The following is a 115,343-nucleotide window of genomic DNA, read 5'->3' as shown; positions in this document are numbered from 1 at the left end:
TGCGGGAGGACAAGTGTTGCTGTCATTCTTGACTGTGAAGCAAAGAATTTATGGTGAACAGGTAATGGCTTTAATGTCACATACATTGTTTCACCAACTGTGTGAATGGCAATGAAATCTTCCTGTTTTAGTTTGTTCTTTTCATTTGCTTTCATAGTCATTTCATATGTTCCTAATAAATGCACTTTATTAATGTTACTACCTTCTATTGTAAGAGGAGTATTACTCGTATCAACTACAATCTTTTTAATAGAATCAGGGATGTCATGTTGCACTTCTGGGATGTTATTCGTTTGCTCAGTTGTTCCAATGGAATAACGAATCTCCTCTAGTAATCCAGTGGATAATAAGAAATAGAATGAAATTCCAACGGTCCCTAATGCGCCGATAAAGAAAATACTAAATATATCATATTTAATAATAGGCTGCTCTTTTTTAGAGAATGTAACGTATAGTAAAATCTCGATGCCAAGCACAATGAAAAGAATAGGCCACCATGCTGTGAAGTTATCAAATACTTGTATACCTTTTATAGTTGAAAATAATAAGAAACAACCTAATGTGATAATTGAAATCCCCATAGATATCGTTCCTACACGCCATGTTCTCATTCTTTAGCACCGCCTTTTTCTTCTTTATTCCCTAGTAATAATTTAAAGCCACCACCAATTAAAAGGAGGGCAACGATAGATGTTTGGAAATAGCGATAATATAATTCACTAATATGAATATTGAATATAGTAGCGAAATAATCGTCAAAAATAGGGAGGAGTGTTTGATCTAGTAAATAATAGCATCCTAACCCGATGAGTCCGATACCAAGCCATTTTTGATGATTAATAAAATAATCGATAATAGGTGTGTCTTGTAAATCTTCTTTTCCGTATTTGGATGTTTGCTGTAATGTATCGAAAAAGCTATAAAACCAAATGATAGGTACTAAAAATAAGAAGGCGGAAAGTCTTAATAAATCAAGCATATAAATGGCAAGTAAAAAGGCTGCCATTAGTTGAAGACCACGGCGCTGTAAGCCTAAATACATATGACCCGCTCCAGGGAACATCGCTAAAATAGAAGCGAATGTTTTACTTTTCCTTCCTTGTTCTCGGTGCTCCTCAAAATCTTCGAAAATAGTACGATCGACTAATATTTCCCCACGTTCTTTTTTCTGCAGCTGCTGGACGACATCGAAGAAATTATAAATCCATAGAACAGGTAACGTAGCGAGAAAGATAAGAAAGCTTTCACGAGATGTTAATAGTGTAACGAATATAATCATGCTACCTAGTCCTGTAAAAGCGACTAAAAATGTAAGTCCACGCTGCATAAGTCCTAATTGGAAATGCCCAAGTCCAGGGATGATGGATAAGAGAATGATATAAAATCGTTCACTTTCACGTGCTGCTTCTTGCGTTAGGTCTTTCTCTTTTTTCCATGACTGATTCACTATAGAAATAATTAAGTCTAGTATATTTATTCCCCATACAAGTGCTAATAAAAATAGGATAAGGAAAGCAATCCCGTGATTTCCGAAGTTAATAGTAAAGCCTATCGCAGCGAGAAATAATAATAATGAACTACCACCATATATAATAAAACGACCAATTCGCTTTAAATATAAATGTCCAAGCCCAGGAATCAACCCTAGAATTAGCGCTAAAAATGGGTTTTTATTCATGTTTTGAACCTCCGTTCGTTTTTGAAGTGTGTATAGTTTTGTTTAAAATTTGTTTTGAAATCGAAACCCCACTTTGTTTGGAAGATTGTTCAAAACTAGAAGTCACTGTGAAAATATAATGGAATAAACCGCTTGCCATAAAAATTAAAGTAGCTGCAGTTGCAATTATGTAGTGAATGAGCGTACTTTTTATTTGTCTTGGTTGCTTCTTACTCATTTTTTCTTCAGACTTAAGTTTTTCGAATTTGATTTGCTTCATAACCTCATTTGTAAATGAATCATCATTTATGATTGGAAGGTTTTCATTTTGTTCATCAATGATTTCCATATAAAGTGCTAAACAATGATCACATTCATAAAGATGTTGTTCCATAGATTCACGTTCGTTATGTGATAGAAGATCTAAAGTGTAATTGCACCAAGCTTCTTTTGAAAAATGCGTCATAAAAAATCTTCCTCCTTCCAATGTTTTTTGATCCATTTTCTTGCTCTATAAAGCTTCATTTCGACTGTTTTGACTTCAGCATTTTGTTGAGCAGCAATTTCTTGATAACTTTTTTCTTCTAAGTAATGTGCGAGAACGACATCACGATAATTCTCTGGAAGTTCTCTTAGTTTTTGAGCAATCAGCAATTTTTGCTCTTTCCTCAGTAACGATGCCTCAATATTATGAGAGGATTTTATATCTTCCTGAGTTTCGTTTGATAAGGAGAGCTCTACTTTTTCCCTTTCTTTCTTTCTCTTATAATCAATGGCATGATTTGTAGCAATCCGTGCCATCCACGTTTTTAATCCGCGGAATTGATAGTTAGGGAGAGAGGCGTGAATCTTTACGAATACTTCTTGTGTGATATCTTGTGCATCTTCCTCATGTCTTAAAATAGCAAAAATAACTTGGAAAATATAATGACGATATGTTTGTACAAGGATACGAAAAGCATGTTCACTTCCCTGTTGTGCTTTTTCAATTAATTGTTTTTCCTCAATGGTTCTCTCCCTCCTTTTTGACGCATTCTATTATATAGACGTAAGAAATGGGAAGTCCCCCTACACATGATGTAAAAAAAGAATAATATATTTTAAGAGAAGAGGCTACTTCAAAAGGTGTGAAAAAATGTTATAGAGAAGTATATAATGAGAAATAGGGAAATGTTACATGGAGAAAGGATGTGAATGTTAGTAGAGGAACTCCTATACTAACAAACATGAAAATAAAAGTATTGATAGCCGATGATAACTCTTTTATTAGAGAAGGCATGAAAATTATTTTAAGTACATACGAAGAATTCGAAGTGCTAGAAACAGTAAATGATGGGCAAGAGGCTCTAGATTATTGCAAAAAACATGATGTAGATATTGCACTTTTAGATGTTCGAATGCCAAATATGAATGGTGTAGAGGCGACGAAGCTAATTTGTGAGGAGACAAAAACAAAGCCGCTTATTTTAACGACATTTGATGATGATGAGTATATTTTGGAGGCAGTAAAAAACGGAGCGAAAGGTTATTTGTTAAAAAATAACGACCCGGAGCGCATTCGTGATGCGATAAAAGGAGTATATAACGGGCAAACTGTTATGCAAGACGTAGTGCTTGATAAAATTAAGTGTAACTTACTGGAAAATAAAGAAGAGGAGTCGAAAATAGATAAGACTCTTTTTACAGAGAGGGAACTTAGTATTATTGCATTAATTGCAAAAGGTTTCTCTAATAAAGAAATTTCAAAACAGCTTTTTATATCAGAAGGAACAATTGCAAATTATATTACGTCTATTTTAGGGAAAACGAGTCTTGAACATCGTACGCAAATTGCGATTTATTATTTAACAGGGAAAGTAGACTGATTTTATGGAGTTTTGGTTCATTGTAAGTAAATTAATTGTCTTCTTATATATAGTGTTCAGTTATATTCACTCAAATGTTACGAACTTACCGTGGGTTATATTTACTTTGCTTTCGTACCTTTGTGTAAACGTGACAATTTCTATTTTAAAAAAAGATGCGTATAAAAAAAGATTAATTGGACTATCAATCGGTATTATCGCTTTGTTTACATGGAGGATTCATCCGTTTTTTATTTTGTTTTTACCTTTGAACTTATACGAAATTGTATCTTATTACATAGAAAAGAAATGGCAGATCTTTTTCATTATGATTCTCCCTATCGTTTTTGCGGATGAAAGTGTTCAAATGACATATGGACTCATTACTGCATTTTGTTTTCTTGTTTTAACGATGGCAGACCGTTACATAGTACGATTACTAAAGCTTGAAAAGCAAAATGATAAGATGCGAAAAGATATGCAGCGGCTCACAAAAAGTTTACATGAAAATAAAGAATACATAAGGCAATCAGAATACACATTTAAATTAGAAGAACGAAATCGATTATCACAAGAAATTCATGATAAAATTGGTCACTCCATGACAGGTGCACTTATTCAAATGGAAGCAGCAAAGAGATTGATGGAAATAGATAAAGACAAAGCTACGGAGTTACTACAAAATGCGATTCATATTTCTAAAGATGGGATTGAAAATATTAGAATTACCCTTAAAAATATGAAACCACCAACTGAACAAATTGGAATTCATCGTATGAAATTATTCATAGATGAGTTTGCGAGCAAGCATGATATAAAAATTCCGTTTGTGTATAAAGGGAATTTGGATACAATTTCCCCTATCCAATGGAAAATCATTGGTGAAAATATTACGGAGGCGTTAACGAATGCGATGAAATATGCTGATGCGACAGTTATTTCAATAGATATTCATGTACTTAACAAGATGGTCAAGGTACAGGTGAAAGATAACGGAAAGGGTGTAGTCTTTGTTAAAAAAGGACTCGGTATTATTGGGATGGAGGAGAGAACAGCGTCTGTTAATGGGAAAATAATTGCAGATGGAACGAATGGCTTTTCGGTAACAATGTTGTTGCCGATTCAGTAAGACATGATTGAGATGAATGATCTCATATGAAAAAAGTGAATATTCTCATGTGAAAAGAATGAACTTCTGCACTGAGCAGGTTCATTCTTTTTGTTTATAATAATAGCAGAGAAACTGAAATAGGGGTGAAATGATGAACGCATTAGAAATAAAAAATTTAACAAAAAAATTTGGTGATTTCATCGCAGTAGATAATATGTCTTTAGCTATTAAAGAAGGAGAGATATTTGGATTTCTAGGATCAAACGGTGCTGGTAAAAGTACAACAATTAATATGATTGCTGGATTGTTAAGAAGTAATGAAGGTGAGATTAGCATACTAGGAAAAAATACAAAGAAACATAATCGTTTTGCGAAAATGAACATTGGAATTGTACCGCAAGATATAGCAATTTATGAGGAGTTAACCACCTATGAAAATGTGAAATTCTTTGCGGGTTTGTATGGATTACGAGGTGCAGAATTAAAAGCGAGAGTAGAAGAAGCATTGCAGTTTGTAGGACTAAGTGATAAACATAAAAGTTATCCAAAGAACTTTTCGGGTGGGATGAAACGCAGACTTAACATTGCTTGTGCCATTGCGCATCATCCGAAGTTAATTATTATGGATGAGCCGACCGTTGGAATTGATCCGCAATCAAGAAACTACATTCTTCAGTCTGTACGAAAATTAAATGAGATGGGGAGCACAATTATTTATACAAGTCACTATATGGAAGAGGTGGAAGAAATTTGTACGAAAATTGCAATTGTAGATCACGGTAAAGTAATTGCAGAAGGTACGAAAGAACAATTAAAAGCGATTATTACAGATACAAAGGATATTTGGATTGAAGTGAAGTCAGTCGAAAATCTAGACGTAGCTAAATTAAAAGAGATTAATGGCGTCAAAGCTGTTCAAATCGAAGAGAACGTGATTAAAGTGCATTCTGATGCAGGGTTGAATAATTTAAACAAAATTATTCAACATTTTATTAATCATGATATTGAGATCCGTTCGTTAGAAGAGCAAGCGCCTAACTTAGAAACAGTATTCCTTACACTGACAGGCAGAAATTTACGAGATAAATAAATTTTTATTAAGAGAAAAAGGGAGGTTCATCGATTGAACATCTTCAATATTGCGATTATGCACATCAAAAGAGACTTTCGGGATATTAGAACATTAGTTTTTATGTTGGCATTCCCAATTGTGCTTATGCTTGTATTAGGAACAGCTTTAACGAATGCATTTAATGGGGAAGGCCAGTCTATTAAAGATATACAAGTATTATATAAAGATGAAGCAAGTAGTACGTTCTCTCAATCATTTGAAGCATTTGCGAAAGAAACAAGTAAATCGGGAATTCACTTTAAAAAAGCCTCAAATGAAATAGATGGCAAAGAAGAAGTGAAACAAAATAAATATGCCGGATATTTAGAAATGAATAAAGACGGTGTGAAATTATATGAGAGTGATCGAAATAGTGTTGAAGGAAGTATCATTGAAGGGATGCTTACGACATTTGTTGATAAGTACAATGTAGCAGTAGAAGTTGCGAAAGTGGATCTTAGTAAGGTTAGCACAGTTATCTCAAATGGAAATCATGATGATTATATAAAAGAAACATCTTTACAAGCTGCTAAAAAACCAAGCTCTATGGATTACTATGCAATTGTAATGACGACAATGATTGCTTTATATGCAGCGATGGGAGCAAGTTATTTAATTCGTGGAGAGCGACTTAGAAAAACGGGTGATCGCTTAATTGTGGCACCTGTTAGTAAAGCAGAAATTTTTATAGGGAAAATATTTGGTAGTCTTGTAGCAAATACGCTTTGTCTACTTCTCGTCGTTTTCTTTAGTAAATTTGTCTATAAGGCGAATTGGGGTGACCATCTTGGAGTAATCTTTCTTATTTTATTAACGGAAGTCTTGCTTGCAATTAGCTTTGGATTAGGAATTGGATATATTACAAAAACAGGAGAAGCATCTAAAGCGATTATTATGGTTGTTGTGCAATTAGCTTCTATTTTTGGAGGAGCATATTTCGTAGTTGAAGAAAATGTAGTTACGAATTTATCACCATTAACATGGGCGAATACAGCGATTATGAAAATTGTTTATGCAAATGACATAGGAGCTGCATTACCCGTTATCTTTTTAAATCTTGGTATTTCAGCACTCTTTTTATTGCTTGCGATTATCGCATTACGCAGACGGGAGGGGTTATAGTATGAAAGATATTTTATGGCTTATACAAAAAACATTATCTGTGCTTTTGAAAAATAAAAAAGGATTACTAATTATTATTGGTTTACCAATAATAGGGTCTTTAATTTCTTTTTCGATATATGGAAATGTAGGGCAAGGGACGTTAAACATTGGGGTTGTAAATAAAGAAAATCAGTATATAGCAAATGATACGGTGAAGTTTTTAGAGGGATTAAATCATGTAAAAGTGAGTAAGATTAAGGAATCAGAAGTAGAAGATAAGCTTACTTCGAAAAAACTTGATGGAGTAATTACGTTAAATAAAGGTTTTTCACAAAGTGTTCGAGATGGGAAACCGAGTCATATTGAGGTTGCATCGATAAAAGGTGATCAAGTAACAGGGTTTGTAAAATCATACTTGTATAATTATATTGATAATATAGTTGCTATTAGTAAAGTCGCGCAAAATGATCAAAGTACGTTTGATAACATGTATGCGGGTTATCAAAAAAGTTTATTTAAAGTAAAAGCTGAGACGCTTCAAGATACTTCAAAAAATAAAGATATGACGAATCAAACTGTCGGTTATCTCATTATGTTTATGTTGTTTTCAGCGGTGAATTTATCAGAACTCATTTTAAAGGAAAAAGAGAATAGAACGTATTTTAGATTATTATCAACACCGATAGATGGGAAAAAATTTATATTATCTAACGTAGCTGTTAATATGATTATTTTAGTCGTTCAAATTGTTGTCGCAGTGTTATTTATGACGAACGTTTTTCATACGAATATCAATATGCCATTTATGGTCATGATTGGCGTACTGATGATATTTGCTTTAGTAGCAATTGGTATGTCACTAGCCATTGTATCTTTTGCGAAAAATGCAACTTCTGCAAATGCTATGCAAAATATTATAATAACACCAACGTGCTTACTTGCCGGATGCTTCTTTCCGTTTGAAATTATGCCAACATCCGTGCAAAAAATAGCTGATTTTCTCCCTCAACGTTGGTTATTAGATACGATAGGAAAATTACAACAAGGGACGCCATTTGCAGATTTATATTTAAACATTTTAATTTTGTTTGCTTTTGCAATTGCCTTCTTCTTAATTGCGATTTATAAGTTTGGTCGTAATAATGACGCGAGGAATTTTATATAATTAGGAAGGGATGCGGTATGGTGCTGCATCCCTTTTTGTATGTTTGTAATCTAAAGTATCTTTTGTAATATTGGTATGCTTTTATATAAAACTTCATTATGAGCACCTTGCACAATATATTTGTCACCTTCTAAAAGGAAAACGCTATTTGTAACGACATTGCCATCACCCAACTTTGTGAGTATGTCGCCTACAACTTTACCATCTGCCCATTTTACTTTTGAACGTGAGGGAACCACTTGTAAATATTGAATCGTTTCTTCCATATCACCTGCAATTAGCATAGTTTGAATATTTCTTTTCTGTATAATGCCCCTGTTTTGATTTAGTTCATCGAGAAACTGATTTTGGGTGTGCATTTTACTATAAGGTAGGAATTTAAGAGAAGATCCTGTCTTTATAAATAAATAATTTCCGTAATATTTACAAGGAATAATATCTTTTAGCCCTTGAAAGTGAGTTTGAATTGCTTCGACTTTATTCATCTTATATAAGATGCTTAAGTAGTTTATATACTGTTCCATATATAAATGAACGATATTTATTTTAGAGGACATACAGGGAGAGTGCCTCCTGTCCAATAGCTATAATTGGGAGGTGAGCCAGCGTTTGGTGTGCAAAGGAGGATTAATTGATCTACATCTGTATGATATTCCTCACTTTGAACATAAGATCGTGCCACGAGCCCTCCCATACTATGACAAATCAAATTTACTTTATGGGATCCTGTTATGTGTTTTGCTAAATTAATGGTTTTTAATAAATAATTTTGAGCAGCGGTCTGAATTCGTTGTCGCCAATCATAAAAAGAGATAAAAAGATTTTTATTTCTTTCGTATCCCATGTTTTCTAACATCATGATGAAAGGCTCATATACAAACGCAGAGATTCCGAAATTCCAATCACCTGTGCTGGGAATAATTATATTGCTCATAGAGCCAAATAGTCCTGGGACAAAAACGATAGGTTTTTTTCTTGTATTGTTTTTCATAGCGTCCTCCTTTTTATTGAGCATTAAAATTAGATTTTGTTGAACACTATATAATGAAAGTGAGTCTAAGCTAAAGGGGACTGACATGGCAAAAAAGATATTACGTATTATTTCTATTATCATTAGTGCAGTGATTTTTCTAGTTGTTTGGATGCATATTGATGTAACGCTAGGAAGGAAAGTGGAAGCTGATAAAAATCAACGGAAAGAGTATGCTCCTCGTTATAGTGATTTTCAATTATATGTAGAGGGAAAAACGCTATATCATCAGCTTTTTTCCGATATAAAAGAAGCGAAAGATTCTATCTTCACGTATTTCTATATCATTTCGAATGATAAAAGTAGCCATACTTTCTTAAATTTGTTAAAGGAAAAAGCAGAAGAAGGGGTACAAGTATACTTATCGGTTGATTGGATTAATGATTTATCTTTTGAAAGAAAATATAAAAATGAATTGCAGGCAAGTGGTGTCCATTTTACATACAGCAGGAAACCGGAGTTCCCATTCTTTTTTTATTCGCTCCATCATCGTAATCATCGCCGTATTACAACGATAGATGGGAAAATAGGGTATAGTGGTGGTTTTAATATAGGTAATGAATACTTAGGGAAAGATAAGCGCTTTGGATATTGGCGAGATTATCATGTGCGATTGCAGGGAGAAGGGGTAACGGATTTAGAGGAGCAGTTTGCGTTAGATTGGAAACGGGATACTTCAGAAGAAATTGCAAGAACAGCTCAATCTACTATTAAAGGAAAGACGTTACACACTATGTCTAGTTATAATGGACATAAAGTTGTTACGAAGTATATGGAATTAATAAAAGAAGCAAAGCGTTCTATCGTGATTGCCACGCCCTATTTTATACCGACAGATAAAGAACTTATGAATGCTTTAATTCAGGCACGAAAGCGGGGCGTATCGGTAAAAATACTTTGGTCTTACAAACCGGACGTTCCGCTTATTAAAGAAGCAGCCTACCCATATATTCGTCAGTCAATTGAAAATGGAATCACTGTATATGGATATAAAAAGGGGATGTTTCATGGGAAAGCAATGATACTCGACAACGAAACAACTGTGATTGGTACAACAAATTTCACTTCGCGTAGTTTTCATATTAATGATGAGATGGATTTTTATGTATATGGTGGCCCGATGATGCAACAAATAAATCAAGCGTTAACACAAGATTTTCAAGATTCAAAGGAGATAACTTCATCATTCTTTGCAAATTTATCATTTTTAGAGAAGTGTAAAGAAAAAATAGCATGGTTGGTTAATTATTATTTATAGGAATCATATAAATGAAAATTAAAATGCTTAGAGTTTATTCTCTGAGCATTTTAATTTTCATTGTAGTGTTTTCAATCCAAGTTTTCAAAAATTAAATGATCTATAAGTCTTTTTTTAAATAGTAATGTTTATAGTCTCTGCCGACATTATCAAGGACACCAAATTCTTGATAACCGTGCTTTTTATAAAAGTCTAATGCTTGAAAGCTTAAAGTATCCACTTTTATGAAATCACAATTCTTTTCTAAAGCTATTTGTTCGATTTCTAATAAAAGTTTAGTCCCATAACCTAGTTTGCGTATGTCTTCATCAATTATAAAAGTATGAATCTCTAACCAATTCCAGCAAATTTCACCTAATATTCCTCCGCGAACCTTGCTGTTTTCATCCTTAAGAAATAAATTAATCTCTTGGTATCTACCTCTTAAATCCACTGGGAAATACTTTAAATTATATTCATAAAGCCGATTGTTAACGTTGTTTTTATCAGTTCCATTTAATTCTTTCGTAATATGTAAATTCATTAATTTCTCCTCCTGCAATTTTTGTGAAATGATTTAGAACATAAAATGAATTACTTTTTCTTGAATACGTATCTTCATCATCTCAATATACTTATTTTAACATAAATATCCTAATATTCCGGTTATTGTTTTTTAAAACATCTATTGTGAATGTGTTGAAAGTAATACCATTCAGAGTGTTATTTTAATTGTTCAAACCATATAACAATTAAAAAGCGAGAATAAATTGTATGAAATTTCATACTCGAAACGTATTTTTTCATCAAAATATCTTTTGAAGGATAAACAAAGATGGTTGAGGAGGATGGAATTGAATCGTCAAACTATTATTCGTGAGATTGTAGAGCGTATATTCATGGTTAAATTAGATCATCCCTTAAGAGTCGGTGTTAGTGGTATAACAGCTTCTGGGAAAACAACATTTGCAAATGAGTTACAGAAAGAAATTCATTTGCAGGGAGGAAAAGCTGTTCGAACAAGTATAGATAATTTCCATAATCCAAGAATAGTTAGATATTCACAAGGTAAGGAATCGGCTAAAGGATATTATGAAGATGCTCATGATTATAAGGCATTTGCTGAGCGGTTATTGATTCCGTTAGGGCCTGGTGGTGATATGCGATATGATAGGAGATCACATGATTTAGAAACGGATATGTATATTGAACCAGATCCCATACTTGCTTCAAAAGACATGGTATTTATAATTGATGGTACTTTTTTATTAAAAAAAGAGTTGCAACATTTATTTGATTATAAAATATTCGTAGAAACGGATTTTGAAATTGCGAGAGAACGTGGTTCGAGTCGAGAAGCAAAAAACTTTTGGAATAAAGAAAAGGCAGAGAGAATGTTTTTACAAAGGTATCACGCTGCTTGTCATATGTATATAGAAGAGCATGGACCGAAGGAATGTGCAGAGGTAGTTTTAATTAATAATGATATTGAAGCACCGAAGACTTTATTTAAGAGTTTGTGAGTGTAACAGTGATACTGATAACAGTTATTGGAAGGGCGTTTCATGAATTGTGTATAATTGGGGCACAGTTTTTTTATATTGTTAAGATACTACTTTTTTAGAAAGAGTAAGGTGCGGAAAATACCGCACCTATTTTTAAAGTCAAAGTTGCAGTTTTTTTACTCTAGAAAAAGTCACTTTTCTTCTACGAGTTCCGTTAACTCATGATTAATTAATGTGCCAATATGCTCACCTAAGCATATTTTTTTCATAACTCCAGGTTCATCAAAATTAAAGATATGAGCTGGTAAATGGTAGTCGCGAGCAAGTAATAAGGCTGATTGATCCATCACTTTTATATTGTTTCGAACGACATCATTATAATTTAAATGACGATACATTTTTGCTGATTTATTTCGTTTTGGGTCACTTGTAAAAACACCGTCTACACCTTGTTTTGCAACTAAAATGGCATCGCTATTCATTTCGATTGCTCGCTGGACACTCGGGTAATCTGTCGTAACGAATGGTTGCCCATTCCCGCCGCCAAAGATAACGATATATCCTTTATCTAAATGATGAACAGCCCGTAAACGGATGTAGGGTTCTGCCACGGCTGTAAAGGGGATAGATGTCATAACGCGTACTTCTTTATCTGTCTTACTTGTTAATACACCGCGCAGCATGAGACTATTAATAATTGTACCTAATGTCCCTATATTGTCTGCTTCAACGCGATCAATCCCCCATTCTTCAGCTAAGTTTCCTCTGAAAATGTTTCCTCCACCAACGACAAGAGAAACTTCAATACCTAAATCGACGATTGATAAAATCTCCGTTGCGATATGTTCTAAACGTTTGGAACCGAAACTATTTCCATCTTGATCAGCTAAAGCACCACCACTTAATTTAATTAGAACACGTTTGTATGGTTTCATGGATTTTCCCTCCTATACATATGGCAATAAAAAAGGAGCAGAGGCGAATGCCTTTGCTCCTTTACGAGAAAATGAAATAGAAAAAGGAAGAGCTATAATGAGATCTTTTGTATGATTCTTCATAATATCAACTCCTTTTCATCTCATTTACGTTCAAATAAACTTACTTTTTAGATTATATAAAATAATTCGATGTTTTATCAATGTTATTTTCATTTTTTTATCTTCAAAGGGTGTCAATGAATATTTAAAGAAAAAAATTCGAATTTTTTGTGACGAATCTGTAGTTTTTTGTCTGATTTTGTAGGTTTGCCTATATTATGTGAGTAAGCTTTTGTAAATACAAATTGAAAGCGTTCGCATGAAGGGATGAAAATATATGAAAAAATTCGGATTAGCAACACAGATTTTTGTTGCACTTGTCTTAGGGATTGTAGTAGGGGCAATCTTTTATGGCAATAAAACAGCAATTTCTTATATCACACCAATTGGGGATATATTTATCCATTTAATTAAAATGATTGTAGTACCGATCGTTATTTCAGCGCTGATTGTTGCAGTAGCTGGTGTAGGGGATATGAAAAAGCTCGGAAAATTAGGCGGTAAGACAATTCTCTATTTTGAAATTATCACAACAATCGCGATCTTAATGGGATTAATCGCAGCAAACGTGTTCCATCCAGGAACGGGTGTTGATATGAATAACTTACAGCAAAGTGATATTTCATCATATAAACAGACGGCTGATGCAACAGAGAAAAAAGGTTTTGCAGAAACGATTGTTCACATCGTACCAAAGAACGTATTTGAATCAATTGCACAAGGAGACTTATTACCGATTATTTTCTTCTCTGTGTTATTTGGTTTAGGAGTTGCAGCAATTGGGGAAAAAGGAAAACCGGTGTTTAATTTCTTTGAAGGTGTGCTCGAAGCGATGTTTTGGGTTACAAATCAGGTTATGAAGTTTGCGCCATTTGGTGTATTTGCACTGATTGCTGTTACGGTTGCAAAATTTGGTGTGGCAACACTACTTCCTTTAGGAAAATTAGTGCTAGCTGTGTATGTAACTGTTATACTATTTGTTATTGTTGTATTAGGTATTAATGCACGAATGGTAGGAATAAACATTTTTACATTAATGAAAGTTTTAAAAGAAGAACTTATTCTTTCGTTTACAACAGCAAGTTCAGAAGCTGTTTTACCTAATATAATGAGAAAAATGGAAGAGTTCGGTTGTCCGAAGGCAGTTGCTTCTTTCGTTATTCCAACAGGGTATACATTTAATTTAACTGGTTCGGCTATTTACCAAGCATTAGCAGCATTGTTCGTCGCTCAAATGTATGGAGTGCACATGCCATTAACGCAGCAGATTACATTGTTATTTGTTCTCATGCTGACGTCAAAAGGAATGGCAGGAGTTCCAGGTGCTTCATTTGTTGTTGTATTAGCAACATTAGGTTCAATGGGATTACCGTTAGAAGGTATCGCGTTAATTGCTGGTATCGACCGCATTTTAGATATGATTCGCTCATCTGTCAATGTATTAGGGAATGCATTAGCGGCCATCGTGATGTCGAAGTGGGAAGGCGAATTTGATCATGAGAAAGCGAAACAATATGTAGAAACAGTCAAACAAACAGAAGCAGCATAAGAAATAGATGAGGAGTGAGTAATAATGGCAACATTAACTGAAACTACAAAAAATGTACGAATTGAAAAAGATTTTTTAGGTGAAAAAGAAGTGCCAACGCATGCTTATTATGGAGTTCAAACGATGCGTGCTGTAGAAAACTTTCCAATTACAGGGTATAAAATCCATGAAGGTTTAATTAAAGCTTTGGCAATTGTAAAAAAAGCAGCCGCACTGGCGAACACTGATGTAGGAAGATTGGAACTGAAAAAAGGTGGCGCAATTGCCGAAGCAGCACAAGAGATTCTTGAAGGGGAATGGCATGATCATTTCATCGTCGATCCAATTCAGGGCGGAGCAGGAACTTCTATGAATATGAATGCGAATGAAGTCATTGCCAATCGTGCCCTTGAATTATTAGAGATGGAAAAGGGAGACTATCATTATATTAGTCCAAATAGCCACGTGAATATGGCACAATCAACAAATGATGCATTTCCAACAGCAATTCACATTGCGACATTAAATGCACTAGAAGTGTTACTACAAACAATGGGCTATATGCATGATGTATTCGAATTAAAAGCAGAACAATTTGACCATGTGATTAAAATGGGGCGCACACATTTACAAGATGCTGTACCAATTCGTCTTGGACAAGAATTTAAAGCATATGCTCGTGTAATTGGACGTGATATGAAACGAATTCAGCAATCCCGTCAACATTTATATGAAGTAAATATGGGAGCAACAGCAGTTGGTACAGGATTAAATGCGGATCCTGAGTATATTGAAGCGGTGGTAAAACATTTAGCTTCAATTAGTGAACTACCTCTTGTTGGAGCGGAAGATTTAGTAGATGCAACGCAAAATACAGATGCATATACGGAAGTATCAGCTGCACTGAAAGTATGTATGATGAATATGTCCAAAATCGCGAATGATTTACGCTTAATGGCATCTGGTCCACGTGTTGGACTTGCAGAAATTATGCTTCCAGCTCGTCAACCAGGTTCATCTATTATGCCAGGGAAAGTAAACCCTGTTATGCCAGAAGTGATTAATCAAATCGCGTTCCAAGTAATCGGTAATGATCATACGATTTGTCTTGCGTCAGAGGCGGGTCAATTAGAGCTAAACGTTATGGAGCCAGTACTTGTTTTCAACTTACTTCAATCGATTAGTATTATGAATAACGGTTTCCGTGCCTTTACAGATAATTGTCTAAAAGGAATTGAAGCAAATGAAGGACACTTGAAAGAATATGTTGAGAAAAGTGTAGGAATTATTACGGCAGTGAATCCACATATTGGTTATGAAGCAGCGGCTCGCGTTGCTAAAGAAGCAATTGCGACAGGGCAATCTGTTAGGGAGCTTTGCTTAAAAAATGGTGTGCTGTCACAAGAAGAGTTAGATTTAATTTTAGATCCATATGAAATGACACATCCGGGGATTGCGGGAGCAACTCTTTTAAAGAAAAATTAAAAGAGGAGGGGACATTCCCCTCTTTTTTGTTTACAATATAGAAATGGCATATATAAATAAAGGTAGGGATGGTATGAGTAAATTTACAGTTACCTCTAATGGTGTATTAGAAACGACATTAAGAGGAGTAGAAGTATTAGCTACACCACTTTTAAATAAAGGGGTTGCTTTTACAGAAGAAGAAAGAGAAGAACTAGGGCTAAAAGGGTTATTACCACCTGCGGTATTAACATTGGATGAACAAGCACGCCGTGCGTATGAACAGTTTTGTTCACAGCCAGACGATTTATTAAAAAACGTATATTTAACAGCACTCCATGATCGTAATGAAGTGTTATTTTATCGTTTACTTACAGATCATTTACGTGAGATGCTTCCAATTGTGTACACGCCAACTGTTGGTGTAGCCATTCAAAGATATAGTCATGAGTATCGTAAACCACGTGGAGTGTATTTATCCATAAATGATCCTTCTGGCATAGAAGAAGCGTTTTCTAACATTGGTGCAACAGCTGAAAATATTGATTTAGTTGTTGTAACAGATGGTGAAGGAATATTAGGAATTGGTGACTGGGGTGTTGGTGGTATTAATATTGCTATTGGGAAGTTAGCAGTTTATACAGCAGCAGTTGGAATCGATCCTAGTCGTGTATTACCTGTTATTTTAGATGTTGGTACGAACCGTGAGGATCTTTTAAGTAATCCGTTTTATATTGGAAACCGTCATCCTCGTATAACTGGCAAGGCCTATGATACATTTATCGATACATTTGTAAAAGCTGTATGTAACAAGTTTCCAAAAGCATTGTTGCACTGGGAAGACTTTAGCTCACGCAATGCACGTAAAATTTTAGACAAATATCGTGATCATGTATGTACATTTAATGATGATATTCAAGGAACTGGTGCAGTTTCACTTGCAGCTGTATTATCAGCAGTGAAAACTTCAGGTGTCCCACTTTGTGAACACCGAGTTGTTGTCTTTGGAGCTGGTACAGCTGGAATTGGAATCGCTGATCAAGTGCGAGATGCGATGGTTCGTGCTGGGCTATCAGAGAAAGAAGCAAACGAGCGCTTCTGGTGTATTGACCGTAATGGTTTACTTACAGATAATATGGAAGGTCTTCTTGATTTCCAACTCCCATATACACGTATGGAATCTGAAGTCAACGAATGGAAGCAAAGTGAAACGGTTGGGTTTGCAGAAGTTGTGAAACATGTACAACCAACAATTTTAATTGGTACATCAACAGTAGCTGGTGCATTTACAGAAGAAATTGTAAAAGAAATGGCTTCTCATGTAGAACGACCAATTATTTTACCAATGTCGAATCCAACACCGCTTGCAGAAGCAAAACCGGTAGATTTAATACATTGGACAGAAGGACGGGCACTTGTGGCAACTGGAAGCCCATTTGAGCCAGTTACATATGATGGTGTTACGTATGTAATCGGACAATCAAATAATGCGCTTATCTTCCCAGGTCTTGGTCTTGGAACAATTGTTGTTCGTGCGAGTGTAATGACAGATGGTATGTTTGCAGCAGCAGCAGAAGCAGTGGCAAGCATGGTAGATACAAGTCAACCAGGAGCACCTATTCTTCCGGAGGTAGAAGAACTACGTAACATCTCAGAGATAGTAGCAATTGAAGTAGCTAAAGCAGCAGTTGCTGAAGGTGTTACTCGTGAGGAATTCAGTGATAACGATATTAGAAAAGCTGTTAAAGAGGCAATGTGGCAACCTGAATATCGCCAAGTACAAGCAGCTAAACAGGTAACAATATAGAAATAAAGCCCGTTTATATCATAAGCGGGCTTTCCTTGTTCAATTTTTGAAAAATATATTTCATAAATAGGAAGTGGCATCTTTGAATTGGAATCAATTGTGGAAGAAAGATATGTCCCTTTTAATTATTTTAATATTAATTGTTCCAATTGCCGGAGAATTAAATTTTCATCCGTTTAATGATACCTTTCGTGTAAGTTTTGGGACGCCAATCTTTTTCTTTTTATTGTTATTTTTACGTAAAATACCAGCGGCAGTAGCCGGTGTACTCGTCGGGTTATCGGTGGTAGGAGTTCGGGTTTGTCTTGATTGGATACTACAAGGGTCTTTTCATATAACTGATTCTTTTTATTTGCGTTATCCAGTGTTCTTTTATTATTTTGTGTATGGAAGTCTTTTTTCATTATGTAGAGTGAATAAATTTCATCAGAAACCATTCATAATAGGGTGCCTTGGGATTACAATTGAGATTATAGCAAGTATGTCAGAACTTACTTTTTATCATGTTTTAGTGCTTGGTACAACAATTTCGATTTCTGAAATAAATAAATTGATTATTATCGCTGTTTTTCGAAGCTTCTTTGCCCTTGGTTTCTTAAATATGATGAGTCTATATGAAACGAAATTAAAGGAAGCACAAGTCCGGAAAGAAAATGAAAAAATGTTAATGCATCTTTCTAACTTATATGTGGAATCTGTTCATTTAAAAAAGACACTTCAAAATGCAGAATTAATTACACAAGAAGCATATCAATTATATCGAAATTTACAAGCTAGTAATGATGCAGGTGGCATAGAAATACATAGTAAAAAAGTATTAAAAATTGCTGGGGAAGTACACGAAATAAAAAAAGACAATCAAAGAATTTTTGCGGGGTTATCAAAGCTTTTATTAGATAAAAATCTTTCTGAATACATAGAAGGTCATGAGTTGACAGAAATGATTGTCAGGATAAATGAGAAGTACGCCCAGCTATTAGGGAAAGAGATAACATTTTCTAAAAACATAGAAGGTGAGCATGAGGAATATCATGTTTATACTGTATTGTCGATATTAAATAATTTAGTTGCAAATGCTGTTGAAGCAATTGAGAACACTGGTACAATTATAATAAAGACATATAAACAAGAAAGAAATATAATGTTTGAAGTAATAGATGATGGTCCCGGTATTTCACCAAAATATAAAAAACTCGTATTTAAACCAGGTTTTACGTCGAAGTATGATCAAACAGGTACACCATCTACAGGAATTGGTCTTTCTTATATAAAAGAGATGGTTACAGAACTTGGGGGAGAAGTGAATCTGCAATGCAGGGAGAGCGGCAGAGGATGCAAGTTTATTGTCCGTTTACCAGAGTCTAGTTTAACGCGAGAGGGGGAATAGAGTGTTTTATTATATCGTAGATGATGATGAAGTATTCCGCTCTATGCTATCACAAATTATTGAAGATGGTGATCTTGGAGAAGTAGTGGGAGAAGCGGAAGATGGTGCTTTTGTTGAAGTAGATCAGTTGAATTTTAAAAAGGTAGATATTTTATTTATTGATTTATTAATGCCAATTCGCGATGGCATTGAAACAGTACGTCATATTGCACCGTCGTTTACAGGAAAAATAATTATGATTTCTCAAGTTGAGTCGAAACAATTAATTGGAGAAGCGTATTCTCTAGGTGTTGAATATTATATTACGAAACCATTAAATAAAATTGAGGTTGTATCTGTTGTGCGAAAAGTGATGGATCGTATTCGTCTGGAGCGATCTATACAAGATATTCAAAAATCACTGAATAACGTCTTTCAATGGGAACAACCGCAGGTGCGAAATGAACCGTTGCTAGAAGAGAAGAAGATAATGGACTCAGGTCGCTATTTATTATCAGAACTTGGTATTGCTGGAGAGAATGGAAGTAAAGATTTACTTAGTATGTTGGAATATTTATTGGGACAAGAAAAGGAAAAAACATTTGAATATGGTTTTCCAGCATTGAAAGATATTTTTCACTATATTACGGTCAAAAAATTAGGTGGTGCAGCCTCAGAAACGGAAATTGATAAAGAAAGAAAAGCTTCAGAACAAAGGGTGCGCCGAGCGATTTATCAGTCATTAAATCATTTGGCTTCTCTGGGTTTAACTGATTTTTCAAACCCTAAATTTGAAAGCTACGCTCCGAAATTTTTTGATTTTACCATTGTTCGTAAACGTATGACAGAAATGACGAAGGAAGAACTAGCAACTTCCGGGCATACGAGAATTAATACGAAGAAGTTTATTCAAGTGTTGTATTTTGAGGCGAAAAGGTTGATGGAGGTAGAATAGAAAAGAGGATGCTTACAAATGAGCGTCCTTTTTTCTATGATTAAAATTTTGAATATTATCCATTTAATGGTAATAAAAGGGTGTAATTGAATATAAATTTGTTTTGGAGTACATATATAAGGATGTGAAATGAAAAATGATAAGTACTATTTTTAGTTACTTGTTGTTTGGAATTTCTCTCTCTGCACCTGTCATTATGATGCTCTTAATTTATTTTGGTGTTTCTGTCTATTTAACAACACCTGGTGCGAAGTTAATTATTTGGATATTTGGCTTTTTTACGCTACTATATCTTGGATATGAAAGTATAAAAGATGCTTCTAAGCAGGTGGAGAGTAAAGGGAATGGAGAAAGAGAACACCCAATGAAATCATTTGCTTCAGGATTTTTAATTGCAATTTCTAATCCACTTAATATTATATTTTGGATGGGCATTTACGGAGCTGTCTTAACAAGTGCGATTAGTGCAGTAGGAAAAGAACAAGCGTTATTGTACAGCATTACAATATTTGTTGGGATTATGATTTGGGATTTATTTATGGCGACTTCTATTCATTTTGGAAGAAGATTTGTAAATAACCGTATGATGAAATGGATTTCTATTTTTGCGGGAATTGTTTTAGTTGGGTTTGGAATGTATTTTGGATATGAAGCAATTAAAGGGGTTGGGGATCTCATATAAGAGAAGGATAGCCAAGGAAGAAAATAATTATGCCTTAGCTATCCTTTTAAAAATATAATTAGAGTATGTTTTTTTTGGAATGGCAAAAGCCACCTTTTCTATTATTTATTTTATCATTCGTATCTGCCACTTTTCCAGGTGAATGCACTTTTTGTATTTTAGAGTGATCCACATATTCATCTGAAAACTCCATAGCATATTTATCACGATGATGTATGTTAGATGACGGACGTAAATCTTCATCTTCATGTAAAACCATTCTTTTCATGTAAATATGAAAAAATATTTATTCGGCTATAAATCAGAATAATCTTTAGTTAGATGGGTTAATCATAAAAAAGAATTCCATATTTCTTCGAATATATTTGAATGTTTTCCCAAAGGGGGATTAACTTTGAGCACAGTAGAAAATGCACTATCCATTTTTGCTTTAGGTGGAGTAAATGAAATAGGGAAAAATATGTATGCCATACAATATTCAAATGATATTGTGGTAATTGATTGCGGTTCTAAGTTTCCAGATGAAAGTTTATTAGGAATTGATCTGATTATCCCGGATACTACATACTTGCAAGAGAATAAGGATAAAATTCGCGGTTTAGTTATTACACATGGACACGAAGATCATATTGGCGGTATCCCGTATCTATTAAAACAATTGAATGTACCAATTTATGCAACAAAATTAACAATCGGTTTAATTGGAATTAAATTAAAAGAACATGGGCTTCAAAATTTAACGCAATTATTTGTTATTGATTCTGAATCGGTTATTGAATTTGGTTCAATAAGCTTGACGTTTTTTAAAACGAATCACAGTATTCCTGACTGCCTTGGTATTGCTTTTTATACACCAGAAGGTACTGTAGTACATACAGGAGACTTCAAATTTGATTTGACTCCTGTAAATAATCAATACCCAGATATTCATAAAATGGCTAAAATCGGAAGTGGTGGCGTTTTAGCTCTGCTCTCTGAAAGTACGAATGCAGAACGCCCTGGATTTACTCCATCAGAACGATCTGTAGGTGAGCGCATTGAAGAAGCGTTCATCAAAGCTCGTAGAAAAGTCATTGTTTCTACATTTGCTTCTAATGTTAATCGCGTACAGCAAGTGGTAGATGCGGCTATAAAAACGAATAGAAAGCTTGCTTTGCTTGGGAGGAGTATGGTTAATGTAGTGTCTGTTGCTTTAGAACAAGGTTATTTGAATATTCCTGAGGGAATGTTAATAGAAGCAAATGAGATCAATCAAATGGACCCAGAAAGGGTAGCTATTCTTTGTACTGGAAGTCAAGGTGAACCTATGGCTGCTTTATCCCGTTTAGCCAGTGGAAACTATCGACAGGTAGATATCCTATCTGAAGATACTGTCATTTTAGCCGCAACTCCTATCCCAGGAAATGAACGTAATGTTTCACGTATTATAGATAATTTATTTTTATTGGGAGCCAATGTTATTTATGGATCGGGCAGTTCAACGGGAATGCATGTTTCTGGACATGCCTATCAAGAAGAATTAAAATTAATGCTTACTTTAATGAAACCTAAATATTTCATTCCTATTCATGGTGAATTTAGAATGTTACATCATCATAGTCTATTAGCAGAGTCCGTTGGTGTTAAGAAAGAGAATATTTATGTTATTAGTAATGGTGATGTTGTTGATATAAAGAATCAAGTCGCTTGGAAATCCAGACGAATACCTGCAGGAAATATATACGTAGATGGATTGGGTATTGGAGATGTTGGAAACGCAATCTTACGCGATCGTAAACAGCTTTCTGAAGATGGTATGCTTGTTATAGTTATCACACTTAGTAAAACAGAAGGGAAAATTATTTCTGGTCCGGATATGATTTCTCGTGGATTTGTATATGTTCGTGATTCGGAAGACTTTTTGCAGAGGATTAACCAATTGGTTGTAACAACCATTAACAATTTACAAAAAGAAAATGTTAGTCAATGGAATGTTCTTAAAAAAGAAATAAAAGAAGTACTTGGACAGTTTGTATACTCACATACAAAAAGAAAACCAATGATTCTTCCTATAATAATTGAAGTTTAAACGGACTGTTTTAAGTAATTGCTGTTTGATATTACTGTGTATACATGTAAAATGTTGTATAAGAGTAGATAAAAAACATTAGAAATGTTTGTATTCTAATGTTTTTTTTATATAACGTTAAGAAAGATAAATTTTTTATTTTTAGGGAAGGGTCAAAATAATGAGCTTTACATTAAATAAAACAATAATTAAACGATTATGTGGAGAAACCTCATATAAAAAGGGTGAGGCCTATTATAAGACAGACAAGGTTGATATTACTAATTACGATACTCAGAGAAATATTTGCGAGGCAACAGTGAAGGGGAACGGAGATTTCTATGTCAAGATAGAAACCGCTCATAATGGTGATGTTGTTGGGGAATGCAGTTGTCCTTCACTTGCTTCTTTTCATACATATTGTCAACATATTGCAGCTGCATTACTATATATAAATAATTTTCAACGAAGTGGACAATCGTTAGAAGTTAATTCAAAAAAAGATCCCATGAACTCTAAAGATGCTCAACTAGCGAGTGGTATGTTGGATTTATTTGATGAAAAGCCACTGCGACCTAAAAGTAAGCAACACCGATTTGATACACGAAAAATACTTGATGTGGAATTTTTTTGTATTCCAGTATCTTCTAAAAACGGGGGGGCGCTGTTTGGTATTCAGGTAAAGTTAGAGAAGTTATACACTGTATATAAGCTTAGAGAGTTTCTTAATAGAGTGGAACAAAGAGAGCCTTTCATATGTTCAAATAATTTTACTTACACGTCAGATGCTTATAGTTTTCAGCCAGAAACGGATGCTGTTATTCAACAACTGATTCAAATTTACCGAAATGAAAAAATGTATGTAGAATCGTTGCAAATAAACGCTGAACAAGATGAAAGTATGATTTTAATTCCACCTGCGTCCTGGGATTATATGCTTTCACTGCTTTCCGCTACTTCATTTGTAACGGTTGAGCATGATGGAAAATCATTTCATGGTGTACATGTCTCAAAAGGATTATTACCTATAAATTTTGAGTTCAATAAAGGTGTAAATGGGGGATATATACTTGAGATTAGTGGGTTACAACAAGTTCAAGTAATGGATACATATAGTTATGCTCTTTTTGGAGGGAAGCTATATCGTTTAAACGTGGAGGATTGTAATCGGCTTATTGAATTAAAGAGAATGATGAATCGTTCTAGAAGTAATCAATTTCATATTTCAATTGAGAAAATGGAACATTTCGTAGCGAAAGTAGTACCAGGTTTAATGAAGCTTGGTAACGTTCGGATTGATGAGGTTGTATCGGAACGCATTGAAAAAACACCTCTCAAAGCCAAATTGTTTTTAGATCGAGTCAAGGATCGGTTACTGGCAGGACTAGAATTCCAATATGGAAATGTTGTTATCAATCCGTTAGAAGAGGATGGACAACCTTCAGTTTTCAATCGGGAGGAGAAAAAAGAACAAGAAATTTTAGAAATTATGAATGAGAGTGCCTTCGCGAAAACAGAAGGTGGTTATTTTATGCATAATGAGGAAGCGGAATATAATTTCTTATATCACGTTGTTCCGAAATTGAAAGATTTACTAGAGATTTATGCGACTACAGCTATTAAGTTGCGCATTCATAGAGGAAACAGTGCACCTCTCATAAGGGTAAGGCGGAAAGAGCGAATTGATTGGTTATCATTCAGTTTTGATATAAAAGGAATTCCGGAAGCTGAGATTAAAGGTGTATTAGCAGCACTTGAGGAGAAACGTAAATATTATCGATTAGCGAACGGTTCCTTGCTATCCCTAGAGAGCGAGGAGTTTAATGAGATTAACCAGTTTATAAAGGAATCGGGTATTCGCAAAGAAATTCTAAAAGGAGAAGAAGTGAATGTACCGCTCGTGCGCAGTGTAAAATGGATGAGTTCACTTCAAGAAGGAAATGTTTTGAGTGTAGATCAATCTGTTCAAGAGTTGGTAGAAAACATTCAAAGCCCTAAAAATCTAAAGTTTACTGTACCAGATAGCTTAGCTACAGTCCTTAGAGAATATCAAAAATATGGATTTGAATGGATGAAGACACTAGCATATTATCGTTTTGGTGGCATATTAGCAGATGATATGGGACTTGGTAAAACGCTGCAAAGCATTACTTTTATCGCTTCTATTTTGCCTGAAATTCGAGAGAAGAAGCTACCTGTATTAGTCGTATCGCCATCTTCTTTAGTTTATAACTGGCTAAGTGAATTAAAGAAATTTGCTCCAGATATTCGAGCTATTATTGCGGATGGAAATCAAACAGAACGCCGAAATATTTTAAAAGATGCTACAAAGTTTGACGTTATTATTACATCGTATCCTTTGTTACGAAGAGATGTAAAGTTATATGCACAGCCATTCCATACGTTATTTCTTGATGAAGCACAAGCATTTAAAAATCATACGACGCAAACTGCAAAAGCAGTGAAAGCGATTCAAGCAGAGTATCGTTTTGCACTGACTGGAACTCCTGTAGAGAATTCATTAGAGGAACTTTGGTCTATTTTCTATGTAGTATTCCCGGAATTGCTTCCAGGAAGAAAAGAGTTTGGAGACTTAAGGCGTGAAAACATTGCAAAACGGGTGAAGCCGTTCGTGTTACGTCGTTTAAAAGAAGAAGTCTTGCAAGAATTACCAGAGAAAATAGAGCACTTACAATCATCTGAACTATTACCAGATCAAAAAAAGCTTTATGCAGCTTATTTAGCAAAGTTGAGAGAAGAAACATTAAAGCATTTAAACAAAGATACATTGCGTAAAAACAAAATTAGAATTTTGGCTGGTTTGACGAGACTTCGGCAGATTTGTTGTCACCCAGGTTTGTTTGTCGATGACTATAGGGGGAGTTCAGCTAAATTTGAACAGCTTCTAGAAATTGTGGAGGAGTGCAGAAGTACAGGGAAGAGAATTCTTATATTTTCACAATTCACGAAGATGCTTTCCATTATTGGACGGGAGTTAAACCGTCAAGTTGTCCCGTATTTTTATTTAGATGGGAATACTCCGGCGTTTGAACGTGTAGAGTTATGCAATCGGTTTAACGAAGGAGAGGGGGATTTGTTCCTTATTTCTTTAAGGGCTGGTGGTACTGGTCTCAATTTAACAGGAGCGGATACCGTTATATTGTACGATTTATGGTGGAACCCTGCAGTCGAACAGCAAGCGGCAGACCGTGCTTATCGAATGGGACAAAAGAATACTGTACAAGTGATCAAATTAGTAGCGCATGGCACGATTGAAGAAAAAATGAATGAGTTGCAAGAGAGCAAGAAGAATTTAATTGCAGAAGTGATTGAGCCAGGTCAGGAGAAGCTATCTTCGATTACAGAGGAAGAAATTAGAGAGATTCTTATGATTTAACATCGTAAATATTAGAGGGTTTTAAGGAAATAAAAGCTATTCTTTCGTAAATGCCAAAGAATAGCTTTTTTCATTATGAACGTAATAATTACATTCTTTTTCGAGCAAAGTAAGTGGATCATATATTTTTGTTAACTATTTTTTGTACCTTTACTTTTATAAGGTTTCGCATTTTTCTTTTTCTTAGCGCTAGATTGCCAGCGGTTCCAGCCTTTACTTCCTGTTCCTTGACCTGTCCCCTTCTTAGCTTTAGCTTTCGTTTTACTCATATAATCACTCCGTTATTATTATAGAAAATCTACTTTGATAGTAGTCAATGTCTTTGAAATATAATCTCGATCCATGACTATGTTTGTTCCTAACAGTTGCTGATCAGAACAAACAACTGAATGCTTTAGTATATCATAAAATGGGAAGTAATTTGATGCATTATGAAATCATTATCGAAATTTGTATAGATTTATTCAAATTGTAGAATGTTATTACATATGATAAAAATTATAAAGAAAATGAAATTTATGAGAAATACAATGGATTCTGTTTTTCGGACAATTACACTACTTGTCATATACATGATGGTTACGTTGAGTAAATTATTTTTTGGATTGAAGCCACAAAAGAAGCGATAAATTTTATCCCGCTATTCGTGAACGGTAAGATTCACACCTCAAAATTCAGCAAAAGCAAAGGAGATAGGTGGGGGATGAAGCCCCCACCGCTAATTAAAGTTTTACTTTATAAAGATGTTTTATTTACAACAATCAATAAAGCCGTAAAATAAAGAATTGAAAAATATTTTCAAACTTTTTGTTGACTTTCTTGTTTTTTTGTATAGAATAATCATTAATAAAATGTTTCAGAGATGTGACAACAAAACGACTATGAAAGGACGAGTAGTAGTAGGATGTAGTCAAAGCGAGTCAGGGGTGGTGTGAGCCTGATACGAAGCCTGTTATGAAGAACCTCCTGGAGTCGCTAACCGAAATCCTTTAGAGGAAAGTAGACTTAGCCGGAAACTTCGCCGTTACAAGAAGAACAGTATCGAGATTTCTCTAATCTCCGTACTGAATAAGTGAGCAACCTCTGTTGCTAATTTGGGTGGTACCGCGGAACCAAAGCCTTTCGTCCCAGTTTTTTGGGAAAGAAGGGCTTTTTTTGTTGGCTTCTTTCCACTACATCCAAACATTTTAGGAGGAAACCAACATGTATCAATCATTAATGACAGTAAGAGAGACACAAATCGCAATTAAAGAAGTTAAAACATTTTTTGAGGATCAATTAGCAAAACGTCTTGGACTATTCCGCGTATCTGCACCATTATTCGTAACGAAAAAATCAGGTTTAAACGATCACCTAAACGGTGTAGAACGTCCAATTGAATTTGATATGCTTCACTCAGGAGAAGAATTAGAAATTGTTCATTCACTAGCGAAATGGAAACGATTTGCACTACATGAATATGGTTACGAAGCTGGTGAAGGTTTATATACAAACATGAACGCGATTCGCCGTGATGAGGAACTTGATGCAACGCATTCCATTTACGTTGACCAATGGGATTGGGAAAAAATTGTTCAAAAAGAATGGCGTACAGTGGATTACTTACAAGAAACAGTACGTGCAATTTATGGAATATTCAAAGATTTAGAAGGTCATTTGTTTGAAAAATATCCGTTCCTTGGGAAGTATTTACCGGAAGATATCGTATTTATCACATCTCAAGAATTAGAAGATAAATATCCAGAGTTAACGCCGAAAGATCGTGAGCACGCGATTGCGAAAGAGCACGGTGCAGTCTTTATTATCGGAATTGGCGATGCACTTCGCTCTGGTGAAAAGCATGATGGACGCGCATCTGACTATGACGATTGGAAATTAAACGGAGATATTTTATTCTGGCATCCAGTACTGCAATCTTCATTTGAATTATCATCAATGGGAATTCGCGTTGATAGTAAATCACTTGATGAACAGTTAACGAAGAAAGGCGAAGATTTCAAACGTGATTACGATTTCCATAAAGGAATTTTAGAAGATGTGCTCCCGCTTACAATTGGTGGTGGCATTGGACAATCAAGAATGTGCATGTACTTCTTACGTAAAGCGCATATTGGTGAGGTTCAAACTTCTGTATGGCCTGATGAAATGCGTGAAGCGTGTAAGAAGGAAAACATTCACTTGTTTTAATAAAGAATGCATCGAATTATTTTTTGAACGGGGACTGTTGATTCATAAGTTTACCAAACATGATTTAAATTAGCTCTATCTTTTCATTAGTTTTGAGGTATGAAACTCTTCAAAAAACATCCGAAATATCAAGAGATATCTTTTTCTGTAGTATATAAAGCAGAAAAAAGAGACACGTGATATTTTTGGATGTTTTTTATGTTTCGTAAATTGGAATGCTGTACATTATCAAAAAAATAACAACTAATTGTGTGATAGACTGGAATTTGGAATAACATGTATGTAGTAGTTCGGCTATTAGGATACAGGTTACGCATTTAATTTATATATGTCTCTGACAGAATGTTTATTGGATAACCAAAAGGAGGAGAAAAGTATGTTACATAGTTTACATGCAATAGAAGAAGTACGAAATGGAAACATGTATACGAAAGAAGCGAATATATGGCTAGGATTTTTATTGGAAGAATATGGAGTGGTGAGTGTAGAAAGGAATTACCGAAGTATATTAGAGTATGTGGAACGGACGCTAAGGCATTTAGAAAAAATGAATGCTTCATACGGTATTCGTGCTCGTGTAGAAACTGTATTATGCTGGAGTGAAGTATCGAAGTGTGGTTCTGTAACGCAACGCAAGAAGTGGGAAGATTTAGGAGTGTCGTTTTTAGCACATAACGAAGATTCAGCTTTTATTTATAGACGCTATTTTCCATATGATGATGTAACGTTTACACTTATTCGTACGCATGGATTAATAGGGCAAGTATTACGAGGAGAAGTATCCATGACTTCTCATGACGAACTGGTAAGATTATGGCAGCGAGGTGTGATTCAAAAAGATGAACTGCGTGAAGTGCTTCGTGTTTTAAATGAATGTATTATTACCGGGGTATCTGATAAGTTATGGATAAGAGTGAAGGAAGAGGTATATGAACGTATTGAACAAATACTTTGCGGAGAACTGATTGAATATAGTGTAAAGCAGCGAATTCGGCGGTTACGTACGAATGCTTCACCTAACGATACATATTTTGTTCAAGAGTATGATTCAATTATGAATGATAGGTTAGAAGAAATGTTTACAGTTTTATTTGATTATGACCTTTGGTATGTAGAAGCAGCATTAACTCATTTTAGTTTTGAAGAATTCGTGAAAGTATTTGCATTAGCCTACCAACATATTACTCAGAAGAATATAGATCATATCAGTTTCCAGCCTCTTATGGACGCATTGTATTATGAGAGAGAGGGAGAGAAATACTTAAATATTTATACGAAACGAGCAATTGAAAAAGTATTGAGAAGTGTATCAATAGTAGAATTGCTAAATATGAGTCGAATTCCTCAATCAGAAATGTATCCTGAATTAAAGGAAACTGAAAACGTATTAACAATTGGTTTTGGAACAAGTGAGGTTGGAAAAACACTCATCGAATTTTGTTTAGCCTGTAAAAAAGAAAATAATGCTCATTATGAACAAGCTGTCATGATGTTATGTGAAATATTTGGCTTACGCCGGGATGTGTTTGATCGATTGGAAAATGAGGAAGAATATCTTTCGCATATGAATGGAAGTGTAGATGATAAAGTTGTGGTTCTTCCATATGTAGTAGGAGATACAATAGTAGAGATTGGTCCCGGTGGGGGTGTAATGATGAATAAATTTAAAGAGGTTTATCCGAATAAATCGGTTATTGGAATAGATTTATCACGAAATGTAATTGAGAAGTTAACAAGTGATAAATACGAAAAAGGCTACAACTGGGAAGTTACACTAGGCGATGCTTTACATCTTGCAGATACATTCCATCCGGAAAGTATTTCTACAGTTCATTGTGGTTCAGTAAATCATGAGATTTTTTCTTACGGAGAAACAGATGGTAAGAAATTTAATGTTGCGACAATGGAACGTCTAGTGAGAAGTGTATTTCGAGTATTGACTCCTGGAGGACGTTGGATTATTCGTGATGGAGTAAAGACAGAAAGTAAAGAATGGTATGAATTACATTTTCATGATGAAACCGCTATGCCTTTCTTAAAAAATTATCAACGTGATTTTCAAGGGCGACAAATTAAGGTGAATATATTAGATGTGGATCGAGTAAGAATGCCAGTTAATGATGCAATGGAATTTTTATATACGTATACGTGGGGAGAAGAAGCGTATCCACATGAGGTGCAAGAACAATTTGGTGTATTCACACTTCAAGAATATATTGATTTTGTAGAGAGTGTTGTAGGTTCAGAGAATGTAAAAGTAATTGAGGCCAAGCAGTACCTTCTAGAAGGTTATATAGAACATTTATCGCAAAGGGTTACATTGTATGATGAACATGGTGAACAAATAGCATTGCCGAATAGTACATGTTTGATTGTGTTTGAGAAAAGATAAAAGAGACGGAATCATGTTTTTTACTTAAAAGATAGAAGATGGGGCTAGCAAAATTCGATTTCGCTGCCTCGTTCCAGAAAAGATTCTGAAACGGATTTACATATAATCTGTTTCGGAATCTTTTTTTATGAGCATGTATAAATTGAGCTTTAGAAATTATGTTTACTAGTTTTATATTTTAAACTAATTTTCCCTAGATTTTACTTAGATTTTACTTTCACCACCTACAATGAAAATAAGAAAACGTAAGTGATAAAAATTTACACTTGTTTCATAAAGTGAGGAGGTAACGTGATGGAATTAATAATTGACCACGTAACAAAAAAATATGGTGAGAAAATAGCATTGAATGATTGTAGTTTACATTTAAAACCAGGAGTATTAGGACTTTTAGGCCCGAACGGTGCGGGGAAGTCTACACTTATGCGTATGTTAGCAACAATTGAACAACCGACGAATGGTAGTGTGATATGGGATGGGGAAAATATTCAAAAGAAACCGAAGTTGTTACGTTCATATTTGGATATTTACCGCAAGACTTTGGTGTATATCCAAATATGAACGCGGTCGAATTTCTAGAGTATATCGCAGCGATGAAAGGTTTATCAATGAGCTCTTCAAAAAAGCGGATCAATGAATTGCTTGAAGCGCTGAACTTAATGAATGACCGGAAACGACTATTAGGTGGCTATTCAGGTGGAATGCGGCAAAGAGTTGGAATTGCACAGGCGCTATTAAATGATCCGAAATTATTGATTGTAGATGAGCCGACAGTAGGATTGGATCCTGAAGAAAGAATTAGATTTAGAAATTTATTATCTAGTCTTTCTACAGATAGAATTGTTATTTTATCGACGCATATTGTAACGGATATTGAATCAATTGCGACAGATATTGCTTTATTATCAAAAGGAAATGTATTAGCTCATATGAGACCTGAACAACTATTAAAGCATGTAGAGGGAAAAGTATGGGAGTGGGTTATACCAGCTTCTGAGTTACATCATGTTCAAAAGAAATATATAGTAAGCAGCGCGATTCACCGGAGTGCTGGAATTCATGCACGCATCGTTTCCAGCATTGCGCCTAGTGCTAAAGCACATATAATCGCAGCCTCTCTTGAGGATGCTTACTTATATTATGTTTCTTCGAAAGGAGGGCATAAAATTGAACAATGTATATAATCTATTTTATTTCATTAAAAACAATTTAATTAGACAAATGAGAAGTTATCCATTTCTAATTGTAATTGGATTAACGATTTTTTTGGGATATGCTTGTGTGCCAGCAGCTTCAGCAGGCTATGAAATATTTTATCTTGGTGGAGTTAGAGGAATATATAATTCAAATTGGCTTGGTGGTATGGGAGCAATGACTTCTACTTTATTTATTTGGTTGCTTGGTTTTTATATGTTAAGAAGTCAAATTTCAGACGATCAACAGTTAGGAGTAGGGCAATTGATTGCCGCTTCACCTATAAGTAAATTTCAATATATTTTTAGTAAAACGATTTCTAATTTTATTGTTTTAGTGGTCATTGAGACGGTATTTATCATTGCTTTTATGGTAATGCAATTTATACGTGGGGAAGACCTTTCGTTTCAATTAGGTGGTTATTTATATCCACTCTTTTATATTGTATTTCCTTCATTATTGCTTCTAGCGGCATTCACAACTTTTTTTGATGTGTTTCCTGGTCTAAAAGGTGTAGTAGGCAATATTGTGTTCTTTTTCTTGTGGGTGTTATTAGCGATTATGTCGTTTGAAATGTCAAATCGTTATTTAGATGTATTTGGTTTAGGAATCATTCGTTCTGATATGATACATGATGCAATGAGAGAATATGAATTTTTAAGAGGAACAAATGGTGGAGGATTCGGGTATAACCCGGTAGAGGGAAAGATTAAAACATTTCACTGGGATGGATTGACTTGGGATGCAGAAATACTTGTAACAAGTTTGGTTTGGATTGGAATGGCGATGTTACTAATTTGGCTAACGTCCCTTGTGTTTAATAGATTTCTTACATTTACCAAAGTAAAGGAAAAGGTAAGAGAGGTTGAAGGGAATAAGAAAACATTCGCTGTGAATGAACAAAATCATAACTCTTTTATATTGACTTCTATAACGAAAACAAAGAGCATTAGTATGTTTCGTTTAATTAAAGCGGAGCTATCGATTATGTTAAAGGGGTTTACGATTTGGTGGTAGGTAATTGCGATTGGGCTTATAGCATTTGGATTGATATGTCCGGTAGATATATCAAAAGGATGGCTACCTATTATTATAATTTGGCCAATTGCAATTTGGTCACAGATGATGACGAGAGAAAAATACTATGGTACGGATCAAATTATTATTTCGAGTTGTTCCCCATTGTATAAGTTTTTTGCAACATGGATTTCAGGTGTTATCGTGGGTCTCATTATCTCCAGTGGTCTTATCATTCAATTTATATTAATTGAAGATATTTCATTCTTGTTTTCTTGGCTTAGCGGTATAGTGTTCATTCCAACGCTAGCGTTAGTATTTGGAGTGTGGAGCCGAACGCATAAATTGTTTGAAGTCGTGTATATACTTTTATGGTATTTAGGACCAGTGAATCATCTTCCATATGTAGACTTCTTAGGAATATCAACATCATACGCTATTTTGTATATGGGGTTATCTATCTTATTGCTAAGTATGGCGTTAATTGGACAGTTACAGCAAATGGGAAGGCTACGGCTAATATTCAAGTAAGTAGTCAAGAGGGGTGATGTAATGAAGGGAATCAAAGAAAAAATATATTTATTTTCATCTATAAGTCTAATGACTTTAAGTATAGTGGCTTGTGGTACAAAAGAGAGTGAAGCGCCAGTCTCCAAACAGTTCGCCGTGAAAAATATAAATGAGATTTATATAAAAACAGTAGGAGAAAATATTAAACTCCATTCTACAATAGAAACAGATATTAAAGTTGATATAGGAGAGATAAAAGATGTAAAAGTGAAAGAGAATGGGGAGAAATTAGAAGTTATTACAGAACACTCTTCATCCATTGTAAATTTAAAAACAGCTACTGTGCATATATACCTTCCTGAAAAAACATATGAAAAAATAGATGTTAAAACAGAGTCAGGTGAGGTAATAGGTGAAAATATAGCATCTGAACAATTGAATTTGTATAGCGATTCAAGTGATATGACAATAAAAGAGTATAAAGGAAACAATATAAAAGGAGTTTCCAAATCAGGAGGGATTACGTTACAGGGAGTGGAAGGAAGCTTCGATATTCAAAACGATACGGGAGAGGTGAATGTATCCGCTGTTTCAAATTTAAAAAATGAAAGTAAAATAAAAACCGAATCATCTCATATAAATATAAACTTTAAGAGAGAGCCAAAAAATCTAGAGGTTGACTTGTCAACGCGTGCGGGTCAAATAAAAAATGAATTTTCACTTTCAACTGGTGAAAAAGGAAACAATCATAAGGTAAAAGGTCGTATAGGAACTGGAAAAGGGAATGATACAAAGTTAACGGTGCAGTCTATGACAGGAACGATTGAGTTAAAACGTAATGAGAGTGTGAAACAGCTTTAAAAAATAAAGTTCGATTATGAAAGATACATTCTGAATGGATACTCTCGCTCTACTTAGAATATGTTTGTACAGTATAAATCTCTTTATAGGTGTGTTTATTTAAACTTTTTAAATTATTCTAGATTGCTCTTCATCGGTGCACTGTATACTCTCTTTTTCTTGACAGGAATATCATATAGTATTAATATACCGGGGAGTATATTAATACTATATACATGGTAAAAACGTCTAATGAAAAGGAGTACAGGGTGTCATGCGAAGGAAAAAAGAATTAACAAATTCGAATTCGAAACGACAGTTATCGAACATTTTAGCCCAAACGGTTAAAACCGGAATTATTAAATCGAATTTGGTCCCAATGTTTGCTGGGTTAACATTGGCTTTATATAAATATCAAATTAGCCCGTTTGAGAAAATTCCAGAGATTATATTTGCTTTCATCGGTTCTATTTTAATCATAGGTGCAGCAGGGGCTTTTAATAATCTGTATGATCGTGATATTGATTCGATTATGGAGAGAACCAAAAATAGACCAACTGTAACCGGAGAAATAAGCCCTAAGGCTGTATTATGGCTTGGAATATTGATGACAATCTCCGGGTTAGTATTTCTTGCACTAACCACATATTTAGCAGCCTTATTAGGGTTTTTAGGCTTATTTTTGTATGTTGTACCGTATACAATGTGGAGTAAGAGAAGAACAATTTATAACACAGAAATTGGAAGTGTTTCAGGGGCAATGCCGCCACTCATTGGCTGGGCTGCTATTTATCCGGATATAATGCATCCGGCTATTATTGGGCTTTTTATCATAATGGTTATTTGGCAAATGCCTCATTTCTACGCCATAGCTATTCGCAAACATGATGAGTATAAGGCTGCAAAGGTTCCGATGCTTCCAGTAGTCAAAGGTGTTAAAAGAACATATATACAAACGAATATCTATTTAATTGTTTTAATTGGAATAAGTGTTCTTTTAGGATCTTTAAGCATTGGTCTTATGCTAGTAGCGCTTCTTTTAAGTATTTTATGGCTTGTTTTAAGCATTTATGGTTATAAAAAGATGGATTCAGAGAAATGGGCAAAATCATTGTTTGTTTTTTCTCTTCTCCATATGACGATTTTATTTTCAACGATCATTATCTATTCCCTTATAGGTGTCTTTTTTGGAAGATGAATATAGGTAACGAATGAAAAGTTTTAGAACGATTTAATTTGTAAAGAATAAGAAAAAACCAATTTCTCGTATATTAGAATGAGAGATTGGTTTTTTAGCGTGTGAATAAATTTTACTTACGTTTGTGCTACTAAGTTGAACGAAAGTAATCGTCACTTTAATAAAACTATATTTTTGTCGATAATAAGTACTATAGAGTTGGAAGGGTAATATGAATCGTTGTTCCTTTCTCTATTTCACTGTTTATTTGAACGGTTCCACCATGTGCCGTTATAATTTTTTGGGCGATAGCCATTCCTAAACCAGTTCCTTCATTTGAAACGTTTGTAGTTGTACCTCGGTAGTACTGTTTAAATAGATTTTGAACTGTCATTTCATCCATACCGACGCCAGTATCTTCTATTATAATATGTACAGTGTCCTTTAATAGAATTGAGGTATGGATCTTTGTTTCTACAGGGTTATGTAAAACGGCGTTCATAAATAAATTTTGCAAAGAGCGATGTAGTAATTTTGTATCAATAGGAATAATAATGTTCGTTTTGTCTGCGTGAAAGCTAAAATGATAGTGTTCAGATCGTGGATCATTTGTCATATCAGCTATCATTCTTCTTGTAAATTCAATGATATTTATTTCTTCTTTTTTTAGCGGGATTTGTGAATCATGAAGGCGGAACGAGAGGTTTAAGTCTTCAATTAACTCCTTCATATGGTCCCCTTTTTGTTGAATCTCTTGCAGAAACTTCTCTTTTTCTTCCTCACTCCATTCATGGTCGGGTGATAACATAAGTGCACTGTATCCTGTAATATAAGTGAGAGGTGTCTTTAAATCATGAGAGATTCCTGCCATCCATTCGCGTTTCATTTTCTCAAGTTGTTCTCGTTCATTCTCTATTTCTCGTAATCTATTTGTTAAATGTTCTATATTTAGAAAGACGTCTTTATATAAGCGATAAGGGCCTTTTAATTTTCCTGTTTTTTTATTGTACATTTGTTTCGTACTTTCTGGAGTTACATAAGAGCCTTCTGCTAGATGGTTAATCCATGAAATTATTCGAAATAAAGGTTTCCCGATATGCCATCCATATAAAATAGCGCCTAAAATAAGAGTACATACAAAGAGGCAAAAAACGATAAGAGCTTCCGTGTCTTTGTTCTCTTTGCTTATTCCGATAAGAGGTAGTATGCCTTCCATGAAGATGGCCATGAAAATCCCCATAAAAAAAGTACCGATAAATAAACTACGAATAAAATGAAAGCCTAGTCGGAAACCAATTTTCATTTTTGTTGCTCCTTAGTATGCGGAATAAATTTATAGCCAATTCCTCTCAAATTAACAATGTATGTAGGGGATTTAGGATCTTCTTCTATTTTTTTACGTAATTTAGAAATATGCATGACTACTGTTTTATCATCACCCATAAAAGTAAGTCCCCACACTTGTTCATATAATTGCTCAGCTGTAAAAATCCGATTTGGATGTGTGCATAAGAAAGTAAGTAATTCTAGTTCTTTAGCAGTGCAATGTACAGATTTTCCGTTTACTGTTATCAGTCCCTCGCTTGGATATAGAGAAAAGGATTCAAAATGTAAATTAGAGTGTTCTTCCTTATGATGATGTATTAACATTTGTTGTCTGCGTAATTGTACGTTAATTCGAGCAGCTACTTCTAAAGGGTTAAATGGTTTTGTTATGTAATCATCCCCACCAATTCCGAGGCCTGTTAATTTATCTAAGTCACTAGAGCGCGCTGTCACAAATAGAATAGGGGTATTTGTATAGTTTCGTATTTGTCTACATAATTCGAAGCCGTCTATATCTGGTAGCATAACATCGAGTAAGATAATATCGAATGGACGATTTTCAACTAAGTTTAACGTCTCACTTCCGTTTAGAGCGGTTGTTACATGAATAAAATTTTCTTTCTTTAAGGTTAGTACCAACATATCTAATATACCTTGCTCGTCATCTACTAAAAGAATATTTTCTGTTCTCATTATGTATCCGCCTTTACATGTTTTTTGTCTCATTAAAATAATTTGGAAAATATTTCACATGTAATAGTGTAACATAATACGATTTTGCTAGATAAAAAAATAACAACAAAGAAATATTCCTTGTTGTTATTTTTGAAAATGAAATTAATTCATTTGTACCATCTGTTCAATTTTTTCCATAAAAGATTGATGAAGAGCTTCTACACCATCTACTAAATGTAGACGATCAATGACAACAGATACTTTAATTTCAGATGTACTTACCATTTTAATATGAATATTTTCGTCTTTTAATGTAGAGAACATGTCAGCGGCAACACCTGGATTGGATACCATGCCAGATCCAACAATTGATACTTTTGCTAGATGATTTTCATATTCTACAGATTCATAGTGAAGTGCTTCTTGATTTTGTTCTAATACTTCTAATGTTTCTCTTAAGTCATCCGAATGAATAGAGAAGGATAGATGTACAGTACCTTCATTTGTAATACTTTGAATAATAATATCAACATTAATGTGAGCGGTAGCCAACGTAGAGAAAACAGTTGAAAGTGCTCCTTGTTCTAATCCTTTAATTGTTACGCGTGTAATATTATCTTCAAATGCAATACCTTTTACGATTGATTGTTGTTCCATGTTACATTCTCCCCTTACAATTGTTCCGTTTTCTTGTTCCATACTTGAACGAACTTCTAAAACTACGTTATGATTTTTCGCGAATTCAACAGCACGTGGATGCAGTACACCAGCACCAAGATTTGCGAGCTCTAACATTTCATCATAAGAAATTTCATCTAATTTATATGCGTCTTTTACAACGCGTGGATCAGTCGTGTATACACCTGTTACGTCTGTGTAAATATCACATTTTTTCGCTTTCAGCGCAGCTGCTAATGCAACAGCAGTTGTATCAGAACCACCGCGGCCTAGTGTGGTAATTTCGTTCTCTTTACTTAGTCCTTGGAAGCCAGCAACGATTACAATTGTTCCTTCTTGTAAAAGGGAGTGAATGCGTTCAGTATTAATATCAGAGATTCTTGCACTTCCATGTACAGATTCAGTCGTAATACCAGCTTGCCACCCAGTTAGTGAAATAGCGTCGTATCCTTTTGCTTGCAGCGCCATTGTTAATAAAGAAATGGTAACTTGTTCGCCAGTTGTTAAAAGCATGTCCATTTCACGTTTACTCGGATTTTCGGTAATAGCAGTAGCAAGTGCGACAAGCTCATCTGTGCTTTTTCCCATTGCAGATACAACTGTAACAACACCGTTCCCTCGTTCATATTCTTCAATAATTAAATTTGCTACATGTTGAATGCGCTGAATACTTCCAACAGAAGTACCACCGAATTTTTGAACAATCGTTTCCATTACAAATTCCTTCTTCCATCCATTTTTATTAATTAATCAGGAAAGGTGTAAAAAACATATAAGAGAGATGTATAAGTCCCTAAATATTCCTGTAGTTACCGGAAAGAAAAACAAAAAAACACCATCTCAAATAGGTAAGGATGGTGCTGTTACAGGAAAAGGGAAACAGAAAAAGGAGCTAATAAAAAAACCGCCAAAAAAGAATATCATATAAAGCATGATATCTCTTTTTTGTAGATAGCTCTTCATATATACACGTCTGTACATATGACAGTTCTGTTTCTATTCGAAAACAGCCCCAATTAATAAATGCAGAGAAATTTATTAATTTCGGCAACACTTCCTTTTTTCTAAATTCATCGACATCTCTGTGTCTCCTTTAGAATACTTATAAGCGTTGCAACCTCTATCTCACGTTTTGGGCGAGAGTGTTTGGTTTATAAAGTTGTTTGGTAACATTTGTTTTATAATAATTAAAATATTTTAGGAAATCAAGTGCTTTATTAATATTTTTAAAATTAAGTCTTTTCGTGTGATGAAAGAATTATTTGAAAAATATAGATAGAATCGAATTTTACGTATACATTAGTGATATAGAGGGAGTGGAGGGAGAGAGGATGAAGAGGCAGAAACCGATTTATGTTCAAACAGCAATGGTAACATCAATGGATGAATTATGGAAGTATACGCAAGATCCGATGTTACATACAGAGTGGGATGCTCGCTTTACTGAAATATCATATTTAGAGAAACAAGATGATGAACTACAACGTTTTTTATACAAAACAAAAATCGGTTTTGGGCTTGAAATAGTTGGTGAAGGGGAATCGGTAGGGGAATTCCAAAAGGAAACAGGAGAAAGAATATCTTCGCTAAAATTTTGGACAGACAATAGACTTTCATTGATACAAATAGGAAGAGGCTATTGGAAATATACACCGAATGGAGAAAAGATTTACTTTGAAACGCAGTATGATTATGAGACGAGATTTGGTGGTGTAGGGAGGATTATAGATTCATATGTATTTCGGCCGCTATTAGGATGGGCGACAGCATGGAGCTTTGATGCTTTAAAATTATGGTTAGAAAAAGGGTTGCATCCTCGCTTGTTAATAAGAAAATCGATTACGTATTGGCTTATTTGTTTTTTACTTTCTTTTGTATGGATGTATCAAGGGCTTATGCCAAAAGTATTATTTAATCACCCAGAAGAGGTACAGATGCTTTCTGTACTTATTGGTTCAAACGAAAATAGCATTCTTTCGCTTAAAATAATTGGCTTTTTAGAAATAGGAATCGGGATCATATGGTTGTTGCCGTTTCAAAAACAGAAGTTATTGCTGCTGCACATTATGATTTTAATTGGTCTAACCATAGTAGCAGGATTCACAAATATTTTGAGTTTTATCCAACCATTTAACCCCATTGCCTTAAATTTTATATTAATTGGATTATCAATTATTGGGTATATGAACAGTAGTGATTTACCAAGAGCGAAAAATTGTAAGAGAAAAAGAAGGGGGTAAATGCGTGGCTAGCATCTATGAAGTATTATTAGGAGAATCTTATCAGCAGCTACACCCGAAATTACAAAAACGTTATGCAATTACGGAAAACAATAGTTTTATAGGTGAAGGGAAAATGGATGAAATTGATGAAGGATCGTTTCTTGTCAAGATGCTTTTAAGAGTTGCATCTAAGTTTCGCATGTTCTTTTCAGAAAGAGGAAAAGAAGTACCGTTTACAATACATAATATTGCTGAAGAGGATGCGAAAGGAAATGCTTTTGTAAGGTGGAATCGGATGTTTCGGTTTGATAACAAAAAACGTTATTTCAATGCCGTTATGTACCTGAATACAAAACAGAATGAAATTATTGATTACTTTGGTGAACCGTACTTGCTCGTATCAACACTTGCCTTTTATGTTGATGAAGAAGGAGCAATGCATATCTCATCAAAAAAACAATGGTTTTACATACTTGGGAAGAAAATACCACTACCCAAATTTTTATATGGAGAGGCGAAAGTTATAGAGAGCTATGATGATGCATTAAACTGTTACAAAATTCATGTTCAAGTACGAAATCCATTATTTGGCCCGCTTTTCTCATATAAGGGAACGTTTGTAGAAAGGGATCAGACTAGATGAAAAATATAATTCTTGGCCTTATTTGTTATATGGTTTTTATTATATTGGAATGGCCGAAACTAAATCCCGTTGAATGTATCATAGTGTTATCTGTTTTTTTATTTATACCAATGTCATTATGCATTGTTGATAAGGAAAAAAGAGATGGGTCACAGGTTTTATTTTATAAATTTGTATTGTTACTTTATCCGGTTGCTGCAATCAGTGCGATGCTGGCCTTCATAACAGATTATTTTTTATTTGCAATGATTTGGTTTATATATACAGGCATTATTGCATTATTCGGCGTAAGTAGGTTACTAGAAAGAGGATGGAAGCCTTTAGAAGAGACGGCAATTGATAGCGGATTTATTTATTTGTTTTTAGGTGGTTTTTGGTTCTTTGCCTCTGTAGCAAATATATCCATTATGCAGTTTAGTTCAGATATTGTTTTGCTTACAGCAGCTCACTTTCATTATTCAGCCTTTTTACTACCTTTATCTGTAGGTTTACTTGGGAGAAAGCAACAAAAGAAAAGTAAACTATATAAATTTATCACGGTTATTATTGTTATTTCACCGATGACAGTAGCGATTGGTATTACTTATTCAAGAACATTCGAGTTCTTTGCGGTATTAATTTATCTCATCTCACTTTATGCTTATGGTGTTTATGTATGGAAAACAAAATTCACTTCGATAATTGCAAAAATCCTTCTTATCATTTCATCGAGCACACTTATGATAACGATTTTATTTTCGTTAGTATACTCATATGGGAACTTTAAGCAAGTTATGACGATCACAATTACGCAAATGGTTTGGATTCATGGTGTTGTGAATGGAATTGGTGTAACATTGCCTGCTTTTATTGGCTGGATGATTGAAAAGAATGTGCCAGCTTACATTCATTATGGAAAACCGATGAGTCGTATCAAAGGGAAGATGAAAGTGGGGGAAACGCTTTTCTTGCAACAGGATTTCATAAAGAAGAAAGAGTATACAGGTCTTGTAGAGCAAATGAGTGATTTTCATAGTATGGAGTTTGATGAAAGAAAAGTATCTCCACTTATCATTGATTTTTATGAGCATACGAAAAATTATCAATTAAAAGCAAACATTAAGTGGTCTCGTTGGTTTCGGCCCTTTGCCTTTCTCTATGAAAAAATAAGTAGACATATACAGCAAATTCATTTAGGAATGGGAAATAGATGGGAAGCTATGTATGGTAATATCATTGCGGTAAAAGGTGAACGAGATGGTAGAGAAGATGTGAGGGCATGGATTCGAAAAAATGAGCAGGATGAAACGATCTTTGTAGCTCTTTATTCACAGCATACATATAGAGGAGATACATATATGAATATTGCTTTGCCGCTACCATTTTCTAATATGACGGGTATTTTAAAATTACGTAATGATAACAAAGATCTTATCATTACTAGTCAGTTAAGAGAGAGTACAAAAGGAGACGAAGGGATTTATTTACATACCCCTTTCTTTACGATTCGATTACCGTTAGCTGAGACTTTTACGATAAAAGAAAAAACTGATCAGATTTTGACAGCGCACCATCAAATGTGGGTGTTTGGTGTGAGGTTTTTAGAGATTGATTATGAGATTGAGAGAACGGAAGGGAGATGTCGTTGAAATTTTTTTTTGATATATCTAAAAACTAAATTATTAGAAAAGAAAGAAAAAATAAATGTTATAATAAAAGGAAAAAGAAGGAAGATGTTTAGAGGAAGGGGATACATATGCAAGGAGAAATACAGACAAAAAATAAGGGGAGTTATGTAAGTAATTTATTGTTACCTGTTACAAAATCACGTCATTTTACTTTTTTATGGATTGGACAGCTTCTTTCCGTCTTGGGAAGTTCCATTACAATGGTAATTCTTCCAGTAGTCGTATATACGTTAACAGGTTCAACAGTTGTTATGGGAATGACGATGGCTATGTATATGCTTCCGAATATTCTTGTTTTACCGTTTTCTGGGTTAATCGTTGATCGCATGAATCGAGTTAAATTAATGTTATTTACTGATATTGTTCGATGCATAGTGATGATAACACTTGCGACACTTATTTTTACAGATACTTTAACAATCAATATTCTATATGTATTAGTAGCAGTATATGGACTAATGGAAGGCCTGTTTCAACCGGCATATGCAGCGGTGCGAGCAAGGGTTTTCGTGCCAGAAATTCGGAATGCAGCTAACGCATTAACGCAAATGAGTAATCAAGGCGTTCGTTTAATAGGCCCAGCGCTTGGCGGGCTTATTGTTTCAGTTGCATCGGCTGGAATCGGGTTTGGGTTAGATGCATTGACTTATTTGTTATCTTTTATTTGTTTATTGTTTTTAAAAGATGTAACAGCTAAAAAAGTACAGGAACAAACAAATCAAAAAATGAATCTCAAAAAAGATTTTACAGAAGGTATTGTTGTTTTAAAAAGCCATCCGTGGCTTTGGATTACAATTTTAGCATTTTCATTTATTAATATTTGTTACGCAGGAATTATCGTTGTATTAATCCCTTGGCTATTTAATATACATCATCAGTTTGAACCGTTTGTTTATGGACTTGGAATGGCGTGTTCTGGAGCTGGGGCTATTGTGGCAGCTCTTATTTTTGGCGGGAGACAGAGGTGGCATAAACGAGGATTGCTTGCCTATGGAGGTGTTCTCATTAGTGGGATGTCACTTTTACTAATGCCCTTTGTTTCTTGGGCACCAGGATTAATAGGGTTAATGGCATTAGAGGGGTTTGGAATTATGATTTTTGGCCTAATATGGGAAACGAGCTTGCAAGAACTCGTGCCAGAAGAAGCGTTCGGAAGGGTAGCAAGTCTTGATATGTTAGGATCGTTTGCATTATTGCCGTTAGGATATTTAGTTGTCGGTTGGTTGGCGAATATAATTGGTGGTACTGTGACAATTATCATTCTAGCTATTGCAGCAATTGTCGTAGTAGCAATCGCGCTACTTGTTCCGAGCATTCGCAAGTTTGATTAATATAGGTTAACAAAAAACAGTAAGCCCTGTTAAACGGTAGAGCTCACTGTTCCTGAAATACAAATGTTTGCGTAAATTGTTTTTCTGCTTTTTCGGGGTGACCATTATAACTAAAATCTTTCTCTTCCCAGCTAATAACAATATCAAATGAATTGGCGTCTTCATATAATGGGAATTTCATTTTTGTAAAACTAGTTTGACTATATGACACGCTCATATCAGACTTGTTGAAAGGCTTGAAAGAGGCTTTTGATTTCGGGTTATTGTGACGTATTTCAACTGATACGTTAGATACGTCCTTACCGATATTCTTTACAAGCAAGCTGTATGAATGAAACATATCTGCTTTTGATGGTAATGCTTGAGGATCCTTAGCCTTATCAACTTCAATATACCACTGCTTAGATTTTGATGTAACAGGGAGTTCTGCAAAAGTAAAAGCGCTTGTTTGAAGTGGAACTGCAAAACATATGAAAGCAAGTAAGAATAATATTTTTCTTGTCATGTATGATTCTCCAATTCGCTATAGCGGATAGTTTTGATTTTGTTAGCATTTTCTAATTTTAAAGAAGTTATGCATGTATATTTGATTTAGCAGTTATAGAAAAGTGACGCGACACATATGCTGCACTGGGATAACCCGGGAATTGTCGTAGAAGTGATAAGAAAGCACTGGACGGGAAGATAGAAAATTATCTTATTGTGTATATGCACGAGTTATAAAGCTAATCTTTCTTAGTTGATAGAAGGATTAGCTTTATTTTATATGTAATTCTACAGGAAGAAAATGAACTTTTTTCAAGTTGGTAGGTAATAAATAGATAGGATGAATATGGGGAGGTGAAAACGTGGAGGAAACATTACTAATTCAGTTGGCGAAGGAGGGGAATATAGTAAACCAACATGAAACGTATAGGGGTTATGACACAATTGTAGTTCAAGGAGAATTTATAGGTGCTAATGCTAAAAAATTTCAAGCAAAAATATTTCATTATTGGTTTGATCGAAATACAGGACTTGTTTTGAAATATGAAAATCGAAATGAACAAGGAGAGGTAGTGGGTTATTTAGAAACGGAGTCCTTTGTTGTAAATACACCAATTGCAGATAGAGAATTTGCGGTGGATATTCCTCTTGATTATCAGAGACAAAATATGAATTCTAAGTAGTAAGGAGGTTATGAATGAGTAAATTAAGAAATGTTTATAGGCGGGATTATTATTGTGATATTGATTTTTTTATTTTTTGCGAAAGTTAAGAAAAATAAAAAGAGAAGTTGGTAATTTATGTTATAATATTATAAAAGTTTCGGAGGGGAAAATGATGAAAGGAAAGAAAAAGGAGATACAAACAAACGATAAAGCGATTAGTTATACACATATAGAAATGGGTTCCAAAACGATTTGCTTTATGTTTTCAGGTTCAGGTTACAATTACGATAAACCCTTGTTTTATTATTCGACGATGGTAATGCTCCAAAACAAAATCGATGTTGTCCATATCCATTACGCCTATGATGAGCAAACAATGAAAAAAAATATTGAAGAAATAACCAAAATAATAATGGATGATATTAATCCTGTGATTTTAGATGCTTTAAAAAATGGGCAATACAACAATTCGATTTTTTTAGGAAAATCACTCGGAACAATTCCAATTGCGAATGACTTAATGAAGAGAGATGAATTCTTAAAGTCAAAAATGATTTTACTCACTCCTCTGATAAAGTCTGATTCGATTTTTGACTCAATCTTGAATAGTCATCATCAAGGGCTTTTAGTTATCGGGGATAAAGACCATCATTACAATTCAAATCAAATTGACCAATTAAGTAAATCAAATTTAAAGATTGATGTTGTCCAAAATGCAAACCATTCCTTAGATGTTGGAGAATTTGAAACAACAAATTCAATTTTAGCTTTATCAAGGGTAATGGAAAAACTCCAAGAAACCGTTAGGACAAATTAGTGATAAACTGATATTATCAAAAGTTCACCAATTTGGGTGCTAGTTCACTTGCTAAAATAACCATTTAAAAAAAGGTGCTAATTGCACCTCTTTTTAAATGGTTATTTTTAATTTTGTACTTCAAATCCGAACCCGTTAGGATTTTTCTACATAGTCTTTTGTTTTAAATTCTTTACAGGGTATGAAATGAAAATTTAATTGGTTACATTTTACAAATACTAAAATATAATATATAATCAACAATCATATTAACATCGTTAATATGATTGTTGATTATATGAATTGCGAGGTGTCTTGAATGAAAGGAAGAGATGTTGTTTTAGGGTTATTGATGGAAAAAGAGTTGTCTGGCTATGACATAAAAATTGTATTTGAAGATGTGTTCACTCATTTTTTCGATGGAAGCTTTGGTATGATTTATCCAACTTTAAGGCAGTTAGAGAAGGAAGGGAAAATCAAAAAAGAGGTTATTATGCAAGAGGGAAAGCCAAATAAAAAAATGTACTTCATAACGGATGAAGGAAGAGAAGAGTTTTATCAATATATGAAGACTGATGTAGAGAAGGATGTGTTACGCTCGGACTTTTTAATGCGAATGTATTTTGGTAATTATGCTGATGGAGAGACAATGAAGAGATGGATTGAAGAAGAAATTAAAAGGAAAGAAGCATATATTGCAGATCTTCGCTTGAAATATGAGGAATGGAGAGAGGGTATAACATTTGTAGAGGAGATTTCGCTTGATGTTGGTATTGCATCGTATGCTGCGCAAGTTGAGATATTAAAGAAGAAATTAGTCCAACTTACACTGGAAGAAGATAGGGAAAACAAGGAATAAAAAGAAGTGCTAATTTATAAAAGGGGAGATTGCAATGGAGCAATCAAGGGGGCTTAAGATAGTGTTTTTGATGTGTTTAGGTATTTTTCTTTGTATGATTGATACCACCATTATGAACATCGCTTTACCAGTAATACAATCTAGTGTAAATACGTCATTAGAAAAAATGTCATGGATATTAAATGTGTATACAATGACAATTGCGGTGCTAGCAATCCCGTTAGGACGTATTGCTGATATTTTTGGAAAGGCTAAGATGTACATCATTGGTTTAATCGTTTTTGGTGGTGGATCGGCGCTTTGTGCCTTTGCGAATACGGGAGATTTTCTTATCTTTTCTCGCTTTATTCAAAGTATAGGAGCTGCAATTTTATTTCCGACGAGTATGGTAATTGGAGTATCAGCAGTTCCGTTAGCTAAGAGGCATATTGCGCTTGGTATTTTAGGAGTAACACAAGGTTTATCAGCTGCGATTGGCCCTGTAATAGGCGGGATTATTACACAAAATTTAGGATGGAGATGGGTATTCTTTGTCAATATTCCAATTTGTATTATTGGGATTGTTTTATGCTTTAGTATGCTACAAATAAAAAATGAAGAACGAGTTGTATCGAAAATTGATTGGATCGGATTAATACTAAGTAGTTCAGCAATTTTCTTTTTCACCCTCGTATTAGTAAAGGGAAATACATGGGGATGGTTGAGTACTTTAGCGTGGGTTTGCTATATTACTAGTATTCTCTCTCTCTTGTTATTTATTTTAGTCGAAAGAAAAGTTTCAGCGCCTATGGTGAATTTGCAGCTATTTAAAGATCGAACCTTTGTTGGAGCATCTATTGTGGTCATATTAAGCAATCTATTTTTGGTTGGAGTAACTGTCTTACTTCCGACTTTTCTTACAAAAATACAATATCGAACAGAAATGGAAGCGGCTTTTTTAGTTACACCTATTTCAGCAATGATATTTATTGTTTCCCCACTATCTGCAACGCTAATTAAAAAGCTTGGGAAAGTTTTTATTATTTTATCGGGTTTCATAGTGATGAGCATAGCGTATTATTGGTTACAAATGATAGGAGTAGATTCAACAAGTGCAGATATTATTATTCCTTGTATGATATTAGGTGCTGGATATGGTTTAGTCGTAGGTCCCATTACGATTTTAAGTGCTTCTTCATTTGAAGGGGAATTACTAACCGCTTCCCAAAGCATTGTATCGATGTTGAGACAAGTAGGGATTGTATTAGCTGTTGCTATATTTGTATCAACTTTAACTCATAATCTATCTGTAAATAAAGACAATGTTTATCGTTATGCTGAAGAGAAAGTTCGTAATATTCATGTGGATCAGGTTGAGCAAGAAAAAATATTGCAAATAACAAAAGAAAAAATCCGAAATAAAAGTTTAGAATCAAATGCTGAAAAAAAACAAAGTGAAGACAATCTCGGCTTGAGCAAGGAACAAAAAGAGAAATTGATTCATGAAAAAGTGAATGAAGCTTTAAATGGAGTTCCAGTGGAATATAGAGAAGGAAAAAGAGAAGAAATTACAAGGCAAGTAACAAAAGAAGTGGAAGAAAAAGAAAAAAGTATAAAGAAAGATATCCTTGCATTCTCAAATGATGTTAGTCATTATGCCGAAAATAAGATGGCAATGAGCTTTACAGATTTATATAAAGTAAGTGCACCAATTATTTTACTTTGTGGTTTGGTGAGTTTGGTGTTTTATAAAGGAAAGTTTCGAGTTGGTAGGAGAAGAAAAGGGTTAACGAGTAAGGGATGGTGAAGTAAATAAGGAATTAATATGATTTGATTAATGAGAGAAAAGCATTCCACAACTGCAATGGTGGAATGCTTTTTTTATTTTAGATAAAGTGACTAATCGCTTAAAGCTCTTTTGAAAATATGCTTTGAGCTAATTCTTTAAAACTCGTTTCGTCTCTCGGTACGATTGATAAGTCCTCATGCCAAATCTCAACAATTTCCCAGTTATTTGTAGTTTGAAAGCCTATCGCATCGCCAGCAAAGTTATCACCAAATAATAAAACAGTTTTTATTTCTGGATTTTCATCTGCGTCATATATTTCATCCGCTTCAATAAGTCCTCCATAGAACATAAAATACGCATTAGAAACAGATCCATATCCAACTTCTTTTAAGAAGATAATGTAATCTTGGGGTATACCATTAAGCATAGATTCTTCATCAATAATGGATTCAGTTAATTTACTAAAATCATAATCAGTTGGTGCATCATGGATCTTTTTTAGAATATCTTTGTATACCATATGTACACACTCCAAACGTTTTTGTGTAACCCCATATTATAATTTTATCTGTTTTGTTAACTTTGATTTTTCTTATAAACCATAAATCTTATATAACTTGCTTATTTATCTTTTATATTTCTAATTCTAGAGATACACACTATGGAATAAAGGCTATTATTAGCACAATACAAAATCCATATTTAATTATATTTGGATAAAAAAGAGAAATCAATACAATTTCATTTTGAAAATATAGAAAAAAGTGGAGTAACACATTTTATCCCGTAAAAGCTCGATTCGTTCAGCTAACCATCGGCGGGGAAGTGAAGACTCCCACTGATGGAAGTTTCACTTTATATTCGGAAATAAGTTATACGGTTAGAATTTTAATGGGGTTTATTGGAATAATACTAGGAGGTATATAATGTTTTTTGTTTAAAAAGGTGTCTCAATGATTGAGATACCAGTTCGTAATTGGTATGGATGGTGATTACAATAGAACAACAATTACATTATCTCATTTCGCATTTTGGATATTTCGGGATTATTATTGCTTTAGTGGGTGGAATTATCGGGTTACCGATACCTGATGAAACGTTGTTAACGTTTGTAGGGTACTATGTATATAAAGGGGAAATGAAATTTCTACTTGCATTACTAAGTGCATGTATCGGTTCGTCAATTGGTATTACTATTAGTTATTTGTTAGGAGTGAAACTTGGGATTCCGTTTTTAAAGAAATTTGGTCCGAAAATACATATTACAGAAAATAAAATAAATCGAACACAGATTTTGTTTCAGAAGATTGGTCCTGCCTTATTATTTATTGGCTATTTTATTCCTGGGGTTCGCCATGTTACTGCCTATTTAGCGGGTATTTCTCGTTTTCGATTTTGGACTTTTTGCCTTTATGCATATTCAGGAGCATTATTATGGAGTTTCACCTTTATCAAGTTAGGATTAGAACTGGGAGAAAAGTGGCGTCATGTAGTACACTATGCTCACCGTTATAGCCTCATTCTTTTAATTGTGCTAGTTATCCTTGTGGGTTTGATTTTTGTATATTTTCGCTTCAAAAAAGATAGAAACTAAGTTATCCCGTTATTCGTGAGCAGTAATACTCCCACTTCAAGATATTCTCAGTAATTTTTTGGCATTAAAACGAGTAATTGATTATGATACAAGCCTTATTACACAAGGAGCGCTGGAGGTTTATTTGAAAAGTGGCATGTTTCATACGCACAGTAAGCGACTTACAAAAAATATGCAAAAAAATCGATGCTATTACATCAAGAAATTAAAAGACAACTCCAAGATTGTGAAGTTAGCATTGACTATAAAAGGTCGATTTCTCTTGATACAAAGTTACATCTTGCCTTACCGCAAAATATGAATGCAACTGAGTTGATTCAACGTTTACATGCTGAACATGTACTATTGAGGCCTATTGATGAAAATTATTTATCAAATTTTTATAAAGAAAATATCATTAAAATAGATGCAAGAAATATAAATGCATCTATTATTTCAACCGGAATTCAAACTATAGTTCAAACAATATCTAGAATGAGCTAAGTAGTTGACTTGTGAATGACTCCTTCTTAACACTCTTATGAGTTGTTTGAAGAAGGGGCTTCCTGCTTGGGGTTCCCAAGCAGTCTTACATATTCTCCACAGGCGCCGTTTATACTGTTTGGACACAACCTTGTCCTTCAGTTTCAGTCTTCCGTCGTTCTCACATGTAATTGTTCTAATCCTTTTTGCAAAATGTTTAGACTCGCATTGTGATCCAGGTCTAATATCGTTCCACACTTTGTACAAATATGTGTCCGAATCGATAGGGATTTTTTTACGCGATTTCCACAGCTTGAACAATCTTGTGATGTGTATGCTGGATCTATTTTTACAAGTAGACCTCCAAATTTTTCACACTTTTACAAAAGCATCTTGCGAAAAGCGCCCTAGCCCACATCAGAAATCGACTTTGACACTTTTCGATTCCGAACCATATTTCGGATATCGAGATTCTCTATACAAATCACCGATAAATCTTTTCATATAAACACTTTACATAAGTTAAACTATCAAAATGAAAAAAGAACCTTACAAAAATGTAATGTTTATGTCACAAAATAAGATAGTACATTGTGAGTAATCTTATTAAAATTGAATAGATTATGATTTGTAGGTGGAAACAATAAAAAAATATAATAAGAATTTATTAGAGTCCAAAGGTATATTTTGTTGAAATGTAGCGTGGACTCTATAGCAATAAAGGAGATTATGTAATGAATTTTAAAGACTTAGATTATGAATGGTTCAACTTTATAAATAGTAAGGTACAGCAATATCCACTGATAGATGATGTAATGATTATATTTGCAGAATATGTACAATATGCTTTCGTGTTACTACTCATCCTGTTATGGATAAAGAATAAACCTCAATTTCGTGTAATGGCTTTTCAATCGATTGTTGCGTTTACTTTAGCGTATTCCATCAATAGAATTATCGAGATATTTATTTATAGAGAGCGTCCTTTTGTCTCACATAACATCACAAAACTTGTAGATCATGCTGCCAATTCTTCTTTTCCAAGTGATCATGCAACATCAGCTGTTGTAATTGCAGCTACACTATTGCTATCTGCCTATCGTTTTAAATATACTTGGTTTTTCTTAGCACTTGGTGTAGCTTTTTCGAGAATATGGGTAGGAGTACATTATCCATTGGATGTAATTGCAGGATGTGTACATGGAATATTAATAGCATTATTTACGCAGTACGTTGTATTTAAAATACGACCTTTCGCTACATTAATTGCGAAACCTATTTTTCAAGGGAAAACTAGCTAAAAGAGTCGAGTCGGTTGGATGAGTGCTAACATGCGCATAGGAGAATAGATAATAGTAGAAACATGGTTACACGATTTTTAGTAAGTATATATTGAAAAATGTTCTATTGTGAAATCATGTAAAAGAACCAATCATCGATATCATCGAGGGTTGGTTCTTTTTATTATAGAGAATTTTACTCAATACTTTTTCTCATTCCTCAGAAAGGCAGAAAGGTTCTATATGCACCAAAATCTTCAAAGGGATAGAAAGCATTTGTAAAGAAATTATGTAATGTATATTATAATATTAAATTTAAACATTATAATTTTAAATGAATGTATCGTATACTGGGTTTAAAACTAAATGAAAATGTATATGAGAAATTGAAGGTGAGAAGTTTTGGATTGCATTCAAAAACTAACTAGTATTTATGGCTTAGGGCTTTGTTGCGGATTGTGGAGCAAAGAAGAAGTAATTCAATGGTGTGATAAAGTGATTGAAGTGAGTGACAGCCCGCCATATGAAATAATTGAGATATCCTTAATGTCTAAAGAAAAGATAGATGATATTGAAGGGAAGTTATTTGAGTTTAGTAGAATAGTTGATGAAGAGTATGCTGTGAAATTAACTCTTTCTGTAATTCATGAAAAGTTAGTACGAAATGAGCTAATGATTGAAGAGTCAATTAAATCCACAACTAGACTTTTAGTCAACAGAGGTTTGTATTGGGAAGATGAATATCGTGATTTATATAGTGTTGATGATAGTTATGAATTAGCTAAAAATGGCGATCATTTTGATTTAGTTGAAGTTGTTAACATTTACATTGAAATGTTAGGGTTTTATGGTAAATATTTTAGTGAGTTTGAAAATTTGTATTTTAAAGTAATGGAGAATAAATGGGGTAGATAAAAGAATTGAAGATAAATTTAGTAACAAGAAGGCTTATTCGTAATCATATTAACAATGTGATGTGTAGAGTTTGCAAATAAATGAGAGAATCTTAGTTTAATAAATAAAAAACATTTGTGCCTAAGAAAAAACTGCCCTAAATCAAAGTATTTGGGCAGTTTTTTTGTTTTTCTCTTTTAGAAAGAAAAGAACGGATGAAAATGTTATTGAATATGAAACATTAAACATAGTACATTTAAAAAAGGAAAATCTTTCATAAAGAAGGTGAGAAAATGCTTGATACAGCTGATGGTTCAATAAGGAATCATATGTATACAGTAGAAGAACAACAAAAGATATATAAACGAACATTAGTGATCGTAAGTATTTCACAAATGTTTGGTGGTGCGGGATTGGCTGCTGGAATTACGGTAGGCGCACTTCTTGCGCAGCAAATGCTTGGAACAGATGCATTCGCGGGATTGCCAGCAGCCATGTTTACAATGGGATCTGCAGGAGCAGCTTTAGTAGTAGGCAGGCTTTCTCAGCGTTATGGACGCCGGATCGGGCTTGCGACAGGATTTATGGTAGGAGGGCTTGGTGCTATTGGTGTTGTAATCGCAGCTTTAACAAATAGTATTATTCTCTTACTTGCTTCCTTACTCATATATGGTGCAGGCACAGCCACAAATTTACAAGCCCGTTATGCCGGTACGGATTTAGCAAATAAGAAGCAAAGGGCAACTGCTATTAGTATTACCATGGTTATGACGACTTTTGGTGCGGTAGCAGGACCAAATTTGGTAGGGGTAATGGGGAGCTTTGCTCTTTCTATTGGTATTCCTGAACTTGCTGGTCCGTTCATATTATCAGCAGCTGCATTTTTGTTAGCAGGCCTCGTACTTTTCGTTATGCTTCGTCCAGATCCATTAATAATAGCGAACAGGATAGAAACATATAAACAGGAACATACAAATAAAGGGCGTGCGATAACTGAGAAATCGATAGCAAATAAAAGGGGCGTTACAGTTGGGGCCATCGTCATGATACTTACTCAAATTGTTATGGTTGCAATTATGACTATGACTCCCGTACATATGGAACACCATGGACATGGATTAAATGAAGTGGGCCTTGTTATTGGATTTCATGTAGGAGCAATGTACCTTCCATCACTCGTTACAGGAATTCTTGTTGATAAGATTGGTCGAATGGCAATGAGTATTGCTTCCGGAGTTATACTACTTAGTGCGGGAGTGGTAGCTGCCATTGCACCGAGCGATTCTTTAATTCTCCTGATCATTGCTCTTTCTTTACTTGGATTAGGATGGAACCTTGGATTAATAAGTGGCACTGCTCAAATTGTTGATGCAACAGAACCTTTAACGCGTGCAAAGACACAAGGGAAAGTGGATGTTTTTATTGCATTGGCAGGAGCTTCTGGGGGGGCGATGTCAGGCATGGTGGTAGCGAATTCGAGTTATGCGGCATTATCATTAGCTGGAGGGGCTTTAGCCTTATTACTCATTCCTGTTGTGATATGGTCTAGAAAAGGTGAAGAACATGAAATAAAATAGAAGTCCTGAAAGTTTTGCAGATTGATTTGTACTGACAGAGAAAAAGAGATGGATAAATAGTTACTAAAAGAAATCAAAGAAGTTACTGCACAAAATGAATCTCATAAAATTGTAAGAGGTATATCTTCTTTTAATAGCTTAGTAGAGGATGAAGCCCTCCGCTGATAAAAGGTGTACTTTAGTAGAAGGCTTGTCTGCAATCATATTAGTAATGTGATGCAAAAACTAAGGGTTAGAGGAGTACACAAGCGGTTATTGAGCTTTTTCATATAGAAGAACTGAAATTATAATAGATGGGCCAACTTTGTAGAAAAAGTTGGCCATTTTTTCTATTCTTTTTCGCTTTATACGAATTACAGTATAGAAACAGAGGAGATATGTTGAAAATGCATGGTTGATTTAACAACATTGCAAAATCAACCATGTATTTTCAAAGTTTCTTTGCAATAAATCTTCTTTTTTGATCCAGAAATATAATAAGCCAGTGTCTCCCCAATCCATTTCAGATTCATCATTGGTATCAAGTTGTAACAGTAACATCCAATCTTGGGCGCTGCCAGGCAAATGTTTTATCTCTTGATCTGAGGGGTACCCATTTCCTAAATAGATTCCGTTTGTAACAAGATGACACTCTTCCGCCATTGCTTCTGATTGTATAGCTTGTGCGGAGCCGAGTAAATGATGCAATCCATCGATATACAATTCTTCTATTTCTTTATAAATATCCCATTCATCATCATTTGATAAACCTGTTTCTCCGACTTTTTCTTTTGCTAATGTCCAAGTTTCTTGAAAGGAGATGATGGAAGGAGGGAACACTTCTGTTTGAAGTTCTCGTCGTTTTAGGTTTTCTATATTTTCCGTGTACAGAACGCGATGACCTCCAATATCTCTTAGGTCAAACCCCCATGGTTGTTCTTCTGCGTCATAAAAGAAATATAACATGCCCTTCGTAGGCAGTGGGTTTCCTTTGTGATAAGGTTGTATTTCTTCTAAATTCAGCTGTCCAATAAAGTGTAACGGTATGTCGTTGTATGTTGGAATCTTTAATTCATCAGGTAAGTCTGGAAAACCTCCTAATTTTGAGGTTCCCACTGCTATTTGCTCATCAGATCCTTTACGTAGACGAATTTGAATTGTTGGCTCAAGAGAATTTAAAATATGTTTTTCTAGATGCATGGCACTATATTTTTCGAGCACGTTTTGTAGTGTTTGTTTCATAATGTATCACCCCATTCTTATTGTACAACAACTTGTTTGTATTTTCTGGAAATAATCAAAAATATTGAAAATTATGTTGAAATAGCGTTAGTGTAGGAAAAGGGGGATTATTTTATGACAAAAGATCGTCTTGCTCAAGTAGATTTAACGAAAAGAATGGAATCAAAATCAAAGTATAATAAGAAGCTTGAAAAGTATCAAAGGCGCTTATTAGCGTTGCAGCAAATTTTACAAAAAGAAAAAATAGCCGTTATTATGGCGATGGAAGGTTGGGATGCGGCTGGAAAAGGAGGGGCAATTAAACGAATTACTGAGCATCTGGATCCGCGTGGATTCCAAGTAAATCCAATTGGTGCGCCTGCTCCTCATGAAAAACGTTACCATTATTTGCAACGCTTCTGGAGGAAAATTCCTCAGTATGGTCAAATCACAATTTTTGATCGCTCTTGGTATGGTCGTGTATTGGTAGAGCGTGTAGAGGCATTCGCTACAAAGGAAGAATGGAATAGAGCATACGATGAAATCAATGATTTCGAAAAATTATTAACAGATGATCATTACATAGTAGCAAAATTCTTCTATCATATTAGTAAAGATGAGCAGTTAGTGCGATTTAAAGATCGAGAGAAAAATCCTCTTAAGAGATGGAAAATTACAGATGAAGATTGGCGCAATCGTGAAAAGTGGGATGAATACGCCCGGGCAATGGAAGAAATGTTTGAGAAAACAGATAAACCGAATGCAAGATGGAATATTATCGCTAGTAACGATAAATTATATGCGCGTGTGAAAACATTGAAAGTGATCATTTCATTGATTGAGGATTATTTCTTGCAGCATAGAATAGAATTGCCATCATACTATTATGAAATGAAAGAAGAAAAAGAAGAGATTGAACACGTGCAAGATATAGGTCGTTAAGCTTGTATGGGGTGAATTCGATTCATTAATTATAGATTTCACCCATAAAGTGATGCAAAACAAAAGACGAGAACTTTATTAAATTATGCGTAAAAAAATGAAGAATGCAGTAGAAAAATAATGATTTTATTTATGCCCGTAAGTGAAGTTTAATGTTGTGAAAACTACATAATTATGCTAAGATTTATGTAACTTTTAATGAACGGAGGGGTCTCCTTTGATTTTAATCAGATTACGTCTCAAAGCTTTGTGCCGATAATTGAATAGCGCTCAAAGGCTCTGTCTGTGTACAGAGTGAACGGGATTGGTCTGCCTATTTTAAAGGAACCCTTTATTGAACTGATATGTGAAAAGAGGGAGGGACGAATACGCCCTCTTTTTGTCGTACCTTTATAAATAGAATGATGAGATATATGTGTATGTTCCTTTGGATACGTATATTATTTGTGATGTATTGACCATGTAACAATTGGAAAGCAATGCTTTCTTTTGTTTATTTGTCGTACCCTCATCCGTTTACAAAAAACACAGGCAGTGACCTGTGTTTTTTAATTTTACGTAATCGAAATGGAGGAATAAATATATGGAAGAACTAGTACAAAAAGCGATATTAGTTGGAGTTAATTTAAATAGTGAAAGTGATTTTGAATATTCAATGGAGGAGTTAACGAATCTTGCGGAAGCGTGTGATGTGGAAGTTGTAGGGCAAGTTATCCAAAATTTACACCGCGTGAATCCATCACATTATATCGGAAAAGGGAAAATTGAAGAAGTTTCTGCTTTTGTGAAGGAATCAGATGCGAATATGGTTATTTTTAATGATGAGTTATCGCCTTCACAAATTCGAAATTTAGAAGCTGACTTAGATTGTAAAGTCATTGATCGTACCATTTTAATTTTAGATATTTTTGCGCAGCGTGCTAAGACGAAAGAAGCGCAGTTGCAAGTTGAAGTCGCGCACCTGCAATATATGATGCCGCGTTTAATCGGTCTTCGCGAATCTTTAGGAAGACAGAGCGGCGGCGTTGGTACGAAGAATAAAGGTGTCGGTGAGAAGAAATTAGAGCTGGACCGTCGTAAAATTGAAGAGCAAATTGCAGTATTAAATAAAGAATTAGAAGCGCTTGTTGCGCAGCGACAAACACAGCGTAAACAGCGTAAGAAAAATGAAATCCCTGTTGTTTCATTAGTGGGATATACAAATGCTGGTAAATCAACGATTATGAATACGATGCTTGAGATCTTTAACGGATCTGTAGAGAAACAAGTATTCGAAAAGGATATGTTATTTGCGACTTTGGAAACGTCAGTGCGAAATATTGAACTTCCAGATAATAAATCGTTTTTATTAACAGATACAGTTGGTTTTGTAAGTAAATTACCGCATCACCTTGTAAAAGCATTTCGTTCTACATTAGAAGAAGTAGCGGAGGCAGATTTATTGATTCATGTGGTCGATTATGCAAATCCAAATTATGAACAATTAATTGAGATTACAAACCAAACACTAAAGAAAATTGGTGTTGAAAATATCCCGACCATTTATGCGTATAATAAATCAGATATGATGGATGTTGAAATTCCGAAAATCCAGGAGGACCGAGTATATCTGTCTGCAAAACAACAAATTGGGATTGAAGAACTTGTAGAAATGATTCGTTCTTACATTTACAAAGAGTATACAAAGTGTGAGATGTTAATTCCTTATGATCAAGGGCAAGTTGTATCCTATTTCAATGATCATGCTCATGTTGTATCTACGAGCTATGAAAATGAAGGTACAAAACTTTCACTCGAATGTAAGACGAGTGATTTTGAAAAATATAAGCGTTTTGTTATTTAAAATGAAAAAAACATTGATTTTATTTGAAATTTCTAGCTATACTAAAAATAGTGTTAATGAAATTGAAAGAACGGAAGGGTGACCCAATTACATGAAGTACTAATCCTATTTACGAAAACAAACAATTGAAGGTTATTTTTAACAGATGATTATGCTGTTATTTGTGATGCCTTTAATTTGCGTTTTTCAGAATAGGATTGGCTTTGTATAGTTGGATCTAAAAGGGATAGTCTCTTTTGGTGTACACCTATATATAATTATGCCTCCTATTCTGAATGGATATAGGGGGCATTTTTTTGTCTCCTAAACTGGATAAAAGGGGATGTTACTATGTTTTTATTAGAAGCTAATCATATAAAGTACTATGTACAGGATCGTTTATTACTAGATGTGGACCAATTGCAAATTCATCAAAATGCTCGAATTGGGTTAGTTGGTAGAAATGGAAGCGGGAAAACGACGTTATTTCAAATGTTGGCTGGAAAAATTTCTCCAGAAGAAGGAAATGTTATTCAACGTACTAGGTGTGAGCTTTTGCCGCAGCTTAAACGAACAGATACAACAAAAAGTGGTGGGGAAGTGACGCAAGAATATGTCCAAAAAGCTCTTATGAAAGATGCCGAGCTTTTACTTGCAGATGAACCGACTACAAATCTTGATACAGAACATATCGAATGGTTGGAGAAAAAGTTAAAAAGTTGGCAAGGGGCATTTATCATTATTTCGCATGACCGTGCATTTTTAGATGCTCTTTGTACAACGATATGGGAATTGAATGAAGGGAAAATAAAAGAGTATACAGGCAACTATAGTGATTATGTAAAACAAAAAGAAATAGAGCTAAATCAAGAACAATTAGCGTATGAAAAGTATGAGAAAAAGAAAAAGCAGTTGGAAGAAGCGTTAAAGTTAAAAGAGAAAAAAGCTGAAAGAGCAACAAAGGCGCCAAAAAAGGTAAGTAAATCCGAAGCGAGAATTACAGGAGCAAAGCCATACTTTGCCAAAAAGCAAAAGAAGCTACAAAAAACAGCAACGGCCATCGAAACGAGATTAGAAAAACTTGAAAAGGTAGAAAAAGTAAAGGGGCTCTCACCAATTAAGATGAATTTGCCAAATGCAGAAACGTTTAAAAACCGGATTATTCTTCGTGTAGATGGTGTAACAGGTAAAGTTGGGGAACGTGTGCTTTGGAGCAAAACAAGTTTTCACATTCGGGGCGGTGATAAATTAGCGATTATCGGTTCAAATGGAAGTGGGAAAACGACATTTGTCAAAAAAATCATGAACCAAGAGTATGGTATTAAGCTTTCACCAGCTGTTAAAATTGGCTATTTTAGTCAAAACTTAAACATATTAGATACGGAGAAATCAATTATCGAAAATGTCCAACTCTCTTCAAAACAGGATGAAACACTGATTCGAACGGTTCTTGCGAGAATGCATTTTTTCAGAGATGATGTTTATAAGCCGGTAGGGGTTTTAAGTGGTGGTGAGCGAGTGAAAGTAGCGCTGACAAAGCTATTTTTAAGTGATATTAATACTTTAGTGTTAGATGAGCCGACGAACTTTCTTGATATGGAAGCTGTTGAAGCGTTAGAGTCTCTTCTAAAAGAATATGAAGGAAGTGTAATCTTTGTCTCGCATGATCGCCGGTTTATCGAAAATATTGCTACGCGAATTTTAACAATCCGCAATCAAAAGATTGAATTATTTGAAGGGAATTATCAGCAATATAAACTCAATCAAGTGGAAAAGACGCGAGATACGAAAGAAGATAAGCTTCTTTTACTTGAAACAAAAATATCGGAAGTGCTAAGTCGCTTAAGTATTGAACCGTCCGAAGAATTAGAAATAGAATTTCAAAAACTTTTAAAAGAAAAACGAGAATTATAATTAAAGTTGATTAGAAAAAAGTACATCACGACTAATGGAGTGATGTACTTTTTTTGAGCTAGGTGTTGTCTTTTGTTTTTGCTAACATGCGGATAGAACTACTGATCATGGAAGTAAGAGTGCAACACTCTTGTTTGTCTCTTTCTTCATCTTTGCTGATATAAAATAATCTAAAGAAAACTTCTTCCATTCAACTTTATAAAAATATATAAATTTAATGATTTTATGTATATAGATGAAATCGAAGTTGTGTTGCTGGAAAAAGAAATAAAACCAGTATAGAATAGAAAATGTTTTAAAAATCAGAAATTATTACAGTAAGTGTAATGTTAATTAGTTACATTTTCTGTTTTTTAGGGAAGGAGAGAGTGAATTATGCAGGCAGTTTCAAAGGAAAATAAAATAGCTTCACCAACGATATATCGTATTTTATTTGCGATTAGTTTCGGTCATTTTTTAAATGACTCGATGCAAGCTGTTGTACCGGCACTGTTTCCTATTTTGGAAAAGTCGATGAATTTGTCCTATATGCAGGTAGGATGGATTGCATTCGCGTTAAATATGACGTCATCGATTATGCAGCCGGTGTTTGGGATGTATTCAGATAAGAAACCATCTCCATTTTTATTACCGCTCGGTATGTTTTCGAGTATGCTTGGGATGATTGGACTTGCGTTCGCACCAAACTTTATTATCGTTATTATTTCAGTTTTATTTATCGGATTAGGATCAGCAGTCTTTCATCCTGAAGGCGCACGTGTTGCTTATATGGCAGCTGGTGCAAAGCGAGGGTTAGCGCAGTCAATTTATCAAGTAGGAGGAAATACAGGGAATTCTCTTGCACCAATTTTTACAGCGCTAATTTTTGTTCCGCTTGGGCAAGTTGGATCACTTGGATTCACGGCTTTTGCAGCGGTGGGTATTGTGTTATTAATTTTTGTTTCAAATTGGTACAAAAATGAGTTAGTAAATGGTGCGATGCGAAGAAAGAAACGAGCTGCACTTGAGGCGGAGAATGCAATTGTTAGTAAGCATATTAAGTTTGTAATTGTTCTTCTTGTTTTCTTAACCTTTGTTCGTTCTTGGTATGGAGCTGGCATTGGGAACTTCTATCAGTTTTATTTAATCGAGCATTATGGTGTGTCTATTAAAAATGCACAGTACTTTGTATTTGCTTTTATGATTGCTGGGGTACTGGGTACATTCTTTGGTGGGCCATTAGCAGATCGATTTGGTAAGAAAAATATTATCGTATTTTCAATGCTAGGTTCTGCGCCGCTTGCACTTTTATTACCACATGTTTCTCTAGCGTGGGTTGTGCCGTTATTTTTATGTATAGGTTTTATTAGTTCCAGTAGCTTTAGTGTTATTGTTGTGTATGCACAGGAGCTCGTTCCGGGAAAAGTTGGAATGGTGTCAGGATTAATTGTCGGTCTTGCGTTTGGCCTTGGAGCATTAGGTGCCGTTATTCTTGGGAAATTAGCAGACGTGTATAGTCTGCAATTTATTATGGTATTATGTAGTTGTTTACCATTAATTGGACTTACGTCATGGTTACTACCAAGCGATCGAAAAACACGATAGAATAGGGGATGCGCTATGAAACTATGTCAAAATGTTACAGAATTAATTGGAGATACACCTGTCTTACGGTTATCGCGATTCGTTCCAGAAGATGCGGCAGATGTGTATGTGAAATTGGAAATGTTTAATCCATCTCGTAGTGTGAAAGACCGAGCGGCGTATAATTTAATTCATATGGCGGAAGAGCAAGGGCTCATTAAGCCTGGTGATACGATTATTGAACCAACAAGTGGAAATACAGGGATTGGTTTAGCGATGAACGCAGCTGCTAAAGGATACAAAGCGATTTTAATTATGCCAGATAATATGTCAAAAGAACGGATTAACTTGCTTAAGGCATATGGGGCTGAAGTTGTTTTGACACCCGCAGAACAAAGAATGCCAGGAGCAATTGCGAAGGCGGTAGAATTACAAAAACAAATATCAAATAGCTTTATTCCGCAGCAGTTTGAAAATCCAGCAAACCCGAATATTCATCGCTATACAACAGCTCTTGAAATTTATGAACAAATGGATGGAAAGCTAGATGGATTTGTAGCAACTGCTGGAACTGGTGGAACCATTACTGGCACAGGAGAAATATTGAAAGAGAAACTACCAAATTTATATATTGCAGTAGTTGAACCGAAAGGATCTCCTGTTTTATCTGGTGGTGTGCCGGGTCCTCATAAACTAGTTGGAACAAGCCCAGGGTTTATTCCGAAAAACTTAAATACGGAAATATATAATGAAATTATTCAAATTGCGGATGAAGAAGCGCTTAGTACAATGAGAAATCTAGCAAAACAAGAGGGAATATTAGTAGGACCATCTTCAGGTGCCTCGGTCTATGCTGCAATCACGATAGCAAAACAATTAGGTGCTGGTAAGAAAGTGTTATGTATTGCACCTGATACGGGAGAGCGTTATTTAAGTATGGGATTGTTTGAATAAGAAACATAACAAAGAAGAGATTGTATGTATCATATACAATCTCTTCTTTGTTTTATTTTACTAATTTTTTTAATATAGGTAAACGACCAATTCGATCACCAAGAATATGTGATGCTAGGCCACTTGTTAATACGAAAGTAAGATAGACAATTCCTCCAACCACGCCGCAAATAATAACGATTAGCAATGATTCGATATAAGGTTGTCCAGGGATCAACCATCCGATAATCGCTTTTAATCCTATTACGACAGCGGACATTGCTGCGGAGTAAATTGTAATAAGAAATACTGTTTTAGCTGTTTCTGCAATATCAAACTTTGCAAATTTGACGATGCAATATAGCATAATGATATCAGAAACGAGATATCCAAGAATTGTTCCAAGTACTGCTCCATGCCCACCTAATAGATATAGAAGTGGCGTATTCACTAAGATTTTTACGAGAATACCAACTGAGAATGCAATCATTGTTTTTCGCTGATAATCAATGCCTTGTAAAATGGCTGCTGAAACAGTGAAAATCGCACTTAATACTGCTGATGGTGCATAAGAAATTAAATATTGAGACCCGCCTAAAGCGGTATCAGGACTCATATATACCATGCGGAATGCATCATATGCGATGCTAGCGAGTCCAAATGCAGCAGGGATTGTGAAGAATAACAATAATTGGAAAATCTTTGTGATTTGTTCTTGTAATTCTTCTAGTTTCCCGCTTGTAAATGATTTTGTTATCGCTGGAATAATCGTAAGTGAAAATCCAGTTGCGAGCGAAGCGGGAATCATAATTAATTTTTGAGCATAGTTCGTTATATAAGCGAAAATCGCATTCGCAGTTTCAAGCGGTGTTCCAATTGCTCTTAGTGCATCAGCAACTGTATATTGATCCACTAAAGTATAAAGTGGAATAGCGATCCCTACAAAAACAATAGGGATTGCGTAACGAAGTAGCTCCATATAAATGCTTTTTAATGAAACGTTTGAAGCCCTTGTTTTTAGTTCGCCTGCAGGTGGTTTTAAATGATTATATTTTTTCCAATACATGATTAAAATTGAAACGCTGGCAATTGCTCCAATAACAGCTCCGAATGTAGCGACTGCAACAGAAGAAGCAACGGAACCACCTAGTAATTTTGAAACGATAAAACTACCTACTAAAATGAAAATGACACGTGCAATTTGTTCCACAACTTGAGAAACAGCACTTGGCTTCATATGTTGGAATCCTTGGAAGTATCCACGTGTTACACTCATTGCTGGAACAATAATGAGCGCAAAACTTAATGCTCGCATTGTAAGTGTTACATCAGCGATAAACCCCGGATCAGGTGTTTTGGAACGAATAATAAACTGCGATACGTAAGGTGCTCCGATAAATAAGATTAAAAATCCAGCGAAACCCATAAGCAGCATGATTTTTACACTAGAATTATACAGTTTCTTACTTGTGTTATAGTCACCTAATGCATTATATTTAGCAACAAATTTCGACACAGCAATTGGAATGCCGGCTGTTGAAAAGCTAAGCAAGATGCCATACCAAGAATATGCATACGCATATAAAGCAACCCCTTGTTCACCAACTAATAGTTGAAAGGGGAAGAAGTATATAAAGCCTAAAATACGCGAAATCATTGTGGCACCGCTTAGTAAAGCTGTACCTTTTAAAACTTTTGAAGTAGACAAAACCTTTCCTCCTACTCGTGCTCTGTTACAATCATCCTATACTACTATAAACCTGTCAGTGGATTTTATAAAGCATAAACCATAAGTCGTGCAATAGTATTCATCAAAAAGTCATATTTTGAATTTTTATAGCAACAAATAGCAAATTAATACATAAAAATTCAAAAAAATCAGTTGACACTCTTTTTATTGTATGATAAAAATGATAGTAATCAATTCGGAAAACATATAGTTGGGCAATGAAAGGGTAAAGTAGTGAAAATCTCCCTATGACAGAGAGCTGATGGTTGGTGCGAATCAGTATATAGATTATTCATGAAGTTCGTCCTGGAGCATCTTTCATAAATCTCACATTGTGAGGAAATGAAAGACGGTAGTATATACCGTTATCAAATAAAGTGGTGAAGAATTTTTTCACAACTAGGGTGGTACCGCGATATATATCGTCCCTACGTTTTTGCGTAGGGACGTTTTTTATTTCGGGGTTATTTTAGTTGTATCTTCATAACTAGGGTGGTACCGCGATATTTTATCGTCCCTACGTTTTCGTAGGGGCTTTTTTTATTTCGGCAGTTTCTTAGTATTCTTCACAACTAGGGTGGTACCGCGATATTTTTATCGTCCCTACGTTACTGTAGGGGCGATTTTTTGTTCCTGAAGGGAAGTGGTTGTATTAGAAAGGGAAGAGGATAGAACAATACGAGTAAGTATGAAATGTAATAATAAGAAAAAATAGAAGAAGAGAGGAGATAGAAAGATGAATTCACAGCAATGGACATCGAAATTAGGTTTCGTTTTAGCTGCAGCAGGTTCAGCAATTGGCCTTGGCGCAATTTGGAAGTTTCCGTATATGGCCGGTATTGGAGGGGGCGGTGCCTTCTTCCTAATATTCATTGGTTTTACTTTACTGATTGGTTTACCTTTATTATTGGCAGAATTTTCAATCGGAAGAAGTACGCAAAAAGAGGCTGTTGATGCGTATAGAGAGATCGCTCCTAAAACATTATGGCCGTGGGTTGGTAAGTTAGGGATTGTAACATGTTTCATATTGCTTTCTTTCTATAGTGTTGTAGGAGGTTGGATTTTATTATATTTATGGAATGCAATTACAGGTAGACTATGGGAAGGAAATGGTGCATACGAAGCAACATTTGGTGAAATCATTTCCAATCCATATTTAGCAGTTGGATCACAGCTATTATTTATTCTTATTACTATTTTTATCGTAAGTAAAGGCGTGCAAAATGGTGTTGAAAAAGTAAATAAATACTTTATGCCAGCACTATTCGTTTTGTTCTTTGTGTTAATTGTTCGTGCGCTTACATTAGATGGAGCGGGAGAAGGGGTACGTTTCTTCTTACAACCTGATTTTTCGCATGTAACGTCTGAGATTGTTTTATATGCGATGGGGCAATCGTTCTTCTCATTATCTGTCGGTGTGGCAGTAATGGTAACGTATAGCTCGTACTTGCCGAAAGAAGAAAATTTACCGCGTTCAGCATTTTCTATTGTTGGTTTAACACTTGTTATTACATTACTTGCGGGACTTGCAATTTTCCCGGTTGTATTTGCATTTGGAATGGAGCCATCTCAAGGACCGGGATTACTATTTATTGTATTACCGGCTATCTTCAGTAAAATGGCATTTGGAAAACTATTTTTCATTATTTTCTTATTACTATTCTTTTTTGCTACTGTAACATCTGCAATTTCTATGTTAGAGATTAGTGTTGCTTCCTTAACAAAAAAAGGAAAGGGAAAACGTGAAAAAATGGCATTGATTGTTGGATTACTAATCTTTGTTGTTGGAATTCCATCGGCACTATCATATGGTGTATTAAGTGATGTGAAGCTTTTTGGAAAAACAGTGTTTGATTTAGCAGACTTTGCAGTAAGTAACGTTCTTATGCCGCTTGGTGTATTATTAGTTGCAATTTTCGTGCCATTAAAAATGAAGAAAGATGTATTAATGAAAGAACTGGGTGTCAGTAAAAATAAAGGCTATAAATTATTTGTATTATGGTTATTCTTACTTCGCTATATCGCACCAATTGCAATTATTATCGTATTTTTAAATGTAATTGGAGTGATTTAAAGTACAAAAGGCTCTAGCATAACGTTATGCTAGAGCCTTTTAATTATAGAATTATCTTTTCTGCAATTCGTTTACTGTAACAAATTGATAGCCTTTTTTAGATAAAGAATCTAAAATGCTTTCAATGGTCTTTAAGGCATTATTAGAATCGTCATACATGGAATGTAATAAAATGATAGATTCAGGTTCTACATTTTTTGTAGGACCTGAATCAAAGGTTAGGGCGACGACTTTTTGATTTGTTTCTACCCGATTTGTTAATTTACCAAATAGTTGATACGTTCGTGAATTCATTAATTTATAAGTTCCAAAGAGTAGGAAGAGAAGAGTGGTTAGTATAATCAATGATGTAATGATTCTTTTGTTCATAAAGCGCCCTCACATTATTTTTAATTTTAAAAAGTAGTGGGATGCAAGTGAGGAAAATTTATCATATAATAAAGTTGAATCAAAAGGTATATTAGGAGGTGTTGATATGGCGATTACAATACAATTGCCAGACACTGCAGCGTCTCATGCAAAGCCAAGTATGGAAATGGCGATACTTTGCGTGAGGTAGACAAGTAGTATTCAATCGCCAAAATGAGCTCGTATCATTTCTTTTATATTTGGCTTTGCACCTTATTGAAATGAACCATAAAAAATAAGGGGCGAGCAGAAATGAAATACGTAAAGGCAGCGACTGTTTTACCAGAAAACTTAATTGCAGAAATTCAAAAGTATGTACAAGGTGAAACAATTTACATTCCAAAACAAGAAACTAAACATTATAAATGGGGTACACGATCTGGCGGAAGAAAGCAACTTGATGCACGGAATAGAGACATTAAACATGCTTTTAAAAGTGGAACTACCATTCATCAATTAGCAGAGGAATACTTTCTTTCTACGGAAACGATAAAAAAAATCGTGTATTCAAAATAATAATGAAAAACACTGATTATTCAATTAGAAATAATCAGTGTTTTTTTGTGTATACTTTGTTTATGAATCGTTTTCGACATTTTATAAAATAAGTGTATTGTATACAATAAAAAGAGATCAACAATTTGTATGGAGTGATAATAATGGAAGCATTTATTAGAAGTGATCAATATAATTTTATAAAATCACAAACTCATATTCTAGCGCATGGACACGCAACAGCAAACGATAGAGGTGTTATTGCTGCGCTGAAGTCTCTTGCAATAGAAAAAGTGTTACATGTTTTTGAAAATCTTACTGATGAACAAAAAAAAATAATCGATACGATTTTGGCAGTTGAAAATAGAGAGAAGGCAGAAGCGTTTTTACTTCAGTTAAATCCATATGTTATTCCGTTTCAGGAAATTACACCACAAGCGTTAAAAAAAATATTTCCTAAAGCTAAAAAATTGAAGCTTCCTGAAATAGAAGAAATAAATATGAAAGAAATGTCGTATTTAGGTTGGATTGATAAAGGAACGGGCAGAAAGTTTATTATAGCAAAGAACGGAAATAAGTTTGTTGGCCTACAGGGAACATTTCAAAGTATAAATAAAAAGAGTATTTGTTCATTGTGTCATGGTCACGAAGAAGTAGGTCTGTTTTTAGTTGAAATAAAAGGTGATGTACCAGGTACTTTTGTTAAAAAAGGAAACTATATTTGTAAAGATAGTATAGCATGTAATCAGAATATGACTTCGCTTGATAAATTACATGACTTTATTGAGAGATTGAGGAAATAAATTATTGCAAAAGATCGTACTAAACTACATTCATCACTATAATTGTGTGTGAGTTCAAGAAAACAAAAATGACCTGTTCCCTAAAGAATAGAGGAACAGGTCTAGGGATACTTTTCAATAGGTAGGAGATGTAAATCTCTACCCATTGAAATTCACTTAGATCATAACGCCATTATCTGCAAAGTGATACCACTTTCCATCAATGAACAGGTAGCTAGTAGCCATGGAACCATTTGTATTTAGATAATACCAAGTAGATCCTTCTTTTAACCAGCCAGTAGCCACAGAACCATTTGTATTTAGATAATACCAAGTAGATCCTTCTTTTAACCAGCCAGTAGCCATAGAACCATTTGTATTTAGATAATACCAAGTAGATCCTTCTTTTAACCAGCCAGTAGCCATAGAACCATTTGCATTTAGATAGTACCAAGTATCGCCTGCTGGTAACCAGCCAGTAGCCATAGTCCCATCTCCATAAAAGAAATACCAAGCCCCTTTTATATTTTTCCATGCTGTAGCCATGGAACCATCTTCATTATAGTAATACCAAGTGCCTTTATAGGGCCCACTAGTAATCTCACGCCAACCTGTCACCATAGTCCCATTATCATTAAAATAATACCCTTTATCATTAATCAATTTTTCCCCTATAGCCATGGAACCATCTTCATTGTAGTAATGCCATCCGTCGGAACCACCAAAGTGTTTCCAACCTGTCACCATGCTGCCATTATCATTAAAGTAAAATGTTTGTCCTATAATCGTTTTTTTACCTGTGGCCATGAATCCTTCTTCATCGAAGTAATACCAAGTGCCTTTAATATTTTTCCAATCTTTAACCATGGAGCCATCTTCATTAAAATAACGCCATTTTCCGTTATAAGACACAGGTCCATTAAATTGTTTCCAACCTGTCATCATAGCTCCATTATCATTAAAATAATATGTTTTTTTATTAATAGTTTTCAAGTCTGTAACCATAATTCCATCTTTACCAAAGAAATACCAAGTGCCGTCGATCTTTTTCCAATCTTTAGCTGTATTACCATCTTCATTAAAGTAATACCAAGAACCTCCATATTTTGACCAATGTGGAACCATAGCCCCATTTTCTTCACCTTGCTCAATTGCATATGTATGATTCTGAACAACTACATTTTCTTCTGCATGAGAAACTGTAGGAACTACAAACATTGCAGCCATTAAAATTGGTAAAATAGATTTCTTCATTTTCCATATCCCCCAAATAATGAATAATTTTAGTTTTTATTTTCACAAAAGAATTATATTCTGTAATATTGAAATAATCAATGTGTCTTGTAATATAAATGTAATGTTTTTTGATTTATTGAAATTTAATTTGCTTTTTTGTCATAAATTAAGTGGGTTTGCAATTTAAGTAATTTACTTTATTTCTTGAATCATTATCATCCCTTGAATAGACCGCACCAATTCCAATTATATATGTAAAATAAAAACGCCTATTATATCATGTGTGCCATTTTATAAACGCACTCTTTTAATAAGTGATTTATGAAATTTCTTGCCTTTTAATAAAAACTATTTTTCATACTTTGTATGTTGATTAGAATAAGCTATGCAATTATGCATAGACAGAAAAAGAGTGAATAGAGGGTAACGAATCATTTTCTATATGGCATGATTTTTGCATTTTAATAAAAAATATTCATATAAAAAAAGTTTCTTTCGGGTGCAAAAAATTATGTTTGAAAAGGGGAAATGAGAAATGAAATATCCACTAACACCAGATGTAAAACCAGAGTTTTGTACGACAGGTACATTTATGAGATTGCCATCAAGTAATGAGCAAGCAAAAGTTGCTATTTTAGGAATGCCATTTGATACTGCTGCTTCTTTTCGCGTTGGTGCTCGTTTTGCTCCACAAGCAATTCGTCAGGCATCGATGACCTTATTTCCATATCATCCAATTCACCATGTATACCCATTTGATGACACAAATGCGATTGATATTGGTGATGTTTCTGTGATTCCACATAATATTCATCGCAGCTATGATTTAATAGAGGAAGCCGTTTTTGGGTTAATGCAGCAAGGAATTATCCCGATAGGTCTTGGAGGGGATCATTCTGTTACATTAGCAAGCCTTCGTGCGGCAGCGAAGGTTCATGGACCTGTGGCAATGATTCATTTCGATTCGCACACAGATACATGGGATACATATTATGAGGAAAAATATTGGCACGGTTCGCCGTTTATACGTGCACATGAAGAAGGGCTACTACAGCCAGACAAAGTATTTCAAATTGGAATTCGTGGAACATTGAATCATCCTGGTGATATAGAAGCTAGCAATGACTTAGGATATAACGTTATTACAACAGCAGAATTATGTAATCGTGGTTTTGAAAGTATCCTTGAGCAAATGCGAACAACGATTGGCGATACACCGTGTTTCTTAACGTTTGATATTGATTTTGTAGATCCATCTTGTGCGCCTGGTACAGGGACATTAGAAGTTGGGGGATTTAACAGTCGTGAGACATTAAATATGGTGCGTTCATTAAGTGGTTTTAATTATATTGGTTTCGATTTAGTGGAAGTGTTACCGCCATATGATCCAGCTCAAATTACTTCTTTATTAGCTGCGACACTAGTACATGATTTTGCTAGTTTGATTGCGTTGCAGTTGAAAAATGAAGTGAATAAGTAAGGCGTTAATTATTATACTGAAATATAAAAAGGCCGATGAAACAATTTTTCATCAGCCTTAAAGATGTCTGTTTATTATTTCTGTTGCCAATTTTCCTTAATAAAATCTTCACGACCAGACTCTTTACGCTCCTGAGCATATTTCTCAGGATTTTTTTTATAAAAATGTTGATGATATTCTTCCGCTTCGTAAAAAGGAGCAGCTGAACGAATTTCCGTCACGATTGGATCCTTAAACATACCGCTTTCTGCTATTGCTAGCTTTGATTTTTCAGCTAGCTCTTTTTGCGATTCATTATGATAAAAAATCGCTGTGCGATAGGATGGTCCACGGTCAAAAAATTGCCCGCCATCATCAGTTGGATCAATTTGTGGCCAGTATAAATCTAGTAATTTTTGATAAGAGAAAATAGAAGGATTGAAAGTAATTTGAACAACTTCTAAATGCCCAGATGTTCCAGACTTTACTTGTTCGTATGTTGGGTTTGGGGTGTGGCCACCAGCATAGCCTGAAACAACTTTTTGAATACCTGGAAGTTCATCAAATGGTTTTACCATGCACCAAAAGCAGCCGCCTGCAAAGGTTGCGAGTTCGTATGTTTTTTCTGTCATTGCTGTAATCCTCCTAAATAGATATGTTTTATCTAGTATTATATAAATTGTTTTATTGCGCAATAAAAAAGATTTGAAACTATATGTTTTTTTATAAACAAGAACCACCGCTCACATCAATTAATTGTCCAGTAACCCATCGGCTGTCAGAGGAAGCAAGAAATGCAGCGGTATCTGCAATATCTTCTACTTCTCCTAAACGGCCGAAAGCAGAGATTTCAGTTGCATATCGTTTCATCATTGGATCACTTAAGAGTTCAGCATTCATATCTGTTTTAATAAAGCCTGGTAGTATCGCATTAACTGTAATCCCTCTTGCTCCAAGTTGCTTTGCTAGTGTAAAAGTCATTGTGTTGATCGCGCCTTTTGTCATGCTGTAGGCAATGAAATCGGGTAAAGAAATTCGTGTTGCAGCTGATGAAATATTGATAATACGGCTATTGTCACGTAAACGTGACAATGCCTGTTGAATAATAAAAAATGGGGCTTTTGTATTCACGGAAATCATTCGATCGAAAAAGTCTTCAGTTGTTTCTTCAATAAAGGCTCCCGGACCGATTCCTGCGTTATTTACTAAAATATCAAATTTATTTTCACCTGTATGTTTTTGCAATTTGTCATCTAAAGATTGGTAAAGAGATTCTACACCATGTAACGATTTGAGGTTACCATTTATAGAAAAAGCTGAACCGCCATTTGATTGAATTTCCTGCACTGTTTCTTCTGCATCGCTTTTACGATTTCCATAATGAACAGCAACTAATGCACCGTCGTTTGCTAAGCGTTTTGCAATAGCGCGTCCAATTCCACGGCTTGCTCCAGTAACCAATGCAACTTTGCCTTTTAACATATTCACATCATCTCCTTAATAATTTTACATATGTATGAAGCTGTCTTTTCTAATAGACAAGCCTTAAGTAATATATGAGTGTTGGATTGAGATTCATTCCTTTTTTATTTTGATAAAAAGTTCGGATTATAATTTAAAATAAAATTTTTCAAAAAACATGTTGACAATGAAAAGAATGAAGTCCTATAATACGTGTAATAACTCAAAAGTTAATTTAGAATTTTCTGATTTTTATATATTGTATATGCAAAGAAGAGGAAAGTAGATGATTATGAAAGTTTCAGAGAGCTGCCCCATGGCTGTGAGGGTGGTAACGATCGAATCATTGAAGATCACCTTGGAGCATCGCTTGCGAAAGGGAAACCGAGTAGAGAGCGGCGGTTTCATCCCCGGTAAAAGGGTGATAGTCTGATAGGACTTACAGAGCTTATATTTTGTGAGAAATATAAGGAAGCTGAGTGGTACCGCGAAACTCTCGCCTCAGCAATCAAAGCTACTATGACGTAGTGATTGATTGCTGAGGCGAGAGTTTTTACTTTAGAAAAGAGAATAGAAGAATGCAAAGAAGAGGAGAGTAAACGATACAAATTGTTTCAGAGAGCTGCCCCGTGGCTGTGAGGGTGGTAACAATTGTATCGGTTGAAGATCACCTCAGAGCACTGCCCTTGAAAAAACTGAGTAGAGAGCAGCGGAGTTGTTCCCGGTAAAAGAACAAAAGTCTAATAGGACTTACAGAGCATATATTTCGCGAGAAGTATAAGGAAGCTGAGTGGTACCACGATTCCCTCGTCTCAGCAATGGATTGCTACACGTTTGTAGAAAATCGATTGTTGAGGCGAGGATATTTTATAATTAATATACAGAATATTCTGATAAAATGTATTCTTCTCAGCAATCGATAAAAAGATGGATTGCACATAAAGAGATAAAAAAGAGGAGCGATGTAAGATGGGAAACCAGTATATCTATATGAATGGGGAATTAGTAGAAAAAGAAAAGGCTGTTGTATCTGTTTACGACCACGGTTTTTTATATGGAGACGGCGTATTTGAAGGGATTCGTAGCTATGGCGGAAATGTATTTTGTTTAAAAGAGCATTTAAAGCGTTTATATGAATCTGCGAAATCGATTTTACTAACGATCCCGATGACAATCGAAGAGATGGAACAAGCGGTTTTACAGACACTACAAAAAAATGAATATGCAGATGCATATATTAGATTAATTGTTTCAAGAGGAAAAGGGAATTTAGGGCTGGATCCAAGAAGCTGCACGAAACCAAGTGTCATTATCATTGCTGAACAGTTAAAGTTGTTCCCGCAAGAGTTCTATGATAACGGTCTTAGTGTTGTATCTGTTGCGTCTCGTCGAAATATGCCAGATGCACTTGATCCACGTATTAAATCGATGAACTATTTAAATAACGTACTCGTAAAGATTGAAGCAGCACAAGCAGGTGTGCTAGAAGCGCTTATGTTAAATCAACAAGGGTATGTTTGTGAAGGATCGGGAGATAACGTATTCATTGTGAAAGATGGAAAAGTAGTAACGCCACCTGCGTATTTAGGAGCTCTTGAAGGGATTACAAGGAATAGTGTCATTGAACTTTGTGAAAGGTTAAATATGCCTTGTGAAGAAAGACCATTTACTCGTCACGATGTATATGTAGCAGATGAAGTATTTTTAACAGGAACTGCAGCGGAATTAATTCCAGTTGTAAGAGTGGATTCAAGAGAAATCGGAAATGGAAAGCCAGGGGAAGTAACAAAACAGTTAACGGAAGAATTTAAAAAGTTAACGAGAGAGCGAGGAGTGCGCGTTCCGGGACTAGCAGAGAGTTTAGCTTAACAAACAGGGGAAGGAGTTATTGAAATGGTGGAACAACATGCAGTGTGTGATGAAGTATATAGCAGAGAAGTAAAAAAAGTAACAGGTGCCGGACATGTGATTCAATGTTTAAAGAAATTAGGTGTAACAACAGTATTTGGCTATCCGGGCGGAGCTATTTTACCAGTTTACGATGCGCTGTATCGCAGTGGTTTGAAACATGTTTTAACGCGTCATGAACAAGCAGCTATTCATGGAGCAGAAGGGTATGCGAGAGCTTCTGGAGAGGTCGGGGTAGTATTTGCTACCTCCGGCCCTGGGGCTACAAACTTAGTTACTGGTTTAGCAGATGCGCATATGGATTCGATTCCTTTAGTAGTAATTACAGGGCAAGTAGCAACACCTCTCATTGGAAAAGATGGTTTTCAAGAAGCGGACGTTGTGGGAATCACAATGCCGGTTACAAAGCATAATTATCAAGTACGAGATGTGAATCAGCTATCACGTATATTGCAGGAGGCATACTATATCGCTAAAAGTGGACGGTCAGGACCAGTTGTTGTGGATTTTTGTGTAGAAGAGGGCGAAAACGTATTTCCAATGGTTCCTCCTAATAAAGGGAATCATGAAATGATTATGAAGAGGTGGGAAGAATGAGTCATACTTTTTCACTCGTTGTCAATAACGATCCCGGTATTTTATTAAGAGTAAGTGGGATTTTTGCTCGGCGTTGCTATAACATTTCTTCTTTAAACTTAAATGAAGGAGAAACAAGAGAAGTTTCTAAAATGAAACTTACAGTAGCTTGTACAGAAAAGGAAGCAGTATTACTCGTTAATCAGTTAAAGAAATTAATTGATGTTCTGCAAGTAAATAAATTATAAGGAGTGTATGTGAAGATGAAAACATATTATGAAAAAGATGCAAATTTAGAGGTATTAGCAGGGAAAACGGTGGCAGTAGTTGGTTATGGGTCACAAGGTCATGCGCAAGCTCAAAATTTACGTGATTCCGGTGTTCATGTTGTAGTGGGTGTTCGTCCAGGAAAATCTTTTAGCGTAGCGAAAGCGGATGGTTTTGAAGTAATGTCAGTTTCAGAAGCGGTAAGAACCGCAGACGTTGTACAAGTATTATTGCCAGATGAACAGCAGGCGCATGTATATCGAAATGAAGTAGAAAAGAATCTTCGCGAAGGACAGATGTTACTTTTCTCACATGGATTTAATATTCACTTTGGACAAATTCAGCCACCAAGTTACGTAGATGTAGCGATGGCTGCGCCAAAAAGTCCAGGACATCTTGTTCGCCGCGTATTTCAAGAAGGAAATGGTGTTCCAGCTTTAGTTGCCGTTTATCAAAATGCGACTGGAAACGCTTTTGATGTAGCTCTTGCATATGCCAAAGGAGTTGGTTGTACACGTGCTGGTGTAATTGAAACATCATTCCAAGAAGAAACAGAGACGGATTTATTTGGAGAACAGGCTGTATTATGCGGCGGGGTAACTGCACTTGTGAAAGCAGGCTTTGAAACGTTAACAGAAGGTGGATATCGTCCGGAGATTGCATATTTCGAATGCTTACATGAGCTAAAGTTAATTGTTGATTTAATGTACGAAGGTGGTCTAACGAATATGCGCCATTCTATTTCAGATACAGCAGAGTTTGGTGACTATGTAACAGGATCTAGAATTGTTACAGATGAAACGAAAAAAGAAATGAAACGAGTTCTTGCGGAGATTCAGCAAGGCGAATTTGCAAAGAAATGGATTTTAGAAAATCAAGCAGGACGTCCAACTTACAATGCGATGAAAAAGGCAGAGCAAAATCATCAACTTGAAAAAGTAGGAGCAGAATTACGAGAGATGATGACTTGGATCCAGCAGCCAAAGGGGAAAGAGTTAGTGAAAAAGTAGTAGGAGATAGATAAGTGAAAATGAACAGAAGGGACTTGAAAAGATGAGAAGTGACATGATTAAAAAGGGATTTGACAAAGCACCACATCGTAGTTTATTAAAAGCAACTGGTTTAAAAGATGAAGACTTTGATAAGCCGTTTATAGCAATTTGTAATTCTTTCATTGAAATTATTCCAGGTCATAAACATTTAAATGAATTTGGTCGTCTTGTAAAAGAAGCGGTACGTGCAGCTGGTATGGTTCCGTTTGAGTTTAATACAATTGGGGTAGATGATGGGATTGCGATGGGGCATATCGGTATGCGCTATTCGCTCCCAAGCCGTGAAATTATCGCCGATTCAGTGGAAACGGTAGTAAATGCACACTGGTTTGATGGGATGATTTGTATTCCGAACTGTGACAAAATCACACCAGGCATGATGATGGCCGCATTACGTGTTAACATTCCGACTATATTTGTTTCTGGTGGTCCAATGGCTGCAGGGAAAACATCAAAAGGAGAAGTAGTCGACTTAAGTTCCGTTTTTGAAGGGGTAGGTGCCTATCAATCTGGGAGAATTTCAGAAGAAGAGTTAAAGGATATTGAAGATCACGGTTGTCCATCTTGTGGTTCTTGTTCAGGTATGTTCACTGCAAATTCAATGAACTGTTTATGTGAAGTATTAGGGCTTGCGCTTCCTGGGAATGGTAGCATTTTAGCAACAGACCCAAGGCGTGAAGAACTAATTCAACAAGCAGCTGAAAAATTAAAAGTATTAATTGAATGTGATATTAAACCACGAGATATCGTAACAGAAGAAGCGATTGACGATGCATTTGCATTAGATATGGCGATGGGAGGATCAACAAATACGGTATTACATACGTTAGCAATCGCACAGGAAGCGGGACTTGATTATGATATGAGCCGAATTGATGCAGTTTCAAGACGCGTTCCACATTTATGTAAAGTGAGCCCAGCTTCTAATTGGCATATGGAAGATATTGATCGTGCAGGTGGTATCAGCGCTATTTTAAAAGAGTTAAGTAGAAAAGAAGGTGTACTCCATCTGGACCGTATTACAGCTACTGGCCAGACATTACGAGAAAACATCGCTCATGCAGAAATTCAAGATAAAGAAGTAATTCACTCTCTTGAAAATCCTCATAGTGAAGAAGGTGGTCTGCGTATATTAAAAGGAAACCTTGCAAAAGATGGTGCTGTTATTAAAAGTGGTGCAACAGAAGTGAAACGTTTCGAAGGACCATGTGTTATTTTTGGGTCTCAAGACGAGGCGCTTGCAGGGATTATGCTAGGTAAAGTGAAAAAAGGAGATGTTGTTGTTATTCGTTATGAAGGCCCAAGAGGTGGACCTGGTATGCCAGAAATGTTAGCTCCAACTTCAGCAATTGCTGGTATGGGATTAGGCGCAGATGTTGCACTATTAACAGATGGTCGGTTTTCAGGGGCATCACGCGGCATTTCAGTAGGACATATTTCACCAGAAGCTGCTGCTGGCGGAGAGATTGCACTTCTCGAGCAAGGCGATATTGTATGTATTGATGTAGAGGAACGTTTACTTGAAGTGAGAGTAAGTGATGAAGAATTAGAAAAACGGAGAAAAGAATGGAAAAAACCAGAGTTAAAAGTGAAAACAGGATGGCTTGGGCGCTATGCACAAATGGTAACATCAGCGAATACAGGTGCAGTGCTAAAAATGCAAAATTTTGATTAAATCCATATAAAAGAGATAAGGAATGATACGAGATGGTGCAAAATGTAAGGGAAAGAGTGAAGATCGAAGATATCCTTGTGGCTCATAATCATATGAAGGATATCGTCAATAAAACACCGCTCCAGCGGGATTCAGTTTTATCTGAGAAATATGAATGTGATGTATATGTGAAACGAGAAGACTTACAAGTAATTCGTTCGTTTAAAATTCGAGGTGCTTACAATTTAATTCAAAGCTTATCGAAAGAACAATTACACAATGGGGTTGTATGTGCTAGTGCTGGTAATCATGCGCAAGGGGTTGCTTATACGTGTAATTTATTGAATATTCAGTCTAAAATTTTTATGCCAACAACAACACCTAAGCAAAAAGTATCTCAAGTACAATTTTTTGGTGGTACTTATGCGGAAATTGTGTTAGTTGGGGACACATTTGATAGCTCTTTCCAAGAAGCGCAGCGCTATTGTGAGGAAAATAGCATGATGTTTGTTCATCCGTTTGATGATCCATATGTAATTGCGGGTCAAGGGACAGTCGCTGTTGAAATCTTACACGATATGGAGAAACATGTGGATTATGTCTTCACAGCAATTGGTGGCGGTGGTTTAGCATCAGGTATTGGTACATATGTAAAAGGGGTGAGTCCTACGACAAAAGTAATCGGCGTGGAACCAAAGGGAGCAGCATCGATGAAAGAAGCTTTTTTACAAAATGAAAACGTGGCCCTAGAAAAAATCGATAGTTTCGTTGATGGAGCAGCTGTCAAAAAGGTAGGGAAATTAACCTTTGAAACGTGTAAAGACGTATTGGATGATATTGTATTGATTCCTGAAGGGAAAATTTGTACAACGATTTTAGAATTGTACAAGAAAAATGCAATCGTTGCGGAGCCAGCTGGTGCTCTTTCAATTGCGGCACTCGATTTTTATAAGGACGAAATTAAAGGGAAAACCGTTGTTTGTACGTTAAGTGGTGGAAATAACGATATTGATAGAATGCAGGAAATGAAAGAACGCTCTCTCATTTACGAAGGGTTAAAACATTATTTTATTATTGAATTTCCGCAACGTTCAGGAGCATTGCGAGAATTTCTTGATAAAGGATTAGGACCAGAGGATGACATCACTCGTTTTGAGTATATTAAAAAACATAATAAAGAAAATGGACCTGCACTCGTTGGAGTGGAGCTAAAACATAAAGAAGATTATGAACCGTTAATTACCCGTTTTCGAGAAAATAATATTCAATTTATGGAGTTAAATAAAAACCCTGTTTTGTTTGATTTGTTAATTTAATATACAAAAAGAAAGGAAGCTTTTTAGTGAAAAGCTTCCTTTTTTCTAACTACGTTTATTTTTGATTGTTCCAGTTTCATCAATTTCTACATCAGTTGAAATGGTTTGTAAATATTGTAGTGTTTTTTTCTTTTCCTCAGGGGTGGCTGGTGAAATTTGATCATTACGAATGATATAAGGGTTAATTGACATTTGTACATCTTTTCCTTTAAATGTAAGGGTCAATACACCTGTTTCAGCACTTTTTCCTTTTACATAGTTAGGGAATAAGAAGTTTCCTAATGAATAAGCGACAGGGACTTTGTTGTAGTATTCAAATCCTTGTAACCAATGTGGGTGACTTCCAACAATCGCATCAGCACCAGCTTCGACTATTTTCGGTACATATTGTTTTTGGTAGTCTACAGGTCTATTAGATTTTTCAACACCCCAATGCATATATACAATCAGATAATCGGCGTCTTTCTTTTGTTCTTTAATCGTTTTTGTTACTAGATTGATATCATATCCATTTGCAACACCTGGCTTGTCTTTACCAGCTACCCAGGTAAAGTCAGGCATAAAACGAACAAAGGAAAGGAATTTAATTTTTTTCCCTTTTACTGTGATTTCTCTAGCTGTGTATGCATCATCTGCATTTTTTCCAGCTCCAATATAAGGGAGTTTTAGTTTTTCTACATGAGATATCGTATCCATTAAACCATCTTGTCCATAGTCGAGCGTATGGTTATTGCCAATATTCACAATGTCATAGCCTGTGTTTTTAATAGCTGGTAATGTGGAAGGATCGCTTTTGATCCAGAATGACTGACCAGGGGCCTTTTTCTCCCGTGTTGTAAATGCAGATTCCAAGTTTATAAAGGAAATATCAGCTTTGGTTATTTCATCTTTTACATGCTGGAACGGATAATCAGCACCGTTTTTTTGAATAGCTGGTCGTAAATTCCAATCGAACATCGTATCACCAGAGAAAGTAATTGTAATTTCAGGATTCTCTTTCTTCTTTGTGTCCGTTGCTTTTTTCGTTTTATTTTCTACCCCAGCTGTATCTTTTGCTTTTGATGTAAAGGAGTTATTTATCAATAAAACAATCGGTGTAATGAGAATTACTATTAAAATAAATCGTTTAAATAAAGGTGTCATAGTTATCTTTCCTTTTTCTTTTTATATCATGACTTCCTTTTAGAAAGTTCAATGATGAGAGTTTCATATAATATGTACAAAAATGAGTAAGTGCTTAATAGTTTATCCCGCTATTTATGGACAGTAACACTCCCGTCTTAAAATTCAGCGGAAGCAAAGAGGTTAAGGTGGGAGATGAACTGCCCGTAAAAGTCTGATTGGTGAGAGCTGATTAAAGTTTCACTTTATGTATGCTAGACATGGTATGTAAGATGAAAGATGCTTACGTCAGATGATAGCTATGTATTAAGAGCTCATCTCATAGTGTAATATTACGGTAACATGAAACGAGGAAAAAATACAATACATAAGTCGATTTTCCTTGTAGAGTTTTGAAAATTCCGTTAAAATTTCGTGTATTTTGTTGTATGTTAGATATAAAAATTAAAAAAATAATGGTTGAAGAGGATGGAGAAGGCATAATGGTTATATTAGGAGCAGTGGTGAACGGAATTTGTATACTAATTGGTACTATATTAGGTAAACTATTAAGTAATATTCCAGAAAGTATGAAAGGGACAGTTATGCATACAATTGGTTTAGCTGTTACTGTACTTGGTCTTCAAATGGGATTAAAAAGCGAAAACTTTCTTGTTGTAATTATAAGTCTTGTTATTGGTTCAGTGATTGGAGAATGGTTGGAGTTAGAAGGAAAGTTAAAGAGTTTAGGGGATTGGCTAGAAAAAAAGGTTGGCTCAAAAGGAGAAGGGAGTATATCTCTTGGATTTGTGACAGCTACATTAATCTTTGCTATCGGAGCAATGGGGATACTTGGAGCTTTGGATAGCGGTATTCGTGGAAATCATGATGTGCTATTTACAAAAGCAATTATTGATGGATTTATTTCGCTTATTTTAACGACAACGCTTGGAATAGGCGTACTATTTTCAGCAATACCAGTCATTTTATATGAGGGAGGTATTGCGATTTTCGCGACGCAAATTAATAGTTTTGTACCAGAGAAGCTAATGAATCAGTTTATCGTAGAAATGACCGCGACTGGTGGGATTATGATTTTTGCAATTGGACTCAATTTACTTGGTTTTATTAAAATTAAAGTGGCAAATTTATTGCCTGGGATAGTGGTAGTTGGGATTATTGTTTCTATTATATATGGATATGATTTGTATGTTTAGTTAGGCTGAATAGCCCAATCCTGTTTTGAAACAGTTTTGGGCTATTTGTATGTAAAAAATTAATATGCTTTTTTCATAAAATGAACAAAGCCACCTGTAAATACAATCACAAAGCTCCCGATTACGACAAATACTAGTGTTTGAACAGAGATATAAAACAGCCCAGAGCCTTCTTTAGGAAGCATAGCGAGAAAAGGTTGGGACCATGGATAGATGGGACCGAACCTTGCAGAATTCGCAATTATCATAGCGGGTATGGAAGCTATAACATTTAAAGCAATCGGTGCTGCAAAGCTGGACCAAATACTTGAAACCCATAATTGTAAGGCGATTAAAGGGAGGGTAGCAATCCAGCCGCCTACTACACTTTTTACTATAGTAGCTAGAGGGAATGGCCCAGGGACATGCAAAAGTTGTCCAACGCTAATATAACTTATAATGAAGAAGACTTGCATCGCACCTATAAATAAGAGAATAAAGAGAAATTTTATAATATAGACGTGATATCGTGATATAGGTTGTACTAAAAGTTGTTTCCAACCACCATTTGAATGTTCATATCGGCAAATAAATGCAGTGAAAATGCCTGTTAATAATGGAAGAAGCAACATACCATGTACCATTATCATGATATTATAAATTAACTCCCAATGTTTATAATCGGGATAGTTTGAGGCATTTGCATAAGCTATTACTCCTGCTAAAATCGGGCTTAAAAATAGTAATGTCCATATTTTGGTTTTTTTAATTTTATAAAATTCAGCTCGTATGGTTTTAAGCCAAAGCATTATTTATGCACATCCCTTCTAGTAAAATCTGCTGTTTCAATACATAACATACATATACCAACGATTAGGCCTATTGCTACACATAGAAGTGGAGACCCCCAGTCAATACGTAGGCTTGGCCATCTCCATATGAACCAATTGGGAAGAGCTACTGCAAACATCGTGAAAATAGTTCCTAAAAGTCCGATTGTAAATGCGATACTTTGGTTTTGAAATATGATAGCAATCCATAGTTGTAGCGCTACAATTGGCAGTGCCGACCAATAAGGATAGAAACTCATTTTAAATATAGAAAGCCATGGAATGGAAGCATCGAATTGTAATGCTAAACCCAATCCAACTATGCCAATTAATAATAAAGAACAAGATACAGCAAGCAGGAAAAATACCAGTATGAATTTTACTAGAAAAATATGTCGCTTATTAATAGGTAAGGATAAGAGATGCTTCCATGAACTAGAATGATGCTCTATGTGCGCAATTAAAGAAGTAACAATCGTAATTCCTAATATAAGAGTTGTGAGAGCAAGCGGTTGAGCTTCAGAAATGAGGCCGCTCCATAAGTCTTTCGCATATTTCTTTGTCAACCAATCATATCGAAGAAAGAAGTTACATGCTTGAAGAGAAATAACACCTATTGGTCCTAAAAAGATTAAAAACCAAATCCACTTCTTTTTTATTTTTAAAAGCTCAGATTGAAAGAGGCGTTTGTACATGTGTCTCTTCCTCCTTTATAAGCTGTAAGAATATCTCTTCGAGTGACTTTTTATTTTCTTCAATTCGGAATACAGAAATGTTATGTGTTACAAGTGTTTTTACAATTTCGCCAACAGTTTCATTTGATACATTTGATAGAATAATTCGCTGCTCTTCTTGCATAGAAGGAATCCCCTTAGCGAGAATGATTTTCCAAGCTGCATCTGATTTGTCTGTCATAAGTGAAATAGAGTGCTGAGCATGGCGGCGCAATGTTTCTATTTTGTCTTGAAAAATAAGCTTTCCTTTTGCAATGATACCAACATAAGTTGCCATTTGATCAATTTCACTTAATAAGTGACTAGATATAAGGATGGTAATTCCTCTTTCTTTTGCTAATTGCTTAATTAACGTACGAATCTCATGAATCCCCTCTGGATCGAGTCCGTTTGTCGGTTCATCTAAAATTAATAGCTGTGGATCACCAAGTAAGGCAATTGCAATTCCTAACCGTTGTTTCATTCCTAATGAGTATTCTTTTACCTTTTGTTTGGCAGCATGTTGTAAACCGACAATTTGTAACACTTCCTCAATTTTTTCTTTCGGAGCATTTCTTAAAATCCGGTAAACCTCTAAATTCTCAATGGCATTTAGGTGGGCATAATAAGATGGATTTTCAACGAGAGCTCCAATTTTAGATAATATGGATAAGCGTTCTTTAGCCAAATCTTGTTGAAATATCACGACCTTTCCTTGCGTTGGTTTAATAAGGCCTAATAACATGCGAATGCTAGTTGTTTTACCAGCTCCGTTAGGCCCGAGAAATCCATAAATCTCTCCTTTTGGAATTTTTAAATCTACGTTATGTACTACATAATCATTTCGATATCTTTTTGTTAACCCTGTCGTTTTCAAAATATAATTCATGTTCCTATCACCTCAAATCAAGTATAGGAAATAAAGGTTAATGATAATGTTAGAAGAGTTTAAGATTTGTTTAAATTTATACAGTATTCCCTAATTTTGGAGTGTGCTGGTTTTCAAATCGTGTTGTATTCCTTATGATGGAAGAGAAAGGTTAAATTTGTATATGAAGGTGAAGAAATGACACACATTTTATATGTTGAGGATGATCACGAGATTGGGGAATGGGTCAAAAGAGAACTGCAGAAACAAGAGTATGAAGTTGCATGGTTTACTTCAGAGAATGGTACGAATGAAGTATGTGAAATAGCAGATGTAATTGTTTTAGACGTTATGTTGCCAGGCCTTGATGGTTTTACACTAGGGCAACGTTTTAAAAGTGAGTATCCAGATACCCCTATTATTATGCTAACTGCAAGAACAACATTAGAAGATAAAATATATGGATTAACATTTGCTGATGATTATATAACAAAGCCATTCCATCCAAAAGAGTTAATGGCACGTATTGAAGTTTTATTAAGGCGGTATAACAAAGATGGAGCAGAAGTGCAACATGTGAAACATTTAAAAGTATTTATGAAAGAATACCGAATTGTTGATATAGACACGGGTGAAGAAATTGTTTTATCAGGAAAGCAGCATCAAATCTTTTTTTATTTGATGAAGAATATGAATCGTACATTAACGAAAGAACAAATTTTTGAGGCAGTATGGAATGAATCCTACATAGAAGGAGATAAATCATTGATGGTTCATATCCGTCATTTACGCGAAAAAATAGAGAGAAATCCAAGTAGTCCTCAAATAATAGAAACAATACGTGGAATAGGTTATCGGTGTAAAGTATGATAAAAAGTACATCACTATTACGAAAGTACTTATTTATCATATTTATAGCGGTTATATTGTTACCTCTCATTGTCCCACTCAGTTCGTTTCTCTTTATTAAATATATCGAGTGGATAGAGGATTTTAAAGTTGCGTATTCTAGTGTGCAAATAGAAGAGGAATGGAGAAATAAAGCGACAGATTTACACGGAAAAAATCCTGAAGGAATTGAGCGAACTTTTCAAGAATTTCAAGGGAAATATCCAGAAGGATCAATGTTTTGGGTAGATAATAAAGGGAAAACGAACCTTCAAATTCCTAAAAAACAAAATATTCCACAGGAGTGGAGTGCAAGTGATGCAGTTGCATTTATGAAAAGGAGTTTTGAAGGGGATCCATTTACAGTTGTATCTTACATTGGAAAAGAGAAGCAAGGGGCATTTATGGTATTTCAAATTCCGAGGAAATATGTGAAGGCACCAATTGCTCAAATACGTGAAAGGTATGAAATTGTTTTTGAAATGGTTATTATTGGATGTTTCACAACATTTATCATTATCTCTATCATCTTTTTTCTTAAGATTAGAAAAAGATTATTAAAGTTACAAAAAGCAATGGAACTTCCGCAAGACCAGACACTTCCGTCAAAAATTTCTATATCAAAGCAAGACGAGATTGGCTTATTAGAAGAGTCTTTTAATCGTATGGTAGAGGCTTTACAGCAAAGTCGATTGAAGGAGGAGGAAGAGGAGCAATTTCGTAGAAAACTAATTGCCGATCTTTCTCATGATTTGCGAACGCCATTAACGACAATGCGTGCACAAATAGATTCTTTAAAAGAAGAAGTTATCTCAGTCAAAGGACAGAAAACAATCGTACGAATGGATGAAAAAATTAATTACTTAGCGGAGTTAATAGAGAACTTACTATCGTATTCATTAATAACGGCAAAGAAATATCCATATCATCCGGAACGAAGGGATATGACACGTTTAATGAGAAAGGTTGTTGCATCATGGTATGACATATTAGATGAGAAAGGTTTTGAGGTTGATATTGTGATTCCAGAAAAGCAATTGTTTTGGAATATCGATGAAAATTGGTTTCAAAGAATTATAGATAATGTAATTCAAAATGTAGTTAGGCATGCAGATGATGGGAAATTTATAGGGGTATATGTAAACCATGGGGAAAAAACAATTACAGTTGTTGACCATGGGCCAGGTTTTCAAAATACTCATTCGCAAAATAAAGGTGCGGGAATTGGATTATCTATTATTGCTGTTATGGCGAAAGAGATGGGTATCGACTGGAGTATAGAATCTGATGATACAGGAGCGAAGTGTATATTTAAAAAATTGCCGTAGAAGGGAGAATATACATGGAAGAGTTTCGATTCGCAAAGCGTGTAAATAGAATCTTTCAAATTGCAAGCAAAGAATCTAAATATAATGAGTATATCATTCGCCCGTTAGATTTATTTATAGGAGCCTATAAAGAAGGAACAGGGGTTTGTAGTGAATTATATATGTATTTATTTCATAATATAGGGCTAGATCTTGTAACGAAATTTGTACAATTACAACAAAGGGGCTTTCAAGATAAAAGATATATAGAAGTACAAGGATACAAAGTTTCTTATAAAACAATGGGGATATTACAGTTAGCTAAACATAAGATGGCGCGATTTAATCAATTATATGTGAATGAAGGACATATTTTAAGCGTGATCCTTCAGCAAGATGAGACAATAGCAAGTCTAATAGACGAAGATATGAAACAAAGTATTTTACAGATTGTTTCAGTACCAAGAGATATGACTGTAAATTTGAATAGTTGTGAAATACCAACAAGTATGAAACATGCCGTTTGCAATGTTAGACGAGCTGTTCAATTTGATTTAGAAGAACTTCTTCAATTTGTTATGTTTGAATTTGGAGAAAGATGGATCGATGCAATTCATAATGGTTTTCAAATATATCAAGAAATGCCAATATATATCGCAGTGCAAGAGAAGAAGATTATTGGTTTTGCTTGTTATGATGTTGTAAGAGGAAAGAAGGGGCTGTTTGGACCGATGGGAATCGCTAAAAATAATCGTGTAAAGGGTGTAGGAAGAGAACTATTACATAGATGCTTGGCTGAAATGCAGCAAATTGGTTATGAATATGCAGTGATTGGTCAGGCAGGTCCGATTGAGTTTTATGAGGAGAGTTGTGGTGCGCAAGTAATACATATTATATAGAGATTGCTTTGATTAGAAATGTCACAGAAGCAATAGGAGTGTTGTTTATTGTTCTTACATGTTATTGTAGTTTTTGAATAAGGTTTGATCTATGAATCATATTGCTAAACTTTTTCAGTAGAAGGGTGTAGAATGGGTATCTAAGAAAGAAGGTGTGCAAATGGCCAGCTGGAAAAGAAATTTAATCATTTGTTGGCTTGGGTGTTTTACCACTGCAGCCGGTATGAGTTTAGTGATACCATTTTTATCCTTTTATATTGAGGATCTAGGAGTAACGGGTACATCTGAAATTGCACAGTGGTCAGGAATTGCATTCGGTGTAACTTTTTTAATGGGTGCGATTGTATCACCAATATGGGGGAAACTCGGTGATATACATGGTCGGAAATTGATGCTCATTCGTGCGAGTCTTGGTATGGCAATGATTATGACGCTTATGGGATTTGTTACAAATGTATATCAATTAGTTGCACTTCGTTTTTTAATGGGGGCAGTGTCAGGATTTCTTTCGACTGCAATCACATTTATAGCAGCAGAAACACCGAAAGAGCATTCAGGCTGGGCAATTTCTACTATATCAACAGGTGGTGTAAGTGGTTCCTTACTTGGCCCGATGCTTGGTGGCTATTTGTCTGAATTAATCGGAATGCGTCATGTATTTTTAGTAACGGGTGCTTTTTTATTTCTTTCATTTTTAATTGTTTTTTTCTTTTTACATGAATCGAATCATTCTGTTCAAGCAAAAAAAGAGCAACCAAAAAAAGTATGGACGATGGTTCCGGCGAAACATTTTATTATAAGCCTATTTGTAGTAACCTTTATGATTCAACTTGCAAATATGTCCATACAACCTATTATTACGTTGTATGTGAAACATTTAGCGGGTCCTCATATGGATCATATTGAGATAATTGCGGGGGCAGTGATATCTGCAACAGGTCTAGCAGTCATTTTAGCAGCTCCTAAACTAGGGAGATTATCGGATCATATTGGCCCTCAAAAAACGTTAGTTGTAGCATTGTTCGTTGCAGGAATTGTTTTTATTCCACAAGCATTTGTGACAGCTGCTTGGCAATTATTCATATTGCGTTTTCTATTAGGGATTGCACAAGCTGGATTGTTACCTTCCGTACAAACTCTACTTAAACAACATACACCACAACATGTGACTGGACGTATTTTTGGATATAATCAATCCTTTCAGTTTTTAGGAAATATGATTGGACCAGTACTCGGTGGACAAATTGCCGCACATGCCGGGTTTCAATATGTATTCTTCTCTACAGCATCGCTTTTATTCTTAGCTTGCATTTGGGTATATTTCAATAGTAAAGGTGCAGTGGTGTCAGAAAAAGAGTATTTGAAAGTTAGTTAACAAGGTGAAATATGTAAGTTGTAAAAAAGGATGAAGCGAACCGTGCTTCATCCTTTTTGTTCGAAATCAGTTAAAACTGGAAGCAAAGGTAACTTAATGTTCCAAGCTCATAGCTACGATGAATGACTTTCCCTTCAGCGTTACCACTTCCCATAGCGATGAAAAGAGGGACAAAGTGTTCTGCTCTTGGAACGGCTAAACGGGCATGAGGAGCGGCAGTTTCCCAGTTAAACAATGAATCTTTATCGTTATTTTGCATATGATTTATAATCCAATCATCAAATTCAACAGCCCATCGTTCAGGAGTCACTTGATCCCATTTGAGTGCACGTAAATTATGGACAGTAACACCGCTGCCGATTGCTAAAATATCCTCTTGACCAAGTCCTTGAATCGCTTGTCCAATTTCATATTGCTCTTTTGCGGGAAGGAATGGATTTACTGAAATTTGAACGACAGGTATATCGGCTTTTGGATACATACGATGTAATAGTGTCCATGAACCATGATCTAATCCTCGAGTTGTATCTTTGTGAACGGGAATCCCGTTATTCTTAAATTTTGTTTCTAGCATTGTTGCAATGGCTGAAGAACCTTTTGCTTTATATTTTATTTCATATAATTCAGGAGGGAATCCGCCGAAATCATAAATTGTTTCATATTCATTATCTGAAGATGAGATAGTTAATACTTCAGTTTCCCAGTGTGCTGTAAAAATAACAATTGCTTTTGGTTTATATGTTTCTCCAAGTGTTTTTAGAAAACGTGTATAATCTGTATCTTGAATAGCAAGCATTGGTGAGCCGTGCGCTAAAAATAATGATGGCATCATAAGTGAAACCTCCTAAAATATATTAATTACTTTATGTAAGTAACTATAATATTTAATTTGTTGTTCGTCAAGATAATGGTTTGAGTCTTTGCTTAGAAAGTGCAGTGTTTGTCATAATACAAACAATTGCATATAATACATAGTAAGAAGAATGAATAGTGATTCATTTTTTAGATATATAGATTGCTATTGTTAATAGATTATATAGATTTGGGGGCCTTCAAAATGAACATACAGGAAAGCTTTGTTACAGTGTTGGATGGATCGGAAATTTATTTGCGTAAGTGGCTGCCGGAAAGTGAAATTCGTGGAATTGTACAGATTGCACATGGTATGACGGAACATGCTGGTGTCTATACAGAATACATTGATGCCTTATTGAAGGCTGGTTATGGTGTATATGCTCATGATCACCGGGGACATGGAAAAACAGCAAAACAAGAAGAGGATTATGGCCATTTCGAACCGAATGTTGGCTGGGATCAAGCTGTTTCTGACATAATCTTTGTATCGGAACTTATTCGTAATGAACATACTTGTCCGCTCTTTTTATTAGGTCACAGTATGGGTTCTTTCTTATCTAGACGTACTGTACAACTTCGTGGTGACCTATATGATGGATTCCTTATTTCTGGGACAGGTGGAAACCCTGGATTTTTAGGTGTACTAGGTCATAAAGTGGCAACGATTGAAATGAAGCTTCGCGGCACAAAAACGAAAAGTCCAATGTTGAACTTTTTGTCATTTGGAAACTTTAATTCCAATTTTAAACCGAATCGGACAAAGTTTGATTGGCTTTCTTCAGATACAAATCAAGTTGATAGATACATAGAAGATCCGTTATGTGGTTTTATTTGTTCAACGAGTTTTTACCGTGAATTATTTAGTGGTATGCTTGAAGTGAATAGACCAGAAGAATATAAAAAAACGCCGAAAGACCTTCCTATACATATTTTTTCCGGAGATCGTGATCCAGTGGGAGATATGGGGAAAGGCGTAAAAGAAGTATACGATATGTATAAAAATTGCGGTGTGAAAGATGTAACACTTCGCCTATATGAAAATGGAAGGCACGAAATGTTCCATGAAGTAAATAGGGATGAAGTATTTCAAGATTTGATTTCTTGGTTAGATGAACATATTATATAAAAAGAAACCTCACTTTTGTTGTAGTGAGGTTTCTTTTTGGGAATTTGGAGGGAAAGCATGAGTGAATTTGTAAATAACGAGTATATAGAAATAGATTTTCGTGATGTTGCTATAAAAGAAGAGGAATTAAAAAATTGTACATTTATAAAGTGTCGTTTTAGAGGTGTAGATGCATCAGAAATTGTAACGGAAAATTGTAATTTCATAGAATGTGACTTCACAGGCGCTCTTTTTAATGCTTCAATTCACCAGGGAAGTACGTTTGCAAATTGTAAATTTTCTGGAGCGAATTTATTTGTTTCTAAGTTTGAGGAATGTAAAATGACGGGTTCTGATTTTGAAGAGGCGAATTTAGATGGAATAACGATTGTATTTGGCGATTGGTCATATACAAATTTAAGATTTGCGAATTTAAGTAAACAAAAATTAAAGGGTATTCGCTTAGTTGAAGCGGATCTTTGTGAATGTAATTTAGAAAAAGCTGATTTACGTGATGTTGATTTAACAGGTGCACAATTAGGAAAAGCGAAGCTTATAGGTACAGATTTAAGAGGAGCTGTAGTGGATAGAATTGACTTTAGAGCATTTGATTTACAGAATGTAAGATTGGATATAACGCAGGCGGTTGCTGTGGCGAGGTGTTATGGAGCGAAGGTAGATTAAAATGATGAGAGAACTCTTACTATGATAAAGTATCAGTAAGGGTTCTTTTTGTAATTTAAAGGAAAGGGAGAGGGAGAAATGGTAGTGAGGAAAGCATTATTAAACGAGGCAAATGAACTAAGTCATATAGCACTAGCATCAAAGGCAACTTGGGATTACAGCGAAGAATTTATACTAGCATGTAAGGAAGATTTAACGATTACGGAAGAGTATATTAAAAATCACTACGTATATATTTTAGAAAATGAAGGAGTGAAAATTGGTTTTTTTTCATTTCAACGAAAAGAAGAAGATGTTCTCGATTTTTTATATTTACATCCAAATTATAAGGGAAAGGGTTATGGTAACATTCTATGGCAAAGTGTCGTAGAAAAAGCAGTTGAATTAGGAATTAAGAGTTTTACAATTGATAGTGATCCAAATGCGAAAGGCTACTACATGAAAATGGGTGCAAAATTGATTGGAGAGACACCTTCAACAGTTTTTAAAGATCGTGTTCTGCCACTTTTGCAATATGATGTATAAAAATGAGTATACATGGGAGATGCTGAAATGGATGGTTTTGAAATCGCACAAATCTACAAGATTTTAATGAAATCTTGGTCACTTGAAACAAGTTCAAAGTGGACGATAGAAAATCCGGCAAAAGGGCAATGTGGTGTAACAGCACTTGTTATACATGATTTGTTTGGAGGGGAAATAAAAAAGACGCAAGTTGGCGAAGATTGGCACTTTTATAATGTTATAAATGGAAAACGATATGATTTTACAGCAACACAATTTTTTGAAGAGATAGCTTATATGGATATGCCTTCTAATAGAGAAGAAGCATTTGCAGACACAAATGATAGGCAATATTATGCTTTAAAACAGAAAATGCATATCTTTATGCAATAGAATTTGTTTGAAGTGAAATATCTTTTGACTCCTAATGTCCAATGAGTTACTATAATGGTGGTAACTTTTTAAAGGGGAACATACTTTATAGAGTCGAGAGGGGAAATACTTTTGAAAACAGCTTATGTAAGCGCTACGATTGCAACGCTAAATGAACAGAATGAAGTGTTTGAAAACGGATATATCATTGTAGAAGATGATAAGATTATAGAAGTACAAAATGGAGAATTTTCTAATCGAAATCAAGTGGATCAAGTGATAGATTTGAAGGGAAAGTGGCTATTTCCAGGTCTTGTGAATACGCATACACATGTTGTGATGAGTCTTTTACGTGGCATTGGTGATGATATGTTATTACAGCCGTGGCTTGAAACAAGAATTTGGCCTCTTGAAAGTCAATTTACGCCAGAGCTTGCTGTTGCTAGTACAGAACTTGGTTTATTAGAAATGGTGAAGAGTGGGACGACAACATTTTCTGATATGTTTAATCCAATTGGTGTAGATCAGGATGCGATTATGGAAACGGTTCGTAATAGTGGAATGCGAGCAGCGGTTTCAAGAACTTTATTTAGTTTTGGAACGAAAGAGGATGAAAAGAAAGCAATTCAAGATGCTGAAAAATATGTAAAACGATATTACAGTGAAAACGGCATGTTAACAACGATGGTTGCTCCTCATAGTCCATATGCATGCTCTACTGAAATGTTAGAAGAGTGTGCGAGAATCGCGGTGGAAAACCATACGATGGTTCACATCCATCTTTCAGAAACAGAGCGTGAAGTACGCGATATTGAAGCGCGATATGGCAAACGTCCTGTAGAATATGCAGCGAGCTGTGGTTTATTTAAGAGACCGACAGTTATTGCACATGGCGTTGTGTTAAATGAAGATGAGCGCGCATTCTTAGCGGAACATGACGTTCGTGTAGCACACAATCCAAATAGCAATTTAAAATTAGGGTCTGGTATAGCGAATGTTAAGGGAATGTTAGAAGCGGGAATAAAAGTTGGTATTGCAACAGATAGCGTTGCATCTAACAATAATTTAGATATGTTTGAGGAGCTTCGAGTTGCAACTTTATTGCAAAAGGGTATTCATAAAGATGCGACTGCATTACCAGTTGAAACAGCTCTTTCACTCGCAACAAAAGGAGCGGCAGAAGTCATTGGGATGAAACAAACAGGTTCCATTGAAGTAGGAAAGTGTGCTGACTTTATTACAATTGATCCATCCAATAAGCCGCATCTACAGCCAGCAGAAGAAGTGTTGTCACACCTTGTGTATGCAGCAAGTGGAAAAGATGTATCTGATGTTGTAATTAATGGAAAACATATTGTGTGGAATGGTGAATGTAAAACATTAGATGAAGAGCGAATTATTTTTGAGGCAAGTCGTTATAAACGAGGATTGAAGATGTAGTTGAAATAGAGGAATTGATAACGAACGCTCCCCTTTTTAATAAAATACAAGAGGGAAGCGTTTTTTTGTGAATTTTATGTGAAACGAATAAATATTCAATAGAATATCACGACTTTATACTGGTCCTTCTGTTATAATATATAACGTTTTATAATATTATTTGAATTTAAGGAGAAAAATTTATGAAGCAGAAAAAGAGTCGCTTACTAATAATTACACTTATCATATCTTTGATTTTATCGGCTTGTAGTAGTACAGCGAATAAAATCGATAAAGAGCCTCAAAAACAAGTGTTAAACGTAACAATATCAGAAGAAATCCCTTCTCTTGATACAGCGAAAGCAATGGATGGTACATCATCACATGTGATGCAAAATATATTTGAAGGATTGTATGTGATGGATAATCAAGACAAGCCCGTACCTGGTGTGGCGAAGTCATTTGAGAAAAGTGAGGATGGGAAAATATATACATTCCATTTGCGTAAAGATGCAAAATGGTCAAATGGGGAATCAGTAACAGCACATGATTTTATTTTTTCTTGGAAACGGACATTGAGTCCTGAAATAGCATCTCAATATGCATACATGCTATTTGATATAAAAAATGCAAACGAAATAAATAAAGGCACATTGACTGCCGATCAATTAGGTGCAAAAGCATTAGATAATTATACGCTAGAAGTACAATTAGATAAGCCTGTTCCGTATTTCTTGCAATTATTAGCACTGCCTATCTATTTACCACAGCATGAATCATTTGTGAAAGAACAAGGAGATCGTTATGGATTAGAACCAGATAATCTTATATATAATGGAGCGTTTGTGTTAGAAAAATGGAAGCATGAACAAGAATTTCAATTGAAGAAAAATGATACACATTGGGATAAAGAAAAAGTGAAGTTAGATGAAATAAACTTTCATATCGTAAAGGACACAATGACAGCTGTAAACTTATATGAATCTGGTACTCTTGACCGTGTACCTATTAATTCTACATTTGTAGACCAATATAAAAACAATAAGGAGCTACATGTGTCAAGTGATCCTGCTATAGCTATGCTTCGCTTTAATGAAGGGAATACTTCACTAGCAAATAAAAAACTTCGGCAATCAATTTCTTTAGCAGTAAATAAAGAAGAGCTTATAAATCACTTTATAAACAACGGTGCATCTCCTGCGCATGGGTTGATTCCAACAGGGTATAAGAATGAAGTAACCGGGAAAGATTTTCGAAAGGAAAATGGGAATATTGCTGATTACGATTTAGAAAAAGCAAAAGAACTTTGGGAAAACGCGAAAAAAGAGCTTGGTACGGAGAATGTTACAGTGGAGTTCTTGACATTTGAGCAAGATAATGCAAAACGTATAGCTGAATATATAAAAGGAGATTTAGAAAAGCATTTACAAGGTTTAACAGTGCAGATTAAACAGCAACCATTTAAGCAAAAATTACAACTAGAACAAACAGGGCAATATGATATATCTATGGTAGTATGGGGACCAGATTACAAAGATCCGATAAATTATTTAGAATTATTTACGACAGATAGCCCTAATAATAAGATGGATTACTCAAATTCTAATTATGATGATCTTATAAAGAAAGCAAAATATGATATTGTACTAGATCAACAAAAAAGATGGAAAGCCTTACAAGAGGCAGAGCGAATAGTATTGGAAGATGCGGCAGTTGCTCCTCTTTATCATACTGGTTCAGCATATATACAGAAGGAGCGTATAAAGGGCATTGAGAAGCATCAATTTGGCGGTGTATACACGTATAAACATGCTTTTATAGCTGAAAAATAAAAATACTGATGTGGAAAAGAGCTAATTGCCTGATACAGAAATATTAGCTCTTTTTTTATTGGTTTTTGAATCATTTTAAAACAAATCTAGAAAAAGCTTTTTCAAGGGAAATGTTGTATTTAAGTTTGAAAATTATATTTTAGTTAAAGTAAAGGGATTGTGTTATTCTTTCTATTAAACAGATTTTAGTAAAGAATAAACGTTTGTATCATGTGGAATCCCGTTTTGATACATATAATTTTGTAGAACTCCTTCTTTTTTAAACCCTAGTTTTGTTAACAATTTATTGGATGATTCATTTTCAAGAAAAACAATCGCTCCAATACGTGTTAAATGAAGTGTATGAAAACCATATGATATAACTTGAGAGACCGCTTCAGTAGCATATCCATTTCTCCATTGCTCAGGGAAAAGTGCATAACTTATGTTAGCTCTTTTATGTTCAGAAGACCAATCGTGAAAACCGATTGTTCCAATAATGCCTTTCGTCCCCTTTAGTTCAATTCCCCATTTTATACCATGTTTTTCATTGTAACTTTCTGCAAAATTTCTAATGATTTGTTTTACCTGATCTATACTTTTTAATGGATTTTGACCATAGTAACGTAATACATCTGTATTAGAAAAGCAATTTAATATACTTTGTGCATCAGATTCTGTAAGTTCTCTCAAAATGAGTCGTTCTGTTTCTAATATCGGAAACATTTTTCCACTCCTTTTTGTATAAAATTAAAATCTATTTATTATTCTACATTAAAATCAGTAAATAATGAATTTTAAAAATATAGAGAAACAATTATAAGAAGAACTTTGGAAATTTGCTAAAAAAATGAAGCTTCTCTTTTACTACGTGTTAATATAGTTTTGTGGAATATATTTCAAATAAAATTAAAGAGGATGGACTATGAAACAGCATTCTATATTAATCGTAGATGATGACACAGATATTGTTCAATTAATTGAAGTGCACTTGAAACAAGACGGTTTTAAAGTTTTTAGAGCTTATAATGGGGTAGAGGCATTAGATATTTTAGATTCGAATGACATTCAGCTGACTATTCTTGATATTATGATGCCAGCTATGGATGGTATTGAAGTATGCCGAAGAATAAGGGAGCAATATAATATTCCTGTTATGTTCTTAAGTGCAAAAACGACGGAAATAGATAAGGTTATTGGACTAAGCACAGGGGCAGATGATTATATAACGAAACCATTTAGTATGATGGAGCTCGTAGCACGGGTGAAGGCACAATTAAGAAGATATACCTATTTCAATCAAGTTCCAAGTGAAGTACATAAAAACAAAATTCAAATTAGAGGTTTGGAAATAGATGAATTATCTAGAAAAGTGCTGCTTTATGGAAAATCAATTAATCTCACAAAAACAGAATATGATATATTGCATCTTATGGCTAAAAATAGAAATCGAGTATTCACATTAGAAGAAATATATGAAAGTATTTGGAGAGAAAGAGCGCATGAAAGCAATAATACTGTCATGGTTCATATTGCAAGGTTAAGAAACAAGATAGAAGAGGATCCAAAGAAATCAACAATTATACAAAATGTTTGGGGAGTCGGTTATAAAATTGAAGACTAAATTATTGCAAGGGATTAGGGTGAAATTTTTTCTTGTTTTTATAAGTAGTATTTTATTCTCTACTATTTGTATTATAGTATTCCAAAGTTTGGTTGGAAATATCTATGGGGATGTTGCGAGATTTGAAGAAGAGTATTCTTTTATTTATTTTGTTATTTTTCTTATTTTAACTTCGCTCTTTTTCCTACTATTATCAAAGAATATGATGAAAAGATTGGAGCAAATCAATCAGGGTGTGAATCAGATAAGCAAAGGTAATTTAGAAGTACATATACCCACAATAAAAAATGATGAGATTGGAGAATTAGCAACAAATATTAATGGAATGGTAGAAAATTTAAATGAATCAATTGAAAAAGAAAAAAAATCGCAAGAAATGAAAAATGAAATGATTCATAATATCTCTCATGATTTACGGACGCCCGTAACATCTTTAATCGGTTATGTTGATTTAGTGGAAAGTAAGCTTCATTCCAACATAGAGGAATGCGATCAGTATGTGGCAGTACTAAAGCGAAAAAGTTATGAGTTGAAAAATCAAATAGATGATCTACTAGAATATTGTCATATAAACTATAAGGAAATCCAGCTATATAAAGAAATAGTAGAAGTTAAACCATTAATAGAACAAATCATGATTGATTTTGTACCGCAATTAGATGAGGAAAAGATGCATTTTGACATTGAGTGTAAACAAACTGTACAAATTGAAGTAGATATGAAATTAATGATAAGGCTAATGCAAAATGTAATCAGTAATAGTATTTTATATGGAAAATCTGGAAAGAAAATCGTTATTGAAATGTTAGTTGAAAACATGAATGTCCAAATAAAAATAAAAAATTATGGGCAATCCATTTCAAGCAAAGACCTTCCATATCTATTTGAAAAATTTTATCGTGGAGAGAAATCAAGGAATGCTCATACTGGTGGAAAAGGAATGGGGCTTGCGATTGCTAAAAGTATTGCTCAGATCCATGAAGGTGATATAACAGTATGTAGTAGTAATAAGGAAACAACATTTACAATCATTTTACCTGTATATAAAAAAGAATCGTAAGAAAGTCGTAAGTATTTCTTTCATATGTCGTAAAGTCTGTTTTGTATCATAGCGAATGAAGATATGAAAACGGAGGATATAATATGTGGAAGAAAATTATACTTACTATTTTTGTTGCAATTTTGTTGATAGGTTGGAGCTTAATTTATGTAGCTAGGGGCATTGTATCTATCTTTGCTTGGTGGGGAATACAAGCTTTTAGTTTCTTTTCTATCGTTATTTTAATCATCACAATGACTACAATTATTTGGAATTGGTTTTTTAGAGGCCATATAGATAAAACAATTATTTTTATTTTTGTTTTATCTATAGTTGGAGCTTGGCCAGCATGTTGGTTTGTCGGGATAGGACAAATCGCTTACCCAGCAGATGTTCATTCTGCAACTCCAAAAGCAACGATTCGTCTTCCATTGAATCAAACTGCATTAGTAGGATGGGGAGGAAATCGACTTGAAACGAATTATCACGCTTGGGCACCAAATCAACGTTGGGCATATGATTTTCTCGTTCCACCAGCGGGAATAAAAAGCTCAAAATTAGAAGATTACGGTATATATGGGGCAGAGGTAGTAGCGCCGGCTTCTGGAACAGTTATATCGATTAAGAATGATGAACGTGACTTGAAACCAGGAACTGGCGATTTTGATTCTATGACGGGTAATCACATATATTTACGCTTAGATGAAACAGGAACATATCTTATCTTTGCTCATTTGAAGAAAGGATCGGTACGAGTAAAGGAAGGACAACATGTAACAGAAGGCGCAATCATTGCACAAGTTGGAAACTCAGGGAATTCAAGTGAGCCACATTTACATATTCATCATCAACGGCAAGATCCATCCAAGACGAGCATGTTTCTTTCGGAAGGCTTACCGTTATATTTTCGGGATATTGATGGGCACGCTATGCCAGAAGGTGGTATTCGTGTGAAAAATGGAAATGCGGTACCAATAGGTGATGTGATTTCACCTTTAACCTAAAATAAATCCCCTTTGTTTAAGCAGAGGGGATTTATCATGGCATCTTATAAAATAAAAATCAAAAACATAATAGCTTTATTGTCCAGTAAATGTTTGATACAGTAAGAAAATATTTAAAGCAATAACGAGCCCAGCAATTAACCAGGCAATTGCGTTTGTAATGCGATGATTCACTAGTACACCCATAATTTTTTTGCTACTTGTAAACATAATAAGAGGTACTAATGCAAATGCGATTCCAAATGATAATACAACTTGACTCATAACAAGAGCGTAAGTTGGATTCACACCTAAAGCGATAATAACAAGAGGCGGGATCATTGTAATAAATCGTCTTACATATAAAGGAATATGCATGCGGATAAATCCTTGCATAATAATATCACCAGACATTGTACCGACGGAAGAACTAGATAAACCAGCAACCAACAATCCAATTCCGAAAAGGCTGGCTGATACAGGTCCAACTAAATTGCTAAATTCATTAAAAGCAACGTCTAAATCTTCAACATGTAATCCGTTTTTGAAGAACAAGGCAGCTGCTACGATTAGCATACTTGCGTTAATTGCTCCAGCAATCACCATTGCAATAATGATATCAATGAATTCAAAGCGAAAAATCTTTTTGCGCTGTTCATCTGTTGTTCCAACTACGCGGCGCTGCGTTAAAGCAGAATGTAGATAAATTGCATGTGGCATTACTGTTGCACCTAAAATCCCAGCTGCAAGTAAAATACTATCTACACCCTGAAATTTAGGGATAAATAGTCCCGAAAGAAGGGGACTTAGTTCTGGTTTCGCATAAAACATTTGTACACCAAATGCAACAACAACAATAAAGACCATCCCTGTAATAACAGCTTCTAATGGGCGGAAGCCTCTGCGCTGAAATTCAAGAATAATGAATGATCCGATTGATGTGATTAAAGCAGCAGGTAACATTGGAATGCCAAATAGCAAATATAATCCTAAAGCAGCACCGATAAACTCGGCTAAATCAGTAGCCATAATAACGAGTTCACCCTGTATCCATAAACCAATTGAAACGGGTTTTGGGAAATGTTCGCGAGCAACTTCTGGAAGATTTTTACCAGTAGCAATCCCGAGTTTCGCTGATAGAGACTGAATTAAAACGGCCATTAAATTGGAAGCGAGAATTACCCAAAGTAGTAAATAACCATATTGTGATCCAGCTGCAATATTTGTAGCGAAGTTCCCTGGATCAATATAAGCAACAGATGCGATGAATGCAGGTCCTAGAAAAGGTAATAATTTTTTTAGTCCCTTTGTTTCACCACTTAAAGCTAGATGAGCAGATTGAACGGTTGTACTTTGAGAAGGGACATGTTCATCTTTTGTTATATTTTTATTCATAGTAGTTTTCCCCTTTAGTTTCTTAGCATGATGCAATTATTGTATTTATTCTTACTATCTATTTCAATACATTTAGATGTTTTAGTTGATTTTTTTATTTGAACACAAATGTTTCCTTAATGCAAATTATATGACTGTGTGCAATAAAAGGTGTACTTGAAATAACTATGTAATAAAAATAAATAAATAGCTAACATACAGTTATAACTTTTGGGATTGTAGGAAAATTAACCTATAATATGGAATGGAAAAGGCTGTTTTTTAATTGTAAAATAGGGATTACAGCATATTAATTGCTGGAAACCAATTTGTATGTTATATAATATATTGGGATTACATCACAATTCTATTGGATTGTGATGTAATCTCGTTTTTCATTTGCGTTAACTTATAGGAAAACATTGTAAATAGGAGAAAGTTATTTGAACAATAGTTAACATATCTTTTCTTATTCTTATATGTTCCGATATGATCGTTAACTTATACATGATTTTAAAATATCGAATTAGATAGGTGGTAAAAATAAAATGTCAAATACAAAACCATACAGAGTGTTACTGTACTACATGTACACTACAATTGAGAATCCGGAAGAATTTGCTGCTCAGCATTTAGAATTTTGTAATTCACTTGAGTTAAAAGGAAGAATTCTTGTAGCAGAAGAGGGGATTAACGGAACTGCTTCAGGTACTGTTGAACAAACAGAGAAATATATGGAAGCAATGAAGAACGATTCACGTTTTGATGGAATCGTGTTTAAAGTGGATGAAGCTGATGAACATGCGTTCAAAAAAATGCATGTGCGCCCTCGTTCAGAGCTTGTTACACTTCGTTTAGAAGATGATATCAATCCGAAAGAAACAACAGGTAAGTATTTAGAACCAAAAGAGTTTTGTGAAGCAATGAAGGAAGAAAATACAGTTATCATAGATGCAAGAAATGATTATGAATATGAGCTAGGGCATTTTAGAGGCGCGATTAAACCTGATATTAAATCATTCCGCGAACTACCAGATTGGATTGATGAAAATAAGGAAATGTTCGAAGGTAAAAAGATTTTAACATATTGTACAGGTGGTATTCGCTGTGAGAAGTTTTCAGGCTGGTTAGTGCGTGAAGGCTTTGAGGATGTAAGTCAGCTTCACGGCGGGATTGTAACGTACGGAAAAGACCCTGAAGTGCAAGGTGAACTATGGGATGGACAATGTTACGTATTCGATGAGCGTATTGGTGTACCAGTAAACCAAAAAGAACATGTTATTGTTGGGAAAGACCACTTTACAAAAGAACCATGTGAGCGCTATGTAAATTGTGCAAATCCAGAATGTAACAAACAAATCTTATGCTCGGAAGAAAATGAAGAGAAATATTTACGTGCATGTTCACATGACTGCCGTGTACACCCGCGCAATCGTTATGTAAAAGAGCATGAATTAACAGAAGAGCAAGTGGCTATCGCATTAGAAAAAATTGAAGAAGAAAATAAAGTGAAATTAGGATAATCGTTCACTTTCATAAAAAACGGATCTTATCGCAAAAGATAGGATCCGTTTTTTTTAATCGTTTTAACCGAGAAGCCCCTCTCCTCTAATAAAAGTGAAGGGGAGGGTAGTTCACTTCTATATTAGATAATGAAAAAAATTACACATTGCTTGTTTGAAACAGCTTGCTTATATAAATCCTTAATTTCTAAAAAGTAACTATAGGTATATTCTAATATTTCATCCGGGTCATCACCTTCAACAAGTGGATAAAGCTGTTCATCCATTAATTCTTGAAAGTTGTACATGTTGTTGAAATCAGATTCACTTAAATCTTTTATTGCAGAATAGGTCTCTTCGACTTCACTAGCTGTAAGGTAAAACGTACCGAGAGAATCGTTATCTATGATGGAATCATTAAGCGGTACGACATGTCCAAGCGGTGGTTCGCCTCCGCCAATCTCACCACATAAAATATAATGAAGTAACTGCCATGACTTATCGATATCTAAATCAGATTCTCTAAAATAAATATCTAACTCGTTATTTTTGATTTTACTTAATTCCTCATCTGTAACTAATATATACTGTCCAATCATCCCCATAATAGCCAGCTCCTCTAAAACTTTTGAATTTAGTATATCATTTTTAATCCCACATTAACGAGCAGTAGAACTCGATAGTATCAAAAAGCCTTATTATATCAGTGTTTGTAGCATGTTTATTATTAACTAGCCCCAAAATAAGCCCCACTTTCTGCTAAACTCTGGCTAAATAACTCTACTGACATGGATTCCATTTTCTTTAATACATGGCCATAAATCATTTGTGGGGTATTCCCTAAACGTTCGGCAATTACTTTCACATTTAAACCTTGATTTAATAATATGGTGCAATGTGTGTGACGTAATCCATGTATTGTTATTGAAGGGAGATTTGTTTTATTTAATACTCTTCTAAATGCATAAAGAACACTGCTATCTGTTATGGGTTTCCCGGTTTGATATGATGTAAATATAAAAGAATCATCTTGTAGCTTGTATCCAAAAGATAGCATTATTTCCATGCACCATTTTCGGTATATCTTCAATTGAGTTACTAATACATCATCGATTAAAATGGTTCTATAACTATTTTTCGTTTTGGGTGAGCGTATACCTTTATTATCTCTGGTACGTTCAATATTAATTGTTTTATTATCAAAGTCGATGTTTTTCCACTGCAATCCACAGGCTTCTCCTCTTCGAATTCCTGTGTATGCAACCGTTAATAAAAATGTATAATTTGTGGTGTTTTCTTCACGTTTAGCTACTTTTAAAAATTCAACTAATTGCTCAGGCGTGAAGTAATTATTATTTTCTTCTTTAACAGTTTCTTGGCTTGAAAGTTTAATTTTTGTAAAACGATTACGAGATAATATTTCATCTTCCACAGCTGCGTTAATAGCAATCTTGAATAGGGTGTGAAATAAATGAACTATACTTGGCTTGTATCTCTTTTCAAGTACATTCAAAAATTCTCTTTTATATGTGGTTCTATCCAATGTTTGCAATTTATAATGCCCAAGTAATGGCTTCATTTGTAAGCGAATAGCCATTTCACGTTGTGCTCTAGAGGTTGGTTTCCAACTGTTTTTATGAGTGCTATACCAAATATCCAACCATTCTCCAATGGTCATTTGATCATGTTCGACTTGCTTAGATTCACCACGTATTGTAGCAGCTTTCACTTCTAAAAGAGATTTGAGAGCTGCTTTTTCTGATTTAAATCCACTTTTTTCTTCTCTTTTCTTTTCCCTGTGTTGTCATAATATTTGTGACGATACATCCACAGTTTTTCATTCTTTGTATTGAAATAATAGTATATTTCAGGTTCTTTTGCCGATTTATGCAACTTCACTATTACCATTCCTTTCATTGCTTTGGCTGGCGTATGCATAGGAATGGATAAGTGTTAATTAATACTATTTATCTTTGGCAAAATCAGATGAATCTTGATTTAAAAATGCAAACATATTATTAAAACCATCGTATTTTTTCTCCATTTCTTCATTTGAAGGGTAATTTACTTCAAGTTTTTCAAATAACACATCTAACATTTTTATAGCTAGTTCTTTGTGTGCTTTACTCAATGATTTACCGTTAAAGTAAACATCACTTTGTTCTAGAACCTCTTTTACATCTGGGTAATGGAGTCTACGAAATTCTTCCACATCAAAATCTTTATTTTGTCTTTCAAAATATGCTTCTTCTTCCTCAGGTGTCATTAAATCAAAAGGATTTACATTTCTTCTTTGCTGTATTCCAGTCAAGTTAAGTTTTAGTTTTGCTATGCGTTTTTCTAGGCGAATTTTCCTCGCGTTTAAATTCTTTTTTTCTTCTTCAGAATCACATTGTTTCAGTTTGTTTTCAATTGTATTCAATTCGTTAACAGTCATTAGATAGGATACTTCGTCAAATGATGCTTTTTCTTCTTGGGTTAAACTTACATCTTCTTCTTTTATATATCCTGCTTTTATCATTAATTCAGTATATCCAACATCTAATACAGTAGCTAGTTTTTGGAGGATTTCAGGAGAAGCATTTCTTTTTCCTAACTCAATTTGAGATAGATAGGGATGCGATAAACCTATCTTTTCTCCCAAATCAGTTAAAGTTAAACCTTGTTCTTTTCTATAATTTCGAATTAATTTTCCAAATTCAATATTTTCCATATGGTCAACTCCCTCTTGAGTTACATTATCCTATAATATTTTAACAAATTGCAACATAAAAATAAAATACGTTGCAATTAGTAACAATAGGTGTTAATATAATGTTGCAAACAGCAACAAAAACAAATTATGTTTTGAATTGTAACAATAAAGGAGGAGAAACATGGAAAAAATAACATTAACCGTAAAAGAGGTCGCAGAATTATTAGGTGTTTCTTTAACAACCGTATATTCACTGGCTCGTATGGGAGAAATACCTCATGCAAGAATTAAAGGGAAAATCCTTTTTCATCGTCCAACTGTCGAGGCATGGTTAATTAATGGAGCTATGCAAAGCTATGAAAAAGTAGAAGCGTAATTTAATTGATAAATAGAAAGAGGTGTAAATAGTGATTCCTGCAAATGTGCAAGTAAATATTGATGAGAAGGCAATCAAAGAATACATATTGCAGCAGATAGATCAACAACTTCATGAAACACTATTAATGGTTGATCTTGAAAGATTAGTAGTCATTACATCTATGAGTAAAAGATTCCTAGAGGATGAGATTTTATCTGATCCAAGAATGCGGGTCATTGAACGACGTCGTAATAGAAAACGTTGGTGGTTTTATAAGCAAGCTCTCAAAGTGATAACAGAAATTGTAGATGAATGGTAAACAATAACGCTTTGGCTGGCGTATGCATAGGAAAAAATATCAGGGATTTGTTGGTCAGATGGTCGAGCGGACCGAAAATAAATGCAATGTTGATACAAAGTAGGAGGTGAATACATATGAATGGGATCCTATCGGCAAGTAAGATTATGACAGCTGCACAAGTAAGAGAAATGTGTGCTGAAATGAAAAATAATCCAGCAGTAATGTTTGTAGTTGAATTAGAAGCAAAGCAAAAATTACGTGAAATGAATAGTAAATAAGGAGAGAAGAAATATGGATCAATTAGTAGCAGTCAATGAACAACCAAATTTATCAGGTTTAACACAAAAAAGGAGTTGGTTAGATTCCAAAGATGGTTCTTATGAAAAAAGTACTTTGAAAAAATTCACTCATGAACTTGATCATGAATTAGGGTCACTTGGTCTTAGTGTCTCAACTCTAGAGGATGTAGAAATTCTGTTAGGGCACCTATTAGAAAATATCAATGCAGCAGCACACAAAGGTGAAGAAATGTATTATTTTCGTGAATTTCACAGGAAACTTAGGGTGTATTGGCGTCTTCTCAATCATACGATGAATGAATTAAATAAAGAATATGAAAGAGTAGATGAAATTAAAGATGGATTATTTCAAGAGGTAGTGAAGGCTAGTGGTAAAAAACAATAAAAAAAGATATATGAACCGTCAATTCATATATCTTCAAGAACAATTATTTATCCACTTATATTTTAACATCAAGTTTCTGGAAGAGCAATAGGAGGTGAAATGTATGCTCGATAACTTTAATAATATACCGACAGAATTGAAAAACACTTCTAATTGGGTCTTGTGGAAAGCTGAAGTACGAAATGGTAAATCAACAAAAGTTCCCTTCAGAATTAATGGATCAATGGCCCAATCAAACAATCAAAAGACATGGTCTACTTTTGAAGAAGTTGTGGAAGTGTATCAGCGAGGTGGATATAACGGAATAGGATTCATGTTTTCGAAGGATGATTCATTTGTAGGGGTTGATATAGACCATTGCATTCAGGATGGAGATTTATCTGAATTAGCACAGGAAATTATGAATATTGTTCCAAGTTACACTGAATACTCTCCAAGTGGAGAAGGGATTCATATTATAGCAAAAGGAAAGCTACCCTTGAGAGGAGTAGGTACAGGTAAGAAAAATCCTAATATTGGCCTTGAGATATATCGGCATGGTCGTTATTTTACCTTTACTGGAAACAGGATAAATAATCATCCTGTGGAGGAATCTACTGAAAAATTAAAAGTTCTTTTTCAAAAATATATAGAAAAGAAGGAAGTACCTACAGCATCAAAAGTACCTTCTGTTTCAAGGAAAAGTAACATAAGTCATCTCTCTAATTCAGAACTATGGGAGAGAATGTTTAACAGTAAGAATGGTGAAGCTATTCGAGATTTATTTTGTGGAGTACTCATAAACGCTGACCATTCTTCCACAGATATGGCCTTATGTAATCATTTAGCATTTTGGACGGATAAAGATGCTGCAAAGATGGATTCGATGTTCAGGGAGTCTGCATTAATGCGTGATAAATGGGACAAGCAGCACTCTAGTGATGGAAATACATATGGGCAAATAACAATCGATAAGGCAATCGAATCTACCCACAGTTCTGTTTCTGATTATAACCATAGTTCCGATTACAACCGAAATAATGATGTTCATTATTTGGTAAATGAACAAGGTGAAACAACGGTTATAAAAAAAGGCTCATGGTGGAGCGAAAATAATGGAAGGACTAGTTTTTTACATCATATCATGGTTGAGTACATTTTACAGGAAAATAAAATTGTGCGTTTTCCAAATGAAGATGGTGATATCTATGTTTACAACAAAGCTACTGGAATATATGAACTTGATAAAACGTGTAGGAAATTACGTTCACTCGTTCGTGATGCAGAGATATTAAAAAGAAATCAAGTGCGTGAAGTACAAGAATACATTATGGACATGTCACCAGTAGTAAATGAAGAATCCAAGAATTATATAGCAGTAGAAAATGGTTTATTGCATCTTGATAGTATGGAATTTAAAGAGTTTACACCAGAGGTATTTGTAACCAAAAAGATACCAACAAAATATAATTCAAAGGCTTTTGATTCATTTGTTGAAAGAACGCTGATGAAAGTATCTGATGGACATTTACCTACTATCAAAAATATTCATGAAATGTTTGGAGCGGTTTTGTATCCAACCCTGTTAGTTCCGAAAATGTTTTATTTGTATGGACGTAGTGCCCATAACGGGAAATCCACCGTTTTATATATGATACAGAAGACGTTCAATTCTGGGGAGAACATATCAGCGATAAGTCCGCAGAAATTGGTGGAAAATGCCTTCGCGGGTAGTAGCATTTATGGGAAATTGGCAAATATCGTAGATGATCAACCCGATGAGGTAATACGTGATAGTGGAACATTAAAAACTATCATTACAGGTGGATATGTCGACATCGAATATAAAGGAAAGGGCAGTCAAACAGTACAAATGAATACGGTATGTATTACAGCTAGTAATCACTATCCTAATTTCAGAGAACATGGCAATCAGATTAATAAACGACTGCATATTTTACCGTTTGATCATAATTTTATGAACGACCCAGACCGTATATCCGAAATGGAAAGCATGAAACAACTTGAAACAGTAAGGGCAAGGGAATACGTCTTGAAATTGGCTGTAGATGCAATAAAGGACATGAAGCAACGCACAGTTGATATTTTAACATACAACGAGAAGGCGGAAGAAGCGAAACAGAACTTTATGGAATACAATGATCCACTTGCCGACTTCTTTTTTGAATACGATAAACAATTTTTTGAAGGAGTCAGAGGGACGGATGCTTTAAAGGCATATGACGAGTGGTGTAAAGATAATCATATTCAATATCCATTAGATCAAAAACGATTCAAAGATGCTGTTTGTGCTAAGTACGGTATGGAGTGGAAAGACAAAAAAGTAAAAATAAATGGTACATCAAAAACAGTGAAGGGGTTTAAGGCAAAACCAGCAACTTATTAGCAACTAGCTTGAGCCTTAGAGCCATAAGAGGTTGAGCTGTTTGTGTTGCGTAATCAGCAACCTTTCAGCAACCAGCTTGAGCCTTAGAGTCGTAAGGGTTTGAAGTGTTCCGGTTGCTAGTTTATAGATATATTAAATTAAAAATGTATTTATGTAGATAACAAATATATTTATTAAATCATTTTGTGGGATAAATGCACGAACGGAGATATGGTAAACGGCAACCAGCAACCAAATATGTACAGGCTTTAGAGCCATAAGGGATGAACAAGGTTGCTGAAAGGTTGCTGCAGTTTCTAAAACCAGCAACAAAAAAATGGAGATGAGTAAATGACAACTAAAAATAGAAAAGTTCCAATCGTACTAGCAATAGAAAGAGACGCATCAGGAAACCTTAGTACATGGTGTCAATACTGTAGAAAGTTTCATCATCATGGAACAGGTGAAGGACACAGGGATGCGCATTGTATAGAGGAAGATAGTCCTTATATTCGTACAGGCTATGTCCTTAAAAAAATGAAACTATCGGGTAAAGAGGTTGTTACAAAGAGTAAAACTAAGTAGGTGATATGTGATTGGTTTGCCTAAAAGATTATCAAAGTTTAGAAGAAGATATTGCTTACTGGGAATACAAGTTAGATAGAATGCATGCTGAATTGAAACGTCAGAGTGATTGGGATAAAGATATATTACTAATCGATCCAGACAATGAGGAAACAGAAAAGATAATGAATCAACTTAAGAAGGAGCTCACATCTAAGAAAGAACAATTGCAATAGCTTGTTGATTTAGTGAGTAAGTTCAAAGGATTAGAAAACAAGATACTTAAGATGAAATACATTGATGGTATGAAGTTAGAAAGAATAGCTGAGGAATTAAATTATAGTCCTAGCTATATTAATCTTAAGCATGCTGAGATTATGAGACGAATTAAGTTTGTTGAGAGATTAAAGTCAGAAGAATAGAGAACTGTGGAAGCTATTGAAATGAACGATTTATCATAATCCCCCCTATCAAAAATAAAAGACATGCATGCTTTGGGAGATAGGGGAGAGGGAGGCACGTGTGCACCTCGGAAAGATTTTTAAAAAATAAAAGGGGGTGTTTTACTATAAAAAGAGCTAGAAACATAGTTATATCAAGGGTTTGGGGCTTGTCACATTATCTGTCACACAGTTTAGAATACAACAAATGTGACAAGTGAAAAATCCCTATAAATCCATTCATATCAAGGATTGGAGGCTTGTTGTACTTCATTTGTTGTACTACCAACATTATTGAAAAAAGTGGGGATGTTATACCTTTATTTTGTCGATAATTATCGAATTTAACTAAAAAGGAGGTGTGGAAAATGATAGGGAATTGTTTGCAATCTATCCTCGATAAATTAAGTGAAAAGGAACGATCCAAATTAGATAAGCTTATTCAAAAGTACAATACTGCAGTTGAAGAGGGAGATCCTGTACATCATCAACTGTGTATGGAACTAGTCGAAGCATATCAAAATATTAAATCGGAACAGGATAAATAATAGTTTTATAGCAAAGGTAATAGATCATTAAATTTATTGAAAGGAGGTGTAAAAAAATGATTAGACATTATGAAAGTGCATCTAAATTCCACGAATCTAGAGATATGACGGAATTAAAAAATCTAATAAAAAGAAGAAAAGGCCAGGTTTGGGAAAGACGAAACGGAGTATGGAGACAGCTAGACAAACGGGAGCAGCTACTTAAGCAAATCGATAATATGTTAGTGAAATTTAAATAAGTACAAAAAAGCATAGGTTGTTCTGGACCAACAGCCTATGCTCAATCAAAAAACAAAATACAAGGAGAATTATATCATGACTACAACAATTAAAAATAATAAAGAAATTCGTTCAGCTTTTGCAAATTATGTGACAGGTAATATAAGTGAAAAAGAAGCTCGTTCATTAGGGTTATCTGTTTCAAATAGTGGAAAAGCATTTATTCCAAAAGCTATTGCTAATGAAATTATTAGTTATGTTGAAGAGGAAAACTTACTAAGAAAATATGGAAAAGTAGTTACAGTTGATGGAAATCTAGGGTACCCAGTTTTGACTGAGGAATCAAATATCAACGTTGAAGTTCATTCAGAAGAACGTGATAACGAAAATGAGATTGAAGTGAATAGTATCGGGTTAAATGCAGATGTTTTATCTCCTGTGGAATTTGATTCTATTTCAAGGATAAAAAGAAAATTGTTGAAGTTAAGTGGTGGAGAAGTTAGTTTAGCGGATTTAATTGTGGAATTAATGAAGAAAGAGTATCTAAAAAAAGAAATTGATTACATGTTTAATGGAAATAATGCAGGTGCTTTTAACCCTGGATCATTGCTAAATAGAGCAAAAGTATTTACACCAACTCAAACTGAACCGGTAGCAATCATTAAAGAATTAAAAAATAAACCATCTACTAACGTAATTAACAAGGCAAGATGGATTGTAAACAAAGCAGCTCTTGAATACGTCGAAGATTTAAAGTTACCAAATGGGGAACGGGCTTTAAAAACAATTGATCGTGTGGATGGTGGAGTAAGCTACATGTTAATAGGATTTCCACTGGATTGTACAGATGCAGTGAAAGGATCAGTAGATTCATCGGCAGTATTTTACTTTGGGGACTTTGCATCCTTCGTTATTCAGGAAAATTCAGATGGATTGGAAATTGAAGTTATGAAGGAAATGTATACGAATGTTAATGAAGTAGGATTGAAATTATACAACCTTCTTGATGGAAAGTTAATCTATTCAGAGGTAGAACCAACTGTGTATCGTTTGGAGATTAAATAGTTTGACTATATTTGCAAGTATGGTGTGATTTTTAGGGATATTGATGTGAAATTGATATCCCTTTTAATTTAAAAAAAGAATGTTATTGACTATTTTCAAAAATATAAGTTTATAGGTTGACGTTTTTTGAATAAAATGTAAAAATAAGAAGACGAAATATTAAAGGATGGGAGTGTCGTCTTTGCCTTTTAAACTGAATGTTAATGGAGATAGTATCAGACAAATCATTCAAAGGATTCAAGCGTCGTTGTATAAGGCTAATGATAGATTAGAAACTGATTATGGATTTAACAATGGTCATGGGATGGCAAAATGGAGTTTTATATATTCTCATCAAATTGGGAACGATACAGAAGAGTTTACTTCATTTAAAACTAAGAGGAATGGCTGGAAAGTTGCAGGACTTGTTGATACAACAACTAAAACTTTATTTTTCTTTTTGTCACAGAAAAATCTTGAGGCTAGGCAACAAGGAAAGATAAGATCTAAAGCGATGTATTACATTTCTGCATTGTCAGGGGTATGTAATGTGAATTTTGAGGAAAAATTAGATTTTAATCAGAGAAGAGAGATCCAGATAAGTTGGGATTTGGCTTACGATGAGGATGAGGCTCGTCAAATACATGAAGAAATGCTTCGGGTATGTCCTTGTGAAATTGAACAATTTTGTGTAATTAGTCTTGATATGAGAGGCTATGAATTAAAATCCGTTAAGGCTAATATATTAAATGAAAATTTAGATACGCTTTATGAAGAGGATTGGAGTGACTTTATTACTGTTGCTTCTAATGATGATAGTGATAAGGACGACAAACAACAAGAGCAAGAACAGCATGATATGACGGTTTCGCTGAAGAAAAAGCAAAAGCAAACATCTGAATAAAATCGCGCTCTTCTCATAGAAAGAAAGGGATTTTTCAAGATGATCACATCTAAATTTAATGGTGAAAGATTGAAATTAGCTAGGCGCTTTAATGCAATGAGTTTATTGGATTTAGCGGAAAAGCTTTCAATATCTAAACAAATGATTTCTAAGTATGAAAAAAATATTAGTCCACCTAGTGGGGAAGTCATGCTCCAATTGGAAGGAGTATTAGGTTTCCCAAGAAAGTTTTACTTCGAAGATGACACTGTTACAGATAAAGTAGGTAATGCTTATTTTAGAGCACTTGCTAAAACTTTGAAGAAAGATCTTGAGGCTCAGAAATTAAGATTAGACTTTCTTTCAATTATTTATCAGCTTATTAATGAGTATATTGATTTGCCTAAAGAAAACTTACCTACTTTAGATATAGATAATATGAGCATAGAAGAAATGGCTGTACAAGCTAGGGAGTTTTGGGGACTAGGAGATAAGCCGATTAAAAATATGGTGGAGCTCTTAGAGATAAATGGAATAATTGTTTCTACCTCAAGAATAAATGTTTCTGAAATTGATGCATATACACAGACAAGGAAAATAAATGGTTCAGATGTTTATTTTGTAGTATTAGGTAATGATAAAGGGAGTAGATATAGAAGGCAGTTTGATGCAGCTCATGAGCTTGCTCACATACTGATCCATGAACCTTACCTTGACTTATCTACATTGTCCAAGGATGAGGAAAGAGAAATGGAACAGCAGGCCAATGATTTTGCTAGTGCATTTCTACTCCCAAAAGAACCTTTTATTAGAGATGTTAGTATGTTTCCGATTGATCTAGACCATTATGTCTTTATGAAGAAGAAGTGGCATGTTTCTGTGGGAGTAATGGTTAGAAGAGCATACAATTTAGGGGTAATCACTTTCAATCAATATTCGTATCTGCAAAGACAAATGAGTAAAAATGGTTGGAGAAAAAAAGAACCATTAGACGGACAATCCAAGCCTACAAGCCCAGTTTTAATTAAAAAGTCAATTCTTGCATTGCTTGAAAATAATGTCTTTGATGGTAATAGCATTTTAGAAGAACTTTCAAATGAGTATCAATTAAGCCTACGTGAAGATATGTTTGAGGCATTGACGGGTTTAGAAGAAGGTACACTGTCTAGATTTAGAAGTGATAGTTCTAATGTAGTATTAGCACTGAAAAGAAATGCTAGATCGAATAAAACAGTATAACTGGACTATGCTAACGTAGCTGTAGTCTTTAAAGGACACTGAATGATTGATGAAAATTATTCAGTGTTCTATTTTTGTTAATTTTTGAACTTTTTATTAAGGAGAAATCATAGTTTTAGATTAATATAATAATGTAAATGAGGAGATGTTTAAATGGTGACCAACATTACCAACTACATTATGATTAATTGTGGAGGGACGTTTTGATGAGTAACGAGCAACAGAAAAATGAACAAGTTGTGCAGATAATACAGAAAGAAAAAGCTATTAATGATATGGATGTATTTTATGAATTGAAACGAAGAGTTGACTTAACTAGAAGAGCAAGAATAAAAGCTTCAGCTAGATTGAGAGAAAGGCATGAATTCTTTGAGAAGGTGTCATATTTGTATTCTGTAGTTATTTTAGCTTTATCGGTATGGTTTATTACTGGAAACGATGGTTCAACAAAAATTTTATTGATAGCGTCTTTATCGTTAACATTCTTTACTATGTTTTTAGGGGTCAAGAATTATAAAGAACGTGCTAGTAATTTTGAAAATAATTATCAGCAGTTAAATGCATTGTTAAATAAGTTACAACGATTAGAAGCTGATTCAGATTCAATTAATCAGGACAAGCTAAAGGAACTTCATAGAGATTTTGAAAAATTAATTTTAGAAAAGGAAAACCATATCGATATTGATTATATAACTTGTAACTCTGAACACGAATTAAGGTATCAAAATAAAATAATGATTTATAAATTGAAAGATGGTTTTGTGAGATATACATTACTTATCTTGCCGTTGATAGTACTGATAATATCTTTGTATTTGAGTAAATGATAATTAGTTTTTTAGCATTCCTTATGGAATGCTTTTTATTAAGTGAAGATTATAATATAGAGAACTATTTTTTAAATTGAATAGTGAAGGAGAGATAATACTTTGGATAAACTTATAAAAGAAATTATGAGCAGTTTGGATAATAAAAATTATCTATCTGCTTTAGCTTTAACACTTACACTACCTGATATTTGTGGGAAAATCGAAAATCCTGACAAGGGAGTGAGAGAAAGATATACTAAATGGTATAACGAACATATATATAAATACGAATGGCCTGATGAAATTAAGGATTTAGATAAGTTTAATGGTGATGCCGTTTATAAGTTGCGTTGCAACCTTCTTCATGATGGATCAAGTGATATCAGAGAACATATGAAAAAACAACATAATCAAAAAGAGTCCAAGAATTTTGTTTTCGAGTTAACAGATACTATGACTTCCTACAGTAAGTCTTTGGAAGACAGTGAAGATGATTGTAGTATAAGAATTAGAATAGGAATAATCGATTTTTGTCGCAAGGTGTGTTTAGTTGCCGAGAATTTTTATAATAAAAACTTGAAACAAGATATTTTCAATAATATTATTATATCTGATGATCTATATAAGATTTTGCGGCTTAATGCTTCAAATGAAGCGTAGGAATACAAATAATCAATAGTTATATAAGGTCACGTTTAAATAACGTGGCTTTTTATTATGCAATAAAGGGGAATTACAATTATCATGTTTTATACTAAGCTGTAGCTTTTAAAGGTATAAACAGAATTCAAAACGAACTTATCCAGATTCAAAATGAAAGGGGGAGTTGCTTTTATGGAACGTAAGAAACCTACAATATTGGATAACCCACCAAGCAAGGAAACAGCATTAAAAATGGCAGAGTTTTTTATGAAAACATCAGTACCTCGTATATTAGCGGCTGAAAAAGCGGAGAGGGAGGCTAAAAAAATTAGGGTAGAGGAAAAGAGAGAGGGATGATAAAGATAATTAAAATATGCTAATTGATTTTCTTATTTTGTTTACACTTATCTATTCCTATACACACGCCAGCCTTATAATTATTTGCCCCAAATTAGCCCCACTTGGCCCCAGGGACATTCTTTTTTATTCCTTATTTTGCATTGTTAATGATAAATAAAAAAGCCTAGGCCCCTTGATAAACAAGGTTCCTAAGGCTTTTAATACTACTCTTTGCAGAGTACCGAGATTAACGAGAGTAAGACTCAACCTTAAGATACAAAGAGAAACGAGGAAGATAGGTGGGGTCTTACTGCTCGTAAAAGCTCGATTCGTTCAACTAATAATCAGTGAGGGATGAAGAAACCTCCCACTGATTAAAGTTTCACTTTATCATTTTAACCGAGAAGACCCCCTCCTCTAAACGAAGTGAAGGTGGGGGTCTTCTCGATTTTTTCTTTTTAAAGAAAACGTCTCTTTTTTGTAGAACGTATGTTTGTTTCGGTGTATAATGATCTTATCAAATAAAATGAGGTGAGAACAGGTGAAGAAAGCGTATTTTTCGAAACGGATCTATAAGATAGATGTACCGCATGAAATGGTAGATGCATTGGCAGAGACAATCGAAACATGTAATCAGGCGAAGCGCTTTGCGTTTCAAATGATTGTTCGGGAAAAACGTTGGAACC

102 protein-coding genes, 8 pseudogenes, 1 riboswitch and 4 other annotated features (1 of these 115 running past the window's edge) are annotated in these 115,343 nt (G+C 34.7%); of the genes and pseudogenes, 79 read left to right on the top strand and 31 right to left on the bottom strand.

The window, feature by feature from the left end:
• The 4 genes in view from C564_RS0121150 to C564_RS0121135 are tightly spaced (each overlapping or abutting the next) and all read right to left on the bottom strand, a layout consistent with a single transcriptional unit that may run on beyond the window.
• A protein-coding gene (locus C564_RS0121150; protein ID WP_018766732.1) for a LiaF transmembrane domain-containing protein crosses the window boundary here: on the bottom strand, window positions 1-611 show its 5' portion. It extends 346 nt beyond the left edge of the window; 611 of the gene's 957 nt are visible here — the first part of the coding sequence; its start codon is at window positions 609-611; the stop codon falls past the left edge of the window.
• Window positions 608-1,678, bottom strand: coding sequence for a hypothetical protein (locus C564_RS0121145; RefSeq protein ID WP_018766731.1), 1,071 nt, complete (start codon window positions 1,676-1,678; stop codon window positions 608-610). The genes C564_RS0121150 and C564_RS0121145 overlap by 4 nt, the downstream gene beginning before the upstream one ends.
• The gene (locus C564_RS0121140; RefSeq protein ID WP_018766730.1) at window positions 1,671-2,123 is read right to left on the bottom strand and encodes a hypothetical protein; all 453 of its coding nucleotides are present in this window, start codon (window positions 2,121-2,123) and stop codon (window positions 1,671-1,673) included. The genes C564_RS0121145 and C564_RS0121140 overlap by 8 nt, the downstream gene beginning before the upstream one ends.
• Window positions 2,120-2,608 carry an RNA polymerase sigma factor gene (locus C564_RS0121135; RefSeq protein ID WP_080740717.1) on the bottom strand — a complete coding sequence of 163 codons (489 nt, stop codon included), beginning with the start codon at window positions 2,606-2,608 and terminating at the stop codon, window positions 2,120-2,122. Before C564_RS0121135 ends, C564_RS0121140 begins: the two co-directional genes overlap by 4 nt.
• Window positions 2,609-2,883: 275 nt before the next feature.
• Between C564_RS0121135 and C564_RS0121130 the strand changes: the two genes are divergently transcribed.
• The 5 genes from C564_RS0121130 (at window position 2,884) to C564_RS0121110 (ending at window position 7,992) form a co-directional block, all read left to right on the top strand.
• On the top strand, window positions 2,884-3,522 hold the full coding sequence (locus tag C564_RS0121130; protein ID WP_026008651.1) for a response regulator transcription factor: 639 nt from the start codon (window positions 2,884-2,886) through the stop codon (window positions 3,520-3,522).
• 4 nt (window positions 3,523-3,526) lie between these two features.
• Complete coding sequence (locus C564_RS0121125) at window positions 3,527-4,630, top strand: sensor histidine kinase (protein WP_018766727.1); 1,104 nt, start codon at window positions 3,527-3,529, stop codon at window positions 4,628-4,630.
• A gap of 133 nt (window positions 4,631-4,763) precedes the next feature.
• Complete coding sequence (locus tag C564_RS0121120; RefSeq protein ID WP_018766726.1) at window positions 4,764-5,702, top strand: ABC transporter ATP-binding protein; 939 nt, start codon at window positions 4,764-4,766, stop codon at window positions 5,700-5,702.
• 33 nt (window positions 5,703-5,735) lie between these two features.
• The gene (locus C564_RS0121115) at window positions 5,736-6,845 is read left to right on the top strand and encodes an ABC transporter permease (RefSeq protein ID WP_018766725.1); all 1,110 of its coding nucleotides are present in this window, start codon (window positions 5,736-5,738) and stop codon (window positions 6,843-6,845) included.
• A gap of 1 nt (window position 6,846) precedes the next feature.
• Window positions 6,847-7,992, top strand: coding sequence for an ABC transporter permease (locus C564_RS0121110; RefSeq protein WP_018766724.1), 1,146 nt, complete (start codon window positions 6,847-6,849; stop codon window positions 7,990-7,992).
• A gap of 50 nt (window positions 7,993-8,042) precedes the next feature.
• On the opposite strand, the pseudogene C564_RS33685 reads toward C564_RS0121110, so the two are convergent.
• Window positions 8,043-8,983 (bottom strand): annotated as a pseudogene (locus tag C564_RS33685) (esterase/lipase family protein).
• Window positions 8,984-9,068: 85 nt separating this feature from the next.
• Here C564_RS33685 and cls point away from each other — a divergent pair.
• A complete protein-coding gene (gene cls, locus C564_RS0121100; protein ID WP_018766723.1) occupies window positions 9,069-10,280 on the top strand; it encodes a cardiolipin synthase in 1,212 nt (403 codons plus the stop codon).
• 100 nt (window positions 10,281-10,380) lie between these two features.
• Here cls and C564_RS0121095 read toward each other — a convergent pair whose 3' ends face one another.
• Window positions 10,381-10,803: a GNAT family N-acetyltransferase gene (locus C564_RS0121095; RefSeq protein WP_003196672.1), complete on the bottom strand. Its 423-nt coding sequence runs from the start codon at window positions 10,801-10,803 to the stop codon at window positions 10,381-10,383.
• Between the two features lie 310 nt (window positions 10,804-11,113).
• Here C564_RS0121095 and C564_RS0121090 point away from each other — a divergent pair, with 310 nt between their 5' ends.
• The gene (locus C564_RS0121090; protein ID WP_018766722.1) at window positions 11,114-11,782 is read left to right on the top strand and encodes a uridine kinase; all 669 of its coding nucleotides are present in this window, start codon (window positions 11,114-11,116) and stop codon (window positions 11,780-11,782) included.
• Between the two features lie 173 nt (window positions 11,783-11,955).
• Here C564_RS0121090 and pyrH read toward each other — a convergent pair whose 3' ends face one another.
• A complete protein-coding gene (gene pyrH / locus C564_RS0121085; RefSeq protein ID WP_003196676.1) occupies window positions 11,956-12,699 on the bottom strand; it encodes a UMP kinase in 744 nt (247 codons plus the stop codon).
• 379 nt (window positions 12,700-13,078) lie between these two features.
• Between pyrH and C564_RS0121075 the strand changes: the two genes are divergently transcribed.
• The 6 genes from C564_RS0121075 to C564_RS0121050 all read left to right on the top strand — a co-directional run bounded on the left by C564_RS0121075 (window position 13,079) and on the right by C564_RS0121050 (window position 20,603).
• Complete coding sequence (locus C564_RS0121075; RefSeq protein ID WP_003196680.1) at window positions 13,079-14,350, top strand: cation:dicarboxylate symporter family transporter; 1,272 nt, start codon at window positions 13,079-13,081, stop codon at window positions 14,348-14,350.
• Between the two features lie 24 nt (window positions 14,351-14,374).
• The gene (gene aspA / locus C564_RS0121070) at window positions 14,375-15,814 is read left to right on the top strand and encodes an aspartate ammonia-lyase (RefSeq protein WP_018766720.1); all 1,440 of its coding nucleotides are present in this window, start codon (window positions 14,375-14,377) and stop codon (window positions 15,812-15,814) included.
• Between the two features lie 52 nt (window positions 15,815-15,866).
• Window positions 15,867-17,600 carry an oxaloacetate-decarboxylating malate dehydrogenase gene (gene malS, locus C564_RS0121065; protein ID WP_155896288.1) on the top strand — a complete coding sequence of 578 codons (1,734 nt, stop codon included), beginning with the start codon at window positions 15,867-15,869 and terminating at the stop codon, window positions 17,598-17,600.
• A gap of 73 nt (window positions 17,601-17,673) precedes the next feature.
• Window positions 17,674-18,987, top strand: coding sequence for a sensor histidine kinase (locus C564_RS0121060; protein ID WP_026008649.1), 1,314 nt, complete (start codon window positions 17,674-17,676; stop codon window positions 18,985-18,987).
• Between the two features lies 1 nt (window position 18,988).
• Window positions 18,989-19,921, top strand: coding sequence for a response regulator (locus C564_RS0121055; RefSeq protein WP_003196687.1), 933 nt, complete (start codon window positions 18,989-18,991; stop codon window positions 19,919-19,921).
• 136 nt (window positions 19,922-20,057) lie between these two features.
• Complete coding sequence (locus C564_RS0121050; protein WP_018766717.1) at window positions 20,058-20,603, top strand: LysE family transporter; 546 nt, start codon at window positions 20,058-20,060, stop codon at window positions 20,601-20,603.
• Window positions 20,604-20,661: 58 nt separating this feature from the next.
• Here the strand turns inward: C564_RS0121050 and C564_RS37645 are convergent.
• Window positions 20,662-20,889, bottom strand: a pseudogene (locus tag C564_RS37645) (hypothetical protein); the annotation flags it as partial.
• A gap of 108 nt (window positions 20,890-20,997) precedes the next feature.
• Between C564_RS37645 and C564_RS0121040 the strand changes: the two are divergent.
• Both C564_RS0121040 and C564_RS0121035 read left to right on the top strand, forming a co-directional pair.
• A complete protein-coding gene (locus C564_RS0121040; protein ID WP_018766716.1) occupies window positions 20,998-22,671 on the top strand; it encodes a ribonuclease J in 1,674 nt (557 codons plus the stop codon).
• A gap of 160 nt (window positions 22,672-22,831) precedes the next feature.
• Window positions 22,832-26,047: a DEAD/DEAH box helicase gene (locus tag C564_RS0121035; RefSeq protein ID WP_018766715.1), complete on the top strand. Its 3,216-nt coding sequence runs from the start codon at window positions 22,832-22,834 to the stop codon at window positions 26,045-26,047.
• A 131-nt stretch (window positions 26,048-26,178) separates the two neighbouring features.
• Here the strand turns inward: C564_RS0121035 and C564_RS35175 are convergent, their stop codons facing one another.
• Window positions 26,179-26,316: a DUF3934 family protein gene (locus tag C564_RS35175; protein WP_003196698.1), complete on the bottom strand. Its 138-nt coding sequence runs from the start codon at window positions 26,314-26,316 to the stop codon at window positions 26,179-26,181.
• Window positions 26,317-26,919: 603 nt separating this feature from the next.
• Window positions 26,920-27,180 (top strand) — a binding site (T-box leader).
• A gap of 70 nt (window positions 27,181-27,250) precedes the next feature.
• On the opposite strand from C564_RS35175, the gene asnA reads away from it, so the two are divergent.
• From asnA to cyoE, 6 genes and pseudogenes are all read left to right on the top strand, one after another.
• Window positions 27,251-28,234: an aspartate--ammonia ligase gene (asnA, locus tag C564_RS0121025; RefSeq protein WP_018766714.1), complete on the top strand. Its 984-nt coding sequence runs from the start codon at window positions 27,251-27,253 to the stop codon at window positions 28,232-28,234.
• 376 nt (window positions 28,235-28,610) lie between these two features.
• Window positions 28,611-30,626 carry a class I SAM-dependent methyltransferase gene (locus tag C564_RS0121020; protein WP_018766713.1) on the top strand — a complete coding sequence of 672 codons (2,016 nt, stop codon included), beginning with the start codon at window positions 28,611-28,613 and terminating at the stop codon, window positions 30,624-30,626.
• Between the two features lie 294 nt (window positions 30,627-30,920).
• Window positions 30,921-31,810, top strand: a pseudogene (locus C564_RS33680) (ABC transporter ATP-binding protein).
• A 37-nt stretch (window positions 31,811-31,847) separates the two neighbouring features.
• Window positions 31,848-33,368 (top strand): annotated as a pseudogene (locus tag C564_RS38460) (hypothetical protein).
• 21 nt (window positions 33,369-33,389) lie between these two features.
• Complete coding sequence (locus C564_RS0121005) at window positions 33,390-34,208, top strand: DUF4097 family beta strand repeat-containing protein (protein WP_018766710.1); 819 nt, start codon at window positions 33,390-33,392, stop codon at window positions 34,206-34,208.
• A gap of 253 nt (window positions 34,209-34,461) precedes the next feature.
• Window positions 34,462-35,385: a heme o synthase gene (gene cyoE, locus C564_RS0121000; RefSeq protein ID WP_018766709.1), complete on the top strand. Its 924-nt coding sequence runs from the start codon at window positions 34,462-34,464 to the stop codon at window positions 35,383-35,385.
• A 190-nt stretch (window positions 35,386-35,575) separates the two neighbouring features.
• Here the strand turns inward: cyoE and C564_RS0120995 are convergent, their stop codons facing one another.
• The 3 genes from C564_RS0120995 to C564_RS0120985 form a co-directional block, all read right to left on the bottom strand.
• Window positions 35,576-36,667, bottom strand: a complete 1,092-nt coding sequence (locus tag C564_RS0120995; protein WP_018766708.1) for a sensor histidine kinase — start codon at window positions 36,665-36,667, stop codon at window positions 35,576-35,578.
• Window positions 36,664-37,383 (bottom strand): response regulator transcription factor, encoded by a 720-nt coding sequence (locus tag C564_RS0120990; RefSeq protein WP_018766707.1) that lies wholly within the window; start codon window positions 37,381-37,383, stop codon window positions 36,664-36,666. The genes C564_RS0120995 and C564_RS0120990 overlap by 4 nt, the downstream gene beginning before the upstream one ends.
• A 144-nt stretch (window positions 37,384-37,527) precedes the next feature.
• Window positions 37,528-38,757 (bottom strand): aspartate kinase, encoded by a 1,230-nt coding sequence (locus C564_RS0120985; RefSeq protein ID WP_018766706.1) that lies wholly within the window; start codon window positions 38,755-38,757, stop codon window positions 37,528-37,530.
• A 230-nt stretch (window positions 38,758-38,987) separates the two neighbouring features.
• A riboswitch (Lysine riboswitch) is annotated at window positions 38,988-39,174 on the bottom strand.
• Window positions 39,175-39,374: 200 nt separating this feature from the next.
• Between C564_RS0120985 and C564_RS0120975 the strand changes: the two genes are divergently transcribed.
• The 4 genes from C564_RS0120975 (at window position 39,375) to C564_RS0120960 (ending at window position 43,906) form a co-directional block, all read left to right on the top strand.
• On the top strand, window positions 39,375-40,283 hold the full coding sequence (locus C564_RS0120975) for a DoxX-like family protein (RefSeq protein WP_018766704.1): 909 nt from the start codon (window positions 39,375-39,377) through the stop codon (window positions 40,281-40,283).
• Window positions 40,284-40,287: 4 nt separating this feature from the next.
• Window positions 40,288-40,908: a DUF4166 domain-containing protein gene (locus C564_RS0120970; RefSeq protein WP_018766703.1), complete on the top strand. Its 621-nt coding sequence runs from the start codon at window positions 40,288-40,290 to the stop codon at window positions 40,906-40,908.
• Complete coding sequence (locus tag C564_RS0120965; RefSeq protein WP_018766702.1) at window positions 40,905-42,536, top strand: YndJ family protein; 1,632 nt, start codon at window positions 40,905-40,907, stop codon at window positions 42,534-42,536. Before C564_RS0120970 ends, C564_RS0120965 begins: the two co-directional genes overlap by 4 nt.
• Window positions 42,537-42,643: 107 nt before the next feature.
• Window positions 42,644-43,906, top strand: coding sequence for an MFS transporter (locus tag C564_RS0120960; RefSeq protein ID WP_018766701.1), 1,263 nt, complete (start codon window positions 42,644-42,646; stop codon window positions 43,904-43,906).
• Window positions 43,907-43,949: 43 nt separating this feature from the next.
• Here the strand turns inward: C564_RS0120960 and C564_RS0120955 are convergent, their stop codons facing one another.
• Window positions 43,950-44,411: a hypothetical protein gene (locus tag C564_RS0120955; protein ID WP_003196732.1), complete on the bottom strand. Its 462-nt coding sequence runs from the start codon at window positions 44,409-44,411 to the stop codon at window positions 43,950-43,952.
• 343 nt (window positions 44,412-44,754) lie between these two features.
• On the opposite strand from C564_RS0120955, the gene C564_RS0120950 reads away from it, so the two are divergent.
• The 4 genes from C564_RS0120950 (at window position 44,755) to C564_RS0120935 (ending at window position 48,498) form a co-directional block, all read left to right on the top strand.
• Window positions 44,755-45,075, top strand: coding sequence for a hypothetical protein (locus C564_RS0120950; protein WP_006094433.1), 321 nt, complete (start codon window positions 44,755-44,757; stop codon window positions 45,073-45,075).
• 154 nt (window positions 45,076-45,229) lie between these two features.
• Window positions 45,230-45,874 carry an alpha/beta family hydrolase gene (locus tag C564_RS0120945; protein WP_018766700.1) on the top strand — a complete coding sequence of 215 codons (645 nt, stop codon included), beginning with the start codon at window positions 45,230-45,232 and terminating at the stop codon, window positions 45,872-45,874.
• A 298-nt stretch (window positions 45,875-46,172) separates the two neighbouring features.
• Complete coding sequence (locus C564_RS0120940) at window positions 46,173-46,712, top strand: PadR family transcriptional regulator (protein ID WP_018766699.1); 540 nt, start codon at window positions 46,173-46,175, stop codon at window positions 46,710-46,712.
• 34 nt (window positions 46,713-46,746) lie between these two features.
• Complete coding sequence (locus C564_RS0120935) at window positions 46,747-48,498, top strand: MFS transporter (protein WP_026008648.1); 1,752 nt, start codon at window positions 46,747-46,749, stop codon at window positions 48,496-48,498.
• A gap of 100 nt (window positions 48,499-48,598) precedes the next feature.
• Here the strand turns inward: C564_RS0120935 and C564_RS0120930 are convergent, their stop codons facing one another.
• Window positions 48,599-49,000 carry a hypothetical protein gene (locus C564_RS0120930; protein WP_003196738.1) on the bottom strand — a complete coding sequence of 134 codons (402 nt, stop codon included), beginning with the start codon at window positions 48,998-49,000 and terminating at the stop codon, window positions 48,599-48,601.
• A 477-nt stretch (window positions 49,001-49,477) separates the two neighbouring features.
• Here C564_RS0120930 and C564_RS0120925 point away from each other — a divergent pair, with 477 nt between their 5' ends.
• Window positions 49,478-50,074 (top strand): DedA family protein, encoded by a 597-nt coding sequence (locus C564_RS0120925; protein WP_026008647.1) that lies wholly within the window; start codon window positions 49,478-49,480, stop codon window positions 50,072-50,074.
• A gap of 186 nt (window positions 50,075-50,260) precedes the next feature.
• On the top strand, window positions 50,261-50,557 hold the full coding sequence (locus C564_RS33670; RefSeq protein WP_018766696.1) for a hypothetical protein: 297 nt from the start codon (window positions 50,261-50,263) through the stop codon (window positions 50,555-50,557).
• Window positions 50,558-50,700: 143 nt separating this feature from the next.
• Here C564_RS33670 and C564_RS37630 read toward each other — a convergent pair.
• Window positions 50,701-51,027, bottom strand: a pseudogene (locus C564_RS37630) (RNA-guided endonuclease InsQ/TnpB family protein); the annotation flags it as partial.
• Window positions 51,028-51,270: 243 nt separating this feature from the next.
• Here C564_RS37630 and C564_RS0120915 point away from each other — a divergent pair.
• The 3 genes from C564_RS0120915 to C564_RS0120905 all read left to right on the top strand — a co-directional run bounded on the left by C564_RS0120915 (window position 51,271) and on the right by C564_RS0120905 (window position 54,287).
• Window positions 51,271-51,837 (top strand): undecaprenyl-diphosphatase, encoded by a 567-nt coding sequence (locus C564_RS0120915; protein ID WP_006094441.1) that lies wholly within the window; start codon window positions 51,271-51,273, stop codon window positions 51,835-51,837.
• 381 nt (window positions 51,838-52,218) lie between these two features.
• Window positions 52,219-52,731 (top strand): hypothetical protein, encoded by a 513-nt coding sequence (locus tag C564_RS0120910; RefSeq protein WP_018766695.1) that lies wholly within the window; start codon window positions 52,219-52,221, stop codon window positions 52,729-52,731.
• Between the two features lie 272 nt (window positions 52,732-53,003).
• On the top strand, window positions 53,004-54,287 hold the full coding sequence (locus C564_RS0120905; protein ID WP_006094443.1) for an MFS transporter: 1,284 nt from the start codon (window positions 53,004-53,006) through the stop codon (window positions 54,285-54,287).
• 399 nt (window positions 54,288-54,686) lie between these two features.
• Here C564_RS0120905 and C564_RS0120900 read toward each other — a convergent pair whose 3' ends face one another.
• Window positions 54,687-55,508: a YwqG family protein gene (locus C564_RS0120900; protein ID WP_018766694.1), complete on the bottom strand. Its 822-nt coding sequence runs from the start codon at window positions 55,506-55,508 to the stop codon at window positions 54,687-54,689.
• Between the two features lie 114 nt (window positions 55,509-55,622).
• Here C564_RS0120900 and C564_RS0120895 point away from each other — a divergent pair, with 114 nt between their 5' ends.
• From C564_RS0120895 to cysK, 5 genes are all read left to right on the top strand, one after another.
• The gene (locus C564_RS0120895; protein WP_018766693.1) at window positions 55,623-56,429 is read left to right on the top strand and encodes a polyphosphate kinase 2 family protein; all 807 of its coding nucleotides are present in this window, start codon (window positions 55,623-55,625) and stop codon (window positions 56,427-56,429) included.
• Between the two features lie 583 nt (window positions 56,430-57,012).
• Window positions 57,013-58,272, top strand: coding sequence for a GTPase HflX (gene hflX / locus C564_RS0120890; RefSeq protein WP_018766692.1), 1,260 nt, complete (start codon window positions 57,013-57,015; stop codon window positions 58,270-58,272).
• A 330-nt stretch (window positions 58,273-58,602) separates the two neighbouring features.
• Window positions 58,603-60,165, top strand: a complete 1,563-nt coding sequence (locus C564_RS0120885; RefSeq protein ID WP_003203794.1) for a Vga family ABC-F type ribosomal protection protein — start codon at window positions 58,603-58,605, stop codon at window positions 60,163-60,165.
• 375 nt (window positions 60,166-60,540) lie between these two features.
• On the top strand, window positions 60,541-61,749 hold the full coding sequence (locus tag C564_RS0120880) for an MFS transporter (RefSeq protein WP_018766691.1): 1,209 nt from the start codon (window positions 60,541-60,543) through the stop codon (window positions 61,747-61,749).
• A 15-nt stretch (window positions 61,750-61,764) separates the two neighbouring features.
• Window positions 61,765-62,682, top strand: coding sequence for a cysteine synthase A (cysK, locus tag C564_RS0120875; RefSeq protein WP_018766690.1), 918 nt, complete (start codon window positions 61,765-61,767; stop codon window positions 62,680-62,682).
• A gap of 52 nt (window positions 62,683-62,734) precedes the next feature.
• On the opposite strand, the gene C564_RS0120870 is transcribed toward cysK, so the two are convergent.
• Complete coding sequence (locus C564_RS0120870; RefSeq protein WP_018766689.1) at window positions 62,735-64,369, bottom strand: putative polysaccharide biosynthesis protein; 1,635 nt, start codon at window positions 64,367-64,369, stop codon at window positions 62,735-62,737.
• 230 nt (window positions 64,370-64,599) lie between these two features.
• Window positions 64,600-64,823, top strand: a binding site (T-box leader).
• A gap of 303 nt (window positions 64,824-65,126) precedes the next feature.
• Between C564_RS0120870 and C564_RS0120865 the strand changes: the two genes are divergently transcribed.
• Window positions 65,127-66,464, top strand: a complete 1,338-nt coding sequence (locus C564_RS0120865; RefSeq protein ID WP_003203801.1) for a sodium-dependent transporter — start codon at window positions 65,127-65,129, stop codon at window positions 66,462-66,464.
• Between the two features lie 51 nt (window positions 66,465-66,515).
• Here C564_RS0120865 and C564_RS0120860 read toward each other — a convergent pair whose 3' ends face one another.
• Complete coding sequence (locus tag C564_RS0120860) at window positions 66,516-66,833, bottom strand: hypothetical protein (protein ID WP_018766688.1); 318 nt, start codon at window positions 66,831-66,833, stop codon at window positions 66,516-66,518.
• Between the two features lie 291 nt (window positions 66,834-67,124).
• Between C564_RS0120860 and C564_RS0120850 the strand changes: the two genes are divergently transcribed.
• Both C564_RS0120850 and C564_RS0120845 read left to right on the top strand, forming a co-directional pair.
• The gene (locus C564_RS0120850; protein ID WP_003203805.1) at window positions 67,125-67,388 is read left to right on the top strand and encodes a CD3324 family protein; all 264 of its coding nucleotides are present in this window, start codon (window positions 67,125-67,127) and stop codon (window positions 67,386-67,388) included.
• A 143-nt stretch (window positions 67,389-67,531) separates the two neighbouring features.
• Window positions 67,532-68,170 carry a FusB/FusC family EF-G-binding protein gene (locus C564_RS0120845; protein WP_006094452.1) on the top strand — a complete coding sequence of 213 codons (639 nt, stop codon included), beginning with the start codon at window positions 67,532-67,534 and terminating at the stop codon, window positions 68,168-68,170.
• Between the two features lie 156 nt (window positions 68,171-68,326).
• On the opposite strand, the gene C564_RS0120840 is transcribed toward C564_RS0120845, so the two are convergent.
• Complete coding sequence (locus C564_RS0120840) at window positions 68,327-69,403, bottom strand: N-acetylmuramoyl-L-alanine amidase family protein (protein WP_018766687.1); 1,077 nt, start codon at window positions 69,401-69,403, stop codon at window positions 68,327-68,329.
• 517 nt (window positions 69,404-69,920) lie between these two features.
• Between C564_RS0120840 and speB the strand changes: the two genes are divergently transcribed.
• Window positions 69,921-70,865: an agmatinase gene (speB, locus tag C564_RS0120835; RefSeq protein WP_018766686.1), complete on the top strand. Its 945-nt coding sequence runs from the start codon at window positions 69,921-69,923 to the stop codon at window positions 70,863-70,865.
• 74 nt (window positions 70,866-70,939) lie between these two features.
• Here speB and msrA read toward each other — a convergent pair whose 3' ends face one another.
• Together msrA and C564_RS0120825 are read right to left on the bottom strand one after the other, a co-directional pair.
• On the bottom strand, window positions 70,940-71,476 hold the full coding sequence (msrA, locus tag C564_RS0120830; RefSeq protein ID WP_018766685.1) for a peptide-methionine (S)-S-oxide reductase MsrA: 537 nt from the start codon (window positions 71,474-71,476) through the stop codon (window positions 70,940-70,942).
• Between the two features lie 91 nt (window positions 71,477-71,567).
• The gene (locus tag C564_RS0120825) at window positions 71,568-72,326 is read right to left on the bottom strand and encodes an SDR family oxidoreductase (RefSeq protein ID WP_003202700.1); all 759 of its coding nucleotides are present in this window, start codon (window positions 72,324-72,326) and stop codon (window positions 71,568-71,570) included.
• Between the two features lie 240 nt (window positions 72,327-72,566).
• Window positions 72,567-72,812: a binding site (T-box leader), on the top strand.
• Between the two features lie 67 nt (window positions 72,813-72,879).
• Window positions 72,880-73,123: a binding site (T-box leader), on the top strand.
• Window positions 73,124-73,274: 151 nt separating this feature from the next.
• Between C564_RS0120825 and ilvE the strand changes: the two genes are divergently transcribed.
• The 6 genes and pseudogenes from ilvE to ilvA all read left to right on the top strand — a co-directional run bounded on the left by ilvE (window position 73,275) and on the right by ilvA (window position 79,078).
• Window positions 73,275-74,174 carry a branched-chain-amino-acid transaminase gene (gene ilvE, locus C564_RS0120820; RefSeq protein WP_018766684.1) on the top strand — a complete coding sequence of 300 codons (900 nt, stop codon included), beginning with the start codon at window positions 73,275-73,277 and terminating at the stop codon, window positions 74,172-74,174.
• A gap of 24 nt (window positions 74,175-74,198) precedes the next feature.
• Window positions 74,199-74,720, top strand: a pseudogene (locus C564_RS0120815) (thiamine pyrophosphate-binding protein); the annotation flags it as partial.
• An 86-nt stretch (window positions 74,721-74,806) separates the two neighbouring features.
• Window positions 74,807-75,037 (top strand): ACT domain-containing protein, encoded by a 231-nt coding sequence (locus tag C564_RS0120810; RefSeq protein ID WP_018766682.1) that lies wholly within the window; start codon window positions 74,807-74,809, stop codon window positions 75,035-75,037.
• 15 nt (window positions 75,038-75,052) lie between these two features.
• The gene (locus C564_RS0120805; RefSeq protein WP_018766681.1) at window positions 75,053-76,066 is read left to right on the top strand and encodes a ketol-acid reductoisomerase; all 1,014 of its coding nucleotides are present in this window, start codon (window positions 75,053-75,055) and stop codon (window positions 76,064-76,066) included.
• A gap of 43 nt (window positions 76,067-76,109) precedes the next feature.
• Window positions 76,110-77,783, top strand: coding sequence for a dihydroxy-acid dehydratase (ilvD, locus tag C564_RS0120800; RefSeq protein WP_018766680.1), 1,674 nt, complete (start codon window positions 76,110-76,112; stop codon window positions 77,781-77,783).
• A gap of 32 nt (window positions 77,784-77,815) precedes the next feature.
• Entirely contained in the window at window positions 77,816-79,078 is a 1,263-nt protein-coding gene (gene ilvA / locus C564_RS0120795) for a threonine ammonia-lyase IlvA (protein WP_018766679.1), read from the top strand.
• Between the two features lie 45 nt (window positions 79,079-79,123).
• Here ilvA and C564_RS0120790 read toward each other — a convergent pair whose 3' ends face one another.
• Entirely contained in the window at window positions 79,124-80,221 is a 1,098-nt protein-coding gene (locus tag C564_RS0120790) for a CapA family protein (RefSeq protein ID WP_018766678.1), read from the bottom strand.
• A 461-nt stretch (window positions 80,222-80,682) separates the two neighbouring features.
• Between C564_RS0120790 and C564_RS0120785 the strand changes: the two genes are divergently transcribed.
• Window positions 80,683-81,396 (top strand): DUF554 domain-containing protein, encoded by a 714-nt coding sequence (locus C564_RS0120785; RefSeq protein WP_018766677.1) that lies wholly within the window; start codon window positions 80,683-80,685, stop codon window positions 81,394-81,396.
• Between the two features lie 59 nt (window positions 81,397-81,455).
• Here C564_RS0120785 and C564_RS0120780 read toward each other — a convergent pair whose 3' ends face one another.
• The 3 genes from C564_RS0120780 to C564_RS0120770 are packed head-to-tail and all read right to left on the bottom strand — an operon-like array spanning window position 81,456 to window position 83,807.
• Window positions 81,456-82,184 (bottom strand): ABC transporter permease, encoded by a 729-nt coding sequence (locus tag C564_RS0120780; RefSeq protein ID WP_018766676.1) that lies wholly within the window; start codon window positions 82,182-82,184, stop codon window positions 81,456-81,458.
• Window positions 82,184-82,900 carry an ABC transporter permease gene (locus C564_RS0120775; protein WP_018766675.1) on the bottom strand — a complete coding sequence of 239 codons (717 nt, stop codon included), beginning with the start codon at window positions 82,898-82,900 and terminating at the stop codon, window positions 82,184-82,186. The genes C564_RS0120780 and C564_RS0120775 overlap by 1 nt, the downstream gene beginning before the upstream one ends.
• Window positions 82,875-83,807 (bottom strand): ABC transporter ATP-binding protein, encoded by a 933-nt coding sequence (locus C564_RS0120770; RefSeq protein ID WP_003206779.1) that lies wholly within the window; start codon window positions 83,805-83,807, stop codon window positions 82,875-82,877. The genes C564_RS0120775 and C564_RS0120770 overlap by 26 nt, the downstream gene beginning before the upstream one ends.
• A gap of 177 nt (window positions 83,808-83,984) precedes the next feature.
• Between C564_RS0120770 and C564_RS0120765 the strand changes: the two genes are divergently transcribed.
• From C564_RS0120765 to C564_RS0120750, 4 genes are all read left to right on the top strand, one after another.
• Entirely contained in the window at window positions 83,985-84,656 is a 672-nt protein-coding gene (locus C564_RS0120765; protein WP_003202718.1) for a response regulator transcription factor, read from the top strand.
• The gene (locus tag C564_RS0120760; protein WP_018766674.1) at window positions 84,653-86,002 is read left to right on the top strand and encodes a HAMP domain-containing sensor histidine kinase; all 1,350 of its coding nucleotides are present in this window, start codon (window positions 84,653-84,655) and stop codon (window positions 86,000-86,002) included. The genes C564_RS0120765 and C564_RS0120760 overlap by 4 nt, the downstream gene beginning before the upstream one ends.
• A 14-nt stretch (window positions 86,003-86,016) precedes the next feature.
• On the top strand, window positions 86,017-86,880 hold the full coding sequence (locus C564_RS0120755; RefSeq protein WP_018766673.1) for a GNAT family N-acetyltransferase: 864 nt from the start codon (window positions 86,017-86,019) through the stop codon (window positions 86,878-86,880).
• 160 nt (window positions 86,881-87,040) lie between these two features.
• Window positions 87,041-88,255 (top strand): multidrug efflux MFS transporter, encoded by a 1,215-nt coding sequence (locus C564_RS0120750; RefSeq protein ID WP_018766672.1) that lies wholly within the window; start codon window positions 87,041-87,043, stop codon window positions 88,253-88,255.
• Window positions 88,256-88,325: 70 nt separating this feature from the next.
• Here the strand turns inward: C564_RS0120750 and C564_RS0120745 are convergent, their stop codons facing one another.
• Entirely contained in the window at window positions 88,326-89,087 is a 762-nt protein-coding gene (locus C564_RS0120745) for a DODA-type extradiol aromatic ring-opening family dioxygenase (RefSeq protein WP_003206784.1), read from the bottom strand.
• 225 nt (window positions 89,088-89,312) lie between these two features.
• Here C564_RS0120745 and C564_RS0120740 point away from each other — a divergent pair, with 225 nt between their 5' ends.
• From C564_RS0120740 to C564_RS0120715, 6 genes are all read left to right on the top strand, one after another.
• The gene (locus C564_RS0120740; protein WP_003206786.1) at window positions 89,313-90,236 is read left to right on the top strand and encodes an alpha/beta fold hydrolase; all 924 of its coding nucleotides are present in this window, start codon (window positions 89,313-89,315) and stop codon (window positions 90,234-90,236) included.
• 57 nt (window positions 90,237-90,293) lie between these two features.
• Window positions 90,294-90,899, top strand: a complete 606-nt coding sequence (locus C564_RS0120735) for a pentapeptide repeat-containing protein (protein ID WP_018766671.1) — start codon at window positions 90,294-90,296, stop codon at window positions 90,897-90,899.
• Between the two features lie 78 nt (window positions 90,900-90,977).
• Window positions 90,978-91,424 carry a GNAT family N-acetyltransferase gene (locus C564_RS0120730; protein WP_003202739.1) on the top strand — a complete coding sequence of 149 codons (447 nt, stop codon included), beginning with the start codon at window positions 90,978-90,980 and terminating at the stop codon, window positions 91,422-91,424.
• Window positions 91,425-91,451: 27 nt separating this feature from the next.
• On the top strand, window positions 91,452-91,796 hold the full coding sequence (locus C564_RS0120725) for a YunG family protein (protein ID WP_018766670.1): 345 nt from the start codon (window positions 91,452-91,454) through the stop codon (window positions 91,794-91,796).
• 111 nt (window positions 91,797-91,907) lie between these two features.
• On the top strand, window positions 91,908-93,215 hold the full coding sequence (locus C564_RS0120720; RefSeq protein WP_018766669.1) for a bifunctional S-methyl-5'-thioadenosine deaminase/S-adenosylhomocysteine deaminase: 1,308 nt from the start codon (window positions 91,908-91,910) through the stop codon (window positions 93,213-93,215).
• Window positions 93,216-93,397: 182 nt separating this feature from the next.
• Window positions 93,398-95,026 (top strand): peptide ABC transporter substrate-binding protein, encoded by a 1,629-nt coding sequence (locus C564_RS0120715; protein WP_018766668.1) that lies wholly within the window; start codon window positions 93,398-93,400, stop codon window positions 95,024-95,026.
• A gap of 174 nt (window positions 95,027-95,200) precedes the next feature.
• Here the strand turns inward: C564_RS0120715 and C564_RS0120710 are convergent, their stop codons facing one another.
• Window positions 95,201-95,731 carry a GNAT family N-acetyltransferase gene (locus tag C564_RS0120710; RefSeq protein ID WP_018766667.1) on the bottom strand — a complete coding sequence of 177 codons (531 nt, stop codon included), beginning with the start codon at window positions 95,729-95,731 and terminating at the stop codon, window positions 95,201-95,203.
• 199 nt (window positions 95,732-95,930) lie between these two features.
• Here C564_RS0120710 and C564_RS0120705 point away from each other — a divergent pair, with 199 nt between their 5' ends.
• The 3 genes from C564_RS0120705 (at window position 95,931) to C564_RS0120695 (ending at window position 98,672) form a co-directional block, all read left to right on the top strand.
• Window positions 95,931-96,629: a response regulator transcription factor gene (locus C564_RS0120705; protein WP_003202744.1), complete on the top strand. Its 699-nt coding sequence runs from the start codon at window positions 95,931-95,933 to the stop codon at window positions 96,627-96,629.
• A complete protein-coding gene (locus tag C564_RS0120700; RefSeq protein WP_081621504.1) occupies window positions 96,595-97,689 on the top strand; it encodes a sensor histidine kinase in 1,095 nt (364 codons plus the stop codon). Before C564_RS0120705 ends, C564_RS0120700 begins: the two co-directional genes overlap by 35 nt.
• Before the next feature lie 83 nt (window positions 97,690-97,772).
• The gene (locus C564_RS0120695; protein ID WP_018766665.1) at window positions 97,773-98,672 is read left to right on the top strand and encodes a M23 family metallopeptidase; all 900 of its coding nucleotides are present in this window, start codon (window positions 97,773-97,775) and stop codon (window positions 98,670-98,672) included.
• Window positions 98,673-98,747: 75 nt separating this feature from the next.
• On the opposite strand, the gene C564_RS0120690 is transcribed toward C564_RS0120695, so the two are convergent.
• On the bottom strand, window positions 98,748-100,046 hold the full coding sequence (locus tag C564_RS0120690) for an Nramp family divalent metal transporter (RefSeq protein WP_018766664.1): 1,299 nt from the start codon (window positions 100,044-100,046) through the stop codon (window positions 98,748-98,750).
• 527 nt (window positions 100,047-100,573) lie between these two features.
• Between C564_RS0120690 and trhO the strand changes: the two genes are divergently transcribed.
• A complete protein-coding gene (gene trhO, locus C564_RS0120685; protein ID WP_018766663.1) occupies window positions 100,574-101,548 on the top strand; it encodes an oxygen-dependent tRNA uridine(34) hydroxylase TrhO in 975 nt (324 codons plus the stop codon).
• A gap of 122 nt (window positions 101,549-101,670) precedes the next feature.
• Here the strand turns inward: trhO and C564_RS0120680 are convergent, their stop codons facing one another.
• The 3 genes and pseudogenes from C564_RS0120680 to C564_RS0120670 form a co-directional block, all read right to left on the bottom strand.
• Complete coding sequence (locus tag C564_RS0120680; protein WP_018766662.1) at window positions 101,671-102,132, bottom strand: YfbM family protein; 462 nt, start codon at window positions 102,130-102,132, stop codon at window positions 101,671-101,673.
• A 122-nt stretch (window positions 102,133-102,254) separates the two neighbouring features.
• A pseudogene (locus C564_RS33665) lies at window positions 102,255-103,465 on the bottom strand (tyrosine-type recombinase/integrase).
• Window positions 103,466-103,490: 25 nt separating this feature from the next.
• A complete protein-coding gene (locus C564_RS0120670; RefSeq protein WP_018766661.1) occupies window positions 103,491-104,240 on the bottom strand; it encodes a helix-turn-helix domain-containing protein in 750 nt (249 codons plus the stop codon).
• Between the two features lie 163 nt (window positions 104,241-104,403).
• On the opposite strand from C564_RS0120670, the gene C564_RS0120665 reads away from it, so the two are divergent.
• From C564_RS0120665 to C564_RS36880, 15 genes and pseudogenes are all read left to right on the top strand, one after another.
• On the top strand, window positions 104,404-104,598 hold the full coding sequence (locus C564_RS0120665; protein WP_018766660.1) for a helix-turn-helix domain-containing protein: 195 nt from the start codon (window positions 104,404-104,406) through the stop codon (window positions 104,596-104,598).
• A 31-nt stretch (window positions 104,599-104,629) separates the two neighbouring features.
• Window positions 104,630-104,899, top strand: coding sequence for a hypothetical protein (locus tag C564_RS0120660; RefSeq protein WP_018766659.1), 270 nt, complete (start codon window positions 104,630-104,632; stop codon window positions 104,897-104,899).
• Window positions 104,900-105,015: 116 nt separating this feature from the next.
• Window positions 105,016-105,159 carry a hypothetical protein gene (locus C564_RS36265; protein WP_018766658.1) on the top strand — a complete coding sequence of 48 codons (144 nt, stop codon included), beginning with the start codon at window positions 105,016-105,018 and terminating at the stop codon, window positions 105,157-105,159.
• Window positions 105,160-105,172: 13 nt separating this feature from the next.
• Complete coding sequence (locus tag C564_RS0120650; RefSeq protein WP_018766657.1) at window positions 105,173-105,565, top strand: hypothetical protein; 393 nt, start codon at window positions 105,173-105,175, stop codon at window positions 105,563-105,565.
• A gap of 103 nt (window positions 105,566-105,668) precedes the next feature.
• Window positions 105,669-107,951, top strand: a complete 2,283-nt coding sequence (locus C564_RS0120645; RefSeq protein WP_018766656.1) for a phage/plasmid primase, P4 family — start codon at window positions 105,669-105,671, stop codon at window positions 107,949-107,951.
• Between the two features lie 330 nt (window positions 107,952-108,281).
• Complete coding sequence (locus C564_RS0120640; RefSeq protein ID WP_018766655.1) at window positions 108,282-108,515, top strand: hypothetical protein; 234 nt, start codon at window positions 108,282-108,284, stop codon at window positions 108,513-108,515.
• An 11-nt stretch (window positions 108,516-108,526) separates the two neighbouring features.
• Window positions 108,527-108,916: pseudogene (locus C564_RS36260) on the top strand (sigma-70 family RNA polymerase sigma factor).
• A 386-nt stretch (window positions 108,917-109,302) separates the two neighbouring features.
• The gene (locus tag C564_RS0120625; protein WP_018766652.1) at window positions 109,303-109,482 is read left to right on the top strand and encodes a hypothetical protein; all 180 of its coding nucleotides are present in this window, start codon (window positions 109,303-109,305) and stop codon (window positions 109,480-109,482) included.
• A 56-nt stretch (window positions 109,483-109,538) separates the two neighbouring features.
• Window positions 109,539-109,721: a hypothetical protein gene (locus C564_RS0120620; RefSeq protein ID WP_018766651.1), complete on the top strand. Its 183-nt coding sequence runs from the start codon at window positions 109,539-109,541 to the stop codon at window positions 109,719-109,721.
• A gap of 76 nt (window positions 109,722-109,797) precedes the next feature.
• Complete coding sequence (locus C564_RS0120615) at window positions 109,798-110,766, top strand: phage major capsid protein (protein WP_018766650.1); 969 nt, start codon at window positions 109,798-109,800, stop codon at window positions 110,764-110,766.
• Window positions 110,767-110,947: 181 nt separating this feature from the next.
• Window positions 110,948-111,649 carry a DUF5986 family protein gene (locus C564_RS0120610; protein ID WP_018766649.1) on the top strand — a complete coding sequence of 234 codons (702 nt, stop codon included), beginning with the start codon at window positions 110,948-110,950 and terminating at the stop codon, window positions 111,647-111,649.
• Window positions 111,650-111,688: 39 nt separating this feature from the next.
• A complete protein-coding gene (locus C564_RS0120605; protein WP_018766648.1) occupies window positions 111,689-112,867 on the top strand; it encodes an XRE family transcriptional regulator in 1,179 nt (392 codons plus the stop codon).
• Window positions 112,868-113,073: 206 nt separating this feature from the next.
• Complete coding sequence (locus C564_RS0120600) at window positions 113,074-113,694, top strand: SLATT domain-containing protein (RefSeq protein WP_018766647.1); 621 nt, start codon at window positions 113,074-113,076, stop codon at window positions 113,692-113,694.
• 102 nt (window positions 113,695-113,796) lie between these two features.
• Window positions 113,797-114,336: a hypothetical protein gene (locus C564_RS0120595; protein WP_018766646.1), complete on the top strand. Its 540-nt coding sequence runs from the start codon at window positions 113,797-113,799 to the stop codon at window positions 114,334-114,336.
• Between the two features lie 174 nt (window positions 114,337-114,510).
• Window positions 114,511-114,675, top strand: coding sequence for a hypothetical protein (locus C564_RS36880; protein WP_018766645.1), 165 nt, complete (start codon window positions 114,511-114,513; stop codon window positions 114,673-114,675).
• Window positions 114,676-115,343: the final 668 nt, after the last annotated feature.

Origin of the sequence: Bacillus sp. 105MF (genome assembly GCF_000374885.1) — a bacterium.
GTDB lineage: Bacteria > Bacillota > Bacilli > Bacillales > Bacillaceae_G > Bacillus_A > Bacillus_A pseudomycoides.
This window is presented reverse-complemented; position numbering and strand designations above follow the sequence as displayed.

What these genes read in the sequence shown, in the direction of transcription:
- C564_RS0121145 (WP_018766731.1), bottom strand. Translation starts at nt 1,678, where the DNA reads ATGAATAAAAACCCATTTTTAGCGCTAATTCTAGGGTTGATTCCTGGG.
- C564_RS0121140 (WP_018766730.1), bottom strand. Translation starts at nt 2,123, where the DNA reads ATGACGCATTTTTCAAAAGAAGCTTGGTGCAATTACACTTTAGATCTT.
- C564_RS0121130 (WP_026008651.1), top strand. Translation starts at nt 2,884, where the DNA reads ATGAAAATAAAAGTATTGATAGCCGATGATAACTCTTTTATTAGAGAA.
- C564_RS0121125 (WP_018766727.1), top strand. Translation starts at nt 3,527, where the DNA reads ATGGAGTTTTGGTTCATTGTAAGTAAATTAATTGTCTTCTTATATATA.
- C564_RS0121120 (WP_018766726.1), top strand. Translation starts at nt 4,764, where the DNA reads ATGAACGCATTAGAAATAAAAAATTTAACAAAAAAATTTGGTGATTTC.
- C564_RS0121110 (WP_018766724.1), top strand. Translation starts at nt 6,847, where the DNA reads ATGAAAGATATTTTATGGCTTATACAAAAAACATTATCTGTGCTTTTG.
- cls (WP_018766723.1), top strand. Translation starts at nt 9,069, where the DNA reads ATGGCAAAAAAGATATTACGTATTATTTCTATTATCATTAGTGCAGTG.
- C564_RS0121095 (WP_003196672.1), bottom strand. Translation starts at nt 10,803, where the DNA reads ATGAATTTACATATTACGAAAGAATTAAATGGAACTGATAAAAACAAC.
- pyrH (WP_003196676.1), bottom strand. Translation starts at nt 12,699, where the DNA reads ATGAAACCATACAAACGTGTTCTAATTAAATTAAGTGGTGGTGCTTTA.
- C564_RS0121075 (WP_003196680.1), top strand. Translation starts at nt 13,079, where the DNA reads ATGAAAAAATTCGGATTAGCAACACAGATTTTTGTTGCACTTGTCTTA.
- aspA (WP_018766720.1), top strand. Translation starts at nt 14,375, where the DNA reads ATGGCAACATTAACTGAAACTACAAAAAATGTACGAATTGAAAAAGAT.
- C564_RS0121050 (WP_018766717.1), top strand. Translation starts at nt 20,058, where the DNA reads ATGATAAGTACTATTTTTAGTTACTTGTTGTTTGGAATTTCTCTCTCT.
- C564_RS0121035 (WP_018766715.1), top strand. Translation starts at nt 22,832, where the DNA reads ATGAGCTTTACATTAAATAAAACAATAATTAAACGATTATGTGGAGAA.
- C564_RS35175 (WP_003196698.1), bottom strand. Translation starts at nt 26,316, where the DNA reads ATGAGTAAAACGAAAGCTAAAGCTAAGAAGGGGACAGGTCAAGGAACA.
- asnA (WP_018766714.1), top strand. Translation starts at nt 27,251, where the DNA reads ATGTATCAATCATTAATGACAGTAAGAGAGACACAAATCGCAATTAAA.
- C564_RS0121020 (WP_018766713.1), top strand. Translation starts at nt 28,611, where the DNA reads ATGTTACATAGTTTACATGCAATAGAAGAAGTACGAAATGGAAACATG.
- C564_RS0121005 (WP_018766710.1), top strand. Translation starts at nt 33,390, where the DNA reads ATGAAGGGAATCAAAGAAAAAATATATTTATTTTCATCTATAAGTCTA.
- cyoE (WP_018766709.1), top strand. Translation starts at nt 34,462, where the DNA reads ATGCGAAGGAAAAAAGAATTAACAAATTCGAATTCGAAACGACAGTTA.
- C564_RS0120995 (WP_018766708.1), bottom strand. Translation starts at nt 36,667, where the DNA reads ATGAAAATTGGTTTCCGACTAGGCTTTCATTTTATTCGTAGTTTATTT.
- C564_RS0120990 (WP_018766707.1), bottom strand. Translation starts at nt 37,383, where the DNA reads ATGAGAACAGAAAATATTCTTTTAGTAGATGACGAGCAAGGTATATTA.
- C564_RS0120985 (WP_018766706.1), bottom strand. Translation starts at nt 38,757, where the DNA reads ATGGAAACGATTGTTCAAAAATTCGGTGGTACTTCTGTTGGAAGTATT.
- C564_RS0120975 (WP_018766704.1), top strand. Translation starts at nt 39,375, where the DNA reads ATGAAGAGGCAGAAACCGATTTATGTTCAAACAGCAATGGTAACATCA.
- C564_RS0120965 (WP_018766702.1), top strand. Translation starts at nt 40,905, where the DNA reads ATGAAAAATATAATTCTTGGCCTTATTTGTTATATGGTTTTTATTATA.
- C564_RS0120960 (WP_018766701.1), top strand. Translation starts at nt 42,644, where the DNA reads ATGCAAGGAGAAATACAGACAAAAAATAAGGGGAGTTATGTAAGTAAT.
- C564_RS0120955 (WP_003196732.1), bottom strand. Translation starts at nt 44,411, where the DNA reads ATGACAAGAAAAATATTATTCTTACTTGCTTTCATATGTTTTGCAGTT.
- C564_RS0120945 (WP_018766700.1), top strand. Translation starts at nt 45,230, where the DNA reads ATGAAAGGAAAGAAAAAGGAGATACAAACAAACGATAAAGCGATTAGT.
- C564_RS0120940 (WP_018766699.1), top strand. Translation starts at nt 46,173, where the DNA reads ATGAAAGGAAGAGATGTTGTTTTAGGGTTATTGATGGAAAAAGAGTTG.
- C564_RS0120935 (WP_026008648.1), top strand. Translation starts at nt 46,747, where the DNA reads ATGGAGCAATCAAGGGGGCTTAAGATAGTGTTTTTGATGTGTTTAGGT.
- C564_RS0120930 (WP_003196738.1), bottom strand. Translation starts at nt 49,000, where the DNA reads ATGGTATACAAAGATATTCTAAAAAAGATCCATGATGCACCAACTGAT.
- C564_RS33670 (WP_018766696.1), top strand. Translation starts at nt 50,261, where the DNA reads ATGCTATTACATCAAGAAATTAAAAGACAACTCCAAGATTGTGAAGTT.
- C564_RS0120915 (WP_006094441.1), top strand. Translation starts at nt 51,271, where the DNA reads ATGAATTTTAAAGACTTAGATTATGAATGGTTCAACTTTATAAATAGT.
- C564_RS0120905 (WP_006094443.1), top strand. Translation starts at nt 53,004, where the DNA reads ATGCTTGATACAGCTGATGGTTCAATAAGGAATCATATGTATACAGTA.
- C564_RS0120900 (WP_018766694.1), bottom strand. Translation starts at nt 55,508, where the DNA reads ATGAAACAAACACTACAAAACGTGCTCGAAAAATATAGTGCCATGCAT.
- C564_RS0120895 (WP_018766693.1), top strand. Translation starts at nt 55,623, where the DNA reads ATGACAAAAGATCGTCTTGCTCAAGTAGATTTAACGAAAAGAATGGAA.
- hflX (WP_018766692.1), top strand. Translation starts at nt 57,013, where the DNA reads ATGGAAGAACTAGTACAAAAAGCGATATTAGTTGGAGTTAATTTAAAT.
- C564_RS0120885 (WP_003203794.1), top strand. Translation starts at nt 58,603, where the DNA reads ATGTTTTTATTAGAAGCTAATCATATAAAGTACTATGTACAGGATCGT.
- C564_RS0120880 (WP_018766691.1), top strand. Translation starts at nt 60,541, where the DNA reads ATGCAGGCAGTTTCAAAGGAAAATAAAATAGCTTCACCAACGATATAT.
- cysK (WP_018766690.1), top strand. Translation starts at nt 61,765, where the DNA reads ATGAAACTATGTCAAAATGTTACAGAATTAATTGGAGATACACCTGTC.
- C564_RS0120865 (WP_003203801.1), top strand. Translation starts at nt 65,127, where the DNA reads ATGAATTCACAGCAATGGACATCGAAATTAGGTTTCGTTTTAGCTGCA.
- C564_RS0120860 (WP_018766688.1), bottom strand. Translation starts at nt 66,833, where the DNA reads ATGAACAAAAGAATCATTACATCATTGATTATACTAACCACTCTTCTC.
- C564_RS0120850 (WP_003203805.1), top strand. Translation starts at nt 67,125, where the DNA reads ATGAAATACGTAAAGGCAGCGACTGTTTTACCAGAAAACTTAATTGCA.
- C564_RS0120845 (WP_006094452.1), top strand. Translation starts at nt 67,532, where the DNA reads ATGGAAGCATTTATTAGAAGTGATCAATATAATTTTATAAAATCACAA.
- C564_RS0120840 (WP_018766687.1), bottom strand. Translation starts at nt 69,403, where the DNA reads ATGAAGAAATCTATTTTACCAATTTTAATGGCTGCAATGTTTGTAGTT.
- speB (WP_018766686.1), top strand. Translation starts at nt 69,921, where the DNA reads ATGAAATATCCACTAACACCAGATGTAAAACCAGAGTTTTGTACGACA.
- msrA (WP_018766685.1), bottom strand. Translation starts at nt 71,476, where the DNA reads ATGACAGAAAAAACATACGAACTCGCAACCTTTGCAGGCGGCTGCTTT.
- C564_RS0120825 (WP_003202700.1), bottom strand. Translation starts at nt 72,326, where the DNA reads ATGTTAAAAGGCAAAGTTGCATTGGTTACTGGAGCAAGCCGTGGAATT.
- ilvE (WP_018766684.1), top strand. Translation starts at nt 73,275, where the DNA reads ATGGGAAACCAGTATATCTATATGAATGGGGAATTAGTAGAAAAAGAA.
- C564_RS0120810 (WP_018766682.1), top strand. Translation starts at nt 74,807, where the DNA reads ATGAGTCATACTTTTTCACTCGTTGTCAATAACGATCCCGGTATTTTA.
- C564_RS0120805 (WP_018766681.1), top strand. Translation starts at nt 75,053, where the DNA reads ATGAAAACATATTATGAAAAAGATGCAAATTTAGAGGTATTAGCAGGG.
- ilvD (WP_018766680.1), top strand. Translation starts at nt 76,110, where the DNA reads ATGAGAAGTGACATGATTAAAAAGGGATTTGACAAAGCACCACATCGT.
- ilvA (WP_018766679.1), top strand. Translation starts at nt 77,816, where the DNA reads ATGGTGCAAAATGTAAGGGAAAGAGTGAAGATCGAAGATATCCTTGTG.
- C564_RS0120790 (WP_018766678.1), bottom strand. Translation starts at nt 80,221, where the DNA reads ATGACACCTTTATTTAAACGATTTATTTTAATAGTAATTCTCATTACA.
- C564_RS0120785 (WP_018766677.1), top strand. Translation starts at nt 80,683, where the DNA reads ATGGTTATATTAGGAGCAGTGGTGAACGGAATTTGTATACTAATTGGT.
- C564_RS0120780 (WP_018766676.1), bottom strand. Translation starts at nt 82,184, where the DNA reads ATGCTTTGGCTTAAAACCATACGAGCTGAATTTTATAAAATTAAAAAA.
- C564_RS0120775 (WP_018766675.1), bottom strand. Translation starts at nt 82,900, where the DNA reads ATGTACAAACGCCTCTTTCAATCTGAGCTTTTAAAAATAAAAAAGAAG.
- C564_RS0120770 (WP_003206779.1), bottom strand. Translation starts at nt 83,807, where the DNA reads ATGAATTATATTTTGAAAACGACAGGGTTAACAAAAAGATATCGAAAT.
- C564_RS0120765 (WP_003202718.1), top strand. Translation starts at nt 83,985, where the DNA reads ATGACACACATTTTATATGTTGAGGATGATCACGAGATTGGGGAATGG.
- C564_RS0120760 (WP_018766674.1), top strand. Translation starts at nt 84,653, where the DNA reads ATGATAAAAAGTACATCACTATTACGAAAGTACTTATTTATCATATTT.
- C564_RS0120755 (WP_018766673.1), top strand. Translation starts at nt 86,017, where the DNA reads ATGGAAGAGTTTCGATTCGCAAAGCGTGTAAATAGAATCTTTCAAATT.
- C564_RS0120750 (WP_018766672.1), top strand. Translation starts at nt 87,041, where the DNA reads ATGGCCAGCTGGAAAAGAAATTTAATCATTTGTTGGCTTGGGTGTTTT.
- C564_RS0120745 (WP_003206784.1), bottom strand. Translation starts at nt 89,087, where the DNA reads ATGATGCCATCATTATTTTTAGCGCACGGCTCACCAATGCTTGCTATT.
- C564_RS0120740 (WP_003206786.1), top strand. Translation starts at nt 89,313, where the DNA reads ATGAACATACAGGAAAGCTTTGTTACAGTGTTGGATGGATCGGAAATT.
- C564_RS0120735 (WP_018766671.1), top strand. Translation starts at nt 90,294, where the DNA reads ATGAGTGAATTTGTAAATAACGAGTATATAGAAATAGATTTTCGTGAT.
- C564_RS0120730 (WP_003202739.1), top strand. Translation starts at nt 90,978, where the DNA reads ATGGTAGTGAGGAAAGCATTATTAAACGAGGCAAATGAACTAAGTCAT.
- C564_RS0120725 (WP_018766670.1), top strand. Translation starts at nt 91,452, where the DNA reads ATGGATGGTTTTGAAATCGCACAAATCTACAAGATTTTAATGAAATCT.
- C564_RS0120715 (WP_018766668.1), top strand. Translation starts at nt 93,398, where the DNA reads ATGAAGCAGAAAAAGAGTCGCTTACTAATAATTACACTTATCATATCT.
- C564_RS0120710 (WP_018766667.1), bottom strand. Translation starts at nt 95,731, where the DNA reads ATGTTTCCGATATTAGAAACAGAACGACTCATTTTGAGAGAACTTACA.
- C564_RS0120705 (WP_003202744.1), top strand. Translation starts at nt 95,931, where the DNA reads ATGAAACAGCATTCTATATTAATCGTAGATGATGACACAGATATTGTT.
- C564_RS0120700 (WP_081621504.1), top strand. Translation starts at nt 96,595, where the DNA reads ATGTTTGGGGAGTCGGTTATAAAATTGAAGACTAAATTATTGCAAGGG.
- C564_RS0120695 (WP_018766665.1), top strand. Translation starts at nt 97,773, where the DNA reads ATGTGGAAGAAAATTATACTTACTATTTTTGTTGCAATTTTGTTGATA.
- C564_RS0120690 (WP_018766664.1), bottom strand. Translation starts at nt 100,046, where the DNA reads ATGAATAAAAATATAACAAAAGATGAACATGTCCCTTCTCAAAGTACA.
- trhO (WP_018766663.1), top strand. Translation starts at nt 100,574, where the DNA reads ATGTCAAATACAAAACCATACAGAGTGTTACTGTACTACATGTACACT.
- C564_RS0120680 (WP_018766662.1), bottom strand. Translation starts at nt 102,132, where the DNA reads ATGGGGATGATTGGACAGTATATATTAGTTACAGATGAGGAATTAAGT.
- C564_RS0120670 (WP_018766661.1), bottom strand. Translation starts at nt 104,240, where the DNA reads ATGGAAAATATTGAATTTGGAAAATTAATTCGAAATTATAGAAAAGAA.
- C564_RS0120665 (WP_018766660.1), top strand. Translation starts at nt 104,404, where the DNA reads ATGGAAAAAATAACATTAACCGTAAAAGAGGTCGCAGAATTATTAGGT.
- C564_RS36265 (WP_018766658.1), top strand. Translation starts at nt 105,016, where the DNA reads ATGAATGGGATCCTATCGGCAAGTAAGATTATGACAGCTGCACAAGTA.
- C564_RS0120650 (WP_018766657.1), top strand. Translation starts at nt 105,173, where the DNA reads ATGGATCAATTAGTAGCAGTCAATGAACAACCAAATTTATCAGGTTTA.
- C564_RS0120645 (WP_018766656.1), top strand. Translation starts at nt 105,669, where the DNA reads ATGCTCGATAACTTTAATAATATACCGACAGAATTGAAAAACACTTCT.
- C564_RS0120640 (WP_018766655.1), top strand. Translation starts at nt 108,282, where the DNA reads ATGACAACTAAAAATAGAAAAGTTCCAATCGTACTAGCAATAGAAAGA.
- C564_RS0120625 (WP_018766652.1), top strand. Translation starts at nt 109,303, where the DNA reads ATGATAGGGAATTGTTTGCAATCTATCCTCGATAAATTAAGTGAAAAG.
- C564_RS0120620 (WP_018766651.1), top strand. Translation starts at nt 109,539, where the DNA reads ATGATTAGACATTATGAAAGTGCATCTAAATTCCACGAATCTAGAGAT.
- C564_RS0120615 (WP_018766650.1), top strand. Translation starts at nt 109,798, where the DNA reads ATGACTACAACAATTAAAAATAATAAAGAAATTCGTTCAGCTTTTGCA.
- C564_RS0120605 (WP_018766648.1), top strand. Translation starts at nt 111,689, where the DNA reads ATGATCACATCTAAATTTAATGGTGAAAGATTGAAATTAGCTAGGCGC.
- C564_RS0120600 (WP_018766647.1), top strand. Translation starts at nt 113,074, where the DNA reads ATGAGTAACGAGCAACAGAAAAATGAACAAGTTGTGCAGATAATACAG.
- C564_RS36880 (WP_018766645.1), top strand. Translation starts at nt 114,511, where the DNA reads ATGGAACGTAAGAAACCTACAATATTGGATAACCCACCAAGCAAGGAA.